The organism is Stenotrophomonas sp. AS012628, assembly GCF_010608305.1.
Classification (GTDB): domain Bacteria; phylum Pseudomonadota; class Gammaproteobacteria; order Xanthomonadales; family Xanthomonadaceae; genus Stenotrophomonas; species Stenotrophomonas geniculata.
On record NZ_VMBJ01000012.1, the window covers coordinates 10535 to 100983 of the forward strand.

The 90449-nt window shown below is 66.7% G+C and carries 77 protein-coding genes, 4 tRNA genes, 1 other RNA gene and 1 pseudogene; 52 read left to right on the forward strand and 31 right to left on the reverse strand.

Going from position 1 to position 90449, the window contains the following annotated elements; all coding sequences use genetic code 11:
- The first annotated feature begins 142 nt into the window (after positions 1–142).
- Both G5A07_RS07730 and G5A07_RS07735 read left to right on the forward strand, forming a co-directional pair.
- A tRNA-Asp gene (locus tag G5A07_RS07730) sits at positions 143–219 on the forward strand.
- 181 nt (positions 220–400) lie between these two features.
- Complete coding sequence (locus tag G5A07_RS07735) at positions 401–2356, forward strand: peptidyl-prolyl cis-trans isomerase (protein ID WP_049481418.1); 1956 nt, start codon at positions 401–403, stop codon at positions 2354–2356.
- A gap of 197 nt (positions 2357–2553) precedes the next feature.
- On the opposite strand, the gene G5A07_RS07740 is transcribed toward G5A07_RS07735, so the two are convergent.
- Both G5A07_RS07740 and gloB read right to left on the reverse strand, forming a co-directional pair.
- Positions 2554–3753 carry a lytic transglycosylase domain-containing protein gene (locus G5A07_RS07740; RefSeq protein WP_164191837.1) on the reverse strand — a complete coding sequence of 400 codons (1200 nt, stop codon included), beginning with the start codon at positions 3751–3753 and terminating at the stop codon, positions 2554–2556.
- Positions 3750–4514, reverse strand: a complete 765-nt coding sequence (gloB, locus tag G5A07_RS07745) for a hydroxyacylglutathione hydrolase (protein ID WP_053442574.1) — start codon at positions 4512–4514, stop codon at positions 3750–3752. Before gloB ends, G5A07_RS07740 begins: the two co-directional genes overlap by 4 nt.
- A gap of 11 nt (positions 4515–4525) precedes the next feature.
- On the opposite strand from gloB, the gene G5A07_RS07750 reads away from it, so the two are divergent.
- Genes G5A07_RS07750 through dnaQ form a run of 3 tightly spaced genes read left to right on the forward strand, consistent with a single transcriptional unit; the run spans position 4526 to position 6372 of the window.
- Positions 4526–5170: a methyltransferase domain-containing protein gene (locus tag G5A07_RS07750; protein WP_010483877.1), complete on the forward strand. Its 645-nt coding sequence runs from the start codon at positions 4526–4528 to the stop codon at positions 5168–5170.
- Between the two features lie 13 nt (positions 5171–5183).
- Positions 5184–5636 (forward strand): ribonuclease HI, encoded by a 453-nt coding sequence (gene rnhA, locus G5A07_RS07755; RefSeq protein ID WP_010483875.1) that lies wholly within the window; start codon positions 5184–5186, stop codon positions 5634–5636.
- A 4-nt stretch (positions 5637–5640) separates the two neighbouring features.
- On the forward strand, positions 5641–6372 hold the full coding sequence (dnaQ, locus tag G5A07_RS07760) for a DNA polymerase III subunit epsilon (RefSeq protein WP_010483873.1): 732 nt from the start codon (positions 5641–5643) through the stop codon (positions 6370–6372).
- A gap of 62 nt (positions 6373–6434) precedes the next feature.
- On the opposite strand, the gene G5A07_RS07765 is transcribed toward dnaQ, so the two are convergent.
- Entirely contained in the window at positions 6435–7139 is a 705-nt protein-coding gene (locus tag G5A07_RS07765; protein WP_143994422.1) for a protein phosphatase 2C domain-containing protein, read from the reverse strand.
- Positions 7140–7303: 164 nt separating this feature from the next.
- On the opposite strand from G5A07_RS07765, the gene G5A07_RS07770 reads away from it, so the two are divergent.
- Together G5A07_RS07770 and G5A07_RS07775 are read left to right on the forward strand one after the other, a co-directional pair.
- Positions 7304–7394 (forward strand) — tRNA-Ser (locus G5A07_RS07770).
- Positions 7395–7635: 241 nt separating this feature from the next.
- Positions 7636–8040 carry a DUF6165 family protein gene (locus tag G5A07_RS07775; RefSeq protein WP_010483869.1) on the forward strand — a complete coding sequence of 135 codons (405 nt, stop codon included), beginning with the start codon at positions 7636–7638 and terminating at the stop codon, positions 8038–8040.
- A gap of 18 nt (positions 8041–8058) precedes the next feature.
- Here G5A07_RS07775 and G5A07_RS07780 read toward each other — a convergent pair whose 3' ends face one another.
- Positions 8059–9105, reverse strand: a complete 1047-nt coding sequence (locus G5A07_RS07780; RefSeq protein ID WP_010483867.1) for a glycosyltransferase family 9 protein — start codon at positions 9103–9105, stop codon at positions 8059–8061.
- A 20-nt stretch (positions 9106–9125) separates the two neighbouring features.
- Here G5A07_RS07780 and G5A07_RS07785 point away from each other — a divergent pair, with 20 nt between their 5' ends.
- Genes G5A07_RS07785 through G5A07_RS07795 form a run of 3 tightly spaced genes read left to right on the forward strand, consistent with a single transcriptional unit; the run spans position 9126 to position 11028 of the window.
- Positions 9126–9875: a 3-deoxy-D-manno-octulosonic acid kinase gene (locus G5A07_RS07785; RefSeq protein ID WP_010483865.1), complete on the forward strand. Its 750-nt coding sequence runs from the start codon at positions 9126–9128 to the stop codon at positions 9873–9875.
- Positions 9875–10642, forward strand: coding sequence for an MBL fold metallo-hydrolase (locus tag G5A07_RS07790; protein WP_191863116.1), 768 nt, complete (start codon positions 9875–9877; stop codon positions 10640–10642). Before G5A07_RS07785 ends, G5A07_RS07790 begins: the two co-directional genes overlap by 1 nt.
- Positions 10639–11028, forward strand: a complete 390-nt coding sequence (locus G5A07_RS07795) for a nuclear transport factor 2 family protein (RefSeq protein WP_043398200.1) — start codon at positions 10639–10641, stop codon at positions 11026–11028. The genes G5A07_RS07790 and G5A07_RS07795 overlap by 4 nt, the downstream gene beginning before the upstream one ends.
- 78 nt (positions 11029–11106) lie before the next feature.
- Here the strand turns inward: G5A07_RS07795 and ffs are convergent.
- Positions 11107–11203, reverse strand: an RNA gene (gene ffs, locus G5A07_RS07800) — signal recognition particle sRNA small type.
- A 300-nt stretch (positions 11204–11503) separates the two neighbouring features.
- On the opposite strand from ffs, the gene sugE reads away from it, so the two are divergent.
- Both sugE and G5A07_RS07810 read left to right on the forward strand, forming a co-directional pair.
- Positions 11504–11821, forward strand: coding sequence for a quaternary ammonium compound efflux SMR transporter SugE (gene sugE / locus G5A07_RS07805; protein ID WP_005415486.1), 318 nt, complete (start codon positions 11504–11506; stop codon positions 11819–11821).
- A 357-nt stretch (positions 11822–12178) separates the two neighbouring features.
- Positions 12179–23083 carry an autotransporter-associated beta strand repeat-containing protein gene (locus G5A07_RS07810; protein WP_191863117.1) on the forward strand — a complete coding sequence of 3635 codons (10905 nt, stop codon included), beginning with the start codon at positions 12179–12181 and terminating at the stop codon, positions 23081–23083.
- A 57-nt stretch (positions 23084–23140) separates the two neighbouring features.
- Here G5A07_RS07810 and G5A07_RS07815 read toward each other — a convergent pair whose 3' ends face one another.
- Positions 23141–23575, reverse strand: coding sequence for a GNAT family N-acetyltransferase (locus G5A07_RS07815; protein WP_191863118.1), 435 nt, complete (start codon positions 23573–23575; stop codon positions 23141–23143).
- Here G5A07_RS07815 and G5A07_RS07820 point away from each other — a divergent pair.
- Positions 23574–24464, forward strand: a pseudogene (locus G5A07_RS07820) (phage portal protein); the annotation flags it as partial. The gene G5A07_RS07815 and the pseudogene G5A07_RS07820 overlap by 2 nt on opposite strands.
- A 126-nt stretch (positions 24465–24590) precedes the next feature.
- Here G5A07_RS07820 and G5A07_RS07825 read toward each other — a convergent pair.
- The 3 genes from G5A07_RS07825 to G5A07_RS07840 form a co-directional block, all read right to left on the reverse strand.
- Positions 24591–24923, reverse strand: coding sequence for a hypothetical protein (locus tag G5A07_RS07825; RefSeq protein ID WP_019659511.1), 333 nt, complete (start codon positions 24921–24923; stop codon positions 24591–24593).
- 8 nt (positions 24924–24931) lie between these two features.
- A complete protein-coding gene (locus G5A07_RS22245; protein ID WP_233654162.1) occupies positions 24932–25837 on the reverse strand; it encodes an RHS repeat-associated core domain-containing protein in 906 nt (301 codons plus the stop codon).
- A 1216-nt stretch (positions 25838–27053) separates the two neighbouring features.
- A tRNA-Ser gene (locus G5A07_RS07840) sits at positions 27054–27146 on the reverse strand.
- A 162-nt stretch (positions 27147–27308) separates the two neighbouring features.
- Here G5A07_RS07840 and dnaX point away from each other — a divergent pair.
- From dnaX to G5A07_RS07860, 4 genes are all read left to right on the forward strand, one after another.
- A complete protein-coding gene (gene dnaX, locus G5A07_RS07845; RefSeq protein ID WP_191863119.1) occupies positions 27309–29348 on the forward strand; it encodes a DNA polymerase III subunit gamma/tau in 2040 nt (679 codons plus the stop codon).
- Positions 29349–29354: 6 nt separating this feature from the next.
- A complete protein-coding gene (locus tag G5A07_RS07850) occupies positions 29355–29675 on the forward strand; it encodes a YbaB/EbfC family nucleoid-associated protein (protein ID WP_010483846.1) in 321 nt (106 codons plus the stop codon).
- An 82-nt stretch (positions 29676–29757) separates the two neighbouring features.
- The gene (gene recR, locus G5A07_RS07855; protein WP_010483844.1) at positions 29758–30357 is read left to right on the forward strand and encodes a recombination mediator RecR; all 600 of its coding nucleotides are present in this window, start codon (positions 29758–29760) and stop codon (positions 30355–30357) included.
- Between the two features lie 66 nt (positions 30358–30423).
- Positions 30424–30783: a histidine triad nucleotide-binding protein gene (locus G5A07_RS07860; RefSeq protein WP_014646179.1), complete on the forward strand. Its 360-nt coding sequence runs from the start codon at positions 30424–30426 to the stop codon at positions 30781–30783.
- Between the two features lie 79 nt (positions 30784–30862).
- Here G5A07_RS07860 and G5A07_RS07865 read toward each other — a convergent pair whose 3' ends face one another.
- From G5A07_RS07865 to G5A07_RS07880, 4 genes are read right to left on the reverse strand one after another with little or no spacing between them, the layout of a single operon-like run.
- A complete protein-coding gene (locus tag G5A07_RS07865; RefSeq protein ID WP_005408301.1) occupies positions 30863–31390 on the reverse strand; it encodes a Slp family lipoprotein in 528 nt (175 codons plus the stop codon).
- The gene (locus G5A07_RS07870; RefSeq protein WP_191863120.1) at positions 31387–33336 is read right to left on the reverse strand and encodes a DUF3488 and transglutaminase-like domain-containing protein; all 1950 of its coding nucleotides are present in this window, start codon (positions 33334–33336) and stop codon (positions 31387–31389) included. Before G5A07_RS07870 ends, G5A07_RS07865 begins: the two co-directional genes overlap by 4 nt.
- Positions 33329–34252 (reverse strand): DUF58 domain-containing protein, encoded by a 924-nt coding sequence (locus G5A07_RS07875; RefSeq protein ID WP_043398211.1) that lies wholly within the window; start codon positions 34250–34252, stop codon positions 33329–33331. The genes G5A07_RS07870 and G5A07_RS07875 overlap by 8 nt, the downstream gene beginning before the upstream one ends.
- Before the next feature lie 23 nt (positions 34253–34275).
- Complete coding sequence (locus G5A07_RS07880; RefSeq protein ID WP_053442580.1) at positions 34276–35229, reverse strand: AAA family ATPase; 954 nt, start codon at positions 35227–35229, stop codon at positions 34276–34278.
- A 42-nt stretch (positions 35230–35271) separates the two neighbouring features.
- On the opposite strand from G5A07_RS07880, the gene G5A07_RS07885 reads away from it, so the two are divergent.
- On the forward strand, positions 35272–37107 hold the full coding sequence (locus G5A07_RS07885; protein WP_043398217.1) for a glycosyltransferase family 39 protein: 1836 nt from the start codon (positions 35272–35274) through the stop codon (positions 37105–37107).
- Between the two features lie 107 nt (positions 37108–37214).
- Here G5A07_RS07885 and G5A07_RS07890 read toward each other — a convergent pair whose 3' ends face one another.
- A complete protein-coding gene (locus G5A07_RS07890) occupies positions 37215–37784 on the reverse strand; it encodes a Maf family nucleotide pyrophosphatase (protein ID WP_191863121.1) in 570 nt (189 codons plus the stop codon).
- Positions 37785–37897: 113 nt separating this feature from the next.
- On the opposite strand from G5A07_RS07890, the gene G5A07_RS07895 reads away from it, so the two are divergent.
- From G5A07_RS07895 to G5A07_RS07960, 14 genes are all read left to right on the forward strand, one after another.
- On the forward strand, positions 37898–38407 hold the full coding sequence (locus tag G5A07_RS07895) for a YceD family protein (protein WP_019659501.1): 510 nt from the start codon (positions 37898–37900) through the stop codon (positions 38405–38407).
- A gap of 107 nt (positions 38408–38514) precedes the next feature.
- Positions 38515–38709 carry a 50S ribosomal protein L32 gene (rpmF, locus tag G5A07_RS07900; RefSeq protein WP_005408308.1) on the forward strand — a complete coding sequence of 65 codons (195 nt, stop codon included), beginning with the start codon at positions 38515–38517 and terminating at the stop codon, positions 38707–38709.
- Positions 38710–38800: 91 nt separating this feature from the next.
- Positions 38801–39778, forward strand: coding sequence for a beta-ketoacyl-ACP synthase III (locus tag G5A07_RS07905; RefSeq protein ID WP_014036188.1), 978 nt, complete (start codon positions 38801–38803; stop codon positions 39776–39778).
- 77 nt (positions 39779–39855) lie between these two features.
- Entirely contained in the window at positions 39856–40638 is a 783-nt protein-coding gene (locus tag G5A07_RS07910) for a hypothetical protein (RefSeq protein WP_049481399.1), read from the forward strand.
- A gap of 168 nt (positions 40639–40806) precedes the next feature.
- Positions 40807–41751, forward strand: a complete 945-nt coding sequence (gene fabD, locus G5A07_RS07915; RefSeq protein ID WP_010483822.1) for an ACP S-malonyltransferase — start codon at positions 40807–40809, stop codon at positions 41749–41751.
- 81 nt (positions 41752–41832) lie between these two features.
- Entirely contained in the window at positions 41833–42576 is a 744-nt protein-coding gene (gene fabG, locus G5A07_RS07920) for a 3-oxoacyl-ACP reductase FabG (RefSeq protein WP_005408312.1), read from the forward strand.
- A 152-nt stretch (positions 42577–42728) separates the two neighbouring features.
- Positions 42729–42968 carry an acyl carrier protein gene (acpP, locus tag G5A07_RS07925; RefSeq protein ID WP_005415509.1) on the forward strand — a complete coding sequence of 80 codons (240 nt, stop codon included), beginning with the start codon at positions 42729–42731 and terminating at the stop codon, positions 42966–42968.
- Positions 42969–43111: 143 nt separating this feature from the next.
- The gene (gene fabF / locus G5A07_RS07930; protein WP_019338749.1) at positions 43112–44374 is read left to right on the forward strand and encodes a beta-ketoacyl-ACP synthase II; all 1263 of its coding nucleotides are present in this window, start codon (positions 43112–43114) and stop codon (positions 44372–44374) included.
- 92 nt (positions 44375–44466) lie between these two features.
- A complete protein-coding gene (locus G5A07_RS07935) occupies positions 44467–45831 on the forward strand; it encodes an aminodeoxychorismate synthase component I (protein WP_010483816.1) in 1365 nt (454 codons plus the stop codon).
- 164 nt (positions 45832–45995) lie between these two features.
- Positions 45996–47057, forward strand: a complete 1062-nt coding sequence (gene mltG, locus G5A07_RS07940; RefSeq protein WP_043398233.1) for an endolytic transglycosylase MltG — start codon at positions 45996–45998, stop codon at positions 47055–47057.
- Positions 47054–47719 carry a dTMP kinase gene (tmk, locus tag G5A07_RS07945; protein WP_019336901.1) on the forward strand — a complete coding sequence of 222 codons (666 nt, stop codon included), beginning with the start codon at positions 47054–47056 and terminating at the stop codon, positions 47717–47719. Before mltG ends, tmk begins: the two co-directional genes overlap by 4 nt.
- Complete coding sequence (locus G5A07_RS07950) at positions 47716–48672, forward strand: DNA polymerase III subunit delta' (protein ID WP_134958057.1); 957 nt, start codon at positions 47716–47718, stop codon at positions 48670–48672. Before tmk ends, G5A07_RS07950 begins: the two co-directional genes overlap by 4 nt.
- Positions 48669–49022, forward strand: coding sequence for a PilZ domain-containing protein (locus G5A07_RS07955; RefSeq protein WP_005412452.1), 354 nt, complete (start codon positions 48669–48671; stop codon positions 49020–49022). Before G5A07_RS07950 ends, G5A07_RS07955 begins: the two co-directional genes overlap by 4 nt.
- A gap of 133 nt (positions 49023–49155) precedes the next feature.
- Positions 49156–49230: transfer RNA gene (locus G5A07_RS07960), tRNA-Val, on the forward strand.
- An 85-nt stretch (positions 49231–49315) separates the two neighbouring features.
- On the opposite strand, the gene G5A07_RS07965 is transcribed toward G5A07_RS07960, so the two are convergent.
- Positions 49316–49879 carry a hypothetical protein gene (locus G5A07_RS07965; protein ID WP_191863122.1) on the reverse strand — a complete coding sequence of 188 codons (564 nt, stop codon included), beginning with the start codon at positions 49877–49879 and terminating at the stop codon, positions 49316–49318.
- A gap of 52 nt (positions 49880–49931) precedes the next feature.
- Positions 49932–50339 carry a hypothetical protein gene (locus G5A07_RS07970; RefSeq protein ID WP_043398242.1) on the reverse strand — a complete coding sequence of 136 codons (408 nt, stop codon included), beginning with the start codon at positions 50337–50339 and terminating at the stop codon, positions 49932–49934.
- 564 nt (positions 50340–50903) lie between these two features.
- Between G5A07_RS07970 and G5A07_RS07975 the strand changes: the two genes are divergently transcribed.
- The 4 genes from G5A07_RS07975 (at position 50904) to G5A07_RS07990 (ending at position 55653) form a co-directional block, all read left to right on the forward strand.
- On the forward strand, positions 50904–51284 hold the full coding sequence (locus tag G5A07_RS07975) for a tautomerase family protein (protein ID WP_005408320.1): 381 nt from the start codon (positions 50904–50906) through the stop codon (positions 51282–51284).
- A gap of 191 nt (positions 51285–51475) precedes the next feature.
- Positions 51476–51871, forward strand: coding sequence for a DUF2946 family protein (locus tag G5A07_RS07980; protein WP_049481392.1), 396 nt, complete (start codon positions 51476–51478; stop codon positions 51869–51871).
- Between the two features lie 129 nt (positions 51872–52000).
- Positions 52001–54136, forward strand: a complete 2136-nt coding sequence (locus G5A07_RS07985) for a TonB-dependent receptor (RefSeq protein ID WP_191863123.1) — start codon at positions 52001–52003, stop codon at positions 54134–54136.
- Between the two features lie 11 nt (positions 54137–54147).
- A complete protein-coding gene (locus tag G5A07_RS07990) occupies positions 54148–55653 on the forward strand; it encodes a PepSY domain-containing protein (protein WP_191863124.1) in 1506 nt (501 codons plus the stop codon).
- A gap of 9 nt (positions 55654–55662) precedes the next feature.
- Here G5A07_RS07990 and G5A07_RS07995 read toward each other — a convergent pair whose 3' ends face one another.
- Both G5A07_RS07995 and G5A07_RS08000 read right to left on the reverse strand, forming a co-directional pair.
- The gene (locus G5A07_RS07995; protein ID WP_191863125.1) at positions 55663–56796 is read right to left on the reverse strand and encodes an MFS transporter; all 1134 of its coding nucleotides are present in this window, start codon (positions 56794–56796) and stop codon (positions 55663–55665) included.
- An 11-nt stretch (positions 56797–56807) separates the two neighbouring features.
- Positions 56808–57584 carry a DeoR/GlpR family DNA-binding transcription regulator gene (locus tag G5A07_RS08000; protein ID WP_019336922.1) on the reverse strand — a complete coding sequence of 259 codons (777 nt, stop codon included), beginning with the start codon at positions 57582–57584 and terminating at the stop codon, positions 56808–56810.
- A 160-nt stretch (positions 57585–57744) separates the two neighbouring features.
- Here G5A07_RS08000 and smqnr point away from each other — a divergent pair, with 160 nt between their 5' ends.
- Positions 57745–58392: a SmQnr family pentapeptide repeat protein gene (gene smqnr / locus G5A07_RS08005; protein ID WP_010483741.1), complete on the forward strand. Its 648-nt coding sequence runs from the start codon at positions 57745–57747 to the stop codon at positions 58390–58392.
- 3 nt (positions 58393–58395) lie between these two features.
- On the opposite strand, the gene G5A07_RS08010 is transcribed toward smqnr, so the two are convergent.
- Both G5A07_RS08010 and G5A07_RS08015 read right to left on the reverse strand, forming a co-directional pair.
- Positions 58396–59070 (reverse strand): class I SAM-dependent methyltransferase, encoded by a 675-nt coding sequence (locus G5A07_RS08010; RefSeq protein ID WP_191863126.1) that lies wholly within the window; start codon positions 59068–59070, stop codon positions 58396–58398.
- Positions 59071–59156: 86 nt separating this feature from the next.
- Entirely contained in the window at positions 59157–59855 is a 699-nt protein-coding gene (locus G5A07_RS08015; protein WP_010483737.1) for a glutathione S-transferase family protein, read from the reverse strand.
- A 115-nt stretch (positions 59856–59970) separates the two neighbouring features.
- Between G5A07_RS08015 and G5A07_RS08020 the strand changes: the two genes are divergently transcribed.
- Positions 59971–60915 (forward strand): LysR substrate-binding domain-containing protein, encoded by a 945-nt coding sequence (locus tag G5A07_RS08020; RefSeq protein WP_010483735.1) that lies wholly within the window; start codon positions 59971–59973, stop codon positions 60913–60915.
- On the opposite strand, the gene G5A07_RS08025 is transcribed toward G5A07_RS08020, so the two are convergent.
- The gene (locus G5A07_RS08025; RefSeq protein ID WP_049453567.1) at positions 60854–62233 is read right to left on the reverse strand and encodes a PLP-dependent aminotransferase family protein; all 1380 of its coding nucleotides are present in this window, start codon (positions 62231–62233) and stop codon (positions 60854–60856) included. The genes G5A07_RS08020 and G5A07_RS08025 overlap by 62 nt on opposite strands.
- 132 nt (positions 62234–62365) lie before the next feature.
- Here G5A07_RS08025 and G5A07_RS08030 point away from each other — a divergent pair, with 132 nt between their 5' ends.
- From G5A07_RS08030 to G5A07_RS08040, 3 genes are all read left to right on the forward strand, one after another.
- On the forward strand, positions 62366–63229 hold the full coding sequence (locus tag G5A07_RS08030; protein WP_010483731.1) for a DMT family transporter: 864 nt from the start codon (positions 62366–62368) through the stop codon (positions 63227–63229).
- 158 nt (positions 63230–63387) lie between these two features.
- Positions 63388–64269: an SDR family NAD(P)-dependent oxidoreductase gene (locus G5A07_RS08035; protein WP_010483729.1), complete on the forward strand. Its 882-nt coding sequence runs from the start codon at positions 63388–63390 to the stop codon at positions 64267–64269.
- A gap of 38 nt (positions 64270–64307) precedes the next feature.
- A complete protein-coding gene (locus G5A07_RS08040; protein ID WP_191863127.1) occupies positions 64308–65186 on the forward strand; it encodes a LysR substrate-binding domain-containing protein in 879 nt (292 codons plus the stop codon).
- A gap of 13 nt (positions 65187–65199) precedes the next feature.
- Here G5A07_RS08040 and G5A07_RS08045 read toward each other — a convergent pair whose 3' ends face one another.
- Positions 65200–66099, reverse strand: coding sequence for a LysR substrate-binding domain-containing protein (locus G5A07_RS08045; protein WP_029379891.1), 900 nt, complete (start codon positions 66097–66099; stop codon positions 65200–65202).
- A gap of 106 nt (positions 66100–66205) precedes the next feature.
- Between G5A07_RS08045 and G5A07_RS08050 the strand changes: the two genes are divergently transcribed.
- Positions 66206–67723: an MFS transporter gene (locus G5A07_RS08050; RefSeq protein ID WP_029379890.1), complete on the forward strand. Its 1518-nt coding sequence runs from the start codon at positions 66206–66208 to the stop codon at positions 67721–67723.
- Here the strand turns inward: G5A07_RS08050 and G5A07_RS08055 are convergent.
- From G5A07_RS08055 to G5A07_RS08065, 3 genes are all read right to left on the reverse strand, one after another.
- Positions 67707–69800 carry a TonB-dependent siderophore receptor gene (locus G5A07_RS08055; RefSeq protein WP_191863128.1) on the reverse strand — a complete coding sequence of 698 codons (2094 nt, stop codon included), beginning with the start codon at positions 69798–69800 and terminating at the stop codon, positions 67707–67709. The genes G5A07_RS08050 and G5A07_RS08055 overlap by 17 nt on opposite strands.
- A gap of 98 nt (positions 69801–69898) precedes the next feature.
- On the reverse strand, positions 69899–71275 hold the full coding sequence (locus G5A07_RS08060) for an ATP-binding protein (protein WP_100050534.1): 1377 nt from the start codon (positions 71273–71275) through the stop codon (positions 69899–69901).
- Positions 71262–71945 (reverse strand): response regulator transcription factor, encoded by a 684-nt coding sequence (locus G5A07_RS08065; RefSeq protein WP_010483717.1) that lies wholly within the window; start codon positions 71943–71945, stop codon positions 71262–71264. Before G5A07_RS08065 ends, G5A07_RS08060 begins: the two co-directional genes overlap by 14 nt.
- A gap of 156 nt (positions 71946–72101) precedes the next feature.
- Here G5A07_RS08065 and G5A07_RS08070 point away from each other — a divergent pair, with 156 nt between their 5' ends.
- Together G5A07_RS08070 and G5A07_RS08075 are read left to right on the forward strand one after the other, a co-directional pair.
- Positions 72102–73277 (forward strand): efflux RND transporter periplasmic adaptor subunit, encoded by a 1176-nt coding sequence (locus tag G5A07_RS08070; protein WP_191863129.1) that lies wholly within the window; start codon positions 72102–72104, stop codon positions 73275–73277.
- A 4-nt stretch (positions 73278–73281) separates the two neighbouring features.
- Positions 73282–76383, forward strand: a complete 3102-nt coding sequence (locus G5A07_RS08075; RefSeq protein ID WP_043398297.1) for an efflux RND transporter permease subunit — start codon at positions 73282–73284, stop codon at positions 76381–76383.
- A gap of 274 nt (positions 76384–76657) precedes the next feature.
- Here G5A07_RS08075 and G5A07_RS08080 read toward each other — a convergent pair whose 3' ends face one another.
- Entirely contained in the window at positions 76658–77062 is a 405-nt protein-coding gene (locus tag G5A07_RS08080; protein WP_019336934.1) for a GFA family protein, read from the reverse strand.
- 171 nt (positions 77063–77233) lie between these two features.
- On the opposite strand from G5A07_RS08080, the gene G5A07_RS08085 reads away from it, so the two are divergent.
- Together G5A07_RS08085 and G5A07_RS08090 are read left to right on the forward strand one after the other, a co-directional pair.
- Positions 77234–78208, forward strand: a complete 975-nt coding sequence (locus G5A07_RS08085) for a DUF4105 domain-containing protein (RefSeq protein WP_125437402.1) — start codon at positions 77234–77236, stop codon at positions 78206–78208.
- Entirely contained in the window at positions 78208–80229 is a 2022-nt protein-coding gene (locus G5A07_RS08090) for an alpha/beta hydrolase (RefSeq protein WP_049410240.1), read from the forward strand. Before G5A07_RS08085 ends, G5A07_RS08090 begins: the two co-directional genes overlap by 1 nt.
- A 38-nt stretch (positions 80230–80267) precedes the next feature.
- Here G5A07_RS08090 and G5A07_RS08095 read toward each other — a convergent pair whose 3' ends face one another.
- Positions 80268–81689 (reverse strand): MFS transporter, encoded by a 1422-nt coding sequence (locus tag G5A07_RS08095; protein ID WP_191863130.1) that lies wholly within the window; start codon positions 81687–81689, stop codon positions 80268–80270.
- A 29-nt stretch (positions 81690–81718) separates the two neighbouring features.
- Between G5A07_RS08095 and soxR the strand changes: the two genes are divergently transcribed.
- Positions 81719–82153 (forward strand): redox-sensitive transcriptional activator SoxR, encoded by a 435-nt coding sequence (gene soxR / locus G5A07_RS08100; RefSeq protein WP_019336938.1) that lies wholly within the window; start codon positions 81719–81721, stop codon positions 82151–82153.
- Positions 82154–82226: 73 nt separating this feature from the next.
- On the opposite strand, the gene G5A07_RS08105 is transcribed toward soxR, so the two are convergent.
- Positions 82227–82829 carry a short chain dehydrogenase gene (locus G5A07_RS08105; RefSeq protein WP_010483701.1) on the reverse strand — a complete coding sequence of 201 codons (603 nt, stop codon included), beginning with the start codon at positions 82827–82829 and terminating at the stop codon, positions 82227–82229.
- Between the two features lie 98 nt (positions 82830–82927).
- Between G5A07_RS08105 and G5A07_RS08110 the strand changes: the two genes are divergently transcribed.
- Positions 82928–83803: a LysR family transcriptional regulator gene (locus G5A07_RS08110; protein WP_049481362.1), complete on the forward strand. Its 876-nt coding sequence runs from the start codon at positions 82928–82930 to the stop codon at positions 83801–83803.
- 59 nt (positions 83804–83862) lie between these two features.
- Here G5A07_RS08110 and proC read toward each other — a convergent pair whose 3' ends face one another.
- Together proC and G5A07_RS08120 are read right to left on the reverse strand one after the other, a co-directional pair.
- Complete coding sequence (gene proC / locus G5A07_RS08115) at positions 83863–84684, reverse strand: pyrroline-5-carboxylate reductase (RefSeq protein ID WP_049481360.1); 822 nt, start codon at positions 84682–84684, stop codon at positions 83863–83865.
- Between the two features lie 18 nt (positions 84685–84702).
- A complete protein-coding gene (locus G5A07_RS08120) occupies positions 84703–85380 on the reverse strand; it encodes a YggS family pyridoxal phosphate-dependent enzyme (protein ID WP_019336942.1) in 678 nt (225 codons plus the stop codon).
- Positions 85381–85467: 87 nt separating this feature from the next.
- Between G5A07_RS08120 and G5A07_RS08125 the strand changes: the two genes are divergently transcribed.
- The 3 genes from G5A07_RS08125 (at position 85468) to G5A07_RS08135 (ending at position 88879) form a co-directional block, all read left to right on the forward strand.
- Entirely contained in the window at positions 85468–86505 is a 1038-nt protein-coding gene (locus G5A07_RS08125; RefSeq protein WP_006422551.1) for a type IV pilus twitching motility protein PilT, read from the forward strand.
- 99 nt (positions 86506–86604) lie between these two features.
- Positions 86605–87747: a PilT/PilU family type 4a pilus ATPase gene (locus G5A07_RS08130; RefSeq protein WP_006422552.1), complete on the forward strand. Its 1143-nt coding sequence runs from the start codon at positions 86605–86607 to the stop codon at positions 87745–87747.
- A 148-nt stretch (positions 87748–87895) separates the two neighbouring features.
- On the forward strand, positions 87896–88879 hold the full coding sequence (locus G5A07_RS08135; RefSeq protein WP_057503304.1) for an aldo/keto reductase: 984 nt from the start codon (positions 87896–87898) through the stop codon (positions 88877–88879).
- Between the two features lie 62 nt (positions 88880–88941).
- Here G5A07_RS08135 and G5A07_RS08140 read toward each other — a convergent pair whose 3' ends face one another.
- A complete protein-coding gene (locus tag G5A07_RS08140; protein ID WP_043398312.1) occupies positions 88942–89838 on the reverse strand; it encodes a LysR family transcriptional regulator in 897 nt (298 codons plus the stop codon).
- A gap of 380 nt (positions 89839–90218) precedes the next feature.
- Here G5A07_RS08140 and G5A07_RS08145 point away from each other — a divergent pair, with 380 nt between their 5' ends.
- Positions 90219–90431, forward strand: coding sequence for a DUF4287 domain-containing protein (locus G5A07_RS08145; protein ID WP_191863131.1), 213 nt, complete (start codon positions 90219–90221; stop codon positions 90429–90431).
- Positions 90432–90449 lie beyond the last annotated feature (18 nt).

Consider the following 90449-nt stretch of genomic DNA (forward strand, 5'->3'; position numbering starts at 1 on the left):
CGGAGGTCGCGGGTTCGAGTCCCGTCCGCTCCGCCATTGCAGAATTCTTAAGTCCCTGTGAAAAAACTTTGAAAAAAGTGTTCATCGGGCTGGGTTTCCAGGGAGTCTTCGGATATACTGGGCGCCTGCAAAGTTTCAGCGCGGAGCGGTAGTTCAGCTGGTTAGAATGCTGGCCTGTCACGCCGGAGGTCGCGGGTTCGAGTCCCGTCCGCTCCGCCAACTTTAAAAGCCCTCGGCGCAAGCCGGGGGCTTTTTCTTTGGGCCGTGCCGCAGGCCTGCCGATGTGCTGATGGTGCAGGTCCACGAAGATCGGCGCAGGCCGCGCCGGCGCTGCTTTTGGTCCCTGCGGCGAAGCGGGTTACACTGCCGGGCTCGCCAATCAGGCCTTGTGATTCTCACCATGCTGCAGAAACTCCGCGACAAGACCTCAGGCTGGATCGTCACCGTGATCCTGGGGCTGCTGATGATTCCGTTCCTGTTCGTGATCGACAACAGCTACCTCGGTGGCGTTGGCGCACAGAACGTGGCCAAGGTTTCCGCGCCGCCGACCTGGTGGCGTTCGGCGCCGTCGTGGTGGCCGGTGCGCATGCTGTGGCAGCACCACGAGATCAGTGCGCAGGATTTCCGCACCCGCTTCGAGCAGGAGCGCATGCGCGAGCGCCAGCAGCAGGGTGAGAACTTCGACCCGCGCGCGTTCGAAAGCACTGAAAACAAGATGGCCGTGCTCGATCAGCTGATCGACGAGCAGGTCGTGCGCTTGGTGGGCGAGCAGGCCGGTGTCGTGGTGGGCGACGGTGCGGTGCGCGAGTACATCGCCACCATCCCGGCCTTCCTCGATGCGAACGGCAAGTTCAACGAGAACAACTATCGCCTGGCCCTGGCCGGTGGCAATCCGCCGCGTACGCCCACGCAGTTCCAGGAGCTGGTGCGCGAGAGCCTGCAGCAGTCGGTGATTCCGTCGGGCCTGCAGAACTCGGGCTTCGTCACCCAGGCCGAGACCGAGCGCCTGCTGAAGCTGCTGGGTGAAACCCGCGACGTCGAGCTGGCCGCGCTGCCGGAAGTGCCGGCCGATACCGCGCCGGTCACCGACGAACAGATCAAGCAGTGGTATGACAGCCACGGCAAGGATTTCCGCCAGGCCGAAAGCGTGTCGCTGGAATACGTCGAGATCAACGGCGCGAACCTGCCGGCACCGACCGCGGCTGACGAAGCGACCCTTCGCAAGCGCTATGAAGACGAGAAGGCGAAGTTCACCTCGCCGGAACAGCGCCAGGCTGCCCATATCCTGATCACCGGTGACGGCGCCGAAGCCAAGGCGAACAAGATCGCTGCCGAAGCCAAGGCGGCCGGTGCCGACTTCGCTGCACTGGCCAAGGCCAATTCGGAAGACCCGGGTTCAAAGGACCAGGGCGGTGACCTGGGGTGGGTCGAGCGCGGTGCGATGGTCAAGCCGTTCGAAGATGCACTGTTCGCTGCCAAGGCGGGTGACGTGATCGGTCCGGTCAAGACCGACTTCGGCTACCACATCATCAAGGTCGCCGCGGTGCGCGGTGGCGAAGGCAAGTCGTTCGAGGAAGTGCGTGACACGCTGGCCGCCGAGCAGCTGAAGGCTGACGGCGAGCGCGGCTTCAACGAACTGGCCGGCAAGCTGGTCGACGCCATCAACAAGAGCCCGAGCGATCTGGCTGCTGCGGCCAAGGAAGTGAATCTGCCGCTGCAGACCCTGGGCCCGATCACCCGTGCCACTGCCAGTGGCATCGCCGCTGACCCGGCCGTGCTGCGTGCCGCGTTCTCCGACGTGCTGGTGCAGGACGGGACCGCCAGCGACCCGATCGCCCTGGGCGGCGCGACCAACCACAGTGTGGTCATCCGCGTGGCCGCGCACACTCCGGAACAGGCCATGCCGCTGGACAAGGCGCGCGAACAGGTGATCGCCGCGATCCGCGCCGACCGCCAGCGTCAGGCCAGCGACAAGGCCGCCGACGCCGTGCTGGCCAAGCTGAAGGCCGGTGCCACCCTGCAGTCGCTGGCTGCCAGCGAGAAGCTGCAGCTGAGCCCGATGCCAGGCCTGCCGCGCAGCCAGCCGGTGCCGACTCCGGAAATCAACCGCGCGATCTTCAGCGCGCCGGTGCCGGCCGAGGGCAAGCCGAGCTATGGCAAGGTGGATGTCAACGGCCACGCGCTGCTGTTCGCGGTGAACAAGGTCAACCCGGGCGACATCAAGGAAGTGACTGCCGAGCAGCAGAAGCAGCTCAAGGACCAGCTCAGCCAGATCGATGGCATGGCCGCAGCCAAGGCCTACGTCGAGGCGATGCGCAAGAAGTTCGTGATCCAGACCACCGAAGAGAACCTGTAAGCCTCGCGGCGGGCAGGACGAGAAAGGCCCGGCAATGCCGGGCCTTTTTTATTGGGAGCGATGCTGGAAATTGAACTGTAGAGCCGAGCCCATGCTCGGCCTGTCATGAACCCCGGCAGGGCGCGAACATGAAAAAGCCGAGCATGGGCTCGGCTCTACAGGAAGCAGGGCAGGGCGCGGCCGGAACCGCGCCTGCTTCAATCCTCGACGCGCAGTACCGCGCCCGGCTTCAGCACGCTGCTGCCGCTCAGGCCGTTCAGTGACAGCAGCGCCTTCACCGGCATGCCGTAGCGACGGGCGATGGTCCATGCCGACTCGCCATCACGCACGGTGTGGCGGCGGCTGCGCGGGCGGTCGGCGATCGCGGCGACGGTCTTGGCCACCTGCGGCGTCGGCGTGGTCGTGGCAACCGGTGCGGTGCTGGCCACCAGTGTGGTCGCGGTTTCCGTCACAGTCGCATTGGCAGCCGAGACCGGGGCCAGCACCCGGGTGGTTCCAGAGGCGCGGTTGCCGGCGGCCAGGGCCGGGTTGAGGCGGGCGATCCTGGCAGGGTCCAGCGCGCGCTGTGCGGCCCACTGCTGGACGCTGGTGCCGGCCGGCAGGGTGTGGTCCTTCAGCACCGGCACGGTGCGGTCCAGCGAGGCCATCACGCCCGGCTGGTCTTCCACGTCTTCCAGCACGCAGGCCAGGGCATGCAGCTTCTCGACATAGGCATGGGTGACCGGCGACAGGCCCGGCAGGGCTGCCGGCTTGGCGTTCTGCGCGTTCATGCCAGCCTTGCGCATGGACTGCAGTACCCGGTACTCGCCGGCGTTGTAGGCCATGGTGGCCAGGCGCCAGTCGCCGCCGAACATGCCGTGCAGGGTCTTCAGGTAGCGCACCGCGGCCTGGGTGGAATCCACCGCCGACAGGCGGCCGTCATAGCCGTTGGCCATCGGCACGCGGTGGTTGCGCGCGGTGGTGGCGATGAACTGCCACAGGCCGGTCGGGCCGCTGCCGTTGCGGGCATTGGGCCGATAGCCGCTTTCCACGAACGGAATCAGCGCGAATTCGGTGGGCAGGTTGGCCTTGCGCAGCTCTTCGACCACATAGCCGAACAGCACCAGCGCATCGTCATCCTGGTTGGCCAGGCGCGAGGGGGCGTGGGCGAACTGCTTCTGCCAGCGCGGGCTGGTGGCCTCGGCATCGCAGCTGGGCTCGGCCAGGCCGTCGCGGAAGCTGGTGAAGATCTCCTGGCCGTTGCGCACCGAAGCGGCGGGCAGCGCTGAAGCGTCCAGCGGCAGGGCCGCGGCAGCGGTCAGGTTCTGGCTGATGCCGGCACCCAGCGACTGCGCGCCCGCGTTCCCGGCCAACCCCAGGGCAAGCCCCAAGGCCAGCGTCAGACTTCGGCGCATCATGCGCGGAAGCCGTCTTTCCAGTGCCGGAGACCGGCCATCACGTCGACGTCGTCCACGACGTCACGGCCCAGGTGTGCCGACACCGACGCACGGATCGGTGCAGCGTGCACACGCAGGAAGGGATTGCAGTCGAATTCGTTGGCCAGGGTTACCGGCAGGGTGGAACGGTCATCGCGGCGCATGGCCAAAGCCTCCTCTTGGCGCTGCCACAAGGCAGCGTTGGCGGGGTCGACATGCCGCGCGAAGACGGCATTTGACACGGTGTACTCATGAGCGCAACAAAGCAGCAGTTGCGCGGGCAGGGCACCCAGCTTGCGCATCGACGCCAGCAGCTGGGACGGCGTACCTTCGAACAGGCGTCCACAGCCCAGGCTGAACAACGAATCTCCGCTGAAAAGATATTCAGCAGTGTGAAACGCGATGTGGCTGCGGGTATGCCCGGGCACGGATAGTACGTGGAACGTCCGGCCCAATGCCTGAACGCGTTCACCTTCACCGACCCGCTCGGTCGCCGTGGGAATGCGCTCCTCGGCCGGCGCGACGACCCGCACGCCGGGGAATCGCGCCTGCAATGCCGGCACGCCACCGATGTGATCGTCGTGGTGATGGGTGAGCAGGATCGTGTCCACGCGCAGGCCCTGATCGGCCAGCGCGAGCACGGGCGCGGCATCACCGGGGTCGACGACCACGGCAGCACCCTCGTCGTCGATCAGCGTCCAGATGTAGTTATCCGCAAATGCGGGCAGGGCAGTCAGTCGCATAGAATTGGACCATGCCCGCGCTGCAGAGTACCCGTCAAGCGAGCCAGACCCCGTGGTTCGACAGTGAACCGGCGGAGGCCTTGCGCGTGCTGGAGCGACAGTTGCTGCTGCCGCAGCTGTCGGTGCTGCCGGCGCAGCCCTGGCTGTGGATCGCGCCGAGTGCGGCCTGGCTGGAGGATGCGCAGCTGGGTGGGCGCGGCCTGCGCCTGTATCGACAGGGGCCGGGCTATGCCGGCGACACCCGCTGCGCGCTGCCGTTGCCGCTGGCCAATGAAAGCGTCAATGCGATCGTGCTGCAGCATGTCACCGCGGCCGACGCTGATCGGCTGCTCGACGAGTGCGAGCGCGTGCTGATGCCGGGCGGCCACCTGTGGCTGAGCAGCCTCAATCCGTTCAGCCCGTACCGCACGCGCTGGCGCCAGCATGGGCTGGTGGTGCGCACGCCGCAGCGGATCCGCCTGCTGCTCGGCCGTCATGGGCTGGAGTGCGACGATATGCGTTACCTGGGCCCGCTCTGGCGCGGTGCGGGCAGCCGCCGTCCCGGAGGTTGGGCACCGCTGCGTGCGGCCTGCCTGTTCCATGCGGAAAAACGCACGCTGGCCCTGCCCGGGCCGAAACCGCTGCCGGTGCGCTGGCACGGCACCGTAGCTACCTGATTCTGGAGTTGTATTGAAAACCATCGAAATCCACACCGACGGTTCCTGCCTTGGCAATCCCGGCCCCGGCGGCTGGGCTGCGCTGCTGCGCTACAAGGGCCATGAGCGTGAGCTGAGCGGTGGCGAGGCGCACACCACCAACAACCGGATGGAGCTGATGGCGGCCATTTCCGGGCTGGAGTCGCTGACCGAGCCGTGCAGCATCGTGCTCTATACCGATTCGCAGTACGTGAGGCAGGGCCTGACCCAGTGGATGCCGGGCTGGATCCGCAAGAACTGGAAGACCGCCGGTGGCGATCCGGTGAAAAACCGCGAGCTGTGGGAGCGCCTGCAGGCGGCCACGCTGCGGCATCAGATCGACTGGCGGTGGGTGAAGGGGCACTCCGGCGACCCCGACAATGAGCGGGTGGATACCTTGGCCCGCAACGCGGCGATCCAGATCCGCGACGCCAGCCCGGTAAACTGAGCCCATGCGTCAGATCATCCTCGATACCGAAACCACCGGCCTGGAGTGGAAGAAGGGCAACCGCATTGTCGAAATCGGCTGCGTGGAGCTGTTCAAGCGCCGCCCGACCGGCAACAACTACCACCAGTACATCAAGCCGGACTGTGAGTTCGAACAGGGTGCGCAGGAAGTCACCGGCCTGACCCTGGAGTTCCTCGATGACAAGCCGGACTTCGCGCAGATCGCCGACGAGTTCCTGGCCTTCATCGATGGCGCCGAACTGATCATCCATAACGCGGCGTTCGACCTCGGCTTCCTCGACAACGAGCTGTCGCTGCTGGGGCCGCAGTACGGGAAGATCACCGACCGCTGCACCGTGATCGATACCCTGGTGATGGCGCGCGAGCGCTTCCCGGGCCAGCGCAATTCGCTGGATGCGCTGTGCAAGCGGCTGGGCGTGGACAACTCGCACCGTGCACTGCACGGCGGCCTGCTCGATGCGCAGATCCTGGGCGACGTCTACATCGCGCTGACCTCGGGCCAGGAGGAAATCGGCTTCGGCCTGGGCGATGACGATGGCGGTGGTGCCGGTGCGGCGCTGCAGGCCTTCGACACCAGCAAGCTGCTGCCGCGCCCGCGCGTGGTGGCCACGCCGTCGGAACTGGAAGCGCATGCCGCGCGACTGGAGCGGCTGCGCAAGAAGGCTGGCCACGCGCTGTGGGATGGCCCGAAGGTGGAAGAGCCCGCCAGCGCGTAAACATCCACGCATGGCGTGGATCTACTGTAGAGCCGAGCCCATGCTCGGCTCATGCACCAGGTTCAGTGGCAGCGCACCAGGATCACGCTGATGTTGTCGCGGCCACCGCCGTCGAGCGCGGCCGCGACCAGCGTATCCACGCACTCCTGCGCGCTGGCATCGTCGAAGGCGAGGGTGCGGGCGATGCCGTGGTCATCCACTTCCTCGGTGAGGCCGTCACTGCACAGCAGCAGCTGCATGCCCGGGCGCAGCTCGCCGCTGGTGGTGGCCACGTTCAGATGCGCCGGATCAGTGACGCCCAGCGCCTGGGTGACCACGTTGCGATGCGGATGTGCGCGCGCCTGTTCGGCGGTCAGGTTGCCCTGCGCGACCAGTTCCTGCACCACGCTGTGGTCCTGGCTGAGCTGCGCAAGTTGGCCGTCGCGCCACAGGTAGGCGCGGCTGTCGCCGACCCATGCCACTTCATAGCGATTGCCCTGCACGCGCGCGGCAACCACGGTGGTGCCCATCGGCAGCGTGTCGTTGCGTCGGCGCGAGGCGCGGATGATCTCTTCGTCGGCGGTGCGGATGGCCTGCGCCAGCGGCGCGCCGCGGCGGATCTCGCGCACGATGGTCTCGCGTGCCAGCGCGCTTGCCACTTCGCCGCAGGCGGGTCCGCCCATGCCGTCGGCCACCAGCCACAAGGCCAGCTCGCTGTCACCGTAGTAGGTGTCCTCGTTGAGCTCGCGGCGCATGCCGGGGTGGGTGAGGTGTCCGAATTCGATCATGGGGGCTGGGGCGGGGTGTTGCTGGGGAGACAGGCATCATCGGGTGGCTGCACGCATCCGGCAAGGCATGCGCTCAGGAAATTTTCACTTGGTTGGCCGGAATGACTTGTCGTCGGCCTCACTTCCTCGTATGATGCGCGTCCCCGGTCCGCCGGGGACCACCCGGAGAGGTGGCAGAGTGGTTGAATGTACCTGACTCGAAATCAGGCAGGCGTTTATAGCGCCTCGGGGGTTCGAATCCCCCCCTCTCCGCCAGATAAAGAAAAAGGGCTGCCGAAAGGCGGCCCTTTTTCTTTATCTGGCGCGGGACGCGACGCGCGTTGCGCGTCGCCCCACGCGTTGCTGTGCAACGCGTGGGCCCCTCCCTTTGCCGGCCTCTCCCCGCCCCTGTCGGGGCAGCCCCTCAACAGAGGGGCTTGTTCCTCCAGATGGATCTACCTGTCCCATCGCGAGCTGCGGGTTAAACTGCACGCATCACCTGCTGGAGCTTTTCCCCATGACCGCTGAAATCCTCGTCCCCGTTTCTTTCGGCGAGCTGCTGGACAAGATCTCGATCCTGCAGATCAAGTCCGAGCGCATCAGCGACGAGGGCAAGCTGGCCAATGTGCGCAAGGAGCTGTCGGCGCTGGAGCAGACCTGGATGGCACACCCGGCGGCGGTGAAGGACATCGCCAAGCTGCGTGCCGAGCTGAAGACGGTCAACGAGCAGCTGTGGGACATCGAGGACGACATCCGCCTGAAGGAGAAGGCGCAGGCGTTCGATCAGGGCTTCATCGACCTGGCGCGCAGTGTCTACCTGCGCAACGACGAACGCGCGCGCATCAAGAAGGCGATCAACCTGGCGCTGGGTTCGGCGTACGTGGAAGAGAAGTCCTACCAGGATTACGCGCAGCGCGCGTAATCCCCGGCAGCCTGCCGCTCACCCCAGGTGGTCGGCGACGTAGCGTTCGAACGCAGCGATACCGTCTTCGACAGTGATCAGTTCCATCACATCGTCGAACTCGATCTTGGTGCCCCACTTCAGATCCGCGGCCTGCTTGGCCAGGTACTTGCGCGCGGCATCATCGTAGCGGTCCACGCAGTAGCGGCGGTCGGAATAGGGACCGCTGCGGTTCGGATTGCTGGCCGCATGCAGGCCCAGTACCTTGGCGCCCATCGCGTTGGCGATGTGCATCGGGCCCGAGTCCGGGGTCATCACCAGATTGGCGCGGGCCAGCAGTGCCGGCAGCTGCTTCAAGGTGTCCTTGCCGACCAGGTCCAGTGCCGGCGTGTGCAGCTGGGCCTGGATGGCATCGGCCATGCTGCGCTCCAGCTCGCTGCGGCCACCACACAGCACCACCCGCCAACCGCGCTGTGCGGCATGGTTGGCCACGGCTGCATAGCGGTCTGCATACCAGTTACGGCGCACGTGGCTGGAACAGGGCGAGATCATCAGTACCGGTCGGCCATCGTCCTGCCATTGCGCGGCGGCCCACTCATACGCGGACTGCGGCACCGCCAGATCCCAGCTGACCTCGGCCTGGCGCAGGCCAAGGGGTTCACAGAAGCTGCCGATGGCGTCCAGCACATGGATGCCGGGGCGGTCGGGGATGCGCTCGTTGATGAAGAGACCGTGCAGATCCTTCGATCGGCTGCGGTCGTAGCCGATGCGACGCTCTGCGGGAATGAAGGCCGACAGCAGGTTGGCGCGGAACGCCACCTGCATCTGCAGCAGCGCTTCAAAGCGCCCCGGTGGCAGCTGCCTGCGCAGTTCCTTGACCCCGGCCATGCCGCTTTTCTTGTCGTAGGCATGGAAGGTGACGCCAGGCAGGCCGTCGAGCAGCTTGTGGCCGGCCTTGTCGATGATCCAGTGGATCGGCGTGTCCGGACGCGCAGCCTGCAGGGTGCGCACCAGGGGCACCACGTGGGTGACATCGCCAAGTGCGGACAGGCGCAGGAGGCACAAGGAGGAGGACGCTGATGCCATGTGTTGTTAGACTCAATGAAATGGTCGCATTCGACGCCAATGAAGCGCTGACGCCATGCCGCGAGGGTCGCGGCATCGGGGCCATTCTGTTCGACCGCGAGCGGCTGCGGCAAGCCGAGATCGGCCTGTTCTCACCCCAGCACTGGGGAAGCAGGGCCCGGCCGGTGGGTGAGGGCGGCCGTGGCAGCGCCTGGTTGGTCGATGCGCCGTTCGGCCCCAGCGTGCTGCGCCACTACCTGCGCGGTGGCCTGGCGGCGAAGATCAGCCATGACCAGTACTTCTGGCGCGGCGCGGACCGCACCCGCAGTTTCGCCGAATTCCGGCTGATGCGCGCGTTGCGCGAGAAGAAGCTGCCGGTGCCACGGCCGATCGCCGCGTTCTACATGCGCGAGGGCCTGCGCTACCGGGCCGCGATCCTGATGGAGCGGATCGAGGGTGTCCGTTCGCTGGCCGACCGTGCGCTGGTCGCTGGCCGGGGCGCACCGTGGGAGGAAACCGGGCGGCTGATCGCGCGCTTCCACCGTGCCGGCCTGGACCATGCCGACCTCAATGCGCACAACATCCTGTTCGACGGCAATGGCCATGGCTGGCTGATCGACTTCGACCGCGGGGTGATCCGCATCCCGGCGACCGCCTGGCGCGAACGCAATCTCAAGCGCCTGCTGCGCTCGCTGATCAAGCTGCGCGGCGAGCGCAGCATGGAAGACGTGCAGAAGGACTTCGCGCGGCTGCGCCGCGCCTATGACATGGCCTGGAACCGGGGCACCTGATGGACTGGTCGTTGCGTTTCCTCGGCGTCGGCAATGCGTCGGCGGTCGAGCTGGGGTCGCCGATGTCGGTGATCGAGCGGGACGGGCGTCCGTGGCTGACCATCGACTGCGGCGGTGAAGGCCTGACCGCGTTCAAGGCGCACTACGGCCACATGCCGCAGGCGTTGTTCGTCACCCATGTGCACCTGGACCACGTGGCGGGCTTCGAGCGCCTGTTCGTCGATACCTTCTTCAATGCGCACCGGCGCGGCAAGGTGCGCCTGTATGTGCCTGCCACGGTGGTGCCGCTGCTGCACAAGCGCATCGGGGATTACCCGAACGTGCTGGCCGAGGGCGGCGCCAACTTCTGGGATGCGTTCCAGCTGATCGTGGTGGGCGAGGCGTTCTGGCATGAGGGCGTGCGCCTGGAGGTGTTCCCGGTGCGCCACCATTGGCCGGAGACGGCCTATGGCCTGCGTCTGCAGGGCGCGCTGACCTGGAGCGGCGATACCCGGCCGATTCCGGAGATGCTGGCCCGTTTCGCCAACGACAACGAACTGATCGCGCACGACTGCGGCCTGCACGGCAACCCGTCGCATACCGGTGTGGACGACCTGGAGCGCGAGTACAGCGCCGAGCTGCAGTCCCGGATGATGCTCTACCACTACGCCAGCGTGGCTGACGGTGCGGCGCTGGCCGCGCGCGGTCACCGCGTCGCCCAGCCGGGGCAGTGCGTGCGGTTGGCGAGCCCGACGGCGCCGCACTTGCTGGCGCAGGATCCGCCGTGAGCGGTGTTGGCCAGCCCGCCGACGCGGCGCTGGCGGCCGAACTGGAGGCGCTGGAACGCGCGCTGCATGCGCCGCAGGTGCGGGGGGATCGCGAGTCCCTTGCGGCCCTGCTGGACGAGGATTTCAGCGAGATCGGCAGTTCCGGGCAATGCTACGGCCTTGATGCGGCGTTGCAGGAGATCCCCTTGGAGCGCGCGCAGGTGCTGATCGAATCGGAACGGTACGCGGTGTGGTTGTTGGCCGACGGTCTGGCCCAGGTGCGCTACCGCAGCCGCCATCACGTCGATGGGCAGGCGCAGCGCTGGGTGCTGCGCAGCTCGCTGTGGCGCCGGCATGGGCAACGGTGGCGCGTGGTGTTCCATCAGGGCACGCCCGAGGCACCGTAGCACCGGGCCATGCCAGGCAAGGGGCGCCAACCAAGGTTGGTATCCACCAGAGGCGGGGCGTCGCCGCAAAAGGCGATGGCCCCGCCGGCTGACCTCGGCGCCCGCATCGATCGATACCGTTGCTGCCTTCCGGCCCTGGCGGGATTTTCGACCTAGCGTCGCGAGGGGCCGACGGGGCCACCATAGAGACGTTGGCCGCCCAGTGGGCGGCCGGTTCACCGATCAGGGGAAGCAGCGCGCGATGCGCCGGAGACCACAGCCGGACTGCACATCGGCTGGCCGATGGCAGAACGCAACTATAGCGCAGGCAGGTACATCGACGCCAGCTTCACGCACTGAATCGGCTGTAACCCGTTCCCGGCAACGGCGGCCGGGGCTGGCCCCCATTGCTAGAATGCCGGCCAGGAGGAACGACCTCCCCCGCATCGGGAATCAATGACCAGGACGGCCTGGCCCTGCCAAGAGGAGGGCCGTCATGGCCTGGATCTATCTGTTGTTTGCCGGCCTGCTGGAAATCGTCTGGGCCGTGTCCATGAAGCAGTCCGAAGGCTTCACCAGGCTCACCCCCACCGTGGTCACGATCATCGGCATGATCGCCAGCTTCTGGCTGCTGGCGGTGGCCATGCGCAGCCTGCCATTGGGTACCGCCTATACGATCTGGACCGGCATCGGTGCGGTAGGCGCGTTCGTGGTCGGCATCGTGTTCCTCGGTGAGCAGGTCAGCCCGATGCGGATCGGTGCAGCGGTCTTGATCGTGTCCGGGCTGGTGCTGATGAAACTCTCCAGCAGCTGAATGCATTTAGTTGAGCGGGGAATGGATTCCCCGCGTCCTGCAGGTATATGCATTTTCGGCAAAGCCATTTTGTCCGCTCGTTTTATTTGACGCACGTCATGAAAATAACGAGCGTGATTCACATGCCGCTGGCGCCATCGGACGCACAGTGCCGCCATTCGTCATGCGAGACCGGGGAGTTTTCGCCTTGACGGACACGCCGGCGCACCTTTTCCAGGGGGCGTCGCGTGAAGATGTGAAGATTTTCAGGAGTTAATGCCGCCAGGCCTTGTTCCCGTATCGGGAGCCGGGATGGGCCGCATCGTCTTCAAAAAACCTGCCCGCAGTGCCATCCGGTCTTTTCATGGAGATTTACCGATGAACCGCATTTACCGTCTGGTTTTCAATCGTGCCCTCGGCGTAATGCAGGTTGCCTCGGAGGTCGCCCAGAATCCCGGCGGAAGTGCGATTACCGCGAAGCGGCCACCGCGATTGCGGGCGCATCAGCTGGCGGTCGCACTGGCAGCCACCTTGGCCAGCGGTTCGGCGTTCGCAGCGTGCAACACCGTCGGCAACACAGTCACTTGCCCGACAGGCTCAAGCACCAACTCGCTGGCCAACAGCATCAATGGCGTAACCCTGGATATCCAGACCGGCGCCCAGCTCAGCGTGCCGCCGATCGTGGGTGGTAGTGCGGTGACCTTGAACGGCAACGGCATTACCGTGAACAACCAGGGCACGGTCGATCCCACCATCAGCGGTGGCCTGAGCCTGGCGGCGTCGGGCATGGTGCTGGGCAACGCGACGGTCGGTGGCAATGCCATCAACGTGAACAATCTGGCCGGTGGTTCGATAAACGGCCTGGTCAATATCGCCTCCCTCCTCGGTTTCGGTGGACAGGCGTTGGTGGTGCAGAACGCTGCGGGCGGCACCAGCACCGTCGTCAACAATGGCTCGGTGAGCATGTCGATCTTCGGTGCGGGTCTGTTCACCGCCGCCGATGCCCCGGCCATTCTCAGTTATGGCGGCGCGCAGACCCAGTTCACCAATACCGGCAGCATCACCGGTCGTGTCGGCTTTGCCGGGTCCGCCTCGGCGACCAACGGCAACACCTTCCTCAACGCCGGAACGGTCAACGGCAGCGTGCACCTGGGCAACTCTACGGCAGGCAATACGTTCACAGCGGTGTCTGGTTCCAGCGTGAACAACGCCGGCGTGGGTATCGCCGGTACCGTGGGTAGCGTGGGTGTCAATCTGGCGGCCGCGGGCCAGGTTGATGGCGGCTCGGCGAGCAACAACAGCCTGGTGCTGCAGAACAGTCCCTCTGGCCCCGGCTCCGGCACCGGTGGTGCGCCGACCACGGTGGGCTGGAACCAGTACGTCAACTTCCAGAAGCTGACGGTCAACAGCGGCACCTGGAACCTGCAGGGTGCGTGGGCGGGTGCGGGGCCGACGACGCTCAATGATGGCCTGATCAATTTCAACAATGCCGGTTCGTTCGGCACAGGGCTGTTCACAGCCAACGGCGGTGCCATCGCCTCCTCCACGGCCGGTCTGAACCTGACCAACGCTTTCAGCCTCGGTGGCAATCTGTCCCTGGCAGGGACCAATGCATTCGGCCTGAGTGGCGTGCTTTCAGGCGCTGGTGGGCTGACGGTCAACAACACCGGCATCGTTACTCTCGGCGGCGCAAACGTGTTCTCCGGCGGCGTCAACCTCAATGCGGGCGGCCTGCTGCTGGGCAATGCCAGTGCACTGGGCCTCGGCAACTTGACCGTAGGTGGCAGCGCCTCGCTGGATACGACGGCGGGCATCACCCTGGGCAACAACCTGGTGGTCAATGGCGGGGGCTCGCTGAACCTGCTGGGCAGCAATGCGCTGACATTGAGTGGCTCGATTTCCGGTGCCGGCAACGTGACCAAGAACGGCGCGGGCACGCTGACCTTGAATGGTGCCAATTCGCTGACCGGCAACTTCAACCTGGCCGGGGGCGCGTTGGCGCTGGGCGCGGGTGGCAGCCTGTCGTCCAACGGTGCGATCACGCTGGGCGTTGGTACCAGCCTGGATCTTTCAGCGGCGACCAACCAGACCATCGGCTCGCTGGCCGGCCTCGGCGGTTCGGTCAATCTCGGCAGCCACACGCTGACCCTCGGTGGAGTGGGCGATACCAGTTATGCCGGCACGTTCGCCGCAGGCACCGGTGGTCTGATCAAGCTGGGTACCGGCGTACAGACCCTGTCCGGTGTCAATAACCTCAGCGGCGGCGTCGCGCTCAACGGCGGTGGCCTGCTGCTGGGCAACAACGCCGCGTTGGGCAGTGGTGCACTCAGTATCGGTGGCAACGTGAGCCTCGATGGCACTACCGGGCTGTCGCTGACCAATGCGGTGACGCTGGGGGCAGGTGGGACGCTGAACCTGCTGGGCAACCAGGCACTGACGCTCAACGGTGTGATCGACGGCGTAGGTGGGCTGACCAAGAATGGCGCGGCAACACTAACGCTCAATGGTGCCAACACCTTCGGTGGCGGGCTGGCATTCAATGCCGGCAGCCTGGTGCTGGGCAATGCCGGGGCACTGGGCACGGGGGCACTGAATGTCGGTGGCGTGGTCACGCTGGATACCAGTTCGGCACTCAGTGCGGGCAACGGCATCAATCTGGGCGGCGGTGCATCGCTCAATGTCCTCGGCGGCAATGGGCTGACCCTGGGCGGTGTCATCGCCGGCGCCGGCAGTCTGGTGAAGAGCGGAGCGTCGACGCTGACCCTGAGCGGTGCCAACACCTACACCGGCGGCACCGCCATCAACGCGGGCACGTTGGCGATTGGTGCCGGGGGCAGTCTGGCCGCGACCGGTGCGGTCAACCTTGGTGGCGTCGGTGCGGTGCTGGATCTGTCCGCCGGCGGCAACCAGACCGTGGGCGCGCTCAGTGGCGTGGCCGGCAGCACGGTTTCCCTCGGCGCCAATACGCTCACCTTCGGTGATGCCACCAACCAGACCCTTGCCAGTGTGATCACCGGCACCGGTGGTCTGGTCAAGCAGGGGGCCGGCACGCAGACGCTGACTGGGGCCAATATCTTCAGTGGAGGCCTGGACCTGGCGGCGGGCGGACTGCTGCTGGGCAACAACGGTGCGCTCGGCACCGGTGCGCTGAACGTAAGCGGCAATGGTTCTCTTGATGGCAATGCCGCGCTGAACCTGGGCAATGCAGTGAATCTCACCGGTTCATTGACGCTGCCGGGCAGCCAGAACGTAACCCTGAGCGGGATCGTTGCCGGTACTGGCAGCCTGGTCAAGAACGGCGCATCACTGCTGACGCTGAGCGGAAACAACACGTTCGGTGGCGGGCTTTCGCTCAACGCAGGCAGCCTGTTGCTGGGCAGCAGCGCCTCGCTGGGCAGCGGCACGTTGAGCGTCAACGGCGCGGGCACGCTGGATGGGGCCACGGCGCTCAACCTGGGCAACAACGTGGCGCTTGGCGCCGGCGCGTCGCTGACGCTGCTGGGCTCGCAGGCCATGACACTGGGCGGTGTGGTGTCGGGTGCGGGAAGCCTGATCAAGAACGGTGCCAGCACACTCACGCTCAACGGTGCCAATACCTTTGGCGGCGGCCTGGCACTGAACGGCGGTGGCCTGCTGCTGGGCCACACTGACGCGCTCGGCACGGGTGCGTTGAATGTCAGCGGCAACGCCACCGTCGACAGCAGCGTTGCGCTCACCCTGGGCAATGCCGTGAACCTGGCAGGTGGCTCGGTACTGGACCTGCTGGGCAGTCAGGACGTGACGCTGGGTGGAGTCATCGCCGGCACCGGCGAGCTGGTCAAGAACGGGGCTTCGACGCTGACCTTGAATGGTCCCAATACGTTCTCCGGTGGCGTGGGCCTTAATGCCGGCGTGCTGCGGCTTGGCAATGCGGGTGCACTGGGCACGGGTGCACTGGATGTGGGAGGCAACGCTTCGCTGGATACCACGGCCGCATTGACCCTGGGCAACACCGTCGGCCTGGCAGCGGGTGCCAACCTGACGCTGCTCGGCAGCAATGACCTGACGCTGACTGCGCCGGTGTTCGGCGCGGGAGGTCTGATCAAGGACGGCGCGGCACGCCTGACCCTGAGCGGCGCCAACACCTATGCCGGTGGCACCACCATCAACAACGGCACGTTGGCATTGGGGGCCGGTGGCAGCCTGGCGGCGGCTGGCAGCGTCACCCTTGGCAACGCTGGAGCGGGCTTCGATATTTCTGCCGCCGGTGCAAACCAGACCATCGGCACATTGAGCGGCGTGGCCGGTACCACGCTGGCGCTGGGTGCCAACTCGCTGACCTTCGGTAGCAACGCTGCTGCCGTGTTCGATGGTGAAATCAGCGGCACCGGTGGACTGGTGAAGACCGGCACCGGTATCCAGACGCTGTCTGGCGCCAATGCGTTCAGCGGCGGGCTGGAACTCAACGGCGGTGGCCTGCTGTTGGGCAATGCCGGTGCGCTGGGCACAGGGGCACTGGGAGTTGGCGGTGCGGTCAGTATCGACAGTACGCTGGCGTTGAACCTGGCCAACGCGGTGAACTTCGGCGCCGGCACGCAGCTGACTCTGGGCGGCGGCAGTGACCTCACCCTGGGCGGCGTGCTTAGCGGCAATGGCAGCCTGATCAAGAACGGTGCAGGCCTGCTGACGCTCAACAACACCAATACCTTCGGTGGTGGCTTGACCTTGAACGGCGGTGGCCTGGTGGTCGGCGCGAACGGCGCACTCGGTTCCGGCACGCTGGCGGTGAATGCCAGCACCACCCTGGATGCGGGCGCTGCGGTGACGCTGGGCAACGCCGTGAACCTGGGATCGGGCGTGGCACTGACCCTGCCGGGCAGCAACGCGCTGACCCTGGGCGGCATCGTGGCCGGCAATGGCAGCCTGATCAAGAATGGTGCCACCACGCTGACGCTGTCCGGTGCCAATACCTACTCCGGCGGTACCACCATCAACGCCGGTACGCTGGCGCTGGGCATGGGCGGCAGTCTTGCCGCAGCGGGTGATATCACGCTGGGCGCAGGTGCTGGCTTCGATATCTCCGGTGCCGGCAGCAGCCAGACCATCGGCGCGCTCAACGGTGCGGGCGGAAGCACGCTGACACTGGGCGGCAATTCGTTGACCTTCGGCACGACCGGCAATGCCGCGTTCGACGGCGTGATCAGTGGCGGTGGCGGTCTGATCAAGGTGGGCGCGGGCGTACAGACGTTGTCCGGCGCCAACACCTTTAGCGGCGGCGTGACACTCAACGCAGGCGGGCTGGTCCTGGGCAATGACGCGGCGCTGGGCAGCGGCGCATTGACCGTTGGTGGTGCCGCCACGCTGGATACCACCGGCCTGGCAGCGCTGACCAACAACATCGCGCTCAACGCCGGGCTGACCGTGCTCGGGACCAATGCACTGACGCTCAACGGCGTCCTGTCCGGGGCCGGCAGCCTGACCAAGAATGGCAGCGCGACGCTGACCTTGAATGGCATCAACACCTACACCGGTGGCACCAACATCAACGCCGGCACGCTGGCGCTGGGGGCCGGTGCCAGCCTGGCGGCGAGCGGTACCGTGAACCTCGCCACCGGCGCCACGCTGGATCTGTCTGCCGGCAGTGGCACGCAGCAGTTCGGCACGCTGGTCGGCAACGGTACGGTGAACCTCGGTGCCAACTCGATCGAGGTCGGTGGCGCCACCAATGGCACCTTCAGCGGCTCGATCGCAGGCACGGGTGGCCTGACCAAGGTCGGTGCCGGTATCGAGACGCTGACCGGTGCCAATACCTACACCGGCGGGACCTTCATCAATGCCGGCACGCTGGCGATTGGTCCGGGCGGCAGCCTGGCCGCCAGCGGCGCTGTGACGCTGAGCGCTGCAGGCACCGGCTTCGATATCTCCACCGCAGGGGCCAGCCAGACCATCGGGTCGTTGAATGGCGTGGCGGGCTCGACGGTGAGCCTGGGGGCACAGACGCTGACACTCGGTGGTGTTGGCAACAGCCTCTTCGATGGCGCGATTTCCGGCACCGGTGGCCTGGTCAAGAATGGCGCCGGCATCCTCACGCTGGGCGGCGCCAATCTGTTCAGTGGTGGCGTTGCACTCAACGGCGGTGGACTGGTGGTCGGCAACAACGCTGCGCTCGGCAGCGGTGCGTTGACGGTCGGAAGCAACGCGACACTGGATGCATCGACCGGCGTCAACCTGGCCAACAACATCAACCTCGCTTCGGGTGCCAATCTCGACCTGCTCGGCAGCCAGGCGCTGACACTGGGCGGTGTGATTTCCGGCACGGGCGGGCTGATCAAGGACGGTGCGGCCACCGTAACCCTGAGCGGTGCCAACACCTACACCGGGGGTACCACCATCAACAGTGGCACGCTGGCGATCGGTGCCGGTGGCAGCCTCGCCGCAACCGGCGCGGTGAACCTGGCCGGCACCGGCACGCTCGACATCTCGGCGGGCAACCAGGCCATCGGTTCGCTGGCCGGCGTGGCCGGCAGCACGGTGGCACTGGGCGGCAGCACGCTGACCCTGGGTGGTACCGTGGACAGCACCTTCAACGGTGCGATCAGCGGCAATGGCGGCCTGATCAAGAACGGCGCAGGCGTGCAGACGCTCAATGGCGCCAGCACCTTCAGCGGTGGCGTGGCGCTCAACGCAGGTGGCCTGGTGGTCGGCAACAACGCTGCGCTGGGCACCGGTGCGGTGACGGTTGGAGGCGCGGCTACGCTCGATTCGAACTCCGCGGTGACGCTGGCCAACAACTTCATCCTCAACAACGGATTGACCGTACTCGGCAGCAACAACCTCACCCTCAACGGCAACCTGAGTGGTACCGGCAGCCTGACCAAGGAGGGAGCAGCGACGCTGACCTTGAACGGCACCAATACCTATACCGGTGGCACCAACATCAACGCCGGTACGTTGGCACTGGGCGCCGGCGCGAGCCTGCACGCCAGTGGCATCGTCAACCTGGCCTCGGGTGCGACCTTCGATCTGTCGGCGGGTAGCGGTACGCAGCAGTTCGGTACCCTGATCGGCAGCGGTACGGTGAATCTGGGCGCGAACAAGCTTACGATCGGAGGCGCTACCAATGGCACCTTCAGTGGTTCGGTGGCGGGCACCGGCGGCCTGGTCAAGGAAGGTTCGGGCACCCAGACGTTGACCGGCACCAATACCTTCACCGGTGGCACCACCATCAACGCTGGTACGCTGGCGATCGGCGCCGGTGGCAGCCTGGCTGCCACGGGTGCGGTGAATCTGGCCAACGCCGGTACCGCCTTTGACATCAGCGCGGGTGGCCCGCAGGCCATCGGCTCGCTGGCAGGCGTGGCCGGCAGCACCGTGGCGCTGGGTGGCAGCACGCTGACACTCAATGGCGTGGGCAACACTACGTTCGCTGGTGACATCACCGGCACCGGCGGCCTGGTGAAGAACGGCGCTGGGATCCAGGGCCTGACCGGCAGCAATACCTTCAGTGGCGGCGTGGCACTCAACGCCGGTGGCCTTGCCTTGGGCAACAACGGTGCACTGGGAACCGGCACGCTGACCGTGGGCGGCAATGCCAGCCTGGACGGCACCACCGCGCTGACCCTGGCCAACACCGTGCAGCTGGCCAGCGGCACGCTGACCCTGGCCGGCAGCAACGCGCTGACCTTGAACGGCCCGATCAGCGGTGCTGGCGGCCTGCTGAAGGATGGCGCAGCAACGGTCACCCTGGGCGGTGCCAGCACATATACCGGCACCACCACCATCAACAGCGGCACGCTGGCGGTGGGCGCGGGCGGCACCCTGTCTGGCGCCAGCACGGTGAACCTGGCCGGTACCAGCACGCTGGACATCAGTGCCGGTGGCAGTCAGAGCATCGGAGGCCTGGCCGGCGTAGCCGGATCCGGCGTGGTGCTGGGCGGTGCGACCCTGACCACCGGCGGTAACAACGGCAGCACCACCTTCGGCGGTGTGCTCAGTGGCACCGGCGGTCTGGTGCAGAGCGGTACCGGCACGCTGACCCTGAGCGGCGACAACGTCTATACCGGTGGCACCACCATCAACGGTGGTAGCACGCTGCAGATCGGCAACGGTGGCAGCACCGGTTCGGTGCTGGGCGACATCACCAACAATGGCAGCCTGGTCTACAACCTCGGTACCACGGCAACCGTGGGCGGCGTGGTCAGCGGCAGCGGCGGCCTCACCCAGGCTGGCAGCGGCACACTGGTGTTGACCGGCAACAACACCTACACCGGCGGTACCACCATCAATGCCGGTGGCACGCTGCAGGTCGGCAATGGCGGTGCGGCCGGTGCGATCGTCGGTGACATCACCAACAACGGTGTGCTGGTGTCCAACGTGGCCGGCAACACCACGCTGGGCGGCACCATCAGCGGCGCCGGTGGCCTGACCCAGGCCGGTGCCGGCACGCTGACCCTGACCGGCAACAACACCTATACCGGCGGCACCACCATCAATACCGGTGGCACGCTGCAGGTCGGCAATGGCGGTGCGACCGGCGCGATCACCGGCAACGTCGCCAACAACGGCAGCCTGGTGTTCAATGTCGGTGGCAACACCACGGTCGGCGGTGCGATCAGTGGCACTGGCGCGCTGACCCAGGCCGGTGCTGGCGTGCTGACCCTGGTCGGCAACAACAGCTACACCGGCGGCACCACCATCAATGCGGGTGGCACGCTGCAGGTCGGCAACGGCGGCGCCACAGGTTCGATTGCCGGTGACATCACCAACAATGGTGCGTTGATTTCCAACGTGGCCGGCAATACCGCGCTGGGCGGCACCATCAGCGGTACGGGTGGCCTGACCCAAGCGGGCAGTGGGTCGCTGGTGCTGACCGGCACCAACACCTACACCGGCGGTACCACCATCAATGCCGGTGGCACGCTGCAGCTTGGCAACGGCGGTGCGACCGGCTCGATCGTGGGCGACGTCACCAACAACGGCACGCTGGTGTCCAACGTGGCGGGCAACACCACGCTGGGCGGCACCATCAGCGGCAGCGGCGGCCTGACCCAGGCCGGCAGCGGCACGCTGACCGTGACCGGCAACAACACCTATACCGGCCCGACCACCATCACTGCCGGTGGCACCCTGCAGGTGGGCAATGGCGGCGCGACCGGTGCGATTGGCGGCAGCGTCACCAACAACGGCAGCCTGGTGTTCAACGTGGGTGGCAACACCACCGTCGGCGGTGCCATCAGCGGCAGCGGTGGCCTGACCCAGGCCGGCACCGGCACGCTGATCCTGGGCGGCAACAACACCTATACCGGCGGCACCACCATCAACACCGGCGGCACGCTGCAGGTTGGCAACGGCGGCGCGAGCGGATCGATTGCCGGCAACGTCAGCAACAACGGCAGCCTGGTGTTCAACGTAGGTGGCAACACCACCGTTGGCGGCACCATCAGTGGCAGCGGTGGCCTGACCCAGGCCGGCAACGGCACCATCACGCTGACCGGCAACAACACGTACACCGGCGGCACCACCATCAATGCGGGTGGCACGGTGCAGGTCGGCAACGGCGAGGCCAGCGGTTCCATCACCGGCAACATCACCAACAACGGTGGCCTGGTGATCAACACCGGTGGCACCACCACGCTGGGCGGCACCATCAGCGGTGGTGGCAGCATCGTGCAGGCCGGCCCGGGGGGCCTGAACCTGGGTGGCAACAGCGGTGGCTTCAGCGGTACCGGCCAGGTCACCGGCGGTGGCCTGAATGTCACCGGCAACATCGGCGGCCAGTGGACCATCGGCAGCGGCACCACGCTGTCCGGCACCGGCACTATCGGTGGCGCCGGCGGTGGTGTGACGGTGTCCAGCGGCGGCGTGCTGTCGCCGGGCAATGGTCCGGGCAACGGCAGCGGTGCGGGCAATGGCACCGGCACGATCACGGTGGGGGGCAACCTGACTCTGTCGCCGGGCAGCACGCTGGGCATCGATCTGGGTGCCACCGGCAGCGACACGGTGCAGGTGGGCGGCAGTGCCAACGTGGCTGGGAGCACCGTGCAGGTGAACACCATCTCGCCGAGCACCAGCTACCAGCAGGGCCAGCAGTACACCGTGGTCAACGCGGGCGGTGGGGTGAGCGGGCAGTTCGCCTCGGCCACCACGCCGTCGGCCTTCCTGACCATCACCCCGGTCTACACCGCGAACACGGCCAACCTGCAGATCGACGTGGCGCAGACCGCGGCATTCACCACGGCGGCGAAGACGCGCAACCAGTACAACACCGCCGCAGCGCTGGACAGCCTGCCGCAGAGTGGTTCGGCACTGGGCCTGTACAACACGCTGCTGATGTATGACGCGGGTACCGCGCGCGCTGCCTTCGATCAGCTGTCCGGTGAAGTGCATGCGGCCAGCCGCGCGGTGCTGCTGTACGACAATTACCTGGAAGAGGGTATCCGCCAGCGCCTGGGCAGTGAGCTGCCGACCGTGCGTGGTGAGCGTGCTTCGGCGTGGCTGGCCGGCAGTGGCAAGGTGTTCCGCCAGGACGGTGACGGCAACGGCGATGACATCCGCTCCAACCGCAATGCGCTGATGGCGGGCGTGGACTGGCAGCTGGGCGAGCACGTGGTGCTGGGTGCGGCCGCAGGCAACGAGCGGCTGGATACGCGCCTGTACGATCGCAGTTCGCGGGCCCGCCTGCGTGGCAACACGTTCGGCCTGTATGCACAGGGCCAGTGGAACAACGGCTTCGCGGTGGGGGGCAGCGTATCGCGCGGCGACTACCGTACGCGCACCACACGTGAGGTGCCGCTGCTGGGCCAGACCTTGTACAGCCGCCAGGACTCGGACGTGACCATCGCGCAGGTGGAGGGCAGCTGGACCTGGACACATGGCAGGACCCAGCTGCAGCCGTACGTGCAGTTCACCAAGCACTGGGTCGACAGCGATCGCGCAGTAGAGCAGGGTGGCACTGCTGCACTGGAGCTGGAAGGCGGCAAGGACACGCTCAATGTCAGCACCGTGGGCGTGCGTGGACGTTGGGATGTGGGCAGCGGCGAGCGCTTCCCGGCACAGCTGACGGTCGGCCTCGGCTGGCAGCACGCCTCGGGTGACACCGATGTGGCCAGCCGCAACCGCTTCGCCGTCGGTGGCAACGCGTTCGACGTCTACAGCGCGGTGATGGCACGCAATGCGCTGGTCAGTCAGGTCGGCGTGGCGGTTGGGCTCGGCCGCAACAGCCAGCTGTCGATGTTCGTGCAGGGCCAGCACGGCGATGGCCGCCGTGATGTTGGCGGGCAGATCAACCTGCGCGTAGGCTTCTGAGGGGAGCGGGCCAGCGGTAGATCCACGCACTGCGCGGATGGGGCCGGGGCGGGAGCGCTAGAGCTCCCGCTCCATTTCCACGGCGTCGATCCCGGCGCCGTGGCCATCGGGCACGATCCGCGTCACCTGGAAGCCCAGCCCGGCATAGAAGCCCTGGGTGTGCTGGCTGGTACTGAGCGCGATGCGCTTGATCGAGGGATCCGCTTCAGCCTGGCGCAGGCGTGCCAGTGCCAGTTCGCGGCCCAGCCCCTGCCGGTGCAGCGCGCGCTGGACCATCCCCCAGCAGAAACCGGCACTGCCGTCGCCGCGTCGCGACAGGCCGCCACAGGCCACGATGCTGCCATCGCGCTCGATGACCTGGAATGCACAGTCCGTGGCCTGTTCGCGCAGGAAGCGTTCAAAGTCACTGCGCTCTTCGGGCGCGAAGTAGGTGGGTACGTTGCTGTCGAAAATCGACAGGCAGGCGCTGGCATCGGTGGGGCGGTAGAGCAACGGTCGCCATTACGAACCACCGATCACCCTCAGTGGCCTGTCGCGCACCACGCGCTCCAATCCGTTCCTGCACAGTGGCCTGATCTTCAAGCGCAACATGCTAGTGCGCACCTTCATGCCGCATCGCTTGCTGGACCGCACCGCGTTCTCGCAGCTGGCCTTGGATTACCTGGTGTTCGGCATGGCCTACCTGGGGCGGCAACTCTCGCACTCCGGGCGGCTGTTGCAGCTGCACCCGCTGATGGCGCAGTACATACGCCGTGGCGTGGATCCAAGTGTGTTCTTCCAGGTGCGAGCTGGGCGGGCCGAGCATGAACTTGCACCTGGCTCGGTGCACCAGCTGCGCGAGGCCGATACCGATCAGGAAATCTACGGGTTGCCGGAGTGGTTGGCAGTCGTGCAGTCGGCGCTGCTCAATGAATCGGCCACGTTGTTCCGCCGTAGGTACTACACCAACGGCTCGCACGCCGGGTTCATCCTCTACATGACCGACCCGCAGCCGGAGGGCATGGATGTGGACGCCCTGCGGCAGGCGCTGCGAGACTCGCGTGGGCCGGGCAATTTCCGCAACTTGTTCGTGCATTCGCCCAACGGCAAGAAGGACGGGTTGCAGCTGATCCCGATCAGCGAAGTGGCGGCCAAGGATGAGTTCACCGGCATCAAGCGTGTGACCCGTGATGACATCCTGGCCGCGCTGCGCATCCCACCGCAGCTGCTGGGTATCGTCCCGCAGAATGCGGGCGGATTCGGCTCGATTCGGGATGCGGCCACCGTGTGGGCGTCGATGGAACTGGCTCCCCTGCAATCGCGCATGGCCATGGTCAACGAATGGATCGGTGAGGAGGTCATCACTTTTGCCCCCTTCGAAATAGAACGTTCAACGAACTAAATGCCTACCCCTGCAGGGGCGAGGTCAAGCTACTGCTTCATTCGAAACAGGGGCGACAGGGAGAAGGTCAATACCTGTCGCCCTTGGGGGGTGATCCCAGTGCGAGTAGCGGCGGCTGCATCGAACTTAGTTCCAGATCACGATAGTTCCATCTGGACTATTCAACTGCATCGCCTCTGGGCCAGAGTAGCCATCTTCACTTAAGTCGACTGTGAGTGTGACCCCTCTAGAAAACTGCGCAACCATTGTCTCGTGATCGAACCGGCAATCCTCCAGCACCAAGCTCAGCGTTGAGCGCGGAGGATTCTCCGCAATGCCATCGCTAAGGAGGCTGAAAGAGTTGTAGATATGCAGCTCCCAGCCATCGTGCGTACCTATCGTGGCCATGCCATCTTCAATCCCCAGTGTCACATTTTTTCCGATCAATGGCCGGAGAGCTTCCGCCTGGTGCTCGATCATGTTCAGGCCTATCTGACTGGGAAGTGAGACTTCGAATTAGGTAGCGTTTTCCCGGAGAGCGGATCTACGCCTTGCTTTCCAGCATTCTCGTACTTGATATAGCCAGCTGGATATCCAGGACTGTTTCCCCTGGGAGGGGTTGGGTCCATCATCCGCATGGTGGCGACTTGCCCATTACTGCCTCCGGCACCCCCAGTAAATGCGACACCGGTCTGTTTTCCTGCGGGGTTGATGACCGGAGTTGGTCCGCTCGCCCCTGTGGGTACCGGAAATGCTGTTCCGTTCGACGAGACGACATAGCTCGGGCCAGAAGGTGTCGCCGGGGCAGCGGCAGGAGTTGGCGCAGTGGGCGCTGCAGGTGCTGGTGCTGGCAGGGCCAGTGGTTGCGCCGAATTAATGGAGCCAGACATTGCCGATGCAGCAGCAGGCCCAACAACTGGCGTCGCGCGCACAATCGCTGTTGTTACCGCAAGTGCTGCGGGGCCGAACGTATCATATGCAGAGGGTGAGCTCGCTACCGAGTCGGCATGTCTCTCCGCCGCCCGTTCCTGGCGGCCATCAGGATCGACGAATCTGTAGGGATTGCCCGCAGCGTATCGATAGCGGTTGAAGGCGGAGCCCGGTTTGTCGTTTGGTGAGACGGGATCTACAGAGAGAAAGAGCCCTAGTTGGGGATCGTAGTAGCGCTGCTGCATGTAGCTCAGCCCCGTGGCAGCATCGCTCACGTGCCCCGTGTAGCCAGGCCCATCCGTAACCGGTCCGTCCACGACACCCCCGTAGGGCTCATAGTCGTACCGTTTGATCACGTTGCCGCTTTCATCGGTTTCGGCAACGACCGAGCCAAGGGCGTCGGTGTGGATGTAAGTGACCGTCTGAGCAGTTGCGATTAGCGGCAGTGCCAAGCCAACCAACATCAGCCAGCAGAGCCAGGCGCCGACGACGCTCAGCTTGCCGAAATACGTTCTCATGCCCTTTCGGCGGGCCGACGCGCGGCACGCAATTCTCTCAAGCCATTCCATCCTTCCAATCCCTGAAAGAGCCTTCCAGCAAGGCATTGCCTTCATATCACAGTCCCCGTCGGCGTGACGACCGAAGTCGGCGCCAGGGGCGGGCGGGCAAGTCTTCGAGCTGGCGTCGCGGTGGGTAGGCTGTAACACCGGTAACACCTGTGTTACACCGTGGCCGCGTTCGGTGCGAATAGCGTAACCATTTGATTATAGTTGCATATTTGACTGCCGTAACACCTGCCACACTTGTAACACCGAAAAACATCAATGTTGGAAACTGTTGCTGGATTGGGGGTGTCAATCAGAAGGCAGAGGTGGCTGGAAAGCGCTGTGCCACAAGGAACTCCAAGGAACCTGTTGGCAAAACTGGCAGTGCGATGCTCGCCACACGTTTTCTGTTTCAGACCCTCAATTCATAGCCTTCCTGAAACACTGTCAGTAGTGGGAGTTTTCTTCTTGGACACTGTTGGACGCCTTGTTTTCGCTTCTTCCTGGTGTCTGCGAATTTGGCTCCCACTTGGTGGCTGATGCCCCTGCCAGATACCCCCTTTAGTGCAGGGTTTCGCAGGTAGTTGGATGCCCCTCAACGTCATCCATAGCCTTGCTGGGCCTGCTCCTGGCCTTTGTGCAGGTGGTGCAGAAAAAGCACCCTATGAAGTGCGCAGGCGTGGCGGGGAGACGAGTGCGCACGCCGGGGTACGCACGGCGCTGGACCGCCTGCGCCCTCCCATCCGCTCAACTGCCTCTCAACCGCTTCTACGGGCCGCTGACGCGCAGCGCGCAGCAGCTCTTGGTGTTGGTCGCTTGCCTGGGCGCTCATGCTGCTACGCGCGCTCAGGACCTTGCGCATGCGGCACCTCATTTCGTTACGGCTGTCAGAGGCGGTGGCGAGGGAGCGGCGTGCTTCGCGATGCACGCAGGTCGGTCATCTGAAACTGCTTGCGTGCACTCTCGCTTCTCCAAGTGCAGCGCTCTTGCTGACTATCTGGATTGCCGTCCCAACGCGCAGGGCGCGCTGCTGATAGGCCAGGAATCAACGGATTGACGAAGTATGGGTCGGGGTATGGGGCCACATACGAACCCAAGAAAAAAGCCCCTGAAATCAGGGGCTTAGTTCGTAACTTGGCGGAGAGAGGGGGATTCGAACCCCCGAAGCGCGGTTTAGACGCTTACACACTTTCCAGGCGTGCTCCTTCAACCACTCGGACACCTCTCCGGATCCCTGCCATCGGCAAACGCCTCAGCAGGGGCGCAGATTCTAGCGGGCTGCGCGGCACTTCACAAGCACCCCAGCCAGGAACCTGCGAAGGACGTGCCGGAGGCGAGGGGGCTGGACAGGCATGGCACAATGGAACATCCGATGGAAAACGGTGGCCTGATGTCCTACCTCGTCCTTGCCCGCAAGTGGCGTCCGAAGCGTTTTGCCGAGCTGGTGGGCCAGGAACACGTGGTCCGTGCGCTCAGCAACGCGCTGGACAGCGGCCGGGTCCACCACGCGTTCCTGTTCACCGGTACCCGCGGCGTGGGCAAGACCACCATCGCGCGCATCTTCGCCAAGTCGCTGAACTGCGAGCAGGGCACCAGCGCCGACCCGTGCGGCCAGTGCGCGGCCTGCCTGGACATCGACGCCGGCCGCTACATCGACCTGCTGGAAATCGATGCCGCGTCCAACACCGGTGTGGATGACGTGCGTGAGGTGATCGAGAACGCGCAGTACATGCCCTCGCGTGGCAAGTACAAGGTCTACCTGATCGACGAAGTGCACATGCTGTCCAAGGCGGCGTTCAACGCGCTGCTGAAGACGCTGGAAGAACCGCCGGAGCACGTGAAGTTCCTGCTGGCCACCACCGACCCGCAGAAGCTGCCGGTCACCGTGCTGAGCCGCTGCCTGCAATTCAACCTCAAGCGCCTGGACGAGGATCAGATCCAGGGCCAGATGACGCGCATCCTGGCGGCAGAAGAGATCGAGGCCGACGGCAGTGCCATCGTACAGCTGGCCAAGGCCGCTGACGGTAGCCTGCGCGACGGCCTGTCGCTGCTTGATCAGGCGATCGCCTATGCCGGCGGCGCGCTGCGCGAGGACGTGGTGCGCACCATGCTGGGCACGGTCGACCGCACCCAGGTGGCGGCGATGCTCGATGCGCTGGCCGAGGGCGATGGTCCGCGCCTGCTGCAGGTGGTGGCTGCGCTGGCCGAATTCTCGCCGGACTGGAGTGGCGTGCTGGAAGCATTGGCCGAAGGCCTGCATCGCATCCAGGTGCAGCAGCTGGTACCGGGTGCCGCAGCGGCCGCTGAAGGCCTGGACGCGACGGTGTTCGCCGAACGCCTGCGCCCGGAAGTGGTGCAGCTCTGGTACCAGATGGCCTTGAACGGCCGTCGTGACCTGCCGCTGGCGCCGAGCCCGCGCGCGGGATTTGAAATGGCCGTGCTTCGCATGCTGGCGTTCCGACCGGCCGCAGCGGTACCGCCGGTGCCGAAGGCCGTCGACGGTGCGATGGGTGGCACGCCGGGCGGTAACGCTGCCGGTGGTGGCACCGGTGCCGGTAGCCACGAAGCGACGCCGGCCGCTGCCGCCGCTTCGGCCAGCCCGGCCGTGGTGGCGCAGGTGGCCGCTCCGGCGCAGGCCGCGCCGCGCGAACCTGAACCCGAACCGGAGCCGGTCCCGCAACCCGACCCTGAGCCGACGCCGGAGCCCGAGCCGGTTCCGGTGGAGGAGCCGGTGTCACCGCCGCCGGTGAAGGCCGAAGCCGTCGCGCCTCCGTCTGTTGAAACAGAAGCGGGCGACGACCTGCCGCCGTGGGCCACCGACGAAGCCGAGGCGCGTGACGAGGCGCTGGCGGCCGAGATGGCTGGGCCGGACGCCGCCATGGTGGCGCCCTGGCATGAACCGCCGGCTCCCGTCGCGGCTCCCGGCGAGCCTGCGCCGTCCGAGCGCCCGTTCCGCACTGAAGGCATTGCCATCGCGCCAACAGAGTCGGCCCCGGCACGTGATGCCGTGCCGCAGGAAGGCGTCAGCGAGCTGGCCACGGCCGAGGACTGGCTCGACCTGGTGGCCAACAGTGGCCTGAGCGGCCCGTCGCGGCAGCTGGCGGCCAACGCTGCCTTCATCAGTTGCCAGCACGGGACCTTGAAACTGGGCCTTTCGCCCGGATTTGAGTACCTGCGCTCGGAGCGTGCGCTGGCGGCCCTGGGCGAGATGCTGGAGAAAGCCCTTGGCCAGGCCCCGAAGATCGTGGTCGAGACCGTGGAAATCGAGCACGTTCCGGCCGAGACCCTGCATCAGCGTGCCGACCGCCAGCGTAGTGAGCGGCAGCAGGTGGCAGAGGCTGTTTTCATGGACGATCCGGAAGTGCAGGTGCTGATCCAACAGCACGGCGCCCGGGTTGTTTCCGATTCCATCCGTTCTTTTGACGAGTAAGAGACTATGCGCGGCAACATCGCCCAACTGATGCAGCAGGCCCAGAAGATGCAGGAAAACCTGCAGAAGGCCCAGGAAGAAATCGCCAGGATCGAAGTGACCGGCAGCGCCGGTGGCGGCATGGTCAGCGTGACCCTGACCGGTGCCAAGGAATGCCGCAAGGTGCGCATCGATCCGTCGCTGGCCAGCGACCCGGAGATGCTGGAAGACCTGATCGCCGCCGCCTTCAACGATGCCTCGAACAAGATCGATGCCGAGTCGAAGTCGAAGATGGGGTCGGCCACCGCTGGCATGCAGCTGCCGCCGGGCATGAAGCTGCCGTTCTGATTTTCAGCGTGGCACCCGTGTAACCGGGTGCCACGGACCCTGTAGCCGTCGAGCCTGCTCGACGCAATGAAAGCCTGTCGCCGTGTCCGCACCCCTGCTTGAACAATTGATCGACGCGTTGCGGGTGCTGCCGGGCGTCGGCCAGAAGACTGCGCAGCGCATGGCCTACCACCTGCTCGAGCGTGAGCGCGAAGGTGGCCAGCGCTTGGCCGAAACCCTGGCGCTGGCGGTGGAACGCATCGGTCACTGCGTGCAGTGCCGCGATTTCAGCGAAACCGAGCTGTGCCCGACCTGTGCCAACAGCAGCCGCGAGCGCAGCCAGCTGTGTGTGGTCGAATCGCCGGCCGACCGCCTGGCCATCGAAAACGCCACCGGCTTCCGCGGTGTCTACTTCGTGCTGCAGGGCCGCCTATCGCCGCTTGATGGCATCGGCCCGCGCGAGCTGGGCCTGGAGCAGCTGGAGCGACGGCTGGCCGAAGGCGAGGTGCAGGAGCTGATCATCGCCACCAGCGCCACTGTCGAGGGCGAGGCCACCGCGCATTACCTAGCGCAGCTGGCGCGTGCACGCAAGGTGCAGCCCAGCCGCCTGGCGCAGGGCCTGCCGCTGGGCGGCGAACTGGAATACGTCGATCGTGGCACGCTGTCGCACGCGTTCGGGACGCGCAGCGAATTCCGCGATTGAGCAACGGCCGGCATGGCCGGGCGTGAGCGGCCTACAATGCGGGAGACATCCCCGCCGAGGCCGACCATGAGCAACGAAACCCTCTTCAGCAAGATCATCCGTCGCGAGATCCCGGCCACCATCGTCTACGAGGATGACGAGGTGCTGGGCTTCAAGGACATCGCACCGCAGGCGCCGGTGCACGTGCTGTTCATTCCGAAGAACGAGATCATTCCGACCCTGGATGACCTGCAGCCGTCGCAGGCGCACCTGATCGGGAAGCTGGCGCTGGCTGCCGCCGAGTACGCGCGCCGCGAAGGCTTCGCACAGGACGGCTACCGCATCGTGATGAACTGCCGCGAGGATGCCGGCCAGACCGTGTTCCATATCCACATGCATCTGCTGGCCGGTGCGCCGCTGGGGCACTTCGGTACCCCGGGACGTTGAGCGCCCGGTATCCACGCCATGCGTGGATGAAAAAGGCCGCCCGAGGGCGGCCTTTTCCGTCATGCGTGTGTGGTGACGATCACCACCAGCCCCAGCGACCATAGCCGCCCCAGTACGGGCCATACGGGCCCGGGCCCCACGGGCCATAGGGGTAGGGCACCACATCGACCTGGCGCTGTTCCGGCCACAGGTAGATCACATCGGCCGACAGCTTCGGCAGGCGGTAGTCGTACTCGCCGATGCGGGTGTTCTGGTAGCCGTCGATCTTGCCGATGAAGGTCACGTCACGACCGGCTTCGAACACCGCCGGGTCGTAGAAGCCGGCACGGCAGGCAATGAAGCGGCCGTCGCTGGCGTCGGACGAGGTGGTGTTCGGGCGGCCACTGCCATTGAGCGGGCGCGAGATGATCTGGAAGCAGGTCTCGCCCTGGCCGGGCTTGGTTTCGATGATGCGGCCGCCCCAACGGACCGGCGTGCCGACCTGCTGGGTAGCGACCGAGTCGCGAGGGGAGACCAGGCTGAACTGTCCCTGCAGCGGCTTGGGGGCCGTGGCGCAGGCCGACAGGGCCAGCGTGGCCACAGCGGTGAGAAGGAACTTGGTGTTCATGGGGAGGCTCCGGAAGTCGGGCGATGCCTGCGCAGGTCCCGCAATAATGAAGCGAGGTTGGTGCAAGTTCCAGCGTAGCGCGCGTCGGCGAAACGCTGGCTGAGTGCGAGCAGGGCCGGGTCGGGGCGCTGCCGGTGTACCCGCTGTGCCCAGTCCTGTGCGGTTTCGTGCGGTTCACGGGCCAGGCCGAGGCGGGCGTAGCGCCGTCCGAGCCGGTGCCAGGCGCGCAGCAGCGGCTCGCGTTCGCGCTCGCCACGGGCCAGCAGCCAGGCCATCCACGCCAGCGCCAGCAGTGCGGCTACCACGAAGCCAGCGACCAGCTGCCCGGGGCCCAGATCGTCCAGCCCGAACGGCTTGAGCAGCTGCTGCTGGCGGCGCGCGTCGAAGGACAGCACCAGATCGTTCCAACCGCGGCGCAGCCAGTCGCCCATCTGGCCCAGCTGCAGCCAACGCTGCTGCAGTGGTGTGTCCGTGCCGGCCTGCAGGCGGTCATCCAGGGTGTCCAGGATGCGTTCCGGTGCCACGGCTGCGGTCGGGTCAACCCTGACCCAGCCGCGCTGCGGCAGCCATACCTCGGCCCAGGCGTGGGCATCCATCCGCCGCACTACCCAGTAGTCGCCGATGCGGTTGCGGGTGCCACCAGCGAAACCGGTCACCACCCGCGCCGGGACGCCGGCGTTGCGCATCAGCACCACGAAGGCCGAGCTGAAGTGTTCACAGAAGCCGGCCTTGTAGCCGAACAGGAACTCGTCGATCGGGTCGCGCCCTGCCGCAGGGGTATCCAGCGTGTACGAGAAATCGGTGGTGATCCACTGCAGCGCGCGGCGCACGATGGCCTCGTCGTCGCTGCCAGCGTCCTGCCGCCATTGCTGCGCCAGCGTGGCGGTGCGCGGGTTGAAGCCGGCCGGCAGCTGCAACGTCGCACGGCGCAGATAGGGCGACAGCGTGCTGTCGAAGCGAAGTGGCGGGGCCGAATGCAACCGCCAGCGGCTGAGCGAGGCCAGCGGGCGTTCGCTGCTCAGGCTCATGTCCGCATCCAGCATGCTGCCCGCAGGTGCGCGGCTGGGCAGGTCCAGCGCCACCAGCTGGCGGCGGTCGGTGGGCTCGTAATCGATCTGGTAGTCCCAGCCCTGTGTACCCGCTGCAACCACTGCAGCAGGTCGCCGCGCGCTGGCACGGTCGCGTGTCCAGCGCCGTCCATCGAAGGCGGTCAGTACAGGGCCGCGCCAGTAGCGCTGCGCCGGCTCGGGCGGAGCGCCGAAGAACTGCACGCGCAGCGCCGGGGTGTCGTCGGCCATCAGGTCCAGCCACTGGCCGGGTTCCATGCTGTCGGACAGCCCCGGTGTACCCACGGCGCGTTCGGGAATACCCCACAGTGGCGTGGCCAGTCGGGGGAAGAGCCAGAAGCAGGCCAGTGCCAGCGGCAGGCCGATCGCCAGCAGGCGGCCGACACCACGCAGCTGTCCACGCAGTGGCTGGCGGCCAGCATGGCCTTCATCCTGCGCCAGGCGTTGCAGTGCGATCAGTGCGCTGGCCCCGGCCAGCGTGGCCAGCGCTGTTGTCAGCGGCCCCTGGTCGAGCAGGAATGCTGCAAAGGGCGAGAACAGCGCGAAGCCGAGCAGGCTGCGGGCATCACGCAGGCTGCGCAGCTCGCTGGACTTGATCGCCAGCATCGCGGCCAGCAGCGCGCAACCGGTATCGCGTCCTGGGCGCACCACGCCCATCTGCCAGACGATGGCGCCGAGCATGCCCAGCACCAGCAGCAGGCGTACCGGCATCGGCAACACTGTCCGCCACGACAGGGCGGCAGTGATGATCGCCGCCAGCGCGATCACGCCCGCCAGCAGTGGTGGCAGCTGCAGCAGCAACGGCAACAGTGCCAGCGCCGCGCTGGCCAGGGTCCAGTTGCGGGCATTGCGGTCGAGCAGGGCCGGGGTCTCAGTCATGCGGCATCAGCGCCAGCGCGCGCAGGCACAGGTGATGATGGCTGGCGCCCTGGCCGGGCCCGAACGGTGGATGCGCAGGCAGCAGCAGGGTGTAGCGGCGGCCCTCGCGCTCGGCCACATCCACCCAGCGCGCCAATCGAGCGATGCGTGCTTCATGGCCCAGCGGCGCCAATGAGCGCCAGTCGAGGATCACTTCGATGCCGACCGGCTTTTCGTACTCGCGCACCAGCAGGCTGTCGCGGCGTGCCGAGTGCTTCCAGGAAATGCTGCGCGGCGCATCGCCCACCCGGTAGGGGCGCAGCTGATGCAGCTCCTCGCCGCTGGCATGGGCACGGGTATGCAGCGGATCGCTGCCGCTCTCCGGCAGTGCAGGCGCCACGGCCTCGGCCAGCGGGTAGACCAGCAGCGGCTGTTCCGGCCACACCCACGACCATGCCCGCACCAGGCCCAGCGGCTGGGTGGTGGACAGGCGGATACGCGGCAGTTCCAGCCAGCCACGGCGTTCGCTGGGAACGTCCAGTTCCACTTCGCCACGGCCGTGCGCAGGCAGCGAGGTCCAGGCGTTGCTGTCACCCAGCTGCAGATGAAGGCCGTGCCGCGCACGCGGATCGCGCAGTGAGAGGTCTACGCGCAGGCGCAACGGTTGCCCGGCCGGTACCGGCTCGGCCGAGATCGCATCGATCTGCACGCCGGACAACTGGAGATGCGCGGCAATGGCACTGGCGATGGCCGCTGCGGCAAGCAGCAGGGCCAGCAGCAGCGCCGGATTGTTGTTGTAGTTCAGCGCGCCCAGCAGCATGGCCACCAGCAGGGTGGCAACGAACAGGCCGAAGCGGGTGGGCAGCACATAGATGCGATGGCGGTCCAGCCGCTTCGGCAAGGCTTCGGGCCTGCGTGGCCGTGCCAGCAGCTGCATGCGTGCCCAGCGTGTGGCCACGCTCAATCCACCGCGACGGTCTGCAGGATCGCGCGCGCCAGTGCCGGTCCCGAACTGGATTCGGCTTCCGCCACCAGCCGGTGACCAGCCACTGCGACGAACAGCGTCTGCACGTCCTCGGGCACGACATGCCCGCGACCCAGCAGCAGGGCATGTGCCCTGGCCGCACGCAGCAATGCCAGGCCGGCGCGTGGTGACAGGCCGACGCGCACGCCGGCGTGCTGGCGGCTGCGGGTCAGCAGGGCCTGCAAATAGTCGATCAGCGCGTCGCTGGCATGCACCTGGTTCACCGCGTCGCGCAGCGCGCGCACCTGGGTGTCATCCAGTTTCGGTACGGCGCGCGCGATCAGGTCGCGGCGGTCGCTGCCACGCAGCAGTTCGCGTTCGGCCTGAGCACTGGGGTAGCCCATCGCCAGCCGCAGCAGGAAACGATCCAGCTGCGAATCCGGCAGCGGGAAGGTGCCGGACAGGTCCACCGGGTTCTGCGTGGCGATCACGAAGAACGGGTCGGGCAGCGGATGCGTCTGTCCGTCCAGGGTGACCTGTTGTTCGGCCATCGCTTCCAGCAACGCGCTCTGCGTGCGTGGTGGTGCACGGTTGATCTCGTCGGCCAGCAGTACGTGGGTGAACACCGGGCCTGGGTGGAACTGGAACTGGCGGCTGCCGGCTTCATACACCGACACGCCCAGCACATCGGCCGGCAACAGGTCGGAGGTGAACTGCACGCGCTGGAAGCTGAGGCCGAGGCTGCTGGCCAGCGCATGCGCCAGCGTGGTCTTGCCCAGGCCGGGCAGATCTTCGATCAGCAGGTGGCCGCCGGACAGCAATGCGACGAACGCCAGCCTGACTTCCGGCACCTTGCCCAGTACCAGTGCGTTCACCTGATCCTGTGCCTCCCGCAGGGCCTGACGCAATTGATCGGTTAGCATGCTGGGATTGGGGGACGAAGCTGGCATGATCGTCTCAGATCTGGAATCCACTCGATTATCCATAGAGCAATGCAGGGCGAACAGCGCGCACGGACGATATTTCTCTGGTTATGGACGCTGGTCACAGCGGCCAAGCTGATCGTTGCCGCGCGCCTGCCGCTGTTCGTCGACGAAGCGTTCTATTGGCAGGAAGGCCAGCATCTGGCCGCGGCCTATTCGGATCTGCCCGGGCTGACCGCCTGGCTGGCCCGCCTGGGCGTGGAGATCGGCGGGCATCACGTGCTCGCGCTGCGCCTGCCGTTCCTGGCCATCGGTGCGCTGCTGCCGCTGCTGGTGGTGCGCACGGCCACGCGCTGGTTCGGCAATGTGGCCGGTTGGCAGGCGGGCAGCCTCACGCTGTTGATGCCGTTGTCGGCGACGCTGGGCCTGCTGGCGGTACCGGACGTGCCGATGGCGTTGGCGGCAGTGATCTGCCTGCACGCCGGTGCGCGCCTGCTGCACAACGTGGATGCCTCCTCGGCGATGAAGCTGGCGCTGGGCCTGCTGATCGGTGCACTCAGCCACTACCGTTTCATCGGTGTCATCGGCGTTGGTTTCATCGCGTTGCTGGCATTGCCGCAGGGGCGGCGCATGCTGGCCGATCCGCGCGTGTGGGTGGCATTGGCGGTGGGCGTGCTGGCATGGCTGCCACTGCTGGCGTGGAATGCGGACAACCACGATGCCGGCCTGAAATTCCAGGTGATCGAGCGTCATCCCTGGGCGTTTGAATGGGGCGGGCTGTGGTTCCTGGTGATCCAGCCGATGCTGGTCACGCCGATCCTGTGCATGGCGATGTGGAAGGTGGCGCTGGCAGGAACCCGGAGCGGCGGCGGTGCGCGCGTGCAGTGGCGCTATTTCGGCCTGGTGGGCGGCGTATCCACGCTGGGCATTTTCGTGCTCGGCTTCTTCACTGACGTCGAGCGGATCAGCTTCCACTGGCCGCTGCCGGGCTACCTCGCATTGCTGGTGGCGGTGCCGGTGGTGCTCAACGGCTGGCCGCGCTGGCTGCGCCGCACCGGCTGGTGGCTGGCCGGCGCGGGCATGGTGCTGGCCTTCGGCTACTACCTGATGGCATCCACGCCGGCACTGCGCGAGCAGATGGCCGGCAGCAAGTACTATCCGCGCAATTTCGCCGGCTGGCAGCCACTGGCAGTTGCGGTCCATGAAGAGCTGCGGCAGATGCCGGAAGGAACGCGCGTGCTGGCCGGCAACTTCAAGGTTGGCGCCGAGCTGGGTTTCCAGCTGGGCAATGGCAACATCGAGGTACTGCCGCATCCGCTCAATGACAAGCATGGCCGCACCGCGCAGCTGGCGCAGTGGGGCCTGCTGCATGAGGGCGAGCGCACGGTGCCGATGCTGCTGGTGCTGTCACCCAGCGACCAGCGCTATCGCGAACTGCTGGAGCGCTATCACGCCATCTGCAATCAGGTGGGGCCGATGCCTGCGCCACGCGTGGTCAGCAGTGATCATGGTTTCCAGCGCTTCCTGCTGTTCCGGCTGCCGGTGCAGCGCGCAGAGGGGCCGTGCGTGACGCCGGCGATGGCGTGGCTGGATGCGCCGTCCAATGGCGAGAAGGTGTCCGGCACGCTCGCAATCAAGGGCTGGGCGTTCAAGGATGGTGTCGGCTTGGCGCGCGTCGAAGTGCTGGTCGATGGTCGCTCGATCGGTGACGCCCGCTATGGGCGTGTGTTCGACGTGCGCCACACCTGGCCGGACAGTACCGATCCGCAGCATCCGGCGGTGGGCTTCGACGCATCGTTGGATACCACCACGCTGGCTCCGGGCAAGCACTGGCTCGGGCTGCGCCTGCATGGCCGCGATGGCAGTGTGGAGGCGTGGCAGGAGCAGCCGTTCGAGGTTCGTTGAGGTCCTCTGGTCCTGTAGAGCCGAGCCGATGCTCGGCTGCTTCTGCTTCTGCTTCAGATGCAGGCAGCCTCGAAAAAAGCAACCGAGCATGGGCTCGGCTCTACAGTTCAGGGCACCGCGAAACCGGCCCTGCGCAGCAATCCGCATACCGCGATCAGCGGCAGGCCGACCAGCGCGGTCGGGTCGCGGTTGTCGATGGCGTCGAACAGGCTGATGCCCAGGCCCTCGCATTTGAAGCTGCCGGCGCAGTCCAGCGGTTGCTCGGTGGCCACGTAGCGGGCAATTTCGTCTGGTTCCAGTTCGCGGAAGCAGACTTCGGTCAGATCGACGGCCGTGAATGATTCTCCGTCACGGCTGAGACAGACGGCGGTGTGGAAGCGGACGGTCTGCCCCGACATCGCTGCCAGCTGCGCACAGGCGGCCTCGACCGTACCCGGTTTGCTCAGTGGCTGGCCGTTCAGGTCTGCGACCTGGTCCGAACCGATCACCCACGCGCCGGGGTGGCGGGACGCCACCTCGGCCGCTTTGGCGGCGGCCAGGCGGGTGGCCAGGGCCAGCGGAGCCTCCCCGTTCATGGGAGTCTCATCCACGTCCGGACGTGCGCAGTCGAAGGGCAGGCCCAGCCGTTCCAGCAGCTCGCGGCGGTAGCGGGAGGTGGAGGCCAGGACCAGTGACATGCGAGAATACCGGGGCAGGGCATGGCAGTCTGGCGTGTCCGCAGCGCCAGCAGCAAGTCCTGTATGGCGGGCATTTGACAGTCGCCGCCCGGATCCTTAGTATTCAGCGGCTTATGTCCGCGAACGTGCCCGAAACGCTGGATGCCTGGCGGATGGTTGTAGCGCGAAGGCGCTTCGACGGTCAGGTCTCCCTGGCTGAATTGACCCGCCTGCAGGGGTTGGTCGCAGATACCGACGGCGAGTGCGTCTACTCGCTTGAATTCGGTCGCGACGACGTCTTGCGGGTATCCTATGTGGAACTGACCATCGACACCGCGTTGCCGCTGACCTGTCAGCGCAGCATGCAGCGATTCCTGTTGCCGGTGAAGGTGACCCAGAGGCTTGGCCTGATCCGCGACGAGGACGAGGAATCGTCCCTGCCGGAGGAATACGAGGCGTTGCTGGTGCCGGAAGATGGCCAGCTGAAGCCGCTGGATCTGGTCGAGGACGAGCTGGTGCTGGCGGTGCCGGTGGTACCGCTGTCGCCCGACGGTGAAGCAGTCGACAAGGACTGGGCGCCGAGCGAAGAAGAAACAAAGAAGGCCAACCCGTTTGCGGCGTTGGCGGCATTGAAGAAACAATAGCAGCCGGTTGTCGTCGGCGGCTGCGGCGAAAGCGAAAAGTGTGCTGGGCGCTGGCGTCCTGTGCGACGAAACGACGAAGCAAAACGAACCGAGTTTGGAGCAATCCCATGGCTGTCCAGAAATCCCGTGTTACCCCGTCCCGCCGCGGCCAGCGCCGTTCGCATGACGCCCTGAGCGCCAAGCAGCTGTCGACCGACCCGACCACCGGCGAAGTGCATCTGCGTCACCACATCACTGCCGATGGTTTCTACCGCGGCAAGAAGGTCATCCAGACCAAGACCTCGGCCGTCGAAGAAGATTGATGTGCCGGGAAGGCCGCTGCCTCCGGGCAGCGGCCTTTGCCTTCTTTCCCGGGCGTGCCGGTGATCGGCGGCCCGCGCAACAGGAAACATGATGAGCAAGCGGATCTACTCGAGGATCGCGGGCACCGGCAGCTATTTGCCGGAAAAAGTCCTGACCAACGCCGACCTGGAAAAAATGGTCGAAACCTCGGACGAGTGGATCCAGTCGCGCACCGGCATTCGTGAACGGCACATCGCGGCCGAAGGCGAAACCACCAGCGACCTTGGCTACAACGCCGCCTTGCGCGCGCTGGAAGCCGCAGGCATCGACGCTTCGCAGCTCGACATGATCGTGGTCGGTACGACCACGCCTGACCTTATTTTCCCGTCCACCGCGTGCCTGATCCAGGCCAAGCTCGGTGTGGCCGGGTGCCCCGCCTTCGACGTCAACGCAGCCTGCTCGGGCTTCGTGTTCGCGCTGGGCGTGGCCGATAAATTCATCCGTTCCGGTGACTGCAAGCACGTGCTGGTGATCGGCACCGAAACGCTGACCCGCATGGTCGACTGGAACGATCGCACCACCTGCGTACTGTTCGGCGATGGCGCTGGCGCCGTCGTGCTCAAGGCCGACGAAGAGACCGGCATCCTCAGCACCCACCTGCATGCCGACGGCAGCAAGAAGGAACTGCTGTGGAACCCGGTCGGCGTCTCGAGCGGTTTCAAGGACGGCGCCAACGGTGGCGGCACCATCAACATGAAGGGCAACGACGTGTTCAAGTACGCCGTCAAGGCGCTGGACTCGGTCGTGGACGAGACCCTGGCCGCCAACGGCCTGGACAAGTCCGACCTGGATTGGCTGATTCCGCACCAGGCCAACCTGCGCATCATCGAAGCCACCGCCAAGCGCCTGGACATGTCGATGGACCAGGTCGTGGTGACCGTCGACAAGCACGGCAATACCTCGTCCGGCTCTGTGCCGCTGGCGCTGGACGCCGCCGTGCGTTCGGGCAGGGTCGAACGTGGCCAGCTGCTGCTGCTGGAAGCCTTCGGCGGCGGCTTCACGTGGGGTTCGGCTCTGCTGCGCTATTGATAGTGCAAGTTACGACAACGTGAAGCTTTGTCGTTGCGGCCCCTCTGGGGCCGTAACGCGTTTAAGGAGGACCTGTCATGGTTGAGCCCATCGTCATCGAAGGGCAACGTGCCTGGCTGAAGCAGTACGGCAAGGGAAGCCGGGCGCTGGCCCTTGGCCTGCTCAATTTTGTTGCCCGTCGTTTTCATCTGGACGCCCTGCGCCCGCCGCCGCACCGTGGCGGCGACGCCGCACGCGAAACCGAAGCCCGTCGCCTTGCAGAACTGCAGGCGCAGGGCGTGAACGTGCCCGACGTGCTGGGTACCGGCCATGCCGCGCTGGTGATCGGCGACAACGGCAGTTCGTTCAATACCTGCCTGCGCGAAGCCGACGACGCAGGTCGCGACCGACTGGTGATGGCGGCGATGCTGGCCATTGCCGCAGCGCATGCGCGCGGCGCCTATTTCGGCCAGCCGTTGCCGCGCAATCTCACCTGGGATGGCGAGAACGTCGGTTTCATCGACTTCGAGGAAGATCCGCTGGAAGTGATGGATCTGTCCGAAGCGCAGGCCCGCGACTGGCTGATGTTCGGCTATGGCGTGGCCAAGTACTACGCCGACCGCCCCGAGCACCTGCAGGCGATGATGGCCGATGCGATGGGCGATGCCCAGGCGCTGGTGCGCGAGCACGTGCACGCGGTCAGCGGCCGCCTGCGCAGCCTGGCCCGGGTCTGCATGAAGCTGGGCCGCTCAGCGCGCGCGCTGGCCCACTCCATTTTCATCGCCCATGGCGCCAGCACCGCTGGCGTGCTGATGCTGGTGGGCCTGTGCGTGGATTTCCTCGCCGACGGCGACCTGGACGTCCTGCAGCTGTTCTGCTGATCAGCGGCTGGGGCCGGATCCCTTTTTCCCATGGAGAGGCATCCGGCCCCGGATCTCCAGCGTGTTGCGACAGCCATTCACCATACGCGTGCATACGCGCACGTACAGACGACACGGCATGTTCCCCCTTATCATGGCCCGCTTCGATTGCAACAAGCGGATGACCGCGTGACCCTATCCACCCTCGCTTTTGTCTTCCCCGGCCAGGGCTCGCAGTCTGTGGGCATGGTGGCCGAGCTGGCCGAACTGCACCCGCAGGTGCGTGACGCCTTCACCGAGGCATCCGATGGTGCCGGCGTCGACCTGTGGGCGCTGTCCCAGGGCGGCCCGGAGGAAATGCTCAACCGCACCGAATACACCCAGCCGGCCCTGCTGGCCGCAAGCATCGGCGTGTGGCGCGCCTGGAACGCCGTGGGCGGTCCGCGCCCGTCGGTGCTGGCTGGTCACAGCCTGGGCGAGTACACCGCCCTGGTTGCCGCTGGCGCGCTGAGCCTGCATGACGGTGCGCACCTGGTGCGCCTGCGCGGCCAGCTGATGCAGGAAGCCGCGCCGGCCGGTGTCGGCGCCATGGCCGCCGTGCTCGGCGCCGAAGACCAGCTGGTGCTGGACGTCTGCGCTGAAGCGGCAGGCAGCCAGGTGGTGGTGCCGGCCAACTTCAATTCGCCGGGCCAGATCGTGATCGGTGGCGACGCCGATGCGGTCGACCGCGCGCTGGCGCTGCTGGCCGAGAAGGGCGTGCGCAAGGCGGTCAAGCTGGCCGTGAGCGTGCCCTCGCACACCCCGCTGATGCGCGAAGCCGCCAACCGCCTGGCCGAAGTGATGGCCGGCCTGGCCTGGCAGGCGCCGCAGCTGCCGGTGGTGCAGAACGTCGACGCCAAGGTGCATGACGGCATCGACGCGATCCGTACCGCGCTGGTCCAGCAGCTGTACCAGCCGGTGCAGTGGACCGGCTGCGTGCAGGCGCTGGCTGGCCGTGGCGTCACCCAGATCGCCGAGTGCGGCCCGGGCAAGGTGCTGACCGGCCTGGTCAAGCGCATCGACAAGGCCATCGACGGCCGTTCGCTGGCCACGCCGGGCGACTTCGAAGCTGCCCGCGAGGCATGGTCGGCCTGATCCCCCTGTTCCTGCCGACCGTACCAGTGGCCGCTGCACGCGGCACGGGTGCGGCGGCCGCCCCAGCCTGAGGAAAACATCATGAGCAAGCCCCTGCAGGGTGAAATCGCACTGGTCACCGGCGCCAGCCGTGGCATTGGTGCCGCCATCGCCGATCTGCTGGCCGCCCAAGGCGCCACCGTCATTGGCACCGCCACCACCGAATCCGGCGCTGCCGCGATCGGTGAGCGCCTGGCCGCCCACGGTGGTCATGGCCGCGCGCTGAATGTCACCGACGCGGCTGCGCTGGACAGCGTGCTGGACGGCATCGCCAAGGAATTCGGCCCGATCTCGATCCTGGTCAACAATGCCGGCATCACCCGCGACAACCTGCTGATGCGCATGAAGGACGAGGACTGGGCGTCGATCATCGACACCAACCTGACCAGCGTGTTCCGTACCAGCAAGGCGGTAATGCGCGGCATGATGAAGGCGCGCAAGGGCCGCATCATCAACATCGCATCGGTGGTGGGCGTGACCGGCAATGCCGGCCAGGCCAACTACGCTGCCGCCAAGGCCGGCATCATCGGCTTCAGCAAGTCGCTGGCCAAGGAAATCGGTTCGCGCGGTGTCACCGTCAATGTTGTCGCACCTGGCTTCATCGACACCGACATGACCAAGGCGTTGCCGGAAGAAGCGCGTACCGCGCTGATCAACGATATCGCCCTCGAACGCCTGGGTTCGCCGGAAGACATCGCCCATGCGGTGGCCTTCCTGGCCAGCCCGGCTGCCGGTTACATCACCGGCGAAACCCTCCATGTGAACGGTGGCATGTACATGCCGTAAGCAAGGGGCGCAGGGATTGCGCCGCAAGTGATTGATCTGCTGAGGTTTTTGCTGCGATGCAAGGCCGCGCCGGTTTCCACTACACTATCCCACGGCCATCGCCTTTGATGGCGACCACTTTTGAACCACAACTCCATCTGGAGCGAGATCCCATGAGCACCATCGAAGAACGCGTCAAGAAAATCGTCGTCGAACAGCTTGGCGTCAAGGAAGAAGAAGTCACCAACAGCGCATCGTTCGTCGATGACCTGGGCGCTGACTCGCTGGACACCGTCGAGCTGGTGATGGCCCTGGAAGAAGAATTCGAGTGCGAGATCCCGGACGAAGAAGCCGAGAAGATCAGCACCGTGCAGGCCGCCATCGACTACATCAAGGCCCACGTCAAGGCCTGATGTCAGACGGCAGTGCGCGCGCGGGTTCACGCTCGCCGCGCACCGCACCCCATGGGGCCGCTGTTGCGGCCCCGTGTGTTTGAGCATCACACCGAAGCAAACCGAGTTGCCCGTTGAAACCATCCGGGCCAGGAGAATCAGCAATGAAGCGTCGCGTCGTCGTAACCGGCCTGGGTATCGTCTCGCCGTTGGGCAATGATCTGGCCAGCAGCTGGGAAGGCATCACCCATGGTCGTTCGGGCATCGGTCCGCTGACCAACGTTTCTGATGCCTATCTGGATCGGTTCACCACCAAGATTGCAGGTGAGGTCAAGGGATTCGACATCACCGCCGACAATGAACTGTTCGGCAAATTCCGGGTCAGCGGCAAGGATGCCAAGAAGATGGACCCGTTCATCCATTACGGCCTCGGTGCCTCGTTCATGGCCCTGCACGACTCGGGCCTGGAGATCACCGACGCCAATGCCGAACGCATCGGCGCCATCGTCGGCGCCGGCATCGGCGGCCTGCTCGGCATCGAAGAGCAGACCATCGAGTTCCACGAGGGCAAGAAGATCTCGCCCTTCTACGTGCCCAAGACCATCATCAACATGCTGCCGGGCCAGCTGAGCATCATCACCGGCCTGAAGGGCCCGTCGTTCTCGGCGGTGTCGGCGTGCGCGACCTCGAACCACTCGATCGGCACCGCGATGCGCATGATCCAGTACGGCGATGCCGACGTGATGGTGGTCGGTGGTGCCGAGCGTGGCTCGTCGCCGACCGCGCTGGGCGGCTTCTGCGCGATGAAGGCCATGAGCACCCGCAACGATGCCCCGGAACAGGCCTCGCGCCCATGGGACAAGGACCGTGACGGCTTCGTGCTGGGCGACGGCGCCGGCATCCTGATCCTGGAAGAGTACGAGCACGCCAGGGCGCGTGGCGCGAAGATCTACTGCGAGCTGGCCGGTTTCGGCGCCAGCTCCGATGCGTACCACATGACCGCACCGAGCGAGAACGGCGAAGGTGCCGCCCGCTGCATGGCCATGGCCATGAAGGACGCCGGCGTGACCCCGGAGCAGGTCGGCTACCTCAACGCGCACGGCACCTCCACGCCACTGGGCGACCTGGGCGAGACCATGGCGATGAAGACTGCCTTCGGCGACCACGCCTACAAGATGATGGTCAGCTCCACCAAGTCGATGACCGGCCATCTGCTGGGCGCTGCCGGCGGCGTGGAAGCGATCTTCTCGGTGATGGCGCTGCAGGACAACGTCATTCCGCCGACCATCAACCTGCAGCAGCCGGGCGAAGGCTGCGACCTGGACTACGTGCCCAACGAAGCACGCCAGGCCAAGGTGGACGTGGTGATGTCGAATGGTTTTGGCTTCGGCGGCACCAACGGCACGCTGGTCTTCAAGCGCGTCTGACCGAGTTGTAGCGTCGAGCCATGCTCGACTCCGCGTTCCATGGAGCCGCCGCAAGGCGGCTTCCGTGCATCTGATACCCCGAACTGGCTGCCATGACCCACGCACCGCTGATTCACCCGTTGCCGCATCCGATCGATCTGCTGGCGCTGCAGCAGCACGACCCGGCGCGCTTCCCGCTGCTGATGGAATCCACCGCCTCGGGCACCGCCCAGGGCCGCTGGAGCCTGCTGCTGGCCGCGCAGGGCGAGGGCCTGCGGCTGGACGCCGATGGCCAGGTGCGCGATCTGCACGACGTGGTGCAGCCCGGCACGTTCCTGCAGGCACTGGACCGTGCCTGGCAGCATGAGCGCCTGTCGCACGACGGCAGCCACAGCCTGCCGTTCCGTGGCGGCTGGGCGCTGATGCTGGATTACGAAGTGGCCAGCCAGATCGAACCGGTTCTGCCGGCGCGTGCGCGCGAGGACGGCCGCCCGACCGCGCTGGCACTGCGCTGCCCGGCTGCGGTGCTGCACGACCATCACAACGATGCCAGCTTCGTCATCGCCGAAGCCGGCGAGCAGGCGCTGCTGGACGCGCTGGTGGCACTGGCTTCGGCCGCGATGCCCGAAGCCGGGCAAGGCTGGCAGCCGCCGCAGTCGGTGGCCGAGGATGCGCCGCAGCGCTTCACCGACGGCGTGCGCCGGGTGATCGACTACCTGCGCGCCGGCGATGTGTTCCAGGTGAACCTGTCGCGGCGCTGGAGCGCCCGGTTCGCCGCGCCGGTCAGCCCGCAGGCGCTGTACGCGCAGTTGCGCCGTGCCAACCCGGCACCGTTCGCCGGCCTGTTCAGCGCGCACGGCCGCCACGTGGTCAGTTCCTCGCCGGAGCGGCTGGTGTCGGTGCATGCCGGCCATGCGCAGACCCGTCCGATTGCCGGCACGCGTCCGCGCTTCGAAGGCGACGATGATGCCGCGCGCATCCAGGAGCTGGTCGGCCACCCCAAGGAGCGCGCCGAGCACGTGATGCTGATCGACCTGGAACGCAACGACCTGGGCCGCATCTGCCTGCCCGGCACCGTGGTGGTCGACGAGCTGATGACCGTGGAGAGCTACGCTCATGTGCACCACATCGTCAGCAACGTCAGTGGCCATCTGCGCCCGGAGGTCACGCCCGGCGAGGTGATCGCCGCCACGTTCCCGGGCGGCACCATCACCGGCTGCCCCAAGGTGCGCTGCATGCAGATCATCAGCGAACTGGAGCAGGTGCCGCGCGGTGCCTATACCGGCGCCTTCGGCTGGCTGAACCGGGATGGCGACCTGGACCTGAACATCCTGATCCGCACCGCCGAAGTGGATGGCCACGAGGTGAGCTTCCGCACCGGCGCCGGCATCGTGGTTGATTCGGACCCGGACAAGGAACTGGACGAGACCCGCGCCAAGGCGCGCGGCCTGCTGCGCGCGCTCGGTCAGCAAGGCTGATTGACCGCCCCCGCCGGGCATGGCCCGGCGCTACCGACGCATCACCCTCCCGGTAGCGCCGGGCCATGCCCGGCGAGCGAAGCGGGGTTGGGTGCCACCCCGGTCATGACCCCACACCAGCGGCACGGTATCCTGCACGACGGAATCGAGTTCAGAGGTAGTCCATGGCGGGAGCCAAGCGCGGGTGTCTGTTCGTGGTAACGCTGGTGGTGGTGCTGGCCGCTGTCGTGGCCGGCGCGGGCGCGTGGTTCTTCTACCAGCAGACCCGCTTCGCCGATGCCCCGATCACTCCCACCGCCGAAAGTGTGGTCATCGCCAGCGGCGATGGCATGAACAGCGTGCTGCGCAAGCTGCGCGATGCCGGCGTGGACGAGGGCCAGGACACCCAGTGGCAGTTGCTGGCGCGCCAGCTCGATGCCGCCGGCAAGCTGAAGGTGGGCGAGTACGCGCTCAGCGGCGACCTGACCCCGCGCGAGCTGCTGTTGCGCATGCGTGCCGGCAGGGTGCTGCAGCACCGTGTCACCATCATCGAAGGCTGGAACATCCGCCAGCTGCGTGCCGCGCTCAAGCGCGCCGAGCCGCTGCTGCACACCACCGACAATCTTGATGACGCCGCGCTGATGCAGCGCCTCGGCTTCGGTGGACAGCATCCGGAAGGCCGCTTCCTGCCGGAGACCTACGTCTACCAGCGCGGCGACAGTGATCTGGACGTGCTCAAGCGCGCCCACGCCGCGATGGAAAAGGCGCTGGATGAAGCCTGGGAAAGCCGCGCGCCGGACCTGCCGATCAACACGCCCTACGAACTGCTGACGATGGCCTCGATCATCGAGAAGGAAACCGCATTGGCCAGCGAGCGCCCGCAGATTGCCGGCGTGTTCATGCGTCGCCTGAAGATCGGCATGCGCCTGCAGACCGACCCGACCGTGATCTACGGCATCGGTGCCGCGTATGACGGCAACATCCGCCGCCGCGACCTGACCACCGATACGCCCTACAACACCTATACCCGTGCGGGCCTGACCCCGACCCCGATCGCCATGCCCAGCCGCGATGCACTGATGGCCGCCGCGCAACCCGCAGCGGGCGACGCGCTGTATTTCGTCGCCGTGGGCGATGGCAGTGGCGCGCACGTGTTCTCGCCCAGCCTGGACCAGCACAACGCCGCAGTCGCCCGCTACCTGCAGCAGCTGCGCCAGCAACGTACCAAGGAGACCTCGGCGCAATGAGTCCCGCGCTGCTTCGCCACCCGCGTTTCGTCAGCCTGGAAGGCGGCGAGGGCGCAGGCAAGACCACCGCCATCAACGCCATCCGTGACTGCCTGCGCAGCCACGGCCACGAGGTGGTGCTGACCCGCGAGCCGGGCGGCACGCCCCTGGCCGAGCGCATCCGCGGCCTGGTGCTGAAGCCCGATGCCGAGATCGCCGCCGAACCGCTCAGCGCCGAAGCCGAGCTGCTGCTGGTGTTCGCCGCACGCGCGCAGCACGTGCGCCAGGTGATCCAGCCGGCGCTGCAGCGCGGCGCCTATGTGCTGAGCGATCGCTTCACCGATTCCAGCTATGCCTACCAAGGCGGTGGCCGCGGCCTCGATCCGCAGTGGATTGCCGATCTGGAACGACGCGCGGTGGGCCTGCTGCCGGGCCTGACCCTGCTGCTGGACGTGGACGTGGCGGTGGGCCGCGCACGCGCCAATGGCCGCGACCTGTGGCCGGACCGCATCGAGAGCGAGCAGGACGATTTCTTCCAGCGCGTGCGCGAAGTGTTCCGCAGCCGCGCACAGCAGGATCCGCAGCGCTTCGCGCTGGTCGACGCTGGCCAGGTGCAGGAACGCGTGGCGGCCGACGTGGTCGCGCGTGTCGAGCGCTGGCTGCGGGACGGGGAGGGCGTATGAGCACGTTTTCGCCGTGGCAGCAGCGCGCGTTCGATCAGACGGTTGCTGCGCTCGATGCAGACCGGCTCGGTCATGGCCTGCTGATCTGCGGCCCGGCCGGGTTGGGTAAGCGCGAGGTGGCACTGGCGCTGGCCGACCACGTGCTGGCGCGCGGTGATGCCGCGCATGCCACGCGCACGCGCCAGCTGATCGCCGCGGGTACCCACCCGGACCTGCAGCTGGTCAGCTTCATCCCGAACAAGAGCGGCGACAAGCTGCGCACCGAGATCGTCATCGAGCAGGTGCGTGAGATCACCGACACGCTGGCGCTGACCCCGCAGTACGGCGTGGCACAGGTGGTGATCGTCGACCCGGCCGATGCGATCAACCGCTCGGCCGCCAATGCACTGCTGAAGACCCTGGAAGAGCCGCAGCCCGGCCGTTACCTGTGGCTGATCAGCAGCGACCCGGCGCGGCTGCCGCAGACCATCCGCAGCCGTTGCCAGCGCCTGGAATTCAAGCTGCCGCCGCAGCATGAAGCACTGGCCTGGCTGCAGCAGCAGGGACACAGCGAGGCGTCGGCGCGCGAAGCGCTGGAGGCTGCACGCGGCCATCCCGGCCAGGCCGACAACTGGCTGCGCGAAGATGGCCTGAGCCTGCGCCGCGAGGTTGGCCGCGAGCTGGAACAGCTGGCCGCCGGCAAGACCGGTGCGGTGGAGCTGGCGCAGAAGTGGTGCGGCGACGACAACGCAGCGCTGCGCCTGCGCTTTGCCGCCGACCTGGCGCTGGCCCAGGCCAGCACCGATGCCTTGACCACGCCGGAGCGATTGCACAAGCTTGCAGCCTGGTTCGATGCGGCCAACCGCACCCGCGACCTGCTGCGCACCACGGTGCGCGCAGACCTTGCGGTGGTCGAGTTGCTGCTGGCCTGGAACAAGGTGAACGAGCGGCCTGCCGCAAGGGGAAATCGATGAGTGCCAGCAACGCCCGCCAGGGCATCCTGTCCCTGGCCGTGAAGGACAAAGCCGCGCTGTACAGCGCGTACATGCCGTTCGTGAAGAATGGCGGCATCTTCGTGCCCACGCCCAAGCGCTACTTCCTGGGCGACGAGGTGTTCCTGTTGCTGACCCTGCCCGATTCCAGCGAGCGCCTGCCGGTGGCCGGCAAGGTGATCTGGGTGACCCCGGCCGGCGCGCAGGGCAACCGCACCGCCGGTATCGGCGTGCAGCTGGCCGACGGTGCCGAAGGCGAGGGCGTGCGCCACAAGATCGAGACCCTGCTGGCTGGACTTACCGGCTCGGACAAGCCGACCCACACGATGTGAGGTAGCACCGGGGCCTTTCTGTAGAGCCGAGCCATGCTTGGCTGCGGACCCCGGAAACACCCGTGAACACGAATGTGAAAAACTGTTGACGGCCTCTGAAAAGCCCCTATAATGAGCGGCTCAGCAACACACCGGGCGGTTAGCTCAGCGGTAGAGCATTGCCTTCACACGGCAAGGGTCACAGGTTCGATCCCTGTACCGCCCACCATGTTGCAGAACGAAAGAAGCCTCCAGCAATGGGGGCTTTTTTGTTGCCTGCGATTCTGCTGGGCCGACGGGCAGCGGACCCTGTCTCAGCCGTGTTCGTCCAACAGCGCGCGCGCGATCAGTGCCGTTGCATCCAGCAGGTCGTGGCCGCTGCCGGCCTGCACCACCACTGCAAGCAGACCACGGCCCACCTCGGCATTGCCGCTGGTCAGTTCCATCTCGCCTTCAAAGCACAGATCGGCCAACCATTCGTGGACCTGTTGCAGCCCGCGCTTGCGGGCGCGGCGGAACTCCGCGAGCAGCTTCGCCTGGCCGGCCTCACGCTCGCCATCGGCAAGCAGGCCGATGGCTCCGCCGTGCGCTGCGCGCCAGAGGGCTGGCAGCGGGCGACCGTTCGCGTCAACCACGTCTGCCGCGAACTCCGCGCAGTACATTTCGTAGCGCTTGCCCGCTGTGCTGCGAGGCACGATGCTGGTTTGGGCGAGCAAGCGTTCGGCTTCATCCAGTTTGCTGAACTTCAAGCGCAGCAGTGCAGGGCGGCTCAGTTGTTGTGCCAGCGCCTGCTGGTTGGCGGCGAACCATACGTTCCAGCCTACGCTTGCGCGGCCCTCCAGAGCGGCCTTGAAATACTCCAGGTGTTCGGCGTCCATTGCAGTCCCCAGCGTTTCCTGCGCGATTGTAGCGGGAGCGCATCCGGGCCGGTCAGGCGTCGCCGCCGGAGAGGCAGTGATGCGCCTCGCGCACCAGTTGCCGTGCCGCCACGATCAGTCCGTCGGTATGGAAGGCGCCCAGCTGTTCCTCCGGGCCGGCCTCGGCACGCGCCCGGTCGGCGGCCTGCAGCAGATCGAGCACTGCGCTGAGCCCGGACATCGAGCGGCGCAGCGAAGCGTGATTGCTGGCGCCGAGGGTGAGGCCGCCACACGGTTGCCCGTCATCGGCGTCGGCGTTGCTGATCGCATTGAGGCAGGCGAAGAACGTGGGCGACTGCACGGGCAGGTTCTGTTCCTGCAAGGCGCACTCGATCTCGTGCGCGAGCTCTTCAGGCACGTCGGCGGCGATGTTGCCGATCAGGGCGTGCAGGCGGGGACGGTCGGCGGTGCGATTGGTCATGGCGAAACCCTCACTGGCGTGGGGCCACCTTCCGGAGTGAAGGTGGCGGACGGTGCGGGTTGGCGTACCAAGGCAAACGAACTCCCATCGAGAAGAAGGCCTGGCGGATCTGTCGATCCCCACGCACCGGCCGCCATTGAAGGCAATCGGTGCATTCTCTCTGCTGCGGCGTAAATCGCAGCGATGGGTGTTCATTCGTTTATTCGAGACGCCAATCCCGGCCCAGGCAATCTGCCTCGGCGCGGTGATCATGGGATCGCGCAATCACGGTGGTCTGTAAGGAAAGTTCTCAACTCCACGCAGGCACACCAAGCGTTTCCGGTTCTGTGCCCTCCAGCATCCGCCGACTGTGTCGCCCATCACTGATGGCGCAGAGCGCCCTTCTGCCGACCGTGCACGTGACGACTCCAGAGCGGCGCCGCCATGGCAATTCCGTCACCCGGCGCGCGCAGGCGGGAATGTGTCATGCATGGAGCCAGAGGGTTCCATCCCTGCGCTGTCCCACCGCCCCGGGCAGGCGTAGTCTCAGCCTGTCGCCGTACCCATCCACGCTGGAGTGCCACCATGCCGCTCGCCCGCATCGATCTTCGCAAAGGTAAATCCGCCGACTACCTGCAACGTGTCGGCGAAGCCATCTACCAGGCCATGCGCGCGGTGGGCGTGCCGGAGAACGACCGCTTCCAGATCTTCCAGCAGCACGACGCCGGCACGCTGATCTACGACCCCGGCTACCTGGGCGTGGACCGCACCGACGACTTCATCTGCATCCAGATCACCTGGAACGAAGGGCGCACGCTGGAGCAGAAGAAGGCGCTGTATGCCGGCATCGCTGATGGCCTGCACGCGGCGGTGGGCATCCGCCGCGAGGATGTGTTCATCAACCTGGTGGAAGTGAAAAAGGAGAACTGGTCGTTCGGTAACGGGGTAGCGCAGTACGTGAGTTGATGCGCGAAAAGCATCCACGCATGGCATGAATCTACTGGATGGAGGGCGTGCGCGGGGGAGGACAGTCCTGCGTCACCGTGTCGCAGGGGGCAAACCCTGAACGGGGTCCAAGGTTGGCCATGGCCCCGTAGAATGGCGACGTGCGCCGTTCTGTTCTCCACCGCCGGTTCCAGGCCCTGGCATGGCTTGCCATGCTGCTGGTGCTGCTTGCCCCGCTGGTGAGCCGCTGGCTGGCGCATGGTCACGTGGCTGCCGCTGCGCCGGTGGCGGCCATGGACCACGCAATGCAGGCAGAACATGCGCAGCACGCGATGGAAGGGCAACACGACCATCACGCGACGGCGATGCCGCACGGCGAGGCTACAAAGAAGCCCGCTGCCGATCCACACGCCGATCATGAAATGGGCGTGGACTGCGATTACTGCCTGATCGCTGCACGGCTGATCACCCTGCTGGTGGCGGCCGTGCTGCTGTTGGCGCAGATGGCACCGGTGTGCCGCGCGTTGCGCGGTGCGGTGCAGACGTTGCCGCAACGGATCAGCGGCACATTGGGAGCGCGTGGGCCGCCGGCCTTGATGGCCGTCTGAGCCGCACGCGCGTTGCATTGATCGTTTTCCCATGAGGTTGCCGGCTACGGCCGGTGCCCGTACGCGCGTGCTTGTCCTTTTCTGATTGCTGCCCTGCCATTGCGGGGTGGCCTTGCATGCCGTGGAAAAATGAAAACGAACCCCAACTCCGCACGCCTGCGCCGGGCGGCGCTGTCTGTCGCCTGCGCGCTGCTGCACTCCGCTTCTGCCCTTGCTGCCGACGCGGCACCCCCGACCACGCTGGAGACCGTACGCGTGATCGATACCCGCAGCGGTGAGCTGTCATCCACCGCCAGCGCAGGCTCTGCGTTGGGCTTGAGCGTGCTGCAGACGCCGGCCAGCCTGACGGTGATTTCGCGCGAACAGCTGGATCAGCGCGGCGACAGCAACCTCAACGATGCGATCAGCCGAGCGGGTGCGATCAGTGCGATGCCGCATCCGGGCAATGGCCTGAGTGCGCTGTCCAGCCGCGGCTTCACCGACGGTGCCTCGGTGATGCGGCTGTACGATGGGCTGCGCCAGTACGGCGGCGTGGGCATCACCTTCCCGTTCGATACCTGGTCGATCGAACGCATCGAAGTGCTGCGCGGCCCGGCCTCAGTGATCCATGGCGATGGTGCGATCGGCGGGGTGATCAACATCGTGCCGAAGAAGCCCTCGCGCGGTGCCATCGAAAACGAGATCAGCATGACCGTGGGCAGCGAAGACACCGCGCGGCTGGGCTTCGGCAGTGGTGGCGCGCTGACGCCCGGGCTGGCCTACCGGCTGGATGTGAGTGGCAACTACAGCGGTGGCTGGGTTGACCGTGGGCGCAACAGTGACGCGACGTTCTCCGGTGCATTGCTGTGGCAGCCGCGCCCGGACCTGCAGCTGACGCTCACCCATGCGCAAGGCTACCAGCAGCCGATGCGCTACTTCGGCACGCCGCTGGTCGAGGGCCGCCAGCTGGAAGCGCTGCGCCATCGAAACTACAACGTGGACGACAGCGAGATCCGTTATCGCGACCGCTGGACCCAGCTTGATGCGCTGTGGACACCGAACGCGAACGTGGAATGGCGCACGCGCCTCTACCAGATCGACAGCCAGCGTGATTGGCGCAACGCCGAGGCCTATGTCTACAACCCGCGTACCGGCCTGATCGACCGCTCGGGCAACACCGAGATCACCCACAACCAGGACCAGACCGGGCTGACCTCGACGCTGCGCGTGCAGGGTGAAGTGGGCGGTCTGTCCAACAGTTTCGCGGTGGGGATGGATGTCAACCGCGCGCACTTCAAGCACACCAACAACACCTATGCCGGCAGCTCGGGCCCGGTCGATCCGTTCGATCCGGTGCCAGGCCGGTTCGCCAGCGATGCGCCCAACCTGCCGCGCTATCGCAACCGCGCCGAGCAGTACGCGCTGTTCGTGGAGGACCGGCTGGCGTTGAGCGAACGCTGGTCGGTACTGGGTGGGCTGCGCCACGACCGCGCGCGCATCGATCGCACCGATCTGATCAGTGGCCAGAACGCGTTCTCGAAGACCTACAGCAGCACCGGCTGGCGTGCAGGTACCGTATTCGCGCTGCAGCCGACGCTGAGCCTCTACGCGCAGTACTCACAGGCGGCGGACCCGGTCAGTGGACTGCTGATGATCAGCCCAGCCAACGGTGCCTTCGATCTGGCCAAGGGCCGGCAGATCGAGGTGGGCCTGAAGCAGGCCTTCGATGGCGGCGAGTGGACGCTGGCGGCGTATCGCATCCGCAAGACCGGTCTGCTCAGCCGTGATCCGCTGGTGCCGGATCGCCGAGTGCAGGTGGGTGCGCAGACCTCGCGCGGTATTGAAGCGTCCTTGAACTGGAACTTCGCGCCGCACTGGTCGCTCGATGCCAACGCGACGGTGCTGAAGGCCGAGTTCGAGGACTTCCTGGAAACCACGGGTTCGCCGGCGGTGCTGGTGTCGCGTGATGGCAACGTACCGCCGAACGTGGCCGAGCGCTTGGCCAACGCATGGTTGAGCTGGCAGTTCCTGCCGGACTGGAGCGCAGCGGCGGGTGTTCGCTATGTCGGCAAGCGCTACGCCGACAATGCCAACGCGTTGGAACTTCCCGGCTACAGCACCACCGATCTGGCACTGACCTGGCAGGCGGCACCGCGCACGCGGCTGTCCGCGCGGTTGTTCAACGTGTTCGACAAGGCGTACTACGCCACCGCGTACTACACCAGCACGCAATGGCTGCTGGGTGCGGACCGGCGCGTCGAATTCACCGTCGACCATCGCTTCTGAGGAGGCCGGCCATGACGCTGCGATCCACCGCCAGGCGCTGGACCTACCTGGTGCATCGCTGGCTGGGCATTGGTGGGTGCCTGTTGATGCTGCTGTGGTTCGTGAGTGGCATGGTGATGCTGTTCATCGGCTACCCGAAGCTGACGCCGGGTGAGCGGCTGGCGGCGTTGCCGGTGCTGGGGGATGCCCGCGGCTGGCAGGGGCTGTCGGCATTGCCGGCCGCCGTGCAGGCCGAGCCGGAGGCCGTGGCACTGACGACGCTGCGCGGCGAGCCAGCGTACGTGGTGCGAAGCGGCGGCAACGTGGGCGCCTGGTCTGCGCGCACCGGCCAGGTTCTGCTGCCGGTGTCGGCACAGCATGCCGAAGCATCCGCTGCGCAGTTTGCTGGCGGCCAGGCGTTCGTCGGCGCGATGCGCGTGGATGAGGATCGCTGGACGCACTCGCGCGCGCTGGACGCGCACCGGCCGCTGTACCGGGTGGAGGTAGGGGGTGCGCAGCCGGGTGACCTGTATGTGTCCTCGCACACCGGCGAAGTGGTGCTGGACGCACCGCATGTGCAGCAGCGTTGGAACTATGTGGGTGCCTGGCTGCACTGGCTGTACTTCCTGCGCATGCAGTCGGTGGACCCGGTGTGGACGTGGGTGGTGATCGTGTTGTCCGCGCTGTGCACGGTGGCCGCAGTCAGCGGCATCGTGGTCGGTGTGTGGCGCTGGCGTTTCCGTGGACACTACCGTTCGGGTGCGAAGACGCCATACGTCGAACCATGGATGCGCTGGCACCATCTGATCGGGCTGGTGGCTGCAGCGTTTGTGTTCACCTGGATCTTCAGCGGGCTGATGTCGATGAACCCGTGGGGCGTCTTGAGCAGCACGCGCGAGGCGATCGACAGCGGACGTTATCGTGGTGGCACGGTGGCGGTGGATGGCGCATTGGGTGAGCCGACGGCGCTGCTGACGGCCGTCGAGGCCGAGCGGTTTATGCCCGTGGAGATCCAGTGGCGACGCATCGGTGGCGAGCTGTTCGCGGTGCTGCTGGACGGACAGGGCGAGACCCGTATCGTGTCCGGCAGCAATGGGCATCTGCAGGGTGCGCGGTTGCTGCCGGCCGGGTGGCTGCAGCAGAAGGTGCGGGCGCTGTCGGATGCGCCCATGCAGGGGTACTGGGTCCAGCATGCAGCGGATGCGTACTTCTACCCACGTGCACCGGAAGCCATGAACGGCGCAGCGGTGCGCCGCTTCCCGGTGGCGGTGGTGGATTTCGGCGATGCCGAGGCGACGCGCGTCTACCTAGACCTGGCCACCGGCGATCCATTGCTGACGATGGGGTATCGCGAGCGGGTGGGGCGCTGGCTGTTCTACTTCCTGCACAGCTGGGACCTGCCTGCGATGCTGCGCTTCGACACCGCCCGGTTGGCTGTTCTGCTGCTGTTGAGCGTTGCGGGCACTGCGTTGTGTGCAACGGCCACGGTGATCGGCTACCGCCGGTTGCGGATGAAGCTGCGGCGCAGGCGGCGCTGATGCACTGGGCTACACCCGCAGCCAGCGCGTGGACACTGCAACCAGCAACAAGGCCGTGGCCACGCCGATGAACGCGGCGATCAGGCCGAAATGGTTGGCGGCGAAGCCGATCAGCGCCGGTCCGGCAAGGATGCCGGCGAAGCCCAGCGTGGAAACGGCGGTGATCGCCAGCGCACCCGGCATGCGGGTCTGGTGGCCGGCCAGCGAGAACAGCGCCGGTGCGATGTTGGCGCAGCCAAGGCCGACCAGCACATAGCCCGCCAGCGACGCCTGCCATGGCGTGACCAGGGTCAGCACCAGCACGCCAGCGGCAGCAAGCAGAGCGCCGAAAACGATCGCGCGCTGGCGGCCCACGCGCGCCACCAGTGCATCGCCGAACAGGCGGGCGATGGTCATGGTCAGGGTGAAGGTCACATAGCCGATACCGGCGAGGCTGGCATCGACGCGACGCACATCGCTGAGGAACACCGCGCTCCAATCCAGCATCGCACCTTCGCCGAGGAACGCAACGAACGCCAGTACGCCGATGAACAGCACGATGCCGTGTGGCAGGGCCAGCATCGGTGTGTCGTGCGGCATCCGTTCGCTGTGCCAGTACGCCGCTGACAGCAGCAACGCCAGCAGCATGGCGCCGACGCCGATCAGCACCGACGCTATCGGCGGCAATTGCGCGGACAGCAGCACAGTCATGGTGGCCGCGCCGAGGAAGCCGCCGATGCTGAAGAAGGCATGGAAGCCGGACATCATCACGCGCCGTGCTTCGCGCTCGACGATGACGGCCTGTACGTTCATCGTGCAGTCCATCGCGCCCACGGCGGCACCGAACACGAACAGCACCAGTCCCAGCGTCCAGGCCGAACCGGCCAGTGCCAGGCCAGGCACCGTCAGGCAGATCAGCAGGCTGCTGGCCACCATCACCCGGCGGCAGCCGAGGCGCGCGGCCAGCACGCCGGACAAGGGCATCGCCAGCAGCGAACCGGCACCGAGGCAGAGCAGTACCAGGCCCAGCGTCGCGTCATTGATCTCGGTACGTGCCTTGGCGAAGGGCACCAGCGTGGCCCACAGCGCGGTGGCGAAGCCGGGAATGAAGAATGCAGCGCGGGTCGCGTGCTGTTCGGCACGCGCGCGGTTGGCGAGGGACATGAGCGGTACGGTCAGGGAGGAGTGGGGTGCACCGCAATACCGGCGGCGCGGAAGCGAGCTGCCAGTGCGGGCGGTGCGGTGGTGGTCAGCACCAGATCGTCGATCTCGTCGAGGCTGGCGATCTGCCAGTGGCCGCGGGCGCCGAGCTTTTCCGTGGTGGCGGCGACGATGATGCGACTGCTGCAGGCCACCATCGCGCGCTTGAGCGTGGCTTCCTCGGCATCCATCGCCCACACGCCGGTGTCGCCGTCCACCGCGCAGGGGCCGGGCAGGTACACGTCGGCACGCAGGCGTTGCACCTGGGCCAACGCTTCGGCACCGACCGCACCGCCGCCGCTGGCCAGGCGGCCGCCGATCAGCTGCACCAGGGTGCCTTCAAGCATGCTGGCGGCTGTGGCGATCTGCGGGGCATTGGTGATCACCGTCAGCCCGAGAGCGGCCGGCAGTTGCTGGGCGATCGCCAGGTTGGTCGAACCGGCATCAAGCAGTACGACCTGGCCGGGTTGCAGCAGCGCGCAGACGCGGGCGGCCAGCTCGGCCTTGTCGCTGCGGTCGCGGGTGAGCCGCTCGCGCAGCGGGCGTTCCTTCGGCGGTGGCAGCACGGCGCCGCCGTAGACACGCTGGCACAGGCCCTGTGCGGCCAGCTCGCGCAGGTCTCGGCGGATCGAGTCTTCGGAGACGGCATAGCGGCGCGCCAGTTCGGCGGCGACCACGCGGCCCTGCTGGCGCAGTTCCTCGAGGATCTGCCGGGTGCGCTGGGCGGGAAGGGGGCTGGGAACAGAGCTCATGACACAAGTCTGCACATTCGTGCATTAACGTGCAACAACGTGCAATGGATGGAAGTGGGCACAGGGTGGCTGGACTGCCGGTGAACCCGCCGACGCCTGGGGTCTATGGATCGCCCTCGCGGCCCGGCATCATGGCGGGGCACCTGGCATGGAATCCCTGATGTCCCCCACCGTTCACCGCGAGCTGCGCATCGGCGCAGACCAGTACACCGGCCAGAAGGTGGTCGACCAGCAGTTCCACAAGTGCGATTTCTCCGGCGCGGACCTGACCGGCACCGAGTTCATCAACTGCAGTTTCTACGATGCCGACAGCCGTGCCGGCTGTCGCTTCAACGGCGCCACGCTGAAGGAAGCCAGCTTCCGCAGCTGCGACATCAGCATGTGCCACTTCAACTTCATCAAGGCACTGGGCCTGGAGATCAGCGAGTGCCGCGCGCAGGGCGCGGATTTCAGCAACGCCAGCTTCATGAACCAGATCACCACGCGGAGCTGGTTCTGCAGTGCCTTCATCAAGAAGTCGAACCTGCGCTACGCGAACTTCTCGCGGGTGACGCTGGAGAAGTGCGAGCTATGGGAAAACCGTTGGGACGGTGCGAACGTGAGTGGCGCCAGCTTCGCCGGCTCGGACCTGTCCGGCGGCCAGTTCGAGGGCATCGACTGGAACAGCGCCAACTTCACCGACTGCGATCTGACCAACTCCGAGCTGGGCGAGCTGGACCTGCGCAGGACCAACCTGCGCGGCGCCACGCTGGACGTGCAGCAGGTGGCGCTGTTGATGCAGCGCATCGGCATCACCGTGGTGCCGTAGGCATCACCTGGCGTACGCCACCCAGCCCTTGAAGCTGAAGCCGGCATAGAACAGCTCCACGTCGTCGAAGCCGGCCTCCTGCAGCAGGGCGACCTCCTGCTCGGGCGCCAGCAGCGGCAGCCGCTCGGCAATGGCCTCGATCGCGCGCTGCGCATCGGTGCGGGCAACCCCCGAGGCTTCGGCGAACGCCGCGTAGCGCTGCAACCAGCGCAGCTTGCCGGCCGGATCCTGCGGCACGCTGTGGTGCGCCACCACCAGCGGCGCGCCGGGCTGCAGGCGCCGGTGCAGCTCGCGCAACGTGTGCAGGCGCTGCGCGGCGTCGAGGAAGTGCAGGGTCAACAGGCAGCTGGCACCGTCGAAGCGCAGATCGGGCGCATCGTCGATGTAGCCTTCCAGCAGCTGCACGCGCGACTTCAGCGGACCCAGTGTCTGTTCGGCCAGGGCCAGCATCGGTGCGGCCGGATCCACGCCGAGCAACTGCCAGCCCGGCTGTGCCTCGGCGAAGGCCTTCAGCTCAAGCCCGCCACCGGCACCGAGTACCAGCACGCGGCCCTGTGCGGGAACGCGTTCGGCCAGCAGCAGGCGGCTCATCTGCTGCAACGCGAGGAAACCGGGCACCTGGCGCAGCGGTGCTTCGGCATAGCGGGCCACCGCCTGCGGGTCGGAGAACGTGGACATGTGCGGATTCCTTCGACGGGGACAGACCACTGTAGCGCGGCGCGCAAGAGGCATTGCGCGCCGCTGCCGCAGAGACAGCACAGGGCTCAGGCCGCTGCGGCCTCAAGCACGTCTTCCAGCCTCACCTCGCCGAGGAAGCCACCACTGCTGGTTGCCGGCTGCTGCGCTTCGATGGCGTGGGCGAACTGCACGCCCGCGTCGTCCTGCAGGCGTTCGAACAGCTGCTGCACCCTGGGGAACTCGCGGCGGTCGACCACCTGGTGATAGTCGTTCCAGCGCGCGATGCCGGCGAAGTAGGCATCGGCGAAGCTGCGCTGTTCGCCCAGCAGCCACGGGCCCGTACCGATCATCTGCTCCAGCGCCTGGTGGGCGTGGCGCACCTTGGTCGTGCCATAGGCACCCAGCACCTCGGCTTCATCACCTTCCGCATGCTCCAGTGCGTGCCAGAGCGGCGCGTAGGCACCGAAGAAGCTGGTGTTGAGATAGGCCAGCCGGTGGTTGAGGCGATCGAAGCCAGCCGTGCCCTGTGCGAAGCCCAGCCCCTGCGCGATGCCCTTCGCAGCCAGGTGGTTGAGGATGGCCAGGCTCTCGCTGAGCAGCTCGCCCTGCGGGGTTCGCAGGGTCGGGGTTTCGCCCAGTGGATTGAGGCGGCGGTAGTCTTCGCCCTGCACCTGGCCGGGCATGTCGATGCGGCACAGCTGGTAAGGCTGGCGCAGCCACTCCAGTGCAACGATGGAGCCGAACGAGCAGCCCGAGGGCACGCCATAGAAGAGGATCGGGGTCATGGCAGGTTTCCGGTTCAAGCCGCGATGCGGCGGGTGAGGAAAGCGTGCCTGCGTGGACATTGCCCCGGAAGCCGTTCGAATGGCATCCTGAAGTCTACATCTGTGGACGTTGCAAATGCTCAACCTCAACGATCTGGCCCTGTTCGTGACCGCAGTGGAGCAGGGCGGTTTCGCCGCAGGCGGGCGCCATCTGGGCCTGCCGCGCTCGACGTTGAGCAAGCGCGTGGCGCTGCTGGAAGAACACCTCGAGGTGCGGCTGCTGCAGCGCAGTTCGCGCCGCTTCGCGCTGACCGAGGTCGGCCAAGAGTTCTTCGAACGCGCACGCGCGGCGTTGTCGGAGGTAGAGGCTGCGGAGGCCATTGTCCGCGACCGCCAGGCCGAACCCAGCGGCACCGTGCGCATCAGCGCTTCGATTCCGGTGGTGCAGGGCGAGCTCGCCGCGTGCCTGCCCGCGTTGGCCCGCCGCTATCCGCGGCTGCGCATCGAAGTTGAAGTGAGTGATCGTTTCATCGATCTGGCGCAGGAGGGCATCGACATCGCCCTGCGCAGCCACTTCGGTCCGCTGCCGGATTCCGGGTTGGTGCAGCGAATGCTCGGTAGCGAACGCATCGTGCTGGTGGCGTCCCCTGGTTATCTGGCAGCCGCGCCGGCAGTGGACACGCCCGAGCAGCTACGCGCGCATGCCGGCCTGCTGACCGCGCGCCATGCAACGCGCTGGACGCTGCACAGCGCCGACGCCGGCACCGTGCAGGTGGAGCCGCAGGTGGCGCTGGTCGGCAATGAATCGCAGCTGCTGATCGCGGCGGCAGAAGCGGGTCTTGGCATCACCGTGCTGCCCTACAGCCTGTGTGCGGCGGCCATCGCTGCTGGCCGCCTGCAGCAGGTCCTGCCGGCGTGGCATGCCGGCGAAGTCACCACCAGCGTGCTGCTGCCGCATCGTCGCGGCCAGCTGCCGGGCGTGCGCGTGGTGGTGGATGCGCTGGTCGCGCATTACCAGCTCAACGCAGCGCGCGTGCCAGTACCTGCCAGATCCTCGGGTCCTGGCACTGCGAGACGTTGAAACGCACATAGTCGGCCGCGCGCTGCGATTGGCTGAACGCGTTGCCCGGGGCCAGCACGATGCCTTCGCGCAGGCACTGCCGTGCCAGCGCAGCAGCATCGCGGCCATCGGGAAGCTGGCACCAGAGGAACAGGCCGGCTTCCGGTTGCAGCCACGGCGTGATGCCCAGCGTGTGCAGTTTCCGCAGTGTGTGCCGGCGCGCATCGGCCAGGCGCGAGCGCACCGATTGCATGTGGCGGCGATAGCCACTGTCGGTCAGCGCGATGTGCATCAACTGCATCGCCAGATGGCCGCCGCCGAAGCTGGTGGCCAGCTTCAGGTCGGTCAGCGCTTCGATCCAGTCGTGGCGTGCAGCGATGTAGCCACAGCGCGAAGCGGCCGACAGGGTCTTGGAGAAGCTGCCGACGTGGATCACCCGCGACAGCCCATCCAGCGCAGCAAGGCGCGGTGCCGGCTGCAGTTCGAAGTCGGCGAAGATGTCGTCCTCGACGATGATCAGTTCGCTGCGTTCGGCCAGCCCCAGCAGCCGATGCGCGGTGCTGGCCGAGAGCACTGCGCCGGTCGGGTTGTGCAGGCCCGAGTTGGTGATGTACAGCCGCGGCGAATGCGCCTGCAGTGCCTGCGCGAACGCCTCCAGGTCCGGGCCGCTGTGCGTGTACGGCACGCCGATGGCCTGCACCTGGTGCGCCTTCAGCAGCGCGTGGTAGTTGAAGTAGCTTGGATCATCCACCAGCACGCAGTCGCCGGGCTTGAGCAGGAAACGGCAGAGCAGATCGACCGCGTGCGTACCGGATTCGGTCAGCAGGATCTGCTCAATCGGTGCATCAATGCCCAGCGCCGCGCTGCGCCGTTGCAGCAGCTGGCGCAATGCGGGCAGCCCGAGCGGACCGGCGTAGTCGACCAGCTGCATGGCATCGGCACGCGCCAGTCGGCGCAGGCCGCGGCGCACGCCGTCGTGATACAGCCAATCACTGGGCATCCAGCCGCAGCCCGGCTTGAGGTGGCCCGCCGGCGTTTCCAGCGATTGCCGCGACACCCACAGCGGGTCCACCGCGCGGTCCAGGCGTGGTTCCATTTCGGCCAGGGCGAGCGGTGCGGCCGGTCCACTGACATAGAAGCCGGAACCGGCACGCGCGCTGATCAGCCCTTCGGCGGCGAGGCGCTCGTAGGCCTCGACCACGGTGGAGACCGACACGCCCATCGCCGCCGCCTGCGCACGCACCGAGGGCAGGCGTGAGCCGGGGCCATCCACCCGCGCGCCGATGCGGGTACGGACGGCCTGGATGACCGATTCGATGCGGGTAAGCGGGCGCGTCATGGCGAAAGTGTGCTGTAAGTGTGGGCAGTACAGTTATTTGAAACTGTACTGGATTGTAGCTGGGGGGCGCGGGCCGCAGGTGCTTCCATGGAGACCCCGCCGGGCACCGCCCGGCACCCCGGGAGTACAGACGTGGAACGGTCGGCGAGTGGTTGGATCAATGGCTTCATCGGTGTGGTGATCTTTGCCGGCTCGTTGCCGGCCACCCGCCTGGCCGTGCTGCAGCTGGACGCCGGGTTCGTTACCGCCGCGCGCGCCACCATCGCCGCCATACTCGGCCTGGGCCTGTTGCTGCTGTTGCGCCAACCCTTTCCGCGACGCAGCGACCTGCCCGGGCTGGCGGTGGTCAGCCTTGGCGTGGTGGTCGGCTTCCCGCTGCTGACCGCGCTTGCCCTGCGCCACGCCTCATCAGCGCACACCATCGTGTTCCTCGGCCTGTTGCCGCTGAGCACTGCGGTGTTCGGCGTACTGCGCGGTGGCGATCGGCCGCGCCCGGCGTTCTGGCTGTTCTCGCTGCTGGGCAGCGCCTGCGTGGTCGGCTATGCCGCGCGCAACGGCATCGAGGCCTCGTTGCAGGCCGACCTGCTGATGCTGGCGGCGATCGTGGTGTGTGGACTGGGCTACGCTGAAGGCGGTCGGCTTGCCCGTGATCTCGGCGGCTGGCAGGTGATCAGCTGGGCGCTGCTGCTGGCACTACCGGTGATGCTTCCATTGACTGTGCTGATGCGACCGGCCTCGTTTGCAGCGGTCGACGCGTCGGCATGGTGGGCACTGGGCTACGTGGCGGTGTTCAGCATGCTGCTTGGGTTCCTGTTCTGGTATCGAGGTCTGGCACAAGGCGGCATCGCCGCTGTCGGCCAGTTGCAGCTGCTGCAACCCTTCTTCGGTCTGACGCTGGCTGCATTGCTGCTGCACGAGTCGGTCAGCCTGGGCATGGTGCTGGTGACGCTGGCCGCCGTGCTCTGCGTCGCCGGCGCCCGCCACTTCAGCCGCTGAAGAAAAAGGGGACGGAGGGGATTAAGTCGTATTTGGCACCGCTGTGCCTGAAACGACTTAATCCCCTCCGTCCCCTTTTTCGACGATAGCGTGTGCGTATCGTGGTGTGCGGCCAATGGTATTGGCCCTATCAGTGGCGTGTGGCTGAAGCTGTGCGAATGAAGCCGATTTCCCGAATTTCCTTTGAGGGCCAGGTCGGCCTGGTGACGGGCGCCGCCGGTGGGCTGGGCTTGGCCTACAGCCGACTGCTGGCCGAACGTGGTGCGCACGTGGTGATGCATGACGTCGGTGCCGGCACCGATGGTTGTGGCCATGACCCGCAGCGCATCCAACGCAGTGTCCAGGCGCTGCAGGCGCAGGGCCATTCCGTGCAGGCCGTGTCCGGGCGCATCGATCATCGCGCGGGGTGCGGCGCACTCCTGCAGGACCTGCTGCACCAGCATGGGCGCATCGACTTCCTGATCCACAACGCCGGCTGGGTCGAATACCAGGCCTTGGAAGTGATCACGGACGAAGCGCTGGATCGGATGCTGTGCCTGGCGGCGAAGACGCCGCTGTGGCTGGCGCAGGCGGTGTGGCCGGCGATGCGCGCGGCGGGCGGGGGCCGCATCGTCATCACCACCTCCGATCGCGCGCTGTATCCGCAGTACGCACAGCGCGGACTGTCTGCCTATGCGATGGGCAAGCTGGCCGCGCTTGGCCTGGTCAATGTGCTGGCCCTGGAAGGCGCCGAGCACGGCATCGTGGTCAATGCGGTTTCGCCGGTAGCGAAGACGCGCATGTGGGGCATCGAAGGCGAACCCGACGAACTGCATCCGGACGCCGTTGCGCAAGGAGTGGCCTATCTGGCATCCACGCGCTGCCAGGAGGGTGGGTGGGCACTGCGTGCCAGCAACGGGCAGTTCCATGCACTGCGCCTGCAGGACGCCGCGCATGTAGCCTACCCGCGCGATCTGCGTGCGGTCAGTGCGGACAGCATCGAGTCGGTGGCCCTGCAGTGGCCGGCCATCGCGCGCGCCAGCGTGGACCAGCGTGGTTGAGGGCGTACCCTAGGCAGGTTCCTACTGTCTGCTTCGAGATGATCGACCTGCGCCTGCTTCGCCAGTTCGTGGCCGTGGCCGAAGAACTGCATTTCCATCGCGCCGCGGCCCGCCTGCACATGTCGCAACCGCCGTTGACGGCCGCAATCCGGCGGCTGGAAGATGAGCTGGGCAGCGAACTGATCATGCGCGGCAATCGCACCCTGGGCTTGACCGTGGCCGGGCAGACCCTGCTGGCGGAAGCACGGGCAACCCTGCAGCAGGCCGAACAGGCATTGCAGCGCACGCGCGAAGCGGCAGCGGGGCACAGTGGCAGTCTGCGCGTAGGTTACGTGGGAAGTGCACTGTACGGGCGCTTGCCGGGGCTGATCCGCCATTTCCGCCAACGGTATCCGCAGGTGCAGCTGCATCTGCAGGAAGCCACATCGCACCAGCAGCAGCTGTGGTTGCGTGAGCAGCGCATCGACGTCGGCGTGTTGATTCCACCGATTCCCGCAGCTGAGCTGGTGCTGCACGACTTCGACCGCGACCGTTTGGCGATTGCGCTGCCTCGTGCACATGCATTGGCCGATGCGCCGGAGGTCAGTGTGGCGATGCTGGCTGACGAGCCGTTCGTTTCCTGGCCGGCGGGCGAGGGCATCGGCTTCCATGCACAGGTGCTGGGCCTGTGCACGGCGGCGGGATTCACGCCGCGCGTGGTGCAGGAAGCACAGGGCATGCACGCGGTGTTGTCACTGGTGGCCGTAGACGCCGGCGTGGCGATCGTGCCTGCCAGCATGGCCAGCTTTCGTCCGCAGGAGATTGTCTACCGTGTGCTGGATGGCGATGCAGCGTGTTTCGCGCTTCAGTTCTGCACGTGCCCGGAACAGGCGTTGCCGGTGGTGCGCAATTTCCTGATGGTCGCGACCACCGGCTGATCCTGCGGATCGGCTATGCCTGGCCGCTGCGGAACAGATGCGCAGCGGCATAGTCGATGAACACCCGCAGCCGTGCGCTGGGGTGGCGCCCACCGGGCCATAGCAGCGAGAACTGCCCCTTGTGCGTGGGCAGCGCTGGCAGCACCTGTTGCAGGCGGCCGTCGGCCAGTGCGTCGGCCGCCAGGAAGTCGGGCATCCAGGCCAGGCCCATGCAGCCGATGGCGGCGGCCAGCACGGCTTCCATGTTGTTGCAGGTCATCGCCGTCGGAAGGCGCGCGCCGGCATCGCCTTCCACCCCCGGCAACTGCCAGGGGTGCAGCTTCCCGGTAGTCGGGTAGCGGAAGCGCAGAGCCGCATGCATGCGCAGATCGCCCACATCGCCGGGAATGCCGTGCGCCTGCAGATAGCCAGGCGCCGCGCAGAGCATGAAACGAAAGCCACCCAGGCGCCGTGCGGTCAGGCTGGAATCGGCCAGTTCGCCGCTGCGTATCACCGCGTCCAGGCCTTCGCTGACCACATCGACGATGCGGTCGTTGAAGTCCAGTTCCAGCTGCACCTGTGGGTAGCGCTGCTGGAAGCCGGGCAGCACCGGCAGCAGGAAGCGGTAGCCGATGGTGGGCAGACCGATGCGCAGCAGCCCGCTGGGGGCGTGCTGTCGCTGCGCGAGGTCTGCCTGCGCTTCGGAAAGTTCATCCAACGCACGCCGGCAGCGTTGCAGCAGCAATTCGCCTTCGTCGGTGAGGTGCACGCGGCGGGTGGTGCGATGGAACAGGCGGGTGCCGAGTTCCTGCTCAAGGCGGGCGATACGCTTGCCGACCGCCGAGGCGGACAGGCCGAGCACGCGGGCAGCGCCGACGATGCTGCCGGCTTCGGTGGTACGGACGAAGGCAAGCAGGGCGGAGATGGAGTCCATGCGGGCATGATTGCGGAACATCTGGCCGCAATCAACGTCCATCCAGCCTGTTTTTCAGCAATACCGGCCTGCCCATCATCAACGCCCCTGATGGATGGAGGCCCACATGGCCCCGGTTTCGATACGCCCTATACCCGTCCGCATGCAGCAGCACTGGACGCTGCTTGCGGTCTGCCTGGCCGCGCTGGCGCTGCCGTTGTCCTTTTCGGCCGGTGCCGTCGCGGTGCCGGTGCTGGCTCGTTCTGCGGGGGCCTCGCCCACCGCGTTGGCCTGGGTGACCAATGCCTTCATGCTGACCTTCGGCAGCCTGCTGCTTGCTGCCGGTGGCCTGGCCGACCGCTACGGCCGTCGGCGGATGTTCCTGACGGGCACGGTCGGATTCACCGCTGCTACGACCGCTGTATGCGTGGCCCCGACGCTGCTGTGGCTGGATCTGGCGCGCGGCCTGCAGGGCGTTGCCGCCGCCGCCGCGCTGGCCTCGGGCACTGCGGCGCTGGCGCAGGGCTGGCAGGGGCCGGCGCGTGGCCGCGTCTTCGCCCTGCTGGGCACGACGTTCGGTGCGGGGCTGGCGCTTGGGCCGTTGCTGGCGGGCCTGCTGCTGCAGGCACTGGGATGGCGCAGTGTGTTCGCAGCCGGTGGTTTACCGGCATTGGCGGCCTTCGCACTGGGCGCGCGCGTGTTGCCTGAGAGCCATGGAGAGCGCGGCCGGCTGGATGTCGGCGGCATGCTGGGTTTCAGCATGATGCTGGCGGCGCTGACGCTGGCCCTGCTGTGGCTGGGCGAATTCGGCGTGCACGCCATGCGCGTGCAACTGGCATTGCTCGCCACGCTGTTGCTCGGCGCAGCGTTCGTCTGCATCGAACGGATGCATCCATTCCCATTGCTGGACCTCTCGCTGTTCTCGCAACCGGCGTTCCTGGGCGTCCAGCTGCTACCGGTGGCGACCTGCCTCGGCTACGTGGTGCTGCTGGTGGTGTTGCCGCTTCAACTCCTGGGTGTGCATGGGCAGAGCACCACGTGGGTTGGCCTGCAGATGCTGGCCCTGTCTGCGCCGATGCTGGTGCTGCCACTGTTGGCCGCGCGCTGGGCGGGACGGATCGGCAGCGCACGGCTGTGCACTCTTGGCCTGCTGGTGTGTGCGTGCGGCCTGTATCTGCTGTCGCGGTATGCGGCCAATCCGTCGCCGCGGCAGTGGATGCCATGGCTGGCACTGATCGGCGCAGGGACGGCGTTGCCGTGGGGGCTGATGGATGGGTTGTCGGTGAGCATGGTGCCGGTGCAGCGGGCCGGCATGGCTGCAGGCATCTTCGGCACCGTGCGGGTGGCCGGCGAAGGTATTGCGCTGGCGGCGGTGACAGCAGTGCTGTCGCTGATTGCCAGCGAGCATCTACAGGGAGCATCGCCTGCATCGTTGGCGCGCGCTGGTGCCTATCTGGCCACGGGTACGCAGGCACAGGCGCAGGCACTGCTGCCGTCGATGAGCGGCGAGCAGCTGCAGCACGCCAGTGCCGAGGCGCTGGCGGTGCTGCTGCGTCTGCTGGCACTGCTGACCGCCGCATGCGCGGTGGTGTTTCACCTGCTGCTGCGGCGGCCGACATTGGCCGTGCTCAGAACCGATAGCTGATGGTGCCGGTGACCACGCGCGGGTAGCCGGCGAAGCAGTCGCCAAACGTGCGGCACGGGGCGTAGTAGCGCTTGTCGGTGAGGTTGGTGATGTTCAATGCCATCGTCCAGTCGGTCACCTGCACTTCCACCAATGCATCGGCCAGCGTGTAGCTGGGCGTGATGATGCGCCCGCCATTGCCCAGCGATACGGTGTTGCCGACGTGGCGCACGCCCAGGCCCAGGCGCAGGCGTGCGGCGTCGTCAAGCTGGAAGCCCTTGGACACCCAGGCCGAGGCCAGGTCCTGCGGGGTGTCGTTGAGGCGCTGGCCCACTTCCAGCGCGAAGTTGCTGCGGCTGACTTCGGCCTCGTTGCGGGCCACCGCGGCGGTGATGGTGAGGTCGTTGGCGAACTGGAACTGCCCTTCCAGCTCGATACCCTTGGAGCGGATCTGCCCGGTCTGCACCACGTTCAGCACGTTGTCCGGGTCGTTGGTCTGCCGGTTGGTTTCGGTGATGCGGTACGCCGCCATCGTCAGCAGCAGGTTGCGTGCCGGCTGCCACTTGATGCCGGCCTCGCTCTGGCGGCCACGCATCGGCTTGAAGGCCTGGCCGAACAGGTCCTGGCCAGTCACCGGCAGGAACGATTCGCTGTAGCTCAGGTAGGGCGATACTCCGGCGCCGAGGTCGCCGATCAGGCCGGCGCGGTAGGTGGTGGCGTTGTCGGTCTGGCTGGGTTGGCCTTCGGTCTTCGAGCGCGCATGGTCGCGGCGCGCGCCCAGCACCAGCGAGACGCGGTCGGCCCAGCGGATCTGGTCCTGCACATAGACACCCAGCTGGGTGGAGGTCTGGTCCGGCTGACGATCCCAGCCACGCACGATCGGTGCGACCGATACCGGGGTGTAGATGTCGATCGGCGTGCCGGTGGCATCCAGCCGCTGCAGCTGCTCCCTGTACTGGCTGTAGTCCACCCCGGCCAGCAGCAGGTGCTGGAAGGCACCGGTGGCGAAGTCGAACTGCAGCGCATTGTCGGCGCTGAAGATCTGCACGTCGGGGCGGGTGCCGTAGGCGGTGCGGTTGACCACGCGGCGGTCGGCATCGATGAAGGGATCTGCCGGATTGCTGTAGCTGTCCACGTACATCTGCTGCAGGGTGGTCCTGCCATCGATGTAGCGCACCGCCGAGCGCAGGCTGAGCACGTCATTGAAGCTGTGGTCGAACAGCGCGGTCAGGCTGTAGACGCGCGAATCGATGCGATCAAAGCCGGGGTGGCCGATGAAGCTGGAGGTGTCCAGGCGACGGTCTGGCGGCGCCAGCAGGGTCGCGGCCAGCGGCAGGAACTGCTGGCTGGAGCCGGTCCTGTCGTGCTGGTAGCTGGCCAGCAGGGTCAGCGTGCTGCGTTCGCCGCGCCAGCTGATCGAGGGCGCCAGGTAGATGCGGTCATCGTTGAGTACATCGGTCTGCATGTTCGATTCACGCACCAGCCCGACAAAGCGACCGGCAACCGTACCGGCATCGTTCAAGGCGCCGCCAATGTCACCCTGAAGCTGCCTGCGGTCGAAGCTGCCGAACTGCACGCCGACCTCGCCCGTGAGGGCGCCGAAGGTCGGGCGCTTGCTCATCGCATTGATGATGCCACCGGTGGCGCCGGCACCGTACAGTACCGAGGATGGGCCGCGCAGCACTTCCACCCGCTCCAGGCCATAGATTTCCGGGCGGGCGAGGGGGCTGAAACCGTAGCTGCGGCGCAGGCCATCCTGGTACTGCACGGGGTCCAGCCCGCGCACCGAGGTCGCGTCGTTGCGGGTATCCAGGCCCCAGGCATCGGCGGTGACGCCGGCGCTGTAGCGCAGCACTTCCTGCAGGTTGTGCGCGCCGCGATCGGTGAACAGCTGCTGGGTGACCACGCTGATCGCCTGCGGCGTCTCGGTCAGGGCGGTGTCGGTCTTGGTCGCGGTGCTGGCCCGCTCGGCCACCACGGTCACCTTGTCCAGGGTGCGTGCCGCCGGGCCGTCCTGGGCCTGGGCGATGGCCGAGGCCAGCAGGGTGGGCAGGGCAAGCGTGTACAGCAGCGGGCGGCGCGGCGACAGGGCGGGCATCGTCAGGAATCCGGGAAGGCGGTGACGGCGGATTATCCGGATGCTCGACTGCAAATACAAATGATTCCCAAATGCGATTGAATCGCTCGGGACAGGCGTCAGGGCAGGCCATCCGAGGCGCCGCGGATGCTCAGCCAGGCGCCGCCGCCCGGGGCGCTGCCCACACGCAGCCGGAAGCCGTGCAGGCCGGCAATGGCGGCCACTATCGACAGGCCCAAGCCGAATCCAGGTCCCTGGCCGGCACTGCTGCTGCCGCGGAAGAAGCGCTGGTAGATCAGCGTGCGATCCTGCGGCGGGATGCCGGGTCCATTGTCGATCACATCGATCCTCGGCGCGCCGTGATCATCGACCGCACGCAGCAGGATGCGGCCGTGCGCAGGGGTGAACTGCAGGGCGTTGGACAGCAGGTTCGCCACCGCTTCGAACAACAGCTCACGGTCGCCGCGCAGCAGGCCGGCCTGTGGATCCACCTGCAGCTCCAGCAACTGCTGCTTCTCTTCGGCCAGTGGCAGGTAGAACTGGTGCAGTTCCTGCAGCAGCTCGGCAAGGTCGACCTCGTCGAAGGCCGAACGCCGCTGGTGGCTTTCCAGTTCGGATACCCGCAGCAGCGCGGTGAAACGCGCCATCAGCATGTCCGTTTCCGCCAGTGCCTTGTCCAGCGGGTCGGCATGGGGATCCTGTTCGTCCAGACCGACGCGCATGCGGTACAGATGCGCCCGCAGGCGGGTGAGCGGGGTGCGCAGATCATGGGCGATGCTGTCGCACACGCCTTTGACCTCGGTCATCAGCTGCTCGATGCGTTCGAGCATGGCATTGACGATGCTCGACAGCCGATCGATCTCGTCGCGACGGTTGGATACCGGCAGGCGCTGGCCGAGGTCGCCGGCGACGATGCGGCTGGTGGCCGCTTCGATCTGCTGGATCCGCTTCAACGGGCGCCGGCGCAGCAGATGCCAGCCGACCAGGCCAGGGATGACGGTCAGCGACACACCCCACAGCAGTGCATCGAGAATGATGCTGTTGACCGCCATGAGCTTGCCGTTCTGGCGCACGAACACCAGCGTCCGCCCATCCCGGGTCGCTACGCCAAGCGCGCTGCCGCCGCTCTCGTGCTTTCCATCGACCAATGTCCAGCCTTCCACCGGATGCGAGCTGCCATCCAGCGGCAGTCCCGATGGGATGGCGGTCAGCGGTCCAGCCAATGGCGCGCCGTCGCCGCTGAACAATCCGTAGGTGTAGACCTGGTGCAGGTCGAAGCGCTGGCTGTCGCGCAACGCATCGTCCAGTGCCTGGCCGTCGAATGCCATGAACAGATGGGCACGCTGCTGCAGCCCGGATTCGGTCAGGTCATTGAGATAGTCCGAGATGCGCCAGTACATCACCCCCAGCAGCAGGCTCGACCAGGCCACGAACAGGATGCAGTACAACCCGAGCAGGCGGCTGCTGGACGAGCGCCACTGGTCAGGATTGCGCATCGAAGACATAGCCGGTTCCACGTACGGTGGTGATGGGTTGAGGGCGGCCCGGCTGCTCGATGCGCTTGCGCACGCGGCCGATGTGGACATCGATCAGGTTGGTGCCGGGGTCGAAGTGATAGCCCCAGACTTCCTGGAACAGCATGCTGCGGGTGACCACCTGGCCGGCATTGCGGACCAGGAATTCGAGCAGCTTGAACTCGGTCGGCAGCAGGCTGATCTCCTGCCCGCCACGCCGGGCCGAACGGGTCATCAGATCCAGTTCGAGGTCGCCGGCATGCAGGACACTGTCGGCAGGGCCGGCCTGGCTCTGGCGACGGATCAATACCTCCACGCGGGCCGCCATCTCATCGGAGGCGAACGGCTTGGTCAGGTAATCGTCGCCGCCTGCACGCAGGCCACGCACGCGCTCGTCCACGTCCGACAGCGCGCTGATCATCAGTACGGGCGTGACGATACCTTCGCGCCGGAGGGCCGTGACCAGCGCCAGGCCATCGATGCCGGGCAGCATGCGGTCCAGGGTGATCACCGCGTAGTCGCCCGCCCGCGCCAATGCGAGGCCGGCAGTGCCATCAACGGCAACGTCGACCTCGAAGCCATGGCTGCGCAGCTCGGTTGCGATTTCCTCCGCAGTGACAAGATCGTCCTCGATGGTGAGTACGCGCGGCATGGGCCATTGTGCAGGTTGGATGGCTGCCATCCTCGCAACCGCTCGCGGTGACTGCAAATGAAAAATGTTTCATGCGCGATTCGCCGGATTCCGCGCACAGGTCTTCTATATTCGGCGCCGAGCGTCTCCCCCCGGCGCGCGGAACCCCGGCACCCGATGAACCTCCTGCACATGCCCTTGCCATGCCATGCCCGGCCACTGCGGCTCCGGCGGCCTCTGCTGCTTGCGCTCGTTCTGCTCGGCGTGCTGTCGGCCTGCGGCAAGGATGCGCCCACGCCGGCCGGCAGGCTTCACGAGGTGGAGGTGCTGACCCTGCAGGAAAGGCCGCTGGCGATGGAACAGGAGCTGCCGGGGCGGACCATCGCATCGCAGGAGTCGGATGTGCGCCCGCAGGTGGATGGCGTGCTGGTGAAACGCCTGTTCGAGGAGGGCGAAACCGTGCGTGCCGGGCAGCCTTTGTTCCAGATCGAACCGGCCCTGTACCAGGCGGCGTTGAATCAGGCTCAGGCCAACCTGAAAACCGCCGAAGCGGCGGCAGTGACCGCACGTCTGCGCGCGCAACGGATGCAGGCGCTGGGCGGCGAGCAGCTGGCCGCGCGCCAGGACGTGGATGACGCCATCGCCAGCGGGCAGCGGGCCGCAGCCGCGGTGCAGGCGGCACAGGCGAGCCTGGATACCGCACGTACGCGGCTTGGTTTCGCCACGGTGACCGCGCCGATTGCCGGGCGCATCGGCCGTGCGCTGTTCACACCCGGGGCGCTGGTTACCTCGGGCCAGGCCAACCCGCTGGCGCGGATCCAGCAGGTCGACCCGATGAACGTGGACATCACCCAGTCCAGCAACGAGTACCTGGCTTTGCGCCGCGCCATCGCCGACGGTGGCGTGCAGGCCACCACCGCTGCGGTGCGGCTGCGCCTGTCCGATGGCAGCGCGTATCCGTTGCCCGGCACCCTGGAATTTGCCGATATCGACGTGCAGCAGGAAACCGGGAGCATCACCCTGCGTGCACGTTTTCCCAATCCCGCCGGGCAGCTGCTGCCGGGGATGTATGTGCGGGCGCAGGTGGGGCAGGGCACCCGCCAGCAGGCGCTGCTGGTGCCACAGGCTGCGGTCGACCGCAGCCCGAAGGGCGAGGCGCAGGTGTGGGTGGTGGATGAGGGCGGCAAGGCGAAGCTGCGCCTGTTCCGCACCGCGCGTGCGGTGGGCGATCAGTGGCTGGTGCTCGATGGCCTGGCCGCCGGTGAACAGGTGGTGGTGGCCGGCACGCAGGGCCTGGCCGATGGCATGGCGGTACGGGTGAAGTCTGCGCCGGCACCGGCCGGGAAGGACTGAGCAGATGCTGCCGCGCTTCTTCATCCATCGCCCGGTGTTCGCCTGGGTGCTGGCGATCTGCATCATGGCGTTTGGCGCGATCGCCGTCAGCCAGCTGCCGGTCGAACAGTACCCGGACATCGCACCGCCACAGGTCAACATCACGGCCAACTACACCGGCGCCTCGGCGCAGACGGTGGAAGACAGCGTCACCCAGGTGATCGAACAGCAGATCAAAGGCATCGATCACCTGTTGTATTTCTCGTCGACCAGTTCGTCATCGGGGCAGGCGCGCATCACGGTCACATTCGACCAGAGCGCCAACCCGGACATTGCCCAGGTCCAGGTGCAGAACAGCGTCAACCAGGCCATCAACCGGCTGCCGCAGGAAGTGCAGCAGCAGGGCGTGACGGTCGCCAAGTCGCAGGGCGACTCGCTGATGGTGGTCTCGCTGTATGACACCAGCCGGCGCATGGAACGGGTGGATGTTTCCGACTTCCTGGTCAGCAACGTGCAGGATCCGATCAGCCGCATTCCGGGTGTCGGCGAGATCAATGTGTTCGGCTCGGCGTATGCGATGCGCGTGTGGCTGGACCCGCACAAGCTGCGCGCCTACGACCTGATGCCGGCCGACGTGCGCACGGCCATCCAGGCCCAGAACACCCAGGTCACGGCCGGCGAACTGGGCGCATTGCCATCCAGCGCAACGCAGAGCCTGAATGCCACCGTCACTGCCCAGTCGCGGCTGCAGACGCCCGAACAGTTCCGCGCGATCATCCTGCGCACGCTTCCCAGCGGCGCTGCAGTGCACCTGGGTGACGTGGCACGGGTGGAGATCGGTGCCGAGAACTACCAGACCAGCAGCTATCTCAATGGCTATCCGGCGGCGGGTTTCTCGGTCACGCTGGCCTCCGGGGCCAACGCGCTGGCCACCGCGGATGCGGTCCGTGAGGAGATCGAACGCCTGCGACCAACGTTCCCGCCCGGGCTGCAGGTCGCCTATCCGCGCGACAGCACACCGTTCGTGCGGGTCTCGATCGAGGGTGTCATCCATACCCTCATCGAGGCCATCGTGCTGGTGGTCGTGGTGATGTTCCTGTTCCTGCAGAACCTGCGTGCTACGTTGATCCCCGCGATCACGGTGCCGGTGGTGCTGCTGGGCACGTTCGGCGTGCTGGCGGTCGCCGGATTCACGATCAACACGCTCACCTTGTTTGCGATGGTGCTGGCGATCGGCCTGCTGGTCGACGACGCGATCGTGGTGGTGGAGAACGTGGAGCGCATCATCCACGACGAGCACCTGCCGCCACGCGAGGCCACCGAAAAATCGATGGGCGAGATCACCGGCGCGCTGATCGGCATCACCGTGGTGCTGGGCGCGGTGTTCCTGCCGATGGCCCTGTTCGGTGGTTCCACCGGCATCATCTACCGCCAGTTCTCGATCACCATTGCATCTGCGATGGCGCTGTCGGCGCTGGTCGCGCTGACGCTGACCCCGGCGCTGTGCGCGACCCTGCTCAAGCCATCTTCGGCGCAGAAACCGCAGGGCCGCTTCTTCAGGGCCTTCAACCGGGGTGTCGAGCGCAGCCAGTTGGCCTATCAGGGAAAGCTCGGTGGCGTGGTCGCCCGGCCGCGGCGCTGGATGGCGTTCTACCTGCTGGTGGTGGTCGCCATGATTGCGCTGTACGCGCGCATGCCCACCGGCTTCCTGCCGGTGGAAGACCAGGGCCAGGTGACCTTCCAGTTCTCCACGCCGGAGGGCACGCCGATGGCGCGTACCGAAGCGCTCGGCGAGCAGATCAGCCGCTACTTCATGGAGCACGAGAAGCAGAACCTGGACGTGGTGTTCGTGGTGGTTGGCCGCAACAATGCCGGCACCGGCCAGAACGCCGGACAGGGCTTCCTCGCACTGAAACCCTGGGATGAGCGTACCGGCGACAACACCGCTGCGGCGATCATCACGCGTGCCAATGCCTACTTCCGCGGGTTGCCCGATGCCAGGGTCAATGTGCTGGCACCGCCGGCGGTGCGTGGACTGGGCCAGTCCAGTGGCTTCGAACTGTGGATGCAGGACACCAGCGCCGCCGGGCGCGTGGCCCTGCAGGCAGCGCAGGAACAGGTGGTGCGTGCGGCCGGCGAAGACGATGGGCTCACCTCGGTGCGCCTGAACGGCCTCGGCGACAAGGCCGAGCTGCGGCTGGACATCGACCATGCGCAGGCCAGCGCGCTGGGGTTGTCCCAGGCCGACATCAATTCCACCCTGTCCGCGGCCTGGGGCGGCAGCTACATCAACGATTTCCTCGATCGCGGTCGGGTCAAGCGTGTGTACATGCAGGGTGACCAGCCCTACCGCAGCGTGCCCGACGACATCGGCCAGTGGTATGTGCGCGGTGGCAACGGCCAGATGGCGTCGTTCGCCAGCTTCGCCAGCAGCCACTGGGCGCGCGGACCCCAGCTGCAGCAGCGCTTCAACGGTCTGCCGGCGATGCAGATCCAGGGCAGTGCCGCCGAAGGACGCAGTTCGGGCGAGGCGATGCAGCGCATGCAGGCGCTGATTGCGGACCAGGCGGGATTCGACCTGCAGTGGAGTGGCCTGTCCTACCAGGAGCGGTTGGCCAGCAACCAGACGCTGTGGCTTTACCTGGCCTCGATTGCCTTCATCTTCCTGTGCCTGGCTGCGCTCTATGAAAGCTGGACGGTGCCGGTGGCGGTGGTGCTGGTGATCCCCTTGGGCGTGATCGGTACCGTGCTGGCGACCACGGCGGCGGGCTTCGTCAACGACATCTACTTCCAGGTCGGTCTGCTGACCACCATCGGCCTGTCGGCGAAGAATGCGATCCTGATCGTGGAGTTCGCCGAGGCCCGCTATCGCGCGGGCAGTTCAGCGGTGGAGGCGGCGCTGCAGGGCGCACGCCTGCGCCTGCGTCCGATCGTGATGACGTCGTTGGCCTTTGTGGCCGGTGTGATTCCGTTGGCGTTGGCCACCGGTGCCGGTGCGGTCAGTCGCCGTGAGATCGGCATGAGCGTGATCGGCGGCATGGTCTCCGGCACGGTGCTGGCGGTGGTGCTGGTGCCATTGTTCTTCGTGCTGGTGCGCCGCCTCGGCCGGTCACGGCCGCAGGACTGAGGGGGGCGCGGCTGTCATCTGGCTGCCGCAGCACCATCACCCGTCCTTTGCCCAGGTGTCGCTAGCGTAGGTCGTCCCCGTCCCCCACGGAGACCTGCCATGTGGCTGCTCGATCATCTCTGGCCCGGCCGCAGACCTGTCCCTCCCCCGGTCGCTGCCGAACCACAGGCGACGCCCCGTCGGCCCTGGCTGAAACGCCCGGTGCGGGCCGGCCGCAGTGGCATGGCGCCGTGGCAGAAGGTCGCCGCACCGCCACGGCGGACGCGGCACTAGGCTAGTCGCCGCGGTCGGCCGGGTGGTTGACCCCGTCGTTGACCGGAATGATGCCCAGTGCGAACGGGTCGATGCCCTCCAGGCAGGCCACGTTGTAGCCGTACTGGTCCGGGTTGGAACGACGCCGGTGGTGGGTGTAGATGCCGCACACGCCGCAGAAATAGTGCTCGGCCACATGCGTGTTGAACTGGTACAGCTGCAGGTGGTTCTGCCCGCGCACCACCTGCAGGCCCGCGCGTGCGACGCTGGCGGCGATGGCGCCACGGCGGCGGCACATCGAGCAGTCACAGCGGCGCGGGTCGACGATGCCATCAGGCAGGTCCAGCAGCAGTTCGACCGTGCCGCAGTGGCAGGTGGCGCGATGCCGGGGTTGGACCGGAACGCCGGCCACGGAAGTGATGCCCATCGTTGCTCCTGTGAGGTGAATCTGGCCGCAGAGGCCGCCGCCGACGGTGCGCCGGCCTGCCTGAACGGGCCGTAGATGCCACGGTGAACCCGCTTGTGGCTAACTATGCGGCTTCAAGACCGCGACAGGATGCCAGTGAACGCCGCAGGACGTTGGATGACAGGAAGTGCCATGGCGCTGCTGGCGCTGTGGGTGACCGGGCTGCTGGCCTATCAGTTGCCGGGGCCGGGCTGGCTGGCCACCGGCGTCGCTGGGCTGTGGCTGCTGGTTGCGCTGTGGGCGTCGTGGCGGGTCGCGCGGGGCCGTGCCTCGCGCCGCCTGGGTCTGGCGTTCGGGGCATCGCTGGCGCTGGCCGGCCTGTGGTGGCTGCTGCTGACCCCGCGCCAGGACCGGTTGTGGGCCGATGACGTGGCGCAGCGCCTGCACGTGGTGTCCTTCGATGGCCGCCACGTCGTGCTGGACAATGTGCGTGACTTCAGTTGGCGCACCGAAACCGACTACGACGCACACTGGGTGCGCCGCGAGTACGACCTGGACCAGCTGCGCTCGGCCGACCTGGTGCTGTCGTACTGGATGGGCCCGGCCATCGCCCACACCCTCATCTCGTTCGGCTTCGAGGACGGTCGCCACGTGGTGTTCTCGCTGGAGATCCGCAAGGAGCGCGGTGAGTCGTTCTCGGCGCTGGGCGGCTTCTTCCGCAAGTTCGAGATGACCCTGGTGGCGTCGGAGGAGACCGACATCATCCGCACACGCACCAACGCGCGTGGCGAGGATGTCTACCTGTACCGCCTGCATGGCATGGACCGCACGCAGCTGAAGGAACTGTTCGCTGCGTACATCGCGCAGGCCCGCGAACTGGATGCGAAGCCCGGCTTCTACAACACGTTGACCAGCAACTGCACCACCATCGTCTTCGACCTGGCCCGTCACATCGCACCGCGCCTGCCGCTGGATTACCGCCTGCTGTTGTCCGGTTACCTGGCCGAATACGCGCAGGAGGTCGGCGCGCTCACTCCAGGCGTGCCGTACGCCGAGCTGCACGACAAGGGCCGCATCACCCAGCGTGCGCTGGACCTGGGCGATGGCCCGCACTTCTCCACCGTGATCCGCCAGGGCGTGCCCGGCACCGAGCAGGACCCGCAGTAATGACCCAACTCTTTCTGACCCGCTGGCAGCGCATGCTGCCGGCGCTGCTTGCGGCCTTCCTGCTGCTGGGCAGCAGCGGCTGTGCGATGGTGACCGTCAAGCAGGTCAAATCCAGCGATTCGCTGGTCAACAAGCGCGCGGATGTGCTCAACACCGGCAAGCTCAGCCCAGCCGCGCGCGAGACGCTCAGCGCGGCGGGCCTGGACGAGTCGCAGTGCGAGAAGGACTTTCTGGTCTGCCGCAGCACGCTGCTGATGACCGATGACCTCAATGTCGAGCAGCGGCTGTCGGCGCTGTCCGAATTGTGGGTGAAGGCCGCGCTGGCGCTGACGCCGAAGAAGACCGCAGCGGGTGATCCGCCGATGAGCGATGCGGCATTGGATGCCTGGCTGGAAGCGGCGCGTTACGCGTATGCGTATCTGTTCTACAGCGGCAGGTCCCCATCCGACCGTGCCTTCGAGGACCGGCAGACGCAGGTGCGCGACTACTACAACTACGCGGCCGAGAAGGCGGCGGTGGTGCTGTTCGTGCGCGCGCGTGCCGCTGCATTGGCCGGCGAGGACTATACGAAGCCGATTTCGGTCGGCAGCTGGTCGCTGGCCTCCAACTACCAGCAGCTGAACCTGAAGAGCATTCCCGCGCAGCTGGTGCCGGCGGGTACGGTCAGCTTCGTCGGCCTGCGCAGCACCTATCGCCGCGATGGCTTCGGTGCCGAGCTGGTGATGGTGATGGACCCGCCGAAGCTGGTCGCGCCGGTGATCGCAGCCGATGGCCCCAAGGCCGAGGCGCCGCAGGAGGATGAGGACGACGCACGCCGTGGCCGCCGCCATCGCCATGACGACTCGGTGCCTGAGTTCAGCGAGATGTCCTCGATCAACGTCACCGCACTGCTGCGTTTCGAGGGCAGCAGCCTGGAAGACGTGATGCGCACGCGCCGGGTCGAGCTGGATGCCTATTCGCCGGAAGCCACCGAGCGCATCACCCTGCACGGTGAGCAGGTACCGCTGGCCGGCAATTTCACCGCGGCCTATGGCCTGTGGCTGGCGCAGAGTGGCTTCGCCCGGCAGTCGCTGCGCACCCTGTTCGGCATGAGCGAGGGCATCGGCGAGCCGCACATCTACCTGATGCAGCCTTGGGACCCGAACCGGCGCATCATCTTCATGCTGCATGGCCTGGCCAGCAGCCCGGAAGCCTGGGTGAACCTGGCCAATGAGATCATGGGCGATCCCGAGCTGCGCCAGCAGTTCCAGGTGTGGCAGGTCTATTACCCGACCAATGCGCCGATCGCACTGAACCGCTACGAGATCGCCAATGCGTTCAACGACACGCTGAAGCATTTCGACCCCAACGGCAGCACGCGTGCATCGAAGGACATGGTTTACATCGGCCACAGCATGGGCGGTGTACTGGCGCGGCTGCTGGTGAGCGACTCGGGCGACGTGCTGTGGAATGACCTGCTGGCCAACTACGACCTGAAGGGTGAACGGCTGAAGCGGGTGCAGAACAAGCTGGGCCCGCTGCTGCATTTCAAGGCACAGCCGAACGTGGAACGCGCGATCTTCATCGCCGCACCGCACCAGGGTACCGACATCGCCGGCAACAAGGTCGGCCGCCTGATCGGTCGCCTGGTGCGCCTGCCGCTGACCATTCTCGGCAAGTTCGAGGACGTGTTCATGGCACTGGCGCAGGCCGAGCAGCAGGTCGATGGCACCGCCAAGCCGAAGATCCCGAACAGCATCGACAACCTCAAGGCCAGCGATCCGTTCGTGAAGGCCGCCGCACAGCTGCCGATCGAAGCGGGCCTGAAGTACCACTCGATCATCGCCCAGCGCAAACCGGAACTGCCGGTGGAGAAGTCCGATGACGGGCTGGTGCCGTACTGGAGCGCACACCTGCCGGGCGCATTGTCGGAGAAGGTGATCATTTCCGGCCACAGCGTGCAGGAGACCCCGCAGGCGGTGCTGGAGGTGCGGCGCATCCTGCACCGGGATATTGATGACATGGGGACTGGCACCCGGTAGTGCCGGCCGCTGGCCGGCAATCCCGCAATGCAGCGGCGTTACACCCGCCGCGCGATCACCGTGGCCAGCAGCGCCAGGCCGAAGGTGATCGCCAGGCACAGCACGTAACCGGTGTGGGGTGCGCTTTGCACGAACAGCGCGAACAGCGCGCCGGAAACCGCCAGCGCGGTGGTCACCGACAGGGCCTCGCTCAGCTGCAGTGCCGAGGTGTTGGCACCCTGCTCCTGCGGCGCCGACAACGACAGCGTCAGCACCGACAGGCTTGCGTAGATCATGCCCATGCCGAAGCCGGTCACGGCCCAGCCGAGCAGCGACACCGGCAGTGGCACCACGTTGAACAGCACCGCCAGCGTTGCGGCGATGCCGACCGTCATCATCGTCGTGCCCACCCGCAACAGCTGCTGGCGCGACCAGCCACGCTGCTGGTGACCCTGCAGCCATGAACCGGCGAACCAGCCCAGTGCGCCAAGACTGAGCGCGGCACCGGCCCAGCTGGGCGAGAGCCCGCGTTCGCGCTGCAGCAGCAGCGGCAGGTAGGCCTCGCAGGCGAAGAAGGCGGCCGCCGCGACGCCGCGCAGCGCGATCACGCTGGGCAGGCCACGGCGCAGGATCAGTGTTCCGGGCGGAAGCAGTCGATGCACGCAGAACAGCAGCGCCAGCATCGCCACGCCGATGCAGAGCAAGGCAGGCAGGCCCTGTTGCTGACCGCCGAAGTACAGCAGCAACGCGGCCAGCGAGGCACCACTGGCCCAGCGCACCACGTTGCCGCCTCCATCATCGGCGCTGCCGGCAGGACTGGGCTGCATGCGTGCCAGCGCGGGGCGCAGCAGCAGGGCCGCCGGAACCGCCAGCAATGGCACCGCCAGGAACACCCAGCGCCAGCCCAGGTGCTGCACGATCAGGCCGCTCAACGCCGGGCCGACCATCGATGGCACCACCCAACCGGCCGAGAAGGCGGCGAATACCTTCGGCCGCAGGTGCTCGGGGTAGCTGCGGCCGACCATCACATACAGCGAAACCGAGATCGCGCCCGCGCCGAGGCCCTGCAGCAGCCGCCCCGCCACCAGCATGCCCATGCGCATCGCGAAGCCGGCCAGCAGCAGGCCCAGCACGAAGCAGCCCAGGCCGTACCACAGCGGCCTGGCGGGCCCGTGGCGGTCGGCCCAGCGCCCGGCCAGGGTCATGCCGATCACGCTGGTGGCCAGGGTGCCGCCGAAGGCGAGGGCGTACAGGCGCAGGCCATCCAGCGCCTCGGCCACGGTCGGCATGGCGGCCGCTACCGCCAGGGCTTCGAAGGCATGCAGCGCCACCAACGCCACCATGCCGATGGTGGTGGCGCGGTAGCGCGGGGACAGGATCGACGTATCCGCCGGTGTACTGGCGTTGGCGGGGGCGAGCGTGGGGGTCATACGGGTCAGATGCGGGCCGCGCTTGTCAACTGGCGGCGAAGATAGCAGCATGACACCTCAACTGCAGTTGAGGTCAAGCAATGGTGTCCCAGGAACTGAGCGTTGGCGAAGTCTCCCAGCGCAGTGGCGTGGCGGTTTCCGCGCTGCATTTCTACGAGCGCAAGGGGCTGATCAGCAGCCTGCGCACCTCCGGCAACCAGCGTCGCTACAGCCGTGACGTGCTGCGACGGTTGGCCGTGATCCGTGTCGCGCAACGGGTGGGCATGCCACTGGAAGCCGTCGGCCGTGCCTTCGAAAGCCTGCCCGAGGGCCGCGCACCGACCAAGGCCGACTGGGCCAAGCTGTCCGCGCGCTGGCGCACCGAGCTGGAGGAGCGCATCCACATGCTGGAATTGCTGCGCGATGAACTGACCGGCTGCATCGGCTGTGGCTGCCTGTCACTGCAGCGTTGCCGCCTGGCCAACCCCGGCGACGTCCTCGGCGAACGCGGCGACGGCCCGATGCGCTGGGAGTGACCCACGAAAACGGGACGGAGGGGATTATGTCGTTTGTGCATTAACGACTTAATCCCCTCCGTCCCCTTTTTTCTTACCAGACCGTGATCGTCTCGCCGCTCTGGATGCCTTCCACTGCACGCTGGAAGGCCAGCGCCGCGCGCTGCGCGCTCACGGCTTCGAAGCCCGGGAAGTAGGGGCCGTACGCCGCCATCGATTCGATCAGCACGTTCGGGCTGACCACGTTGATGCGCAGGCCGCGCGGCAGCAGTTCCAGTGCTGCCGCACGCACGAAGCCTTCCAGTGCGGCATTCACCGCGGTGGCGTTGACGCCGTCGCGGATCGGTTGGGCGCTGATGATGCCACTGGTCAGGGTGATCGAGCCGCCGGCGTTGAGGTGGTGCTGGGCGGCCAGTGCCAGCCGCACCTGCCCCAGTAGCTTGTCCTGCAGCCCGATGTTGAACTGTGCTGGCGTCATCTGCTGCAACGGGCCGAAGTGCACCGAGCCGGTGGTGGAGATCACCGCATCGACCGGGCCGGTACGCGCGAACAGTTCGGCGACGCTGGCGTCATCGGTCAGGTCCACTCGGAGTTCGCCGCTGCTGCGGCCGGCGGCGAGAATCTGATGCTGTTGGCCGAGCTGGCGGGCGACTGCCTGGCCGAGGGTGCCGCTGGCACCGACGAGGAGGATCTTCATGGCCGTTCCTTGCGTGGGGGAGTGAGCGCAGTCTGCGCCGTCACGGTGCGGTTAGGTAAGCGGCGTATGCTTCGCAGATTCCTAACTCTGGATTAGCAATGGATACCCTTCGCTGCATGCAGGCCTTTGTTGCCGTGGCCGAGCGCGGGAGCTTCGCAGGGGCTGCCGAACAGCTGCAGGTGTCGGCGGTGATGGTCGGCAAGTACATCCAGCAGCTGGAGGCGCACCTGGGCACCGCGTTGCTGCAACGGAACACCCGCCGCCAGCGCCTGACCGAAGCCGGCAGCGCCTACCTCGCTGGGTGCCGGCAGGTGCTGGAGCAGGTGCAGCAGGCCGAGGCCGACGTGGCCGGACTGCAGATACAGCCACGCGGGCTGCTGCGGGTCAGCGCACCCACCACCTGGGGCAGCTGCGTGCTGGCGCCACAACTGGCCGGCCTGCTGCGCGCGCAGCCGCAGTTGAACATCGAACTGGATCTGAGCAACCGCCGTGTGGATCTGATCGAGGACGGCTTCGACGTAGCGATCCGGGTCGGGCCACTGCCGTCGCAGGAAGTGGTGGCGCGGCCGCTGCCACCGTATGCGATGAGCCTGTGTGCGGCACCGTCCTACCTGCGCCGGCGCGGCACGCCGCGTACGCCCGCGGATCTGCAGGGGCATGATTGCCTGAGCCACCTGGCCTGGCGCGGCGGCCATGGTTGGCAGCTGGCCAACGGCGAATACGTGGACTGGGAGGCGCGCCTGACCTGCAATGACGGGTTCGCGCTGCGCGAAGCGGCGGTCGCCGGCGCGGGGCTGGTGTTGCAGCCGACCGCATTGCTGGCCGGTGAGATCGCGGCAGGGCGGTTGAAGCCGCTGCTGCGCGACTACCTGCCCGAACCACGGCCGATGCACCTGATCTACCTGCCCGACCGCAGGCCGCGTCCGCGGTTGCAGTGCTTCGTCGATTTCGTCATGACCACATTGGGGCAATGAGCATCCACGCCAGGCGTGGATGACGGTGGGTGCCGACCGTTGGTCGGCACGCATCGGGATCAATCATTCGCCGCAGACAGTTCCTGCCCACGCACCTGTGCGGCACGCAGTGCGGTGTCCACCAGGGCCTCGAAGCCACCGGCCTGGAAGCTCTCGATCGCGGCCTGGGTGGTGCCGTTCGGCGAGGTCACGCGGCGGCGAAGCTCGGCCGGGCTCTCACCGGCTTCATCAAGCATGCGCGAGGCACCCAGCAGGGTCTGCACCACCAGCGTGCGCGCGGCGTCGGCTGGCAGGCCCTGGGCAATACCCGCCGCTTCCATCGCTTCGGCCAGCAGGAACACATAGGCCGGGCCACTGCCGGATACGGCAGTCACTGAATCCATCAGCGCCTCGCTGTCGATCCACACGGTGCGGCCTGCGCTGGCCAGCACCTTCTCGGCCTGTGCGTGCTGCTGCGTGTCCACCGACGGTGTGGCGAACAGGCCGGTCACACCTGCGCCGAGCAGGGCAGGGGTGTTCGGCATCGCGCGCACCACTGCCAGGTCGCCTCCCAGCCAACGCTGCAGCTGCGCGCTGGTGATGCCGGCGGCAATCGACACCACCATCGGTCGGTTCGCCTGTGCCAGTGCCCGCAGCGACTGGCAGACCTCACGCAGCACCTGCGGCTTCACCGCCAGCAGCCAGGTGCTGCCCTGCGCAGCGGCATCAATCGCGTTGTCATGCACCTGCACACCGAAGTCGGCGGCCAGCGCCTGGCGCAGTTCGGCCACCGGTTCGGCGACGTGGATGTGCGCGGCGGGTGTGCCCTGGCGGATCAGGCCGGCGATCAGGCTGCGCGCCATGTTGCCGCCGCCGATGAAAGTGATGGAATCAGCTGCCATGGAAAGCTCCTTGGAAAGTCAGGCTGGGCGCGGGCGCGCGCCGAACAGTGCGGTACCGATCCGCACCAGGGTGGCACCCTCGGCGATGGCTTCGGCGTAGTCGCTGCTCATGCCCATCGACAGCGTGTCGATCTGCGTGTGCTGGGCAGCCAGCGACTGGAAAAGTGTGCGCATGCGCACGAATGCATCCCGACGGTGCTCGGCCTCGGGCCATGGCGCGGGAATCGCCATCAGTCCGCGCAGGCGCAGGGTGGGTTCGGCGGCAATTGCGGCGGCGAGTACGTCCACTTCCTCCGGTGCACAGCCATGCTTGCTGGATTCGTCGTCGATGTTGACCTGGATCAGTACGTTCAGCGGGCCGCGCGCGGCCGGGCGATGGCGCGCAAGCGCCGTTACCAGCTTGGGCCGGTCCACGCTCTGCACCCAGTCGAAGTGGCTGGCCACGGCATCGGCCTTGTTCGACTGCAGGTGGCCGATCAGGTGCCACTCCAGCGCCAGGTGCTGCAGCGCCTGCATCTTGGCCAGCGCTTCCTGCACATAGTTTTCGCCGAAGGCATGCTGGCCCTGTGCGGCCAGCGCGGCCACGGCCTCGGCCGGCTGGGTCTTGGACACCGCCAGCAGGCGTGGATCGGGCCTGCCCGCGGCCTCGGCGGCGGCATGCAGGTTGCTCAGGATCTGGGGCAGGGGAGTGGCCACGTAACGCGTTCCGTTGAATCAGGAGGCTATACTGCCGCCCGGGGAAAGATCCTTCCAGTCGAAGCCGTTATTGGGGAGTAGCCGCTCATGGATATCGCCGAGCTGTTGGCGTTTTCCGTAAAGAACAAAGCGTCCGACCTGCACCTGTCCGCAGGCCTGCCGCCGATGATCCGCGTGGACGGCGACGTTCGCCGGATCAACATCCCAGCCCTGGACCACAAGCAGGTCCATGCGCTGGTGTACGACATCATGTCCGACAAGCAGCGCCGCGATTACGAGGAATTCCTCGAAGTGGACTTCTCCTTCGAGATTCCGTCGCTGGCGCGCTTCCGTGTGAACGCGTTCAACCAGAACCGCGGTGCCGGTGCGGTGTTCCGTACCATTCCGTCCGAGGTGCTCACCCTCGAGGACCTGGCCTGCCCGCCGCTGTTCCGCGAAGTGATCCAGCAGCCGCAGGGCCTGATCCTGGTGACCGGTCCGACCGGCTCGGGCAAGTCGACCACGCTGGCGGCGATGATCGACTACATCAACAAGAACGAATACGGCCACATCCTCACCGTCGAGGATCCGATCGAATTCGTGCACACCTCGCAGAAGTGCCTGATCAACCAGCGCGAAGTGCACCGTGACACGCATGGCTTCAACGAAGCGCTGCGCTCGGCGCTGCGTGAAGACCCGGACATCATCCTGGTCGGCGAACTTCGTGACCTGGAAACCATCCGCCTGGCACTGACCGCCGCGGAAACCGGCCACCTGGTGTTCGGCACCCTGCATACCAGCTCGGCGGCCAAGACCATCGACCGCATCATCGACGTGTTCCCGGCCGGCGAAAAGCCGATGGTGCGCTCGATGCTGTCCGAATCGCTGCGTGCGGTGATCTCGCAGGCGCTGCTGAAGAAGGTCGGCGGCGGTCGTACCGCAGCGTGGGAAATCATGGTCGGCACCCCGGCCATCCGCAACCTGATCCGTGAGGACAAGGTGGCGCAGATGTACTCGGCCATCCAGACCGGCCAGCAGTACGGCATGATGACCCTGGACCAGCACCTGCAGGACCTGGTCAAGCGCAGCCTGATCACCCGCAACCAGGCCCGCGACTACGCCAAGGACAAGCGCCTGTTCGAGTAAGGCGGGGCAGCCACGGGCGACGCGTGCAATGGCGCGGCCGCTCCGTGTTGTTTCCTCCACCGACCGTTACCTGGTAAACCGCTTTTCCGGGAGCCTGCTGTGAACACCACCGCGACCACCATCGATTTCACTTCGTTCCTCAAGCTGATGGCGCACCAGCGCGCCTCGGACCTGTTCATCACTGCGGGCATGCCGCCGGCGATGAAGGTCAACGGCAAGATCTCGCCGATCACGCAGACCCCGCTCACGCCGCAGCAGAGCCGCGACCTGGTCCTCAACGTGATGACCCCGGCGCAGCGCGAGGAATTCGAGAAGACCCACGAATGCAACTTCGCCATCGGCCTGTCCGGTGTCGGTCGTTTCCGCGTGAGCTGCTTCTACCAGCGCAACCAGGTGGGCATGGTGCTGCGTCGCATCGAGACGCGCATTCCGACCGTGGAAGAGTTGAGTCTGCCGCCGATCATCAAGACGCTGGCGATGACCAAGCGCGGCATCATCCTGTTCGTCGGTGCCACCGGCACCGGTAAGTCAACGTCGCTGGCGGCGATGATCGGTTACCGCAACCAGAACTCGACCGGCCACATCATCACCATCGAAGACCCGATCGAATTCGTGCACAAGCACGAGGGCTGCATCATTACCCAGCGTGAAGTCGGCATCGATACCGACAGCTGGGAAGCGGCGCTGAAGAACACCCTGCGCCAGGCGCCGGACGTGATCATGATCGGCGAAGTGCGTACCCGCGAAGGCATGGACCATGCCATCGCGTTCGCCGAGACCGGCCACCTGGTGCTGTGCACCCTGCATGCCAACAACGCCAACCAGGCGATGGACCGCATCGTCAACTTCTTCCCGGAAGACCGCCGCAACCAGCTGCTGATGGACTTGTCGCTGAATCTGAAGGGCGTGGTTGCGCAGCAGCTGATTCCTTCGCCCGATGGCCGCTCGCGCAAGGTGGCGATGGAGATCCTGCTGGGCACGCCGCTGGTGCAGGACTACATCCGCGATGGCGAGATCCACAAGCTGAAGGAAGTGATGAAGGACTCGGTCCAGCTGGGCATGAAGACCTTCGACCAGAGCCTGTTCGAGCTGTACCAGGCCGGTGAGATCAGCTACGAGGACGCACTGCGCTACGCCGATTCGCAGAACGAGGTACGCCTGCGCATCAAGCTCAGCCAGGGCGGCGACGCGCGCACCCTGTCGCAGGGGCTGGATGGCGTGGAGATCTCCGAGATCCGGTGACCTGGCGATGTGTAGAGTCGACTGACAGTCGACTCTACCGGGCGCGCGGGCGATTGATGAATTCCGGTCATGACCGACTGCCGTCCAGCCGGTTCAATCCAGCGCCCCTGCAGGCGTATCGTCAGCGCTCCCCCTCTGGAGCATGACGATGCAGACACGTGAACTCGGCCGCAGCGGCCTGAAGGTTTCCGCCCTGGGCCTGGGCTGCATGGGCCTGACCCATGCCTACGGCCAACCGGTCGAAACGGGCCAGGGCATTGCCCTGCTGCACGCCGCCGTCGAGCGCGGCGTGACCTTCTTCGACACCGCCGAGGTGTACGGCCCGTACACCAACGAAGACCTGCTCGGCCAGGCCCTGGCACCCTACCGCGACAGGCTGGTGATCGCCACCAAGTTCGGCTTCAAGGATGCGCGCACCGATGCTGGCCTGGACAGCCGCCCGGAGAACATCCGTGCCGTGGCCGAAGCCAGCCTCAAGCGCCTGCGTACCGACCATATCGACCTGTTCTACCAGCACCGCGTCGACCCGAACGTGCCGATCGAGGACGTGGCCGGTACCGTGCGCGACCTGATCGCCGAGGGCAAGGTCGGCCACTTCGGGCTGTCCGAGGCCAGTGCCGCCACCGTGCGTCGCGCGCATGCAGTGCAGCCGGTCACCGCCGTGCAGAGCGAGTACTCGCTGTGGTGGCGGGAACCGGAGCGCGAGCTGCTGCCGACCCTGCAGGAACTGGGCATCGGCTTCGTGCCGTTCAGTCCGCTGGGCCGCGGCTTCCTGACCGGTGCGATCAACGCCGATACCACTTTCGACGCCAACGACTTCCGCAACACCGTGCCGCGCTTCGAAGTGGAAGCACGCCGCGCCAACCAGGCGCTGGTGGACCGCATCAGCACGATCGCGGCGGCGCGGGGAGCGACCCCGGCGCAGGTGGCCCTGGCCTGGCTGCTGGCGCAGGCACCGTGGATCGTGCCGATCCCGGGCACTACCAAGGTTCACCGCCTGGAAGAAAACCTGGGCGCGGCCAACCTGCAGCTGGCGCCGGAGGAACTGCAGCGCATCGCACAGGCGCTGGATGAAGTGTCGATCGTCGGCGAGCGCTACAACGCGCAGCGTGCGGCGCAGGCCAAGGGCTGACCACCCGGCGGGTGCGGGCCGTTGGTGGCGGGTGCGGACCGTTGGTCCGCACTCCTTGAGCCTCACCCCATCGGCCCACGCAGCGCATCAAGCACCGTGCGCATCGCCACGGTGACGTGGCGGCGCGACGGGTAGTACGCGTAGTAGCCATCGAAGTGGGGGCACCAGTCGTCCAGCACCGACTGCAGCCGGCCATCGTCCAGCATCGGCTGCACCTGGTCTTCCGGCAGCCAGGCCAATCCGCTGCCGGCCAGCGCAGCGGCGCGGGTCATGCCCATGGTGTTGAAGGTCCACTGGCCGGTGACGCGCACGCTCAGTTCGTTGCCATCCTGGCCGAAATCCCACGGCATCAGCCCACCATGCGTGGGCAGGCGCAGGGTCACGCAGTTGTGGCCTGCAAGCTCGTCCGGATGCCGTGGCACCACATGCTGGCGGAAGTAGCTGGGCGCGCCGACCACGCGCATGCGCAGCGGCGGGCTGATCGGCACAGCGACCATGTCGCGCGCCAGCCGCTCGCCGAGGCGGATGCCGATGTCATAGCGCTCGGCCACGATGTCGGCCAGCCCGTAGTCGGCAGCCAGCTCCACCTTCAGGTCCGGGTACTGCTGCAGCAGCGGCGCCAGCCGCGGCCAGGCGATGTACTCGGCGGCGTGGCCGGTGGCATTGATGCGGATGGTGCCGGCCGGGCGTTCACGATATTCGGCCAGCGCGGCCAGCCCGTCCTCGATCTCGGCCAGGCGCGGGCCCAGGGTATCGAGCAGGCGGGCCCCGGCTTCGGTGGTGGAGACGCTGCGGGTGGTGCGGGTCAGCAGGCGCACGCCGAGGCGCTGTTCCAGGCCGCGCATGGCATGGCTGAGCGCGGACTGGGATATGCCCAGCTGGGCGGCGGCCTTGGTGAAGCTGCCCTCGCGGGCAACGTGGACGAAGGCCTGCAGGTCGTTGAGATTTTCGCGGGGCATGACGGGATGATACGGCCGGGCTGCGCCCGGCACCTGCCGAATCAACGTCAACGGCAACGTCAAAAGCTGGCTTCCCGTGGGAGGCGAGGTGGCTCAGGTTGCGGGGGACGGCGCAAGTACGTCCATGTAGCCTCGGTCGCGCTTGCTCGTGTGCGCTGTCCTGCGCACACGGCAAGACCGGGGTTGGGCGTCCTGCCCAACCCGCCCGAGGCATGCCTCGGGCCCATGGCGCTCACGCCCCCGCAACCTGAGCCACCCCGCCTTTGACAGTTTCCCGCGAGCTGTTGGAACGGCTTCGACCCCATTCTGTGTAGGCGTGTGGGGATGTCGATTTCAGGGACTGTGGTTCGTCGAATGAATGACTTCAACGGGAGCTGCACATGAGCACTGACACCAAGCCGAAAGGCCCGGCCTCGTATTTCCCCTCCATCGAGAAGACCTACGGGCAGCCGGTGGCGCGCTGGTTCGGCCTGCTGGCGGGGAAGAAGGGCCTGAAACACATGGAGCTGGTCAGCTTCCTGAAAAGTGAGCATGGGCTGGGCCATGGCCATGCCAACGCGTTGGTGGCACATCATCTGGCCGGCAAGGGCTGAGCAGGGGCGGGCCGGGGC

Excerpts from the sequence above, each read along its gene's own strand:
- G5A07_RS07735 (WP_049481418.1), top strand. The coding sequence starts at position 401 with ATGCTGCAGAAACTCCGCGACAAGACCTCAGGCTGGATCGTCACCGTG.
- G5A07_RS07740 (WP_164191837.1), bottom strand. The coding sequence starts at position 3,753 with ATGATGCGCCGAAGTCTGACGCTGGCCTTGGGGCTTGCCCTGGGGTTG.
- gloB (WP_053442574.1), bottom strand. The coding sequence starts at position 4,514 with ATGCGACTGACTGCCCTGCCCGCATTTGCGGATAACTACATCTGGACG.
- G5A07_RS07750 (WP_010483877.1), top strand. The coding sequence starts at position 4,526 with ATGCCCGCGCTGCAGAGTACCCGTCAAGCGAGCCAGACCCCGTGGTTC.
- dnaQ (WP_010483873.1), top strand. The coding sequence starts at position 5,641 with ATGCGTCAGATCATCCTCGATACCGAAACCACCGGCCTGGAGTGGAAG.
- G5A07_RS07765 (WP_143994422.1), bottom strand. The coding sequence starts at position 7,139 with ATGATCGAATTCGGACACCTCACCCACCCCGGCATGCGCCGCGAGCTC.
- G5A07_RS07775 (WP_010483869.1), top strand. The coding sequence starts at position 7,636 with ATGACCGCTGAAATCCTCGTCCCCGTTTCTTTCGGCGAGCTGCTGGAC.
- G5A07_RS07780 (WP_010483867.1), bottom strand. The coding sequence starts at position 9,105 with ATGGCATCAGCGTCCTCCTCCTTGTGCCTCCTGCGCCTGTCCGCACTT.
- G5A07_RS07785 (WP_010483865.1), top strand. The coding sequence starts at position 9,126 with ATGGTCGCATTCGACGCCAATGAAGCGCTGACGCCATGCCGCGAGGGT.
- G5A07_RS07790 (WP_191863116.1), top strand. The coding sequence starts at position 9,875 with ATGGACTGGTCGTTGCGTTTCCTCGGCGTCGGCAATGCGTCGGCGGTC.
- sugE (WP_005415486.1), top strand. The coding sequence starts at position 11,504 with ATGGCCTGGATCTATCTGTTGTTTGCCGGCCTGCTGGAAATCGTCTGG.
- G5A07_RS07810 (WP_191863117.1), top strand. The coding sequence starts at position 12,179 with ATGAACCGCATTTACCGTCTGGTTTTCAATCGTGCCCTCGGCGTAATG.
- G5A07_RS07825 (WP_019659511.1), bottom strand. The coding sequence starts at position 24,923 with ATGATCGAGCACCAGGCGGAAGCTCTCCGGCCATTGATCGGAAAAAAT.
- G5A07_RS22245 (WP_233654162.1), bottom strand. The coding sequence starts at position 25,837 with ATGTTGGTTGGCTTGGCACTGCCGCTAATCGCAACTGCTCAGACGGTC.
- dnaX (WP_191863119.1), top strand. The coding sequence starts at position 27,309 with ATGTCCTACCTCGTCCTTGCCCGCAAGTGGCGTCCGAAGCGTTTTGCC.
- G5A07_RS07850 (WP_010483846.1), top strand. The coding sequence starts at position 29,355 with ATGCGCGGCAACATCGCCCAACTGATGCAGCAGGCCCAGAAGATGCAG.
- G5A07_RS07860 (WP_014646179.1), top strand. The coding sequence starts at position 30,424 with ATGAGCAACGAAACCCTCTTCAGCAAGATCATCCGTCGCGAGATCCCG.
- G5A07_RS07865 (WP_005408301.1), bottom strand. The coding sequence starts at position 31,390 with ATGAACACCAAGTTCCTTCTCACCGCTGTGGCCACGCTGGCCCTGTCG.
- G5A07_RS07870 (WP_191863120.1), bottom strand. The coding sequence starts at position 33,336 with ATGACTGAGACCCCGGCCCTGCTCGACCGCAATGCCCGCAACTGGACC.
- G5A07_RS07875 (WP_043398211.1), bottom strand. The coding sequence starts at position 34,252 with ATGCAGCTGCTGGCACGGCCACGCAGGCCCGAAGCCTTGCCGAAGCGG.
- G5A07_RS07880 (WP_053442580.1), bottom strand. The coding sequence starts at position 35,229 with ATGCCAGCTTCGTCCCCCAATCCCAGCATGCTAACCGATCAATTGCGT.
- G5A07_RS07885 (WP_043398217.1), top strand. The coding sequence starts at position 35,272 with ATGCAGGGCGAACAGCGCGCACGGACGATATTTCTCTGGTTATGGACG.
- G5A07_RS07890 (WP_191863121.1), bottom strand. The coding sequence starts at position 37,784 with ATGTCACTGGTCCTGGCCTCCACCTCCCGCTACCGCCGCGAGCTGCTG.
- G5A07_RS07895 (WP_019659501.1), top strand. The coding sequence starts at position 37,898 with ATGTCCGCGAACGTGCCCGAAACGCTGGATGCCTGGCGGATGGTTGTA.
- rpmF (WP_005408308.1), top strand. The coding sequence starts at position 38,515 with ATGGCTGTCCAGAAATCCCGTGTTACCCCGTCCCGCCGCGGCCAGCGC.
- G5A07_RS07905 (WP_014036188.1), top strand. The coding sequence starts at position 38,801 with ATGAGCAAGCGGATCTACTCGAGGATCGCGGGCACCGGCAGCTATTTG.
- G5A07_RS07910 (WP_049481399.1), top strand. The coding sequence starts at position 39,856 with ATGGTTGAGCCCATCGTCATCGAAGGGCAACGTGCCTGGCTGAAGCAG.
- fabG (WP_005408312.1), top strand. The coding sequence starts at position 41,833 with ATGAGCAAGCCCCTGCAGGGTGAAATCGCACTGGTCACCGGCGCCAGC.
- acpP (WP_005415509.1), top strand. The coding sequence starts at position 42,729 with ATGAGCACCATCGAAGAACGCGTCAAGAAAATCGTCGTCGAACAGCTT.
- fabF (WP_019338749.1), top strand. The coding sequence starts at position 43,112 with ATGAAGCGTCGCGTCGTCGTAACCGGCCTGGGTATCGTCTCGCCGTTG.
- G5A07_RS07935 (WP_010483816.1), top strand. The coding sequence starts at position 44,467 with ATGACCCACGCACCGCTGATTCACCCGTTGCCGCATCCGATCGATCTG.
- mltG (WP_043398233.1), top strand. The coding sequence starts at position 45,996 with ATGGCGGGAGCCAAGCGCGGGTGTCTGTTCGTGGTAACGCTGGTGGTG.
- tmk (WP_019336901.1), top strand. The coding sequence starts at position 47,054 with ATGAGTCCCGCGCTGCTTCGCCACCCGCGTTTCGTCAGCCTGGAAGGC.
- G5A07_RS07950 (WP_134958057.1), top strand. The coding sequence starts at position 47,716 with ATGAGCACGTTTTCGCCGTGGCAGCAGCGCGCGTTCGATCAGACGGTT.
- G5A07_RS07955 (WP_005412452.1), top strand. The coding sequence starts at position 48,669 with ATGAGTGCCAGCAACGCCCGCCAGGGCATCCTGTCCCTGGCCGTGAAG.
- G5A07_RS07965 (WP_191863122.1), bottom strand. The coding sequence starts at position 49,879 with ATGGACGCCGAACACCTGGAGTATTTCAAGGCCGCTCTGGAGGGCCGC.
- G5A07_RS07970 (WP_043398242.1), bottom strand. The coding sequence starts at position 50,339 with ATGACCAATCGCACCGCCGACCGTCCCCGCCTGCACGCCCTGATCGGC.
- G5A07_RS07975 (WP_005408320.1), top strand. The coding sequence starts at position 50,904 with ATGCCGCTCGCCCGCATCGATCTTCGCAAAGGTAAATCCGCCGACTAC.
- G5A07_RS07980 (WP_049481392.1), top strand. The coding sequence starts at position 51,476 with ATGCTGCTGGTGCTGCTTGCCCCGCTGGTGAGCCGCTGGCTGGCGCAT.
- G5A07_RS07985 (WP_191863123.1), top strand. The coding sequence starts at position 52,001 with ATGAAAACGAACCCCAACTCCGCACGCCTGCGCCGGGCGGCGCTGTCT.
- G5A07_RS07990 (WP_191863124.1), top strand. The coding sequence starts at position 54,148 with ATGACGCTGCGATCCACCGCCAGGCGCTGGACCTACCTGGTGCATCGC.
- G5A07_RS07995 (WP_191863125.1), bottom strand. The coding sequence starts at position 56,796 with ATGTCCCTCGCCAACCGCGCGCGTGCCGAACAGCACGCGACCCGCGCT.
- G5A07_RS08000 (WP_019336922.1), bottom strand. The coding sequence starts at position 57,584 with ATGAGCTCTGTTCCCAGCCCCCTTCCCGCCCAGCGCACCCGGCAGATC.
- smqnr (WP_010483741.1), top strand. The coding sequence starts at position 57,745 with ATGTCCCCCACCGTTCACCGCGAGCTGCGCATCGGCGCAGACCAGTAC.
- G5A07_RS08010 (WP_191863126.1), bottom strand. The coding sequence starts at position 59,070 with ATGTCCACGTTCTCCGACCCGCAGGCGGTGGCCCGCTATGCCGAAGCA.
- G5A07_RS08015 (WP_010483737.1), bottom strand. The coding sequence starts at position 59,855 with ATGACCCCGATCCTCTTCTATGGCGTGCCCTCGGGCTGCTCGTTCGGC.
- G5A07_RS08020 (WP_010483735.1), top strand. The coding sequence starts at position 59,971 with ATGCTCAACCTCAACGATCTGGCCCTGTTCGTGACCGCAGTGGAGCAG.
- G5A07_RS08025 (WP_049453567.1), bottom strand. The coding sequence starts at position 62,233 with ATGACGCGCCCGCTTACCCGCATCGAATCGGTCATCCAGGCCGTCCGT.
- G5A07_RS08035 (WP_010483729.1), top strand. The coding sequence starts at position 63,388 with ATGAAGCCGATTTCCCGAATTTCCTTTGAGGGCCAGGTCGGCCTGGTG.
- G5A07_RS08040 (WP_191863127.1), top strand. The coding sequence starts at position 64,308 with ATGATCGACCTGCGCCTGCTTCGCCAGTTCGTGGCCGTGGCCGAAGAA.
- G5A07_RS08045 (WP_029379891.1), bottom strand. The coding sequence starts at position 66,099 with ATGGACTCCATCTCCGCCCTGCTTGCCTTCGTCCGTACCACCGAAGCC.
- G5A07_RS08050 (WP_029379890.1), top strand. The coding sequence starts at position 66,206 with ATGGCCCCGGTTTCGATACGCCCTATACCCGTCCGCATGCAGCAGCAC.
- G5A07_RS08055 (WP_191863128.1), bottom strand. The coding sequence starts at position 69,800 with ATGCCCGCCCTGTCGCCGCGCCGCCCGCTGCTGTACACGCTTGCCCTG.
- G5A07_RS08060 (WP_100050534.1), bottom strand. The coding sequence starts at position 71,275 with ATGCGCAATCCTGACCAGTGGCGCTCGTCCAGCAGCCGCCTGCTCGGG.
- G5A07_RS08065 (WP_010483717.1), bottom strand. The coding sequence starts at position 71,945 with ATGCCGCGCGTACTCACCATCGAGGACGATCTTGTCACTGCGGAGGAA.
- G5A07_RS08070 (WP_191863129.1), top strand. The coding sequence starts at position 72,102 with ATGAACCTCCTGCACATGCCCTTGCCATGCCATGCCCGGCCACTGCGG.
- G5A07_RS08075 (WP_043398297.1), top strand. The coding sequence starts at position 73,282 with ATGCTGCCGCGCTTCTTCATCCATCGCCCGGTGTTCGCCTGGGTGCTG.
- G5A07_RS08080 (WP_019336934.1), bottom strand. The coding sequence starts at position 77,062 with ATGGGCATCACTTCCGTGGCCGGCGTTCCGGTCCAACCCCGGCATCGC.
- G5A07_RS08085 (WP_125437402.1), top strand. The coding sequence starts at position 77,234 with ATGGCGCTGCTGGCGCTGTGGGTGACCGGGCTGCTGGCCTATCAGTTG.
- G5A07_RS08090 (WP_049410240.1), top strand. The coding sequence starts at position 78,208 with ATGACCCAACTCTTTCTGACCCGCTGGCAGCGCATGCTGCCGGCGCTG.
- G5A07_RS08095 (WP_191863130.1), bottom strand. The coding sequence starts at position 81,689 with ATGCTGCTATCTTCGCCGCCAGTTGACAAGCGCGGCCCGCATCTGACC.
- soxR (WP_019336938.1), top strand. The coding sequence starts at position 81,719 with ATGGTGTCCCAGGAACTGAGCGTTGGCGAAGTCTCCCAGCGCAGTGGC.
- G5A07_RS08105 (WP_010483701.1), bottom strand. The coding sequence starts at position 82,829 with ATGAAGATCCTCCTCGTCGGTGCCAGCGGCACCCTCGGCCAGGCAGTC.
- G5A07_RS08110 (WP_049481362.1), top strand. The coding sequence starts at position 82,928 with ATGGATACCCTTCGCTGCATGCAGGCCTTTGTTGCCGTGGCCGAGCGC.
- proC (WP_049481360.1), bottom strand. The coding sequence starts at position 84,684 with ATGGCAGCTGATTCCATCACTTTCATCGGCGGCGGCAACATGGCGCGC.
- G5A07_RS08125 (WP_006422551.1), top strand. The coding sequence starts at position 85,468 with ATGGATATCGCCGAGCTGTTGGCGTTTTCCGTAAAGAACAAAGCGTCC.
- G5A07_RS08135 (WP_057503304.1), top strand. The coding sequence starts at position 87,896 with ATGCAGACACGTGAACTCGGCCGCAGCGGCCTGAAGGTTTCCGCCCTG.
- G5A07_RS08140 (WP_043398312.1), bottom strand. The coding sequence starts at position 89,838 with ATGCCCCGCGAAAATCTCAACGACCTGCAGGCCTTCGTCCACGTTGCC.
- G5A07_RS08145 (WP_191863131.1), top strand. The coding sequence starts at position 90,219 with ATGAGCACTGACACCAAGCCGAAAGGCCCGGCCTCGTATTTCCCCTCC.